Source organism: Kribbella sp. NPDC048915 (genome assembly GCF_040649595.1).
Taxonomy (GTDB): domain Bacteria; phylum Actinomycetota; class Actinomycetes; order Propionibacteriales; family Kribbellaceae; genus Kribbella.
On the sequence record NZ_JBEZFT010000008.1, the window covers coordinates 1 to 111,114 of the forward strand.

General features: G+C 68.7%; 113 protein-coding genes and 2 pseudogenes (1 of these 115 only partly in view). 61 read left to right on the plus strand and 54 right to left on the minus strand.

The window, feature by feature from the left end:
* Positions 1 to 506: 506 nt before the first annotated feature.
* The 4 genes from AB0B82_RS06610 to AB0B82_RS06625 form a co-directional block, all read right to left on the minus strand.
* Positions 507 to 1,358: a carbohydrate ABC transporter permease gene (locus AB0B82_RS06610; protein ID WP_360163385.1), complete on the minus strand. Its 852-nt coding sequence runs from the start codon at positions 1,356 to 1,358 to the stop codon at positions 507 to 509.
* Positions 1,355 to 2,284: a sugar ABC transporter permease gene (locus AB0B82_RS06615; protein ID WP_360163387.1), complete on the minus strand. Its 930-nt coding sequence runs from the start codon at positions 2,282 to 2,284 to the stop codon at positions 1,355 to 1,357. The genes AB0B82_RS06610 and AB0B82_RS06615 overlap by 4 nt, the downstream gene beginning before the upstream one ends.
* A complete protein-coding gene (locus AB0B82_RS06620) occupies positions 2,281 to 3,612 on the minus strand; it encodes an ABC transporter substrate-binding protein (RefSeq protein ID WP_360163389.1) in 1,332 nt (443 codons plus the stop codon). Before AB0B82_RS06620 ends, AB0B82_RS06615 begins: the two co-directional genes overlap by 4 nt.
* Before the next feature lie 143 nt (positions 3,613 to 3,755).
* Entirely contained in the window at positions 3,756 to 6,545 is a 2,790-nt protein-coding gene (locus AB0B82_RS06625) for a family 78 glycoside hydrolase catalytic domain (protein ID WP_360163391.1), read from the minus strand.
* A gap of 209 nt (positions 6,546 to 6,754) precedes the next feature.
* On the opposite strand from AB0B82_RS06625, the gene AB0B82_RS06630 reads away from it, so the two are divergent.
* The gene (locus AB0B82_RS06630) at positions 6,755 to 7,663 is read left to right on the plus strand and encodes an AraC family transcriptional regulator (protein ID WP_360163393.1); all 909 of its coding nucleotides are present in this window, start codon (positions 6,755 to 6,757) and stop codon (positions 7,661 to 7,663) included.
* Here the strand turns inward: AB0B82_RS06630 and AB0B82_RS06635 are convergent.
* Positions 7,622 to 8,320: a TetR/AcrR family transcriptional regulator gene (locus tag AB0B82_RS06635; RefSeq protein WP_360163395.1), complete on the minus strand. Its 699-nt coding sequence runs from the start codon at positions 8,318 to 8,320 to the stop codon at positions 7,622 to 7,624. The two genes, AB0B82_RS06630 and AB0B82_RS06635, sit on opposite strands and share 42 nt — an antisense overlap.
* A gap of 107 nt (positions 8,321 to 8,427) precedes the next feature.
* Between AB0B82_RS06635 and AB0B82_RS06640 the strand changes: the two genes are divergently transcribed.
* Positions 8,428 to 9,609, plus strand: a complete 1,182-nt coding sequence (locus tag AB0B82_RS06640) for an FAD-dependent monooxygenase (RefSeq protein WP_360163397.1) — start codon at positions 8,428 to 8,430, stop codon at positions 9,607 to 9,609.
* Positions 9,610 to 9,749: 140 nt separating this feature from the next.
* Here the strand turns inward: AB0B82_RS06640 and AB0B82_RS06645 are convergent, their stop codons facing one another.
* Positions 9,750 to 10,208, minus strand: coding sequence for a PGPGW domain-containing protein (locus AB0B82_RS06645; RefSeq protein ID WP_360163399.1), 459 nt, complete (start codon positions 10,206 to 10,208; stop codon positions 9,750 to 9,752).
* A 21-nt stretch (positions 10,209 to 10,229) separates the two neighbouring features.
* On the minus strand, positions 10,230 to 12,377 hold the full coding sequence (locus AB0B82_RS06650; protein WP_360163401.1) for a peptidoglycan DD-metalloendopeptidase family protein: 2,148 nt from the start codon (positions 12,375 to 12,377) through the stop codon (positions 10,230 to 10,232).
* 174 nt (positions 12,378 to 12,551) lie between these two features.
* Here AB0B82_RS06650 and lpdA point away from each other — a divergent pair, with 174 nt between their 5' ends.
* A complete protein-coding gene (lpdA, locus tag AB0B82_RS06655; RefSeq protein ID WP_360163403.1) occupies positions 12,552 to 13,949 on the plus strand; it encodes a dihydrolipoyl dehydrogenase in 1,398 nt (465 codons plus the stop codon).
* Positions 13,950 to 14,511: 562 nt separating this feature from the next.
* Here the strand turns inward: lpdA and AB0B82_RS06660 are convergent.
* A complete protein-coding gene (locus tag AB0B82_RS06660; RefSeq protein WP_360163638.1) occupies positions 14,512 to 14,907 on the minus strand; it encodes a RidA family protein in 396 nt (131 codons plus the stop codon).
* Positions 14,908 to 14,966: 59 nt separating this feature from the next.
* Here AB0B82_RS06660 and AB0B82_RS06665 point away from each other — a divergent pair, with 59 nt between their 5' ends.
* Positions 14,967 to 15,926, plus strand: a complete 960-nt coding sequence (locus AB0B82_RS06665; protein WP_360163405.1) for a WYL domain-containing protein — start codon at positions 14,967 to 14,969, stop codon at positions 15,924 to 15,926.
* A 44-nt stretch (positions 15,927 to 15,970) separates the two neighbouring features.
* Here AB0B82_RS06665 and tsaA read toward each other — a convergent pair whose 3' ends face one another.
* Together tsaA and AB0B82_RS06675 are read right to left on the minus strand one after the other, a co-directional pair.
* Positions 15,971 to 16,375: a tRNA (N6-threonylcarbamoyladenosine(37)-N6)-methyltransferase TrmO gene (gene tsaA, locus AB0B82_RS06670; RefSeq protein WP_360163407.1), complete on the minus strand. Its 405-nt coding sequence runs from the start codon at positions 16,373 to 16,375 to the stop codon at positions 15,971 to 15,973.
* Positions 16,372 to 17,115 (minus strand): metallophosphoesterase, encoded by a 744-nt coding sequence (locus AB0B82_RS06675; protein WP_360163409.1) that lies wholly within the window; start codon positions 17,113 to 17,115, stop codon positions 16,372 to 16,374. The genes tsaA and AB0B82_RS06675 overlap by 4 nt, the downstream gene beginning before the upstream one ends.
* Before the next feature lie 130 nt (positions 17,116 to 17,245).
* Here AB0B82_RS06675 and AB0B82_RS06680 point away from each other — a divergent pair, with 130 nt between their 5' ends.
* From AB0B82_RS06680 to AB0B82_RS06730, 11 genes are all read left to right on the plus strand, one after another.
* A complete protein-coding gene (locus AB0B82_RS06680; protein WP_360163411.1) occupies positions 17,246 to 18,604 on the plus strand; it encodes an NAD(P)/FAD-dependent oxidoreductase in 1,359 nt (452 codons plus the stop codon).
* A gap of 100 nt (positions 18,605 to 18,704) precedes the next feature.
* Entirely contained in the window at positions 18,705 to 19,724 is a 1,020-nt protein-coding gene (locus AB0B82_RS06685; RefSeq protein WP_360163413.1) for an energy-coupling factor ABC transporter permease, read from the plus strand.
* Positions 19,721 to 20,479: a cobalt ECF transporter T component CbiQ gene (gene cbiQ / locus AB0B82_RS06690; protein WP_360163415.1), complete on the plus strand. Its 759-nt coding sequence runs from the start codon at positions 19,721 to 19,723 to the stop codon at positions 20,477 to 20,479. Before AB0B82_RS06685 ends, cbiQ begins: the two co-directional genes overlap by 4 nt.
* On the plus strand, positions 20,476 to 21,249 hold the full coding sequence (locus tag AB0B82_RS06695) for an ABC transporter ATP-binding protein (protein ID WP_360163417.1): 774 nt from the start codon (positions 20,476 to 20,478) through the stop codon (positions 21,247 to 21,249). The genes cbiQ and AB0B82_RS06695 overlap by 4 nt, the downstream gene beginning before the upstream one ends.
* Positions 21,246 to 22,280, plus strand: coding sequence for a mandelate racemase/muconate lactonizing enzyme family protein (locus AB0B82_RS06700; protein ID WP_360163419.1), 1,035 nt, complete (start codon positions 21,246 to 21,248; stop codon positions 22,278 to 22,280). Before AB0B82_RS06695 ends, AB0B82_RS06700 begins: the two co-directional genes overlap by 4 nt.
* 144 nt (positions 22,281 to 22,424) lie before the next feature.
* Positions 22,425 to 23,246, plus strand: coding sequence for an SGNH/GDSL hydrolase family protein (locus AB0B82_RS06705; RefSeq protein ID WP_360163421.1), 822 nt, complete (start codon positions 22,425 to 22,427; stop codon positions 23,244 to 23,246).
* Between the two features lie 91 nt (positions 23,247 to 23,337).
* Entirely contained in the window at positions 23,338 to 24,336 is a 999-nt protein-coding gene (locus AB0B82_RS06710; RefSeq protein WP_360163423.1) for a winged helix DNA-binding domain-containing protein, read from the plus strand.
* 495 nt (positions 24,337 to 24,831) lie between these two features.
* A complete protein-coding gene (locus tag AB0B82_RS06715) occupies positions 24,832 to 25,881 on the plus strand; it encodes a LacI family DNA-binding transcriptional regulator (protein WP_360163425.1) in 1,050 nt (349 codons plus the stop codon).
* An 89-nt stretch (positions 25,882 to 25,970) separates the two neighbouring features.
* Positions 25,971 to 27,272 (plus strand): extracellular solute-binding protein, encoded by a 1,302-nt coding sequence (locus AB0B82_RS06720; RefSeq protein WP_360163427.1) that lies wholly within the window; start codon positions 25,971 to 25,973, stop codon positions 27,270 to 27,272.
* Positions 27,273 to 27,286: 14 nt separating this feature from the next.
* Entirely contained in the window at positions 27,287 to 28,243 is a 957-nt protein-coding gene (locus AB0B82_RS06725; RefSeq protein WP_360163429.1) for a sugar ABC transporter permease, read from the plus strand.
* Positions 28,240 to 29,133 (plus strand): carbohydrate ABC transporter permease, encoded by an 894-nt coding sequence (locus AB0B82_RS06730; RefSeq protein WP_360163431.1) that lies wholly within the window; start codon positions 28,240 to 28,242, stop codon positions 29,131 to 29,133. Before AB0B82_RS06725 ends, AB0B82_RS06730 begins: the two co-directional genes overlap by 4 nt.
* Positions 29,134 to 29,338: 205 nt before the next feature.
* On the opposite strand, the gene AB0B82_RS06735 is transcribed toward AB0B82_RS06730, so the two are convergent.
* From AB0B82_RS06735 to AB0B82_RS06770, 8 genes are all read right to left on the minus strand, one after another.
* Complete coding sequence (locus AB0B82_RS06735; RefSeq protein ID WP_360163433.1) at positions 29,339 to 29,476, minus strand: hypothetical protein; 138 nt, start codon at positions 29,474 to 29,476, stop codon at positions 29,339 to 29,341.
* A 275-nt stretch (positions 29,477 to 29,751) separates the two neighbouring features.
* Complete coding sequence (locus AB0B82_RS06740; protein ID WP_360163435.1) at positions 29,752 to 30,102, minus strand: YciI family protein; 351 nt, start codon at positions 30,100 to 30,102, stop codon at positions 29,752 to 29,754.
* Positions 30,103 to 30,323: 221 nt separating this feature from the next.
* Positions 30,324 to 31,103, minus strand: coding sequence for a sugar phosphate isomerase/epimerase family protein (locus tag AB0B82_RS06745; RefSeq protein ID WP_360163437.1), 780 nt, complete (start codon positions 31,101 to 31,103; stop codon positions 30,324 to 30,326).
* Positions 31,104 to 31,105: 2 nt separating this feature from the next.
* Positions 31,106 to 31,972, minus strand: a complete 867-nt coding sequence (locus AB0B82_RS06750) for a carbohydrate ABC transporter permease (RefSeq protein WP_360163439.1) — start codon at positions 31,970 to 31,972, stop codon at positions 31,106 to 31,108.
* Complete coding sequence (locus AB0B82_RS06755; RefSeq protein WP_360163441.1) at positions 31,962 to 32,909, minus strand: sugar ABC transporter permease; 948 nt, start codon at positions 32,907 to 32,909, stop codon at positions 31,962 to 31,964. The genes AB0B82_RS06750 and AB0B82_RS06755 overlap by 11 nt, the downstream gene beginning before the upstream one ends.
* Before the next feature lie 5 nt (positions 32,910 to 32,914).
* On the minus strand, positions 32,915 to 34,219 hold the full coding sequence (locus tag AB0B82_RS06760) for a sugar ABC transporter substrate-binding protein (protein ID WP_360163443.1): 1,305 nt from the start codon (positions 34,217 to 34,219) through the stop codon (positions 32,915 to 32,917).
* Between the two features lie 8 nt (positions 34,220 to 34,227).
* Positions 34,228 to 35,370, minus strand: a complete 1,143-nt coding sequence (locus AB0B82_RS06765; RefSeq protein WP_360163445.1) for an enolase C-terminal domain-like protein — start codon at positions 35,368 to 35,370, stop codon at positions 34,228 to 34,230.
* Positions 35,371 to 35,409: 39 nt separating this feature from the next.
* Positions 35,410 to 36,444, minus strand: a complete 1,035-nt coding sequence (locus AB0B82_RS06770; RefSeq protein ID WP_360163447.1) for a hydroxyacid dehydrogenase — start codon at positions 36,442 to 36,444, stop codon at positions 35,410 to 35,412.
* Between the two features lie 94 nt (positions 36,445 to 36,538).
* Between AB0B82_RS06770 and AB0B82_RS06775 the strand changes: the two genes are divergently transcribed.
* Genes AB0B82_RS06775 through AB0B82_RS06785 form a run of 3 tightly spaced genes read left to right on the plus strand, consistent with a single transcriptional unit; the run spans position 36,539 to position 39,321 of the window.
* Positions 36,539 to 37,438, plus strand: a complete 900-nt coding sequence (locus AB0B82_RS06775) for a LysR substrate-binding domain-containing protein (RefSeq protein ID WP_360163449.1) — start codon at positions 36,539 to 36,541, stop codon at positions 37,436 to 37,438.
* 35 nt (positions 37,439 to 37,473) lie between these two features.
* Complete coding sequence (locus tag AB0B82_RS06780) at positions 37,474 to 38,418, plus strand: SDR family NAD(P)-dependent oxidoreductase (protein WP_360163451.1); 945 nt, start codon at positions 37,474 to 37,476, stop codon at positions 38,416 to 38,418.
* 39 nt (positions 38,419 to 38,457) lie between these two features.
* A complete protein-coding gene (locus AB0B82_RS06785) occupies positions 38,458 to 39,321 on the plus strand; it encodes a putative protein N(5)-glutamine methyltransferase (RefSeq protein ID WP_360163453.1) in 864 nt (287 codons plus the stop codon).
* Here the strand turns inward: AB0B82_RS06785 and AB0B82_RS06790 are convergent.
* Positions 39,278 to 41,272, minus strand: a complete 1,995-nt coding sequence (locus AB0B82_RS06790) for a translation factor GTPase family protein (protein ID WP_360163455.1) — start codon at positions 41,270 to 41,272, stop codon at positions 39,278 to 39,280. The genes AB0B82_RS06785 and AB0B82_RS06790 overlap by 44 nt on opposite strands.
* Before the next feature lie 435 nt (positions 41,273 to 41,707).
* On the opposite strand from AB0B82_RS06790, the gene AB0B82_RS06795 reads away from it, so the two are divergent.
* The 4 genes from AB0B82_RS06795 (at position 41,708) to AB0B82_RS06810 (ending at position 44,714) form a co-directional block, all read left to right on the plus strand.
* On the plus strand, positions 41,708 to 42,493 hold the full coding sequence (locus AB0B82_RS06795) for a DinB family protein (protein WP_360163457.1): 786 nt from the start codon (positions 41,708 to 41,710) through the stop codon (positions 42,491 to 42,493).
* Positions 42,494 to 42,502: 9 nt separating this feature from the next.
* Positions 42,503 to 43,081 carry a VOC family protein gene (locus AB0B82_RS06800; protein ID WP_360163459.1) on the plus strand — a complete coding sequence of 193 codons (579 nt, stop codon included), beginning with the start codon at positions 42,503 to 42,505 and terminating at the stop codon, positions 43,079 to 43,081.
* Between the two features lie 220 nt (positions 43,082 to 43,301).
* Entirely contained in the window at positions 43,302 to 44,318 is a 1,017-nt protein-coding gene (locus AB0B82_RS06805) for a small ribosomal subunit Rsm22 family protein (protein ID WP_360163461.1), read from the plus strand.
* A 72-nt stretch (positions 44,319 to 44,390) separates the two neighbouring features.
* Positions 44,391 to 44,714, plus strand: a complete 324-nt coding sequence (locus AB0B82_RS06810) for a TetR/AcrR family transcriptional regulator C-terminal domain-containing protein (RefSeq protein ID WP_360163640.1) — start codon at positions 44,391 to 44,393, stop codon at positions 44,712 to 44,714.
* On the opposite strand, the gene AB0B82_RS06815 is transcribed toward AB0B82_RS06810, so the two are convergent.
* On the minus strand, positions 44,633 to 45,622 hold the full coding sequence (locus AB0B82_RS06815) for a helix-turn-helix domain-containing protein (protein WP_360163463.1): 990 nt from the start codon (positions 45,620 to 45,622) through the stop codon (positions 44,633 to 44,635). The two genes, AB0B82_RS06810 and AB0B82_RS06815, sit on opposite strands and share 82 nt — an antisense overlap.
* A 71-nt stretch (positions 45,623 to 45,693) precedes the next feature.
* Between AB0B82_RS06815 and AB0B82_RS06820 the strand changes: the two genes are divergently transcribed.
* The 8 genes from AB0B82_RS06820 (at position 45,694) to AB0B82_RS06855 (ending at position 52,956) form a co-directional block, all read left to right on the plus strand.
* Positions 45,694 to 46,695 (plus strand): saccharopine dehydrogenase NADP-binding domain-containing protein, encoded by a 1,002-nt coding sequence (locus tag AB0B82_RS06820; protein ID WP_360163465.1) that lies wholly within the window; start codon positions 45,694 to 45,696, stop codon positions 46,693 to 46,695.
* Positions 46,696 to 46,767: 72 nt separating this feature from the next.
* Complete coding sequence (locus tag AB0B82_RS06825) at positions 46,768 to 48,402, plus strand: hypothetical protein (RefSeq protein WP_360163467.1); 1,635 nt, start codon at positions 46,768 to 46,770, stop codon at positions 48,400 to 48,402.
* A gap of 70 nt (positions 48,403 to 48,472) precedes the next feature.
* Positions 48,473 to 48,922: an AraC family transcriptional regulator gene (locus AB0B82_RS06830; RefSeq protein WP_360163642.1), complete on the plus strand. Its 450-nt coding sequence runs from the start codon at positions 48,473 to 48,475 to the stop codon at positions 48,920 to 48,922.
* A 4-nt stretch (positions 48,923 to 48,926) separates the two neighbouring features.
* On the plus strand, positions 48,927 to 49,337 hold the full coding sequence (locus AB0B82_RS06835) for a VOC family protein (RefSeq protein ID WP_360163469.1): 411 nt from the start codon (positions 48,927 to 48,929) through the stop codon (positions 49,335 to 49,337).
* 26 nt (positions 49,338 to 49,363) lie between these two features.
* Positions 49,364 to 51,721, plus strand: a complete 2,358-nt coding sequence (locus AB0B82_RS06840; protein WP_360163471.1) for an excinuclease ABC subunit UvrA — start codon at positions 49,364 to 49,366, stop codon at positions 51,719 to 51,721.
* A gap of 134 nt (positions 51,722 to 51,855) precedes the next feature.
* Positions 51,856 to 52,200: a VOC family protein gene (locus AB0B82_RS06845; protein WP_360163473.1), complete on the plus strand. Its 345-nt coding sequence runs from the start codon at positions 51,856 to 51,858 to the stop codon at positions 52,198 to 52,200.
* Positions 52,201 to 52,202: 2 nt separating this feature from the next.
* Positions 52,203 to 52,346: a hypothetical protein gene (locus AB0B82_RS06850; RefSeq protein WP_360163475.1), complete on the plus strand. Its 144-nt coding sequence runs from the start codon at positions 52,203 to 52,205 to the stop codon at positions 52,344 to 52,346.
* Positions 52,339 to 52,956, plus strand: coding sequence for an HAD-IA family hydrolase (locus AB0B82_RS06855; protein WP_360163477.1), 618 nt, complete (start codon positions 52,339 to 52,341; stop codon positions 52,954 to 52,956). Before AB0B82_RS06850 ends, AB0B82_RS06855 begins: the two co-directional genes overlap by 8 nt.
* A gap of 145 nt (positions 52,957 to 53,101) precedes the next feature.
* On the opposite strand, the gene AB0B82_RS06860 is transcribed toward AB0B82_RS06855, so the two are convergent.
* On the minus strand, positions 53,102 to 53,512 hold the full coding sequence (locus AB0B82_RS06860; RefSeq protein ID WP_360163479.1) for an Ohr family peroxiredoxin: 411 nt from the start codon (positions 53,510 to 53,512) through the stop codon (positions 53,102 to 53,104).
* A gap of 135 nt (positions 53,513 to 53,647) precedes the next feature.
* On the opposite strand from AB0B82_RS06860, the gene AB0B82_RS06865 reads away from it, so the two are divergent.
* Entirely contained in the window at positions 53,648 to 54,445 is a 798-nt protein-coding gene (locus AB0B82_RS06865) for a helix-turn-helix transcriptional regulator (protein WP_360163481.1), read from the plus strand.
* On the plus strand, positions 54,438 to 55,166 hold the full coding sequence (locus AB0B82_RS06870) for an inositol monophosphatase (protein WP_360163482.1): 729 nt from the start codon (positions 54,438 to 54,440) through the stop codon (positions 55,164 to 55,166). The genes AB0B82_RS06865 and AB0B82_RS06870 overlap by 8 nt, the downstream gene beginning before the upstream one ends.
* On the opposite strand, the gene AB0B82_RS06875 is transcribed toward AB0B82_RS06870, so the two are convergent.
* Genes AB0B82_RS06875 through AB0B82_RS06885 form a run of 3 tightly spaced genes read right to left on the minus strand, consistent with a single transcriptional unit; the run spans position 55,163 to position 57,672 of the window.
* Complete coding sequence (locus tag AB0B82_RS06875) at positions 55,163 to 55,615, minus strand: GNAT family N-acetyltransferase (protein ID WP_360163484.1); 453 nt, start codon at positions 55,613 to 55,615, stop codon at positions 55,163 to 55,165. The two genes, AB0B82_RS06870 and AB0B82_RS06875, sit on opposite strands and share 4 nt — an antisense overlap.
* Before the next feature lie 28 nt (positions 55,616 to 55,643).
* The gene (locus tag AB0B82_RS06880) at positions 55,644 to 57,095 is read right to left on the minus strand and encodes an NAD(P)/FAD-dependent oxidoreductase (RefSeq protein ID WP_360163486.1); all 1,452 of its coding nucleotides are present in this window, start codon (positions 57,093 to 57,095) and stop codon (positions 55,644 to 55,646) included.
* A 1-nt stretch (position 57,096) separates the two neighbouring features.
* Entirely contained in the window at positions 57,097 to 57,672 is a 576-nt protein-coding gene (locus tag AB0B82_RS06885; protein ID WP_360163488.1) for a hypothetical protein, read from the minus strand.
* A gap of 133 nt (positions 57,673 to 57,805) precedes the next feature.
* On the opposite strand from AB0B82_RS06885, the gene AB0B82_RS06890 reads away from it, so the two are divergent.
* Both AB0B82_RS06890 and AB0B82_RS06895 read left to right on the plus strand, forming a co-directional pair.
* Positions 57,806 to 58,378 (plus strand): TetR/AcrR family transcriptional regulator, encoded by a 573-nt coding sequence (locus tag AB0B82_RS06890; protein WP_360163490.1) that lies wholly within the window; start codon positions 57,806 to 57,808, stop codon positions 58,376 to 58,378.
* 51 nt (positions 58,379 to 58,429) lie between these two features.
* The gene (locus tag AB0B82_RS06895; RefSeq protein ID WP_360163492.1) at positions 58,430 to 58,576 is read left to right on the plus strand and encodes a methyltransferase domain-containing protein; all 147 of its coding nucleotides are present in this window, start codon (positions 58,430 to 58,432) and stop codon (positions 58,574 to 58,576) included.
* A gap of 3 nt (positions 58,577 to 58,579) precedes the next feature.
* Here the strand turns inward: AB0B82_RS06895 and AB0B82_RS06900 are convergent, their stop codons facing one another.
* Positions 58,580 to 59,542, minus strand: a complete 963-nt coding sequence (locus tag AB0B82_RS06900; RefSeq protein WP_360163494.1) for a zinc-dependent alcohol dehydrogenase family protein — start codon at positions 59,540 to 59,542, stop codon at positions 58,580 to 58,582.
* Positions 59,543 to 59,629: 87 nt separating this feature from the next.
* On the opposite strand from AB0B82_RS06900, the gene AB0B82_RS06905 reads away from it, so the two are divergent.
* Together AB0B82_RS06905 and AB0B82_RS06910 are read left to right on the plus strand one after the other, a co-directional pair.
* On the plus strand, positions 59,630 to 60,190 hold the full coding sequence (locus AB0B82_RS06905; RefSeq protein ID WP_360163495.1) for a TetR/AcrR family transcriptional regulator: 561 nt from the start codon (positions 59,630 to 59,632) through the stop codon (positions 60,188 to 60,190).
* Between the two features lie 130 nt (positions 60,191 to 60,320).
* Positions 60,321 to 60,809 carry a GNAT family N-acetyltransferase gene (locus tag AB0B82_RS06910; protein ID WP_360163497.1) on the plus strand — a complete coding sequence of 163 codons (489 nt, stop codon included), beginning with the start codon at positions 60,321 to 60,323 and terminating at the stop codon, positions 60,807 to 60,809.
* Positions 60,810 to 61,271: 462 nt separating this feature from the next.
* Here AB0B82_RS06910 and metG read toward each other — a convergent pair whose 3' ends face one another.
* The 4 genes from metG to AB0B82_RS06930 form a co-directional block, all read right to left on the minus strand.
* Complete coding sequence (gene metG, locus AB0B82_RS06915) at positions 61,272 to 62,774, minus strand: methionine--tRNA ligase (RefSeq protein WP_360163499.1); 1,503 nt, start codon at positions 62,772 to 62,774, stop codon at positions 61,272 to 61,274.
* 303 nt (positions 62,775 to 63,077) lie between these two features.
* Positions 63,078 to 63,887, minus strand: coding sequence for an LLM class flavin-dependent oxidoreductase (locus AB0B82_RS06920; protein WP_360163501.1), 810 nt, complete (start codon positions 63,885 to 63,887; stop codon positions 63,078 to 63,080).
* Positions 63,888 to 63,978: 91 nt separating this feature from the next.
* Positions 63,979 to 64,617, minus strand: coding sequence for a GNAT family N-acetyltransferase (locus tag AB0B82_RS06925; protein WP_360163503.1), 639 nt, complete (start codon positions 64,615 to 64,617; stop codon positions 63,979 to 63,981).
* A 104-nt stretch (positions 64,618 to 64,721) separates the two neighbouring features.
* Positions 64,722 to 64,994, minus strand: coding sequence for a hypothetical protein (locus AB0B82_RS06930; protein WP_360163505.1), 273 nt, complete (start codon positions 64,992 to 64,994; stop codon positions 64,722 to 64,724).
* Between the two features lie 30 nt (positions 64,995 to 65,024).
* Between AB0B82_RS06930 and AB0B82_RS06935 the strand changes: the two genes are divergently transcribed.
* A complete protein-coding gene (locus AB0B82_RS06935; protein WP_360163507.1) occupies positions 65,025 to 65,198 on the plus strand; it encodes a hypothetical protein in 174 nt (57 codons plus the stop codon).
* Between the two features lie 41 nt (positions 65,199 to 65,239).
* On the opposite strand, the gene AB0B82_RS06940 is transcribed toward AB0B82_RS06935, so the two are convergent.
* The gene (locus tag AB0B82_RS06940) at positions 65,240 to 66,841 is read right to left on the minus strand and encodes an alkaline phosphatase D family protein (protein ID WP_360163509.1); all 1,602 of its coding nucleotides are present in this window, start codon (positions 66,839 to 66,841) and stop codon (positions 65,240 to 65,242) included.
* A 145-nt stretch (positions 66,842 to 66,986) separates the two neighbouring features.
* Positions 66,987 to 68,486: a hypothetical protein gene (locus AB0B82_RS06945; protein WP_360163511.1), complete on the minus strand. Its 1,500-nt coding sequence runs from the start codon at positions 68,484 to 68,486 to the stop codon at positions 66,987 to 66,989.
* On the opposite strand from AB0B82_RS06945, the gene AB0B82_RS06950 reads away from it, so the two are divergent.
* The 3 genes from AB0B82_RS06950 (at position 68,475) to AB0B82_RS06960 (ending at position 71,317) form a co-directional block, all read left to right on the plus strand.
* Positions 68,475 to 69,482 (plus strand): phospholipase D-like domain-containing protein, encoded by a 1,008-nt coding sequence (locus AB0B82_RS06950; protein ID WP_360163513.1) that lies wholly within the window; start codon positions 68,475 to 68,477, stop codon positions 69,480 to 69,482. The two genes, AB0B82_RS06945 and AB0B82_RS06950, sit on opposite strands and share 12 nt — an antisense overlap.
* 135 nt (positions 69,483 to 69,617) lie before the next feature.
* The gene (locus AB0B82_RS06955; protein ID WP_360163515.1) at positions 69,618 to 70,391 is read left to right on the plus strand and encodes a nucleotidyltransferase domain-containing protein; all 774 of its coding nucleotides are present in this window, start codon (positions 69,618 to 69,620) and stop codon (positions 70,389 to 70,391) included.
* Between the two features lie 227 nt (positions 70,392 to 70,618).
* Positions 70,619 to 71,317 (plus strand): alpha/beta hydrolase, encoded by a 699-nt coding sequence (locus AB0B82_RS06960; RefSeq protein ID WP_360163644.1) that lies wholly within the window; start codon positions 70,619 to 70,621, stop codon positions 71,315 to 71,317.
* Here AB0B82_RS06960 and AB0B82_RS06965 read toward each other — a convergent pair.
* The gene (locus AB0B82_RS06965) at positions 71,295 to 72,368 is read right to left on the minus strand and encodes an endonuclease/exonuclease/phosphatase family protein (RefSeq protein ID WP_360163517.1); all 1,074 of its coding nucleotides are present in this window, start codon (positions 72,366 to 72,368) and stop codon (positions 71,295 to 71,297) included. The genes AB0B82_RS06960 and AB0B82_RS06965 overlap by 23 nt on opposite strands.
* A gap of 212 nt (positions 72,369 to 72,580) precedes the next feature.
* On the opposite strand from AB0B82_RS06965, the gene AB0B82_RS06970 reads away from it, so the two are divergent.
* The 5 genes from AB0B82_RS06970 (at position 72,581) to AB0B82_RS06990 (ending at position 78,891) form a co-directional block, all read left to right on the plus strand.
* Positions 72,581 to 73,201 carry an SAM-dependent methyltransferase gene (locus tag AB0B82_RS06970; RefSeq protein ID WP_360163519.1) on the plus strand — a complete coding sequence of 207 codons (621 nt, stop codon included), beginning with the start codon at positions 72,581 to 72,583 and terminating at the stop codon, positions 73,199 to 73,201.
* Positions 73,202 to 73,479: 278 nt separating this feature from the next.
* Positions 73,480 to 74,124: a VOC family protein gene (locus AB0B82_RS06975; protein ID WP_360163521.1), complete on the plus strand. Its 645-nt coding sequence runs from the start codon at positions 73,480 to 73,482 to the stop codon at positions 74,122 to 74,124.
* A gap of 167 nt (positions 74,125 to 74,291) precedes the next feature.
* Positions 74,292 to 75,317, plus strand: a complete 1,026-nt coding sequence (locus tag AB0B82_RS06980; protein WP_360163523.1) for an FAD-binding oxidoreductase — start codon at positions 74,292 to 74,294, stop codon at positions 75,315 to 75,317.
* 90 nt (positions 75,318 to 75,407) lie between these two features.
* On the plus strand, positions 75,408 to 77,153 hold the full coding sequence (locus AB0B82_RS06985; RefSeq protein ID WP_360163525.1) for an ABC transporter ATP-binding protein: 1,746 nt from the start codon (positions 75,408 to 75,410) through the stop codon (positions 77,151 to 77,153).
* Positions 77,146 to 78,891: an ABC transporter ATP-binding protein gene (locus AB0B82_RS06990; RefSeq protein WP_360163526.1), complete on the plus strand. Its 1,746-nt coding sequence runs from the start codon at positions 77,146 to 77,148 to the stop codon at positions 78,889 to 78,891. Before AB0B82_RS06985 ends, AB0B82_RS06990 begins: the two co-directional genes overlap by 8 nt.
* A gap of 10 nt (positions 78,892 to 78,901) precedes the next feature.
* Here the strand turns inward: AB0B82_RS06990 and AB0B82_RS06995 are convergent, their stop codons facing one another.
* The 4 genes and pseudogenes from AB0B82_RS06995 to AB0B82_RS07010 form a co-directional block, all read right to left on the minus strand.
* Positions 78,902 to 79,069 carry a hypothetical protein gene (locus AB0B82_RS06995; protein ID WP_360163646.1) on the minus strand — a complete coding sequence of 56 codons (168 nt, stop codon included), beginning with the start codon at positions 79,067 to 79,069 and terminating at the stop codon, positions 78,902 to 78,904.
* 43 nt (positions 79,070 to 79,112) lie between these two features.
* Positions 79,113 to 79,169, minus strand: a pseudogene (locus tag AB0B82_RS07000) (hypothetical protein); the annotation flags it as partial.
* A 100-nt stretch (positions 79,170 to 79,269) separates the two neighbouring features.
* Entirely contained in the window at positions 79,270 to 79,755 is a 486-nt protein-coding gene (locus AB0B82_RS07005; protein WP_360163528.1) for an NUDIX domain-containing protein, read from the minus strand.
* Between the two features lies 1 nt (position 79,756).
* Entirely contained in the window at positions 79,757 to 80,152 is a 396-nt protein-coding gene (locus tag AB0B82_RS07010; RefSeq protein ID WP_360163530.1) for a tautomerase family protein, read from the minus strand.
* 103 nt (positions 80,153 to 80,255) lie between these two features.
* On the opposite strand from AB0B82_RS07010, the gene AB0B82_RS07015 reads away from it, so the two are divergent.
* The 4 genes and pseudogenes from AB0B82_RS07015 to AB0B82_RS07030 all read left to right on the plus strand — a co-directional run bounded on the left by AB0B82_RS07015 (position 80,256) and on the right by AB0B82_RS07030 (position 82,153).
* On the plus strand, positions 80,256 to 80,735 hold the full coding sequence (locus AB0B82_RS07015; protein ID WP_360163532.1) for an NUDIX domain-containing protein: 480 nt from the start codon (positions 80,256 to 80,258) through the stop codon (positions 80,733 to 80,735).
* A gap of 31 nt (positions 80,736 to 80,766) precedes the next feature.
* Positions 80,767 to 80,883 (plus strand): annotated as a pseudogene (locus AB0B82_RS07020) (aldo/keto reductase); the annotation flags it as partial.
* 67 nt (positions 80,884 to 80,950) lie between these two features.
* The gene (locus AB0B82_RS07025; RefSeq protein ID WP_360163534.1) at positions 80,951 to 81,208 is read left to right on the plus strand and encodes an aldo/keto reductase; all 258 of its coding nucleotides are present in this window, start codon (positions 80,951 to 80,953) and stop codon (positions 81,206 to 81,208) included.
* Between the two features lie 273 nt (positions 81,209 to 81,481).
* The gene (locus AB0B82_RS07030; protein ID WP_360163536.1) at positions 81,482 to 82,153 is read left to right on the plus strand and encodes an HAD family hydrolase; all 672 of its coding nucleotides are present in this window, start codon (positions 81,482 to 81,484) and stop codon (positions 82,151 to 82,153) included.
* Here AB0B82_RS07030 and AB0B82_RS07035 read toward each other — a convergent pair.
* The 3 genes from AB0B82_RS07035 to AB0B82_RS07045 form a co-directional block, all read right to left on the minus strand.
* Entirely contained in the window at positions 82,143 to 82,691 is a 549-nt protein-coding gene (locus tag AB0B82_RS07035; protein WP_360163538.1) for an isochorismatase family protein, read from the minus strand. The genes AB0B82_RS07030 and AB0B82_RS07035 overlap by 11 nt on opposite strands.
* A gap of 74 nt (positions 82,692 to 82,765) precedes the next feature.
* Positions 82,766 to 83,062, minus strand: a complete 297-nt coding sequence (locus AB0B82_RS07040; protein ID WP_360163540.1) for a DUF1905 domain-containing protein — start codon at positions 83,060 to 83,062, stop codon at positions 82,766 to 82,768.
* A 64-nt stretch (positions 83,063 to 83,126) separates the two neighbouring features.
* Positions 83,127 to 84,068, minus strand: coding sequence for a WYL domain-containing protein (locus AB0B82_RS07045; protein ID WP_360163542.1), 942 nt, complete (start codon positions 84,066 to 84,068; stop codon positions 83,127 to 83,129).
* Positions 84,069 to 84,131: 63 nt separating this feature from the next.
* On the opposite strand from AB0B82_RS07045, the gene AB0B82_RS07050 reads away from it, so the two are divergent.
* Both AB0B82_RS07050 and AB0B82_RS07055 read left to right on the plus strand, forming a co-directional pair.
* Positions 84,132 to 85,121: a WYL domain-containing protein gene (locus AB0B82_RS07050; RefSeq protein ID WP_360163544.1), complete on the plus strand. Its 990-nt coding sequence runs from the start codon at positions 84,132 to 84,134 to the stop codon at positions 85,119 to 85,121.
* Positions 85,122 to 85,177: 56 nt separating this feature from the next.
* The gene (locus AB0B82_RS07055; protein WP_360163546.1) at positions 85,178 to 86,155 is read left to right on the plus strand and encodes a toxin-antitoxin system, toxin component; all 978 of its coding nucleotides are present in this window, start codon (positions 85,178 to 85,180) and stop codon (positions 86,153 to 86,155) included.
* Between the two features lie 48 nt (positions 86,156 to 86,203).
* Here AB0B82_RS07055 and AB0B82_RS07060 read toward each other — a convergent pair whose 3' ends face one another.
* Together AB0B82_RS07060 and AB0B82_RS07065 are read right to left on the minus strand one after the other, a co-directional pair.
* Positions 86,204 to 86,629 (minus strand): nucleoside deaminase, encoded by a 426-nt coding sequence (locus tag AB0B82_RS07060; RefSeq protein WP_360163548.1) that lies wholly within the window; start codon positions 86,627 to 86,629, stop codon positions 86,204 to 86,206.
* A 12-nt stretch (positions 86,630 to 86,641) separates the two neighbouring features.
* Positions 86,642 to 87,475 carry an LLM class flavin-dependent oxidoreductase gene (locus AB0B82_RS07065; RefSeq protein WP_360163550.1) on the minus strand — a complete coding sequence of 278 codons (834 nt, stop codon included), beginning with the start codon at positions 87,473 to 87,475 and terminating at the stop codon, positions 86,642 to 86,644.
* A 94-nt stretch (positions 87,476 to 87,569) separates the two neighbouring features.
* On the opposite strand from AB0B82_RS07065, the gene AB0B82_RS07070 reads away from it, so the two are divergent.
* Complete coding sequence (locus tag AB0B82_RS07070) at positions 87,570 to 88,037, plus strand: Lrp/AsnC family transcriptional regulator (protein WP_360163552.1); 468 nt, start codon at positions 87,570 to 87,572, stop codon at positions 88,035 to 88,037.
* Between the two features lie 43 nt (positions 88,038 to 88,080).
* Positions 88,081 to 88,875 (plus strand): sugar nucleotide-binding protein, encoded by a 795-nt coding sequence (locus AB0B82_RS07075; RefSeq protein WP_360163554.1) that lies wholly within the window; start codon positions 88,081 to 88,083, stop codon positions 88,873 to 88,875.
* On the opposite strand, the gene AB0B82_RS07080 is transcribed toward AB0B82_RS07075, so the two are convergent.
* The 3 genes from AB0B82_RS07080 to AB0B82_RS07090 form a co-directional block, all read right to left on the minus strand.
* Positions 88,847 to 89,293, minus strand: a complete 447-nt coding sequence (locus AB0B82_RS07080) for an OsmC family protein (protein ID WP_360163556.1) — start codon at positions 89,291 to 89,293, stop codon at positions 88,847 to 88,849. The two genes, AB0B82_RS07075 and AB0B82_RS07080, sit on opposite strands and share 29 nt — an antisense overlap.
* Positions 89,294 to 89,334: 41 nt before the next feature.
* Positions 89,335 to 89,985 (minus strand): SDR family oxidoreductase, encoded by a 651-nt coding sequence (locus tag AB0B82_RS07085; RefSeq protein WP_360163558.1) that lies wholly within the window; start codon positions 89,983 to 89,985, stop codon positions 89,335 to 89,337.
* Between the two features lie 68 nt (positions 89,986 to 90,053).
* A complete protein-coding gene (locus AB0B82_RS07090; protein ID WP_360163560.1) occupies positions 90,054 to 91,937 on the minus strand; it encodes a propionyl-CoA synthetase in 1,884 nt (627 codons plus the stop codon).
* A 49-nt stretch (positions 91,938 to 91,986) separates the two neighbouring features.
* On the opposite strand from AB0B82_RS07090, the gene AB0B82_RS07095 reads away from it, so the two are divergent.
* A complete protein-coding gene (locus tag AB0B82_RS07095) occupies positions 91,987 to 92,919 on the plus strand; it encodes a threonine/serine dehydratase (RefSeq protein WP_360163562.1) in 933 nt (310 codons plus the stop codon).
* On the opposite strand, the gene AB0B82_RS07100 is transcribed toward AB0B82_RS07095, so the two are convergent.
* The gene (locus AB0B82_RS07100; protein WP_360163564.1) at positions 92,912 to 93,520 is read right to left on the minus strand and encodes a rhomboid family intramembrane serine protease; all 609 of its coding nucleotides are present in this window, start codon (positions 93,518 to 93,520) and stop codon (positions 92,912 to 92,914) included. The two genes, AB0B82_RS07095 and AB0B82_RS07100, sit on opposite strands and share 8 nt — an antisense overlap.
* Before the next feature lie 112 nt (positions 93,521 to 93,632).
* Here AB0B82_RS07100 and AB0B82_RS07105 point away from each other — a divergent pair, with 112 nt between their 5' ends.
* On the plus strand, positions 93,633 to 94,844 hold the full coding sequence (locus tag AB0B82_RS07105; protein WP_360163566.1) for a Cmx/CmrA family chloramphenicol efflux MFS transporter: 1,212 nt from the start codon (positions 93,633 to 93,635) through the stop codon (positions 94,842 to 94,844).
* Here AB0B82_RS07105 and AB0B82_RS07110 read toward each other — a convergent pair.
* Positions 94,786 to 96,201 (minus strand): APC family permease, encoded by a 1,416-nt coding sequence (locus AB0B82_RS07110; protein WP_360163568.1) that lies wholly within the window; start codon positions 96,199 to 96,201, stop codon positions 94,786 to 94,788. The genes AB0B82_RS07105 and AB0B82_RS07110 overlap by 59 nt on opposite strands.
* 418 nt (positions 96,202 to 96,619) lie before the next feature.
* Between AB0B82_RS07110 and AB0B82_RS07115 the strand changes: the two genes are divergently transcribed.
* Positions 96,620 to 97,567 (plus strand): helix-turn-helix transcriptional regulator, encoded by a 948-nt coding sequence (locus AB0B82_RS07115; protein ID WP_360163570.1) that lies wholly within the window; start codon positions 96,620 to 96,622, stop codon positions 97,565 to 97,567.
* A gap of 5 nt (positions 97,568 to 97,572) precedes the next feature.
* On the opposite strand, the gene AB0B82_RS07120 is transcribed toward AB0B82_RS07115, so the two are convergent.
* The 3 genes from AB0B82_RS07120 to AB0B82_RS07130 all read right to left on the minus strand — a co-directional run bounded on the left by AB0B82_RS07120 (position 97,573) and on the right by AB0B82_RS07130 (position 100,049).
* Positions 97,573 to 98,145 carry an HNH endonuclease family protein gene (locus AB0B82_RS07120; RefSeq protein ID WP_360163572.1) on the minus strand — a complete coding sequence of 191 codons (573 nt, stop codon included), beginning with the start codon at positions 98,143 to 98,145 and terminating at the stop codon, positions 97,573 to 97,575.
* A gap of 201 nt (positions 98,146 to 98,346) precedes the next feature.
* Positions 98,347 to 99,105 (minus strand): peroxide stress protein YaaA, encoded by a 759-nt coding sequence (locus AB0B82_RS07125; RefSeq protein WP_360163574.1) that lies wholly within the window; start codon positions 99,103 to 99,105, stop codon positions 98,347 to 98,349.
* Positions 99,105 to 100,049, minus strand: a complete 945-nt coding sequence (locus AB0B82_RS07130; RefSeq protein ID WP_360163576.1) for an aldo/keto reductase — start codon at positions 100,047 to 100,049, stop codon at positions 99,105 to 99,107. Before AB0B82_RS07130 ends, AB0B82_RS07125 begins: the two co-directional genes overlap by 1 nt.
* Positions 100,050 to 100,163: 114 nt before the next feature.
* Between AB0B82_RS07130 and pepN the strand changes: the two genes are divergently transcribed.
* Positions 100,164 to 102,620 (plus strand): aminopeptidase N, encoded by a 2,457-nt coding sequence (gene pepN / locus AB0B82_RS07135; RefSeq protein WP_360163578.1) that lies wholly within the window; start codon positions 100,164 to 100,166, stop codon positions 102,618 to 102,620.
* 187 nt (positions 102,621 to 102,807) lie between these two features.
* Positions 102,808 to 104,229, plus strand: coding sequence for a septation protein SepH (gene sepH / locus AB0B82_RS07140; RefSeq protein ID WP_360163580.1), 1,422 nt, complete (start codon positions 102,808 to 102,810; stop codon positions 104,227 to 104,229).
* A 9-nt stretch (positions 104,230 to 104,238) separates the two neighbouring features.
* Here sepH and AB0B82_RS07145 read toward each other — a convergent pair whose 3' ends face one another.
* Entirely contained in the window at positions 104,239 to 105,228 is a 990-nt protein-coding gene (locus AB0B82_RS07145) for a BtrH N-terminal domain-containing protein (protein ID WP_360163582.1), read from the minus strand.
* Between the two features lie 35 nt (positions 105,229 to 105,263).
* Positions 105,264 to 105,722, minus strand: coding sequence for a hypothetical protein (locus AB0B82_RS07150; RefSeq protein WP_360163584.1), 459 nt, complete (start codon positions 105,720 to 105,722; stop codon positions 105,264 to 105,266).
* Between the two features lie 484 nt (positions 105,723 to 106,206).
* Here AB0B82_RS07150 and AB0B82_RS07155 point away from each other — a divergent pair, with 484 nt between their 5' ends.
* Positions 106,207 to 106,623, plus strand: a complete 417-nt coding sequence (locus tag AB0B82_RS07155; RefSeq protein WP_360163586.1) for a hypothetical protein — start codon at positions 106,207 to 106,209, stop codon at positions 106,621 to 106,623.
* 28 nt (positions 106,624 to 106,651) lie between these two features.
* Here AB0B82_RS07155 and AB0B82_RS07160 read toward each other — a convergent pair whose 3' ends face one another.
* Both AB0B82_RS07160 and AB0B82_RS07165 read right to left on the minus strand, forming a co-directional pair.
* A complete protein-coding gene (locus AB0B82_RS07160) occupies positions 106,652 to 107,305 on the minus strand; it encodes a PGDYG domain-containing protein (protein ID WP_360163588.1) in 654 nt (217 codons plus the stop codon).
* A gap of 120 nt (positions 107,306 to 107,425) precedes the next feature.
* Positions 107,426 to 107,833 carry a helix-turn-helix domain-containing protein gene (locus AB0B82_RS07165; RefSeq protein ID WP_360163590.1) on the minus strand — a complete coding sequence of 136 codons (408 nt, stop codon included), beginning with the start codon at positions 107,831 to 107,833 and terminating at the stop codon, positions 107,426 to 107,428.
* Between the two features lie 107 nt (positions 107,834 to 107,940).
* Between AB0B82_RS07165 and AB0B82_RS07170 the strand changes: the two genes are divergently transcribed.
* The gene (locus tag AB0B82_RS07170) at positions 107,941 to 108,768 is read left to right on the plus strand and encodes an NAD(P)H-binding protein (RefSeq protein ID WP_360163592.1); all 828 of its coding nucleotides are present in this window, start codon (positions 107,941 to 107,943) and stop codon (positions 108,766 to 108,768) included.
* Positions 108,769 to 108,870: 102 nt separating this feature from the next.
* Here the strand turns inward: AB0B82_RS07170 and AB0B82_RS07175 are convergent, their stop codons facing one another.
* Complete coding sequence (locus AB0B82_RS07175; protein WP_360163594.1) at positions 108,871 to 110,004, minus strand: hypothetical protein; 1,134 nt, start codon at positions 110,002 to 110,004, stop codon at positions 108,871 to 108,873.
* Between the two features lie 125 nt (positions 110,005 to 110,129).
* Between AB0B82_RS07175 and AB0B82_RS07180 the strand changes: the two genes are divergently transcribed.
* Positions 110,130 to 111,114, plus strand: the 5' portion of a protein-coding gene (locus tag AB0B82_RS07180) for a tyrosine-type recombinase/integrase (protein ID WP_360163596.1). Its footprint extends 131 nt past the window's final position; the window shows 985 of its 1,116 coding nt (coding positions 1-985); the start codon lies at positions 110,130 to 110,132; the stop codon falls past the right edge of the window.

The window sequence follows — 111,114 nt, forward strand, 5'->3', positions numbered from 1 at the left end:
GGAGGATTTCTGGCCGATCCTGGGGTGAAATCCTCCCCGGATCGGGCCCGGATCGTGGCCTGACGCCGCCGCAGATCACGATCTCCGGCTGTAGTGCTAGGAGAGTTTTCCGCACGACACTGGAGGCTTTTGACCGCCGTACGCGGGAAAACCCTCCACAGATGCGGCTCCAACAACCCCACACCCTGATCACCAGCGGGCCACGCCATCGCCCCGGCCATCCCTCACCCCGTCTGCCCGCGACCATCTCCCCCTCGGGCAGAAGCCAACCCACACATCCGTCAACGGACCCGGGTATCCGCGTGGGTTGGGGGTTCTCTGCTCGCGTAGCGACGAAGAGCCCCCGATTTCGAGGGGTATCCGCGCGGGTTGGGGGTTCTCCGCTGGTGTACCGACGAAGAACCCCCGACTCGAGGGGTTATCCGCGCGTATGCCGTGCTGTGGATCGGCCGGCGGTGGTCTGGTCGGCGGTGTTCGGTCACCCGAGCCGCCTACCCCTTGATCGCCTACCCCTTGATCGCCCCGGAGGTCATGCCGGCGACGATCTGCCGGTTGAAGAACAGGTACATGATCAGCGGCGGGATCGTGATCAGCAGGATGTCCATGAACAGCAGGTTGTACTGCGTGGAGTACTGACCGGAGAAGTTGTACAGCGTGAGCTGGACGGTGGCGTTCTTGTCACCGGGCAGGAAGTACAGCGGGTTCACGAAGTCGTTGAACACGTTGACCGACTGCACCACGACCACGGTGACGATCACCGACCGCAGCAGCGGGAAGATGACGCCGAAGAACAGCCGCAACGGCCCGGCGCCGTCGATGATCGCCGCCTCGTCCAGCTCCCGCGGGATCGTGGCGACGAACGCCCGGAACAGCAGGATGCAGAACGACAACCCGAATGCGATCTCGATCAGGATCAACCCGGGCATGGTCCGGAACAGGCCGAGTTTCTGCAGCACCCAGATGGTCGGGACCACGGCCGGCGGGATGATCAGGCCGGACAGCACGAGGAAGTTGATGAATCCGTTCCACTTGCTGGCCCGGCGCTGCAGCACGAAGCCGGCCATCGCGGCCAGCACCACCATTCCGGCGACGCTGGCCACGGTGAGGATGGTGCTGTTGATGAACGCGATCACCAGCATGTAGTCGCGGGCCTCGACCACCGCGACGAAGTTCTGCACGAAGTGGAACTGACGCGGCCAGGAGAAGTCGAGGTCCGCGGCCTGCTGCCGGTCTTTGACCGCGGTCAGCACCATGAACACGAACGGGATGATGAACACCACGATCGAGGCGATGATCGCGACCGCACTGAGCGCCCATCTCCGCCCGGGGTGGTAGTTGGCAACTTCGGCGGTACTCACAGGTCCACCTCCTTGCGGTTGAGGAACCAGTTGAGCGGGAGGACGATCGCGGTGACGACGATGAACAGGATCACGTTGCCCGCGGTCGACAGTCCGTAGAAGCCGGCCTGGTACTGCTTGTAGATCACCGACGAGATCACGTCCGAGGTGAAGCCGGGCCCGCCGCGCGTCATTGCCCAGATCAGCTCGAAGGACCGCAGGCCGCCGATCAGCGACAGGATGATCACGGTCACGGTGGCCGGCTTGCACAGCGGCAGCACGACCCGCCGGAACGAATCCCATGCCCCGGCGCCGTCGACCCGCGCGGCCTCCAGATACTCGCGCGGGATCGACACGATGCCCGCGATGTAGATCAGGGTCGCGAGGCCGACGCCCTTCCAGACGTCGACCGCGGCGATCGACAACAGCGCCCACTTCGGGTCGGTCAGCCAGCCCGGACCGTCGATCCCGATGACGCCGAGCGCGCCGTTGATGATGCCGCGCTCGGGATTCATCATCACCTGGAACAGCAGGCCGACGCCGACCGTACTGACCAGCACCGGGAAGAAGACGACCGACCGCAGGTACGCGCGGCCGATCACCTGCGACGTCAGCAGCACGGCCAGCAGCAGGCCGAGTACGACCTTGGATCCCGACGTCACGACGGCGAAGATCAGCGTGTTGGTGAAGCCCTTCACCAGGGCGGGTTCGGCGAAGAACAGCTTGAAGTTGTCCAGCCCGATGAACTTCGACTCGAACAGGCTCCAGCGGGTCAGGCTGTAGTAGAACGAGGCGAACGTCGGGATCAGGAACAGGACGGCGTAGATGACGGCGGTGGGCAGGTAGAACCAGAACGAGTACGGGCGGTAGACCTTGCTACCGGTCGTCGCGGTGACCGTCGTGGTCTTGCTGTGTTCTTGCGAGATCGACACAGCCACCGGCTTCACCAGCCCTCCAGGCCCAACTGCTGGGCCTGCTTCTTGACGTCCTCGTCGTACCGGGCGGCGCCGTCCTTGGCCTTGCGGATCCCGGAACCGACCTCGACGGTGATCTGCTCCAGCGACGGGCCCTTGACCGGCGAGAGGAACTCGAGCGCGAGGCTCGAGGCGCCCGGCTTGTCGAGGTACGGCTGCATGTCCTTGATCGCCCGCGGTACGTCGGCCGGCAGCTCACAGCCCTTGACCGCGTACGGACCGGTCGGCGCGCCCGCCTCGGACTGCGACTTGCACCCGTCCGGGCTGGCGACGAAGGCGAGGAACTTCTTCGCCGCGTCCAGTTTCTCGCCCTCGGTGGTCTTCGGGATGTACAGACCGCCCGGCGTCCACAGCGTCAGGCCGTTCTTGCTCGCGTCGTCACCAGGCAACGCGAACAGACCGACCTTGTCGGCGGCATCCGGATAGGTGGCGATCATGTTCGCGACCACACCGGACAGGATCGGGTAGTGCGCACCCTTGGCGGTGGCCAGCATCTTGAGACCGTCGGGCAGCTTCGCGGAGGCGAAGTCCTTGTTCTCGTAGCCGGCGTCGTGCACGGCCTGGGTGTGCTCGAAGCCCTTGATCGCGGCCGGCGACGTCGCGTACTTCGCCTGGTTCTTGGTGTACTTGTCGGCGAAGTCCGGCTCGGCCGCCGAGACGTTGTGGAAGTCGCCGAGCACGAACAGCTGTGAGGTCCAGGTCTCGCCGTAGGTCTGGATCACCGGTGCGACGCCGTCGCCGGCCGCCTTGATCTTGGCGTTGTTGGCCATGAACTCGGCCCAGGTCTTCGGCACCTGAAGGCCGAGCTTCTCGTAGACGGGGATGCTGTAGAGCACTGCGCCGCCCATGAATCCGCCGACCGGCGCGCCGTACACCTGACCGTCGGCCGTCACGGTCGTCTTGAAGTTGTCGTCCAGGTCCTTGACCCAGGGCTCGTCGTTCATCGACAGCAGGTTCTTCGGCGGCGCGATCGCCTGGAACAACGAGCCGGTGTTGTAGTTGAAGACCTCGGGCATGTCACCGGTCGACAGCCGGGTCTTGACGATGTTGTCGCCCTCGGTACCGCCCGGGCGGCTGTCGACCTTGACGGTGATCTCCGGGTACTTGGCGTGGAAGTCCTTGGCGAGTTGCTCGGCTTCCTTGATGTCCTGGTCCTGGTTCGTGGTCAGGTAGGTGATCTCGACCGCGCCGCCGCCACCGGCGTCCTCACTCGATCCGAGACTGCCCGCGCTGCACGCGGAGAGGGTTAGGGAACAGACGGCCAGCAGGGCGAGCCCGCTGGCTCCTGGGCGGAACCTCATCATGACCTCCAAGGGGGTGTGCTTCGCGGCAGCGGGGCGGTCCGTGGATCGGGTCGGTGCTTGGTCAGGGCTTCCGGGTTCGGTCAGGGGTTGCTGGGTCAGGATTTGCTGGGTCAGGATTTGCCGGGTCAGGATTTGCCGGGTCAGGAGTTGAGCAGGGCGTCGAGTTCGGCCTGCAGGGCTTCGGCGCTCGGCGAGAAGCCGCGCCGGCTGATCGCGGCGACGAGGCCGGCGGCGGGCCGGTCCAGGTACCGCTCGAGGCGGGCCGCCAGTTCGGCGTCGTCGGCAACGACTCCGAGTTCGACGGCCGAGGCCGTGAGTGCGGACCAGGTCGGCTCGTGGTCGAGCAGCTGCCGTACGGATGCGTCGGCGCCGAGCTGCGGCGCTTCGGCGTACGGGTCGGCGACCGTCCATTCGTGTGTGCCGTGGCCGACCTCGACGGCGTCCAGACCGGGTACGTCGACCTTCGCGCGGGCGCCGACCGGGACCGTGACGGTCAGCGTGACCTGACCGTCGGCACGGCTCCACGCGACCGACGCCTCGCCGTATGGCGTGAGGTGCTTGGCCGACGCCTTCGTGAGTTGGTCGGTGAACAGCGGCCGGATGTCGATGGCGCGGTAGCCCGGCTCGGCGGCGGCGAGGCCTGCCACCCGGCGGTGCATCCAGTCGGCGACGGCGCCCAGCGCGTAGTGGTTGAACGACGTCATCTGGCCGGGGTTGATGCTGCCGTCGGGCAGCATGCTGTCCCAGCGCTCCCAGACCGTCGTGGCACCCATCGTCACTGCGTACAGCCAAGAGGGGCAGCCTGTCTGTAGCAGAAGACGGTATGCCAGGTCAGGATGTCCGGTATCGGCCAGTGCGTCGGCCATCAGCGGCGTACCGACGAATCCGGTACTGATCCGGAAGGCCGAGGTCCGCACCAGATCGGCGAGCCGCTCGCCGGCGCGCTGCCGCTGCTGCTCGGTCGGCAGCAGGGCCCACTGCAGCGCGAGCGCGTACGTCGTCGCCGCGTCGCTCAGGACGCGGCCGCCCTCGGTCGTGTACTCGGCGGCGAACGCCTGCCGGACGCGGGCGGCGAGCTCGGTGTACTCCCGCGCCAGGTCGGTCTGCCCGACGATCTCGGCCGCTTTGCCGACCACCTCGGCCGAGCGGGCCAGGTGCGCGGTCGCGATGACGTCCGGGTCGGCCTTGGCGCGGAACGGGTTGTCCGGCGGCGCGGTCGGGTCCAGCCAGTCACCGAACTGGAATCCGCCCGACCACAGCAGGTCGTCGCCGGCCAGACCGGCCATCCGGTCCACCCAGGCACGCATGCTCGGCAGCTGCCGGGCGAGCAGGCCGGCGTCACCGGTGCGCTCGTAGATCACCCACGGGACGATCGTTGCCGCGTCACCCCATGCCGCGGTGGCCGGGCCCTCGTCGCGGAGCACGTCCGGGACCACGAACGGCACCGAGCCGTCCTTCTGCTGTTCGGCCGCCAGGTCGGCGAGCCAGTTGGTGAGGAAGCCTGCGCTGTCGAACAGGAAGCTCGCGGTGGGGGAGAAGACCTGGATGTCGCCGGTCCAGCCGAGCCGCTCGTCGCGCTGCGGGCAGTCGGTCGGTACGTCGACGAAGTTGCCGCGCATGCCCCACACGACGTTCTCGTGGAACTTGTCGAGCAACGGGTTCGACGACTCGAACCAGCCCGTCCGGCGCAGATCGGTGCCGACCACAACGGCCTCGAGGTCCTCCTTGCGCAGCTCGCTGACGCCGGTCACCTCGGCGTACCGGAAGCCGTGGAAGGTGAGCGTCGAATCGAGGACGACCTCGTCGGGGCCGGCCAGGATGTAGGTGTCGGTGGCCTTCGCGGTGCGCAGTGGGCGAACGCCGAGTTCGCCGTTCTCCAGGACCTCCGCGTGCCGGACGACGATCTCGTCGCCGGCCGCCTGGCCGCGGACGGTCAGCCGGATCCGGCCGACCAGGTTCTGGCCGAAGTCGACGAGGGTCTTGCCGGACGGCGACGTGGTGATCTCGAGTGCGGGCAGGACATCGGTGATCCGGACCGGTGGGCCGTCGGGTGCGACGAGCAGACCGAGGTCGGCGTCCAGCACGTCGACCGGCGTGGGCTCACTCGGCTGCTTGCGCAAATCGGTGGTCTGGCCGTCGTAGATGTCGTCGGCGAGCACGTTGCTCTCCCGGGACGTCCAGGTCCCGTCGCTGCTGAACGTGTGGATCTGGCCGTCACCGGTGGTCACCTCAAGCTGGGCGAGCACGGCGAGGCGGTCGCCGTACACCTCCTTCTGGTCGCGGAAGCCGATGCGGCCGCGGTACCAGGCGTTGCCGACAAGGAACTCGAGCGTGTTCTCACCAGGTCGAACAAGCTCGGTCACGTCGTACGTCTGGTAGCGGAGCCGGTACTGGTACGCCGTCCAGCCGGGCGCGAGCTCCTCGTCGCCGACCCGCTGCCCATTCAGCTCGGGGAGGTAGATGCCGTGCGCGGTGGCGTACAGACGCGCCTTGACGATCCCGTCCGGCAGCTCGGCGCGACCGGCGATCAGCGGCGCGGGGGAGCCGTGCGGGCTGTTCCGGGGGCTGACGAAGCGGGCGGTCCAGTCGTCGGGCGACAGCAGCCCGGTCTCGACTGTCGCAGGCTCGCTCCACTCGCTCCAGTCGTCGTTCCCGCGGACCCGGACGCGAACCTGGGCCGCAGTCCGGGAGGCCAGCGGCTCACCTGGCCAGGGCACCAGGATCTGGTCGGGGGACTGGACGGTGAAGACCTGGGTGCTGCTGCCTGAGGTGATCTCGACTTCGTACGCCGTCTGCGCGTAGCCGGCGTCCGCGGCCGGGACCTGCCAGGAGATCCGCGGCGCGGCGGTGCCTACGCCGATGACGGCGCCGGCTTCCGGTGCCGGCCGGTGTTCGAAGCGGAGGGCGGTGGGTGCGGCGAGATGCGACATGTGACTCCAACCGAGGCGCTGATCGTGACGGTGATTCACGCGAGGGTGAAACGATTCATTGGCAGTTCCGGCGAAACGCTGGATGCTCAGTGGGTTGGTCGGCGGGACGTTTCGCCTGTTCCCCGATCCTGCGACCGGTAGCCGCCGGTCACTAGCCCGATGTGCACTCGATCTAGCACGATCTGCACCTCGGCTCGTATCGTGAGGCCGTGGCGGACGAGCCTGTACGGACCCGAGGAACCGTGCTGCACTTCGTCGAAGGGACGGTTGTGCACGCGGGATCACACCTGCACGAGAAGTCCCACCCGCTGCACACGCACAGTTTTTTCGAGCTGGTTCTGGTGACCGCCGGTGAAGGCGTCCACCACAGCCTCGCGGGGCGTCAGCGGCTCCGGGCCGGCGACGCGATCCTGCTGCGTCCGGGGGTTTGGCACGAGTACGTCGACTGCGACGCACTGGACGTCTACAACTGCTGTTTCGCCGCCGACCTGGTCCGTCGCGAACTCGCGTGGGCGCGCGAAGATCCCTTGCTGGGTTACCTTTTGTGGACCGGCCCGTTCTCCGGACAGCGCCGGGGAATGCTGGCGACCCACCTCGATCCGGCCACCATGGACGAGGCGGTCGGGTATCTCGAAGGCCTGCGCCGGCTGCGCGATCAACCACTGAGTAGGCATCGCGGTGAGGTGATCGGCTGGCTGTCGCTGTACCTGAGTTGCGTCGCGCGGACCGTCGCTGCGTCGGACGAACGCGGCGAACACACCCATCCCGCGGTCGTGGATGCGATGCGCATGATGGAGGCGGATCCCGCGCGGCAGTGGACGCTCGCCGACCTGTCCGGGGAGCTGCACCTCGCACCCGGGTACCTGGTCCGGCTGTTCAAGTCGGTGACCGGGATGCCGCCGATGGCCTATCTCTCCCGGCACCGGGTCGAGCTCGCGGCCGACCGGTTGCTGCACACCGACCTACCGATCAACCGGATCGGGGAGTCGGTCGGCTGGCCGGACCAGAACTACTTCGCCCGCCGATTCAAGTCGCACTACGGACTGCCTGCCTCGCTCTATCGGCAACGTTTCAATTCAGTCCGGCACAGCTACCCGGCGCCGAAGGAGCAGGTCTAACCCGTCGAGGATCCGGTCCAGCCCGAACTCCAGCCCCTGGCCTTCGCTGTCGGCCGTTGTCTGCATTGCGCGCATCAGGTGTGGAAAACGCTCGCCCTCGGTGGCCAGGATTCGGCCGAGTGCCTGCTCCATTTCCTCCTCGGACAACCCGGTGGACTGCCCGGGGAACGTCGCGGTCTGCTGGGCGATGTTCCGGACGTGGCTGGTGACGACGAGGATCGCGTCGAGCTGCTCGCCACCGTTCAAGTCCGTGCCGGCGAGCGCAGCGAGGCCGCGTTCGAGCCAGGCCAGCTCGTTGGGGCCGAGCAGGCGGCGTCCGATCGTTGACTGCAGCAGCCACGGGTGCCGCGCGAACCCGTCGTACAGGTCGAGGGCCCAGGTCCGCAGCGCCTCGCGCCACGGCAGCGCGGGTCGCTCCGGCGGTGGACCCATCGCGAGATCGCTCATCACCGCGACCAGTTCGGTCTTGCCGGGGACATGCCGGTAGAGCGCCATCTTGGTGACCGGCAATTCGCCGGCCACCCGCTGCATCGAGACGGCGTCCAGGCCTTCGGCGTCGGCGATCGCGATGCCGGCCTCGGCGATCTCGGTCAGCGTGATGGCGGGTTTCGGCCCGCGGCTGCGGGCCGGCTCCCGGCCCCAGAGCAGTTCGGTCACTAGGCGTCCTTTCCGGCGATGGTCCGACCGGGCTTGAACTGTGTCTACCATACACACTAATGTGTCCAGTGGACACAGTATCCGATGGACACAGATAAGGGGATGTGATGAAGGTACTGGTGTCGGGTGCGAGTGTGGCGGGGCCGTCGGTGGCGCTGTGGCTCGGACGGGCGGGGCATGACGTGACGGTCGTCGAGATCGCGCCCGCGCTGCGGAAGGGCGGGTACGCCGTCGACTTCCGCGGCGAGGTGTTCACGACGGTGCTGGCGCGGATGGGGGTGCTCGAGGATCTGCGCGCGCTGCAGACGGGCGGCAGCGCAATGCAGTTCGTCGACGCCTCGGGGCGGTCGTTGATGCGGTTGCCGGCCGAGTTCTCCGGTGGTGAGCTGGAGGTCTTGCGAGCGGACCTGTCACGCGTGTTGTACGAGTACAGCCGGGCGCAGGCGACGTACCGCTTCGGCGACTCGATCGCCGCGCTGCGCGAGCACGCGGGCGGCGTCGACGTGGTCTTCGAGAGCGGCGTCGCGGACACGTACGACCTGGTGATCGGCGCGGACGGCATGCACTCCGTCGTACGGCGGCTGGCGTGGCCGGCCGACCAGGTCGTCGAGCGTCACCTCGGGTACTACGCGGCCGGCTGGGAGCTGTCGAACACGTTGGGGCTCACGGGCGACGCGCTGATGTACAACGTGCCCGGGAGGTTGGCGAGTGTCGGCGTGGATCACCGCGACCCGGCGCTGGCGGGCACGTTGATGCTGTTCAAGTCGCCGAAACTCGACTACGACCGGCGCGACCTGGAGCAGCAGAAAGCGATCGTCCGCGACCATTTCGACGGATTGGGCTGGCATGTCCCGGAGTTGCTCGAAGGGTTGCCAGCGGCAACGGAGCTGTACTTCGACGCGATCAGCAGGGTGCGCGTGGAGCGCTGGTCGACGCAGCGGATCGTGCTGCTCGGTGATGCGGGCTACGGCGCCACGTTCGGTGCCCTGGGCACCGGTACGGCGGTCGTCGGCAGCTACGTCCTGGCAGGGGAGATCGAGCAGGCGCTGCGTGCAGGCGACGAGCTCGGTACGGCGTTCGCGCGGTACGAGGCCCGGCTGCGCAAGGCGGTGTCGACGACGCAGGACGGCGCCCGTGCAGGCTCGTTCCTGGCGCCGGCCAGCCGCTTCGGCCTCGCCGCGCGGAACCGGATCCTGAGCATCCCGTTCTTCCTGAACCAGCTGCTCAAGATGGCGCAGACGATGAGCGAGCTGATCGAACTGCCGGAGTATCGGGCTGTTCGGGTCTGACTGATGTGTGGGTCGGGTCGCGCCGGAGGTGGCGCGCTCGGTGGCCGCCCGGTGAGGCATGGGGTGTAGTTGCCGGCGCGCCGCCACTGCACGCTCGCGCCACCCACACAGCAGTCGCAAGCGCCGAATCTCCGCTCGCGTCAGTTCAGCAGGGGTAGCTGGTAGAGGAAGGACTCCCACGAGTTCGGTAGCCAGCCCGGTACGCCGAGGACGGCCATGTAGAGCCAGATCGCGACGAGCACGCAGAGGAACAGCGCGACCGTGCCGAGTGCCTTCAACCAGGCCGGCTGTTTACCGGTCCAGGCGGTCAGTGTGGTGACCCAGTCCTTGACCCGGTACAGCAGCCGCTGCGCCCACTCGAACTCGCTCGACAGCACGGCCAGACCCGCGATGAACAACGGGATCCCACCCGGTCCCGGCAACCACCCCGTCAGCGGCGCGGCAATGATCAGGATGCCGCCGACCACCCCGACGCCGATCCGGTAGAACAGCAACTTGCGCGGATTCTGCCGAATCCTTCTCCGCCACTCCCACCGGTCGTCCGCAGCATCAAGCGTGATGTTGTCATCGGTGCGGTCGGGACTCTGCTTCTCGGCCACGAACCTCAGCCTACCTGCCGGTCAGGTGCTCTCCGGGTTGCCGAACTCCCAGTGCCAGGGTTCTTCTCGGTTGCCGCCCTGTTCGGCCCAGGCCGGGTGCAGCCAGCCGTACGCCGGCGCGTGCGCTTTCATCCACCGGTACTGGGCGGTGTTGTACCTGTCCACGCCGCCACACAGGTCGACCGCGACGCCCCAGCCGTGGTTGGACGTGCCGGGCAGGGCGGCCAGCGACGGCTTGCGTTGGTACAGGCTGACCTGGGACGTGTACGAGCGGTACGAGTCGGTGATGCACAGTGTCTTGCCGAACTCGGTGCGGTACGCGGCGGCCAGTCGCTGGTACGCCGCCGCGGCGTCGCAGCGGAGCAGATGGCCGTTCCCGAGGGCGCACAGCTTGCTCGTCGGGATCATGCCGTTGGTGTAGCCGCCCCAGCCGGTGCTCGCGGATCCCGTCGCCAGGAACGGCATCGGGTTCACCGGATCGCCGCCCAGCCGCACCTCGAAGTGCAGATGCGGTCCGGTCGAGTTGCCTTCGCTGCCCACGGCACCTATCTGCTGACCGGCGGTGACCTGCTGCCCGTCGCGCACGTCGACGCGGCTCAGGTGTCCGTAGAACGTTTCGAGCCCGTTCCCGTGGTCGATGCGCACCAGGTTGCCCGCCCAGGCCGGGTGCTCGACGCGGACGACACCCGACGTCACGGCGCGGACCGTCGTACCGATCGCGGCCGGGAAGTCCTGGCCGGTGTGCGTCCCGGTGACCCACATCGCGCCGGACTGGCCGTACGGCGTGCCGATCTCGTACGCACCGTCCGGCAGCGGCCACGTCCAGGCGCCGGTGCCGACGTCGTACGACGTGGTGGTGTTGCCGCACCGGAACGCGTACGCCTCGGAGGTCGCTTCCGGCGCGACCTGCGGCTTGTTCGGCGCACCGAGTGTCGGGCGCAGGGCGGCGTACAGGTTGTCCGGGACGCTGGTGACGACGACCGCACCCTTGGACTCGTCGGCGGCGATCATCTCGCCGTTGTCGAGCGCGACGCCGATGTGCACCAGGCCGAGCGACTTGCTGCCCATCACGAGCAGGTCGCCGGGCTGGATGTGTGCGGGCGGCACCGCTTGGTAGTTCGGGTAGACCTTGCCGACCAGGTTCGGCAGCGTCGTGTACGGCTCCCAGGCCGCGCGGGCCGCGCCGAGGCACCCGTACTTGTCGGGTCCGGTCGCGGCGACGCCGTACGGCTTGCCGAGCAGACTGAACGCCTGGTTGACCGCACGGATCGTCTCGGCGGACAGCACCCGGACACTTCGGGCGCCGACAACGGCCGAAGCGGCCCCGGGCACCGGCGCGCCGCGGCGGGTCAGCGGAGCCAGTCCGGCCGGCAGCTTGGCCGGGTCCTTGAGCAGTGCGGCCGCCGGGGGAGTGACCTTCGCCGCGGCGAGCTCGGCGAGGTACGTCTGCCAGCGGGTGAGTGCCTGTTTGTTGCGCGCCTGCTGGAACTGCTTCGACAGCGCGGATGCGACATCGAGGTTCGCCGCCTGGTCGGCCATCGCCGCGGTGGCGTCCGCGGCCTTCTGCTGAACCTGCTTGCTGAGCTCCTGGGCCTTGGCGGCGGCCTGATCCGCGGCGGCGCGCTTCGTGGTCGCCTCGGCCTTCAGCCGGTCGGACTCGGCCTCGGCCGCCCTGGCGCGTTGATACTGCGAGACCTGAGTGCTGCCCAGCTGCTTGATCGCGGTTTGCCGGTCGGCGATCTCCTGCAGGTTCTCCGCGATCGGGGCGAGCGACCAGAGCATCGACTCCGCGCCCATCACGGTCGGGACGCCGAGCTGGTACGCCTGGGCGGTGATCACGCCGAGCCGCCGGCGCTCCTCGTCCGAGCGGCCCTTCGACACGGTCGCGGTCGACTCGGCCTGCTTCGCGGCGGCCTCCGCGGCCTGGGCGTCCTTCAGGGCCTTCGTGTAGGCGATGGTCGCCTTGGCGAAGTCGGCCTGCAGGGCCGCGGCCTCGGCCTGCAGTTGCTCGAGCGTGCGGTTGACGTCGGTGACGGAGGCGGGCGGCGGCTCGGTCGTCGACGGTGACGGGTCCGCTTGCGCGGAGGCGGCGTACGTCGGCAGCGCAACCGCCGCGAGCAGTGCGCCCACGGCCGCGAGCCGCAGTCCCCGGCGTCCACCGAAATCCATTCGTCCCCCATGAAGTCGCCTCACGCGCGAGCCCAGCGTAAGCGCCGCACGGGCCGGACGGAACCCTGATGCACAGACGGTGACCGAAGGGGCAGGCATGAGCCTGGCCACACTTGGTGCCCAGGGGGCGACGTGGCGTCGGGTGCGCTGGTCGGACCTACTAAAGTTCACTGCATGGCCTCGCACTTTGACGTTGTAGTCCTCGGCGCCGGTCCCGGCGGGTACGTCGCGGCGATCCGCGCCGCCCAGCTCGGGCTGAAGACCGCCATCATCGAGAAGAAGTACTGGGGCGGTGTCTGCCTGAACGTGGGCTGTATCCCCTCCAAGGCACTGCTGCGGAACGCCGAGCTGGCGCACATCTTCCGCGCGGAGGCGAAGACCTTCGGCATCAGCGGCGAGGTGAGCTTCGACTTCCCGACCGCGCTGCAGCGCAGCCGGAAGGTCGCGGACGGCCGGGTCAAGGGCGTCCACTTCCTGATGAAGAAGAACAAGATCACCGAGTTCGACGGCTGGGGCTCGTTCACCGACGCCAACACCCTGGACGTCACGGTGAACGACGGCTCCTCCGAGACCGTCACGTTCGGCTCCTGCATCGTTGCTACCGGTGCGACCACCAAGCTGCTGCCGGGCACCCAGCTGAGCGAGCGCGTGGTGACCTACGAGGAGCAGATCCTCACCGAGGAGCTGCCGGGCTCGATCGTGATCGCCGGCGCCGGAGCGATCGGCGTCGAGTTCGCATACGTGCTGGCCAACTACGGCGTCAAGGTGACGATCGTCGAGTTCCTGGACCGGATGGTGCCGCTGGAGGACCCGGAGGTCTCCAAGGAGCTGGCCCGGGCCTACAAGAAGCTCGGTGTCGACGTGCTCACCTCGACCCGGGTGGACTCGATCGACGACTCCGGCGACAAGGTCAAGGTCACGGTCACCGGCAAGGACGGCAACCAGCAGACCCTCGAGGCCGACAAGGTCATGCAGGCGATCGGCTTCCAGCCGCGCGTCGACGGCTACGGCCTGGACAAGATCGGCGTCAAGCTGACCGAGCGCGGCGCGATCGACATCGACGGCTTCTGCCGGACGAACGTGCCGAACATCTTCGCGATCGGCGACGTGACCGCGAAGCTGATGCTCGCGCACGCGGCCGAGGCGATGGGCGTCATCGCCGCCGAGACGATCGCGGGCCACGAGACCATGGAGCTCGACTACGCGATGATCCCGCGGGCGACGTTCTGCCAGCCGCAGATCGCCAGCTTCGGGTACACCGAGGAGGAGGCGAAGAAGCTCGGCCACGACGTCAAGGTCGCCAAGTTCCCGTTCACCGCGAACGGCAAGGCGCACGGCCTCGGCGACGCGAGCGGCTTCGTGAAGGTGATCAGCGACAGCAAGTACGGCGAACTGCTCGGCGCGCACCTGATCGGCCCCGAGGTCACCGAGCTGTTGCCCGAGCTGACGCTGGCCCAGAAGTGGGACCTGACCACCAAGGAGCTGGCCCGTAACGTGCACGCGCACCCGACCCTGAGCGAGGCCCTGCAGGAGGCCTTCCACGGCCTCGAGGGCCACATGATCAACTTCTGACCCCTCGTAGCCACACCAGCCACAGCCCGCACGGACCGGCCATAGCCCGCAGAGAGCTTGCACGGTCCGCAGGGAGCTTGGACGGTCCGCAGGGAGCTCGGACGGTCCGCAGGGAGCTTGCACGGTCCGCAGGGAGCTTGGACGGTCCGCGGGGAGCTTGGACGGTCCGCGGGGAGCTTGGACGGTCCGCGGGGAGCTTGGACGGTCCGCGGGGAGCTTGGACGGTCCGCAGGGAGCTTGGACGGTCCGCAGGGAGCTTGCACGGTCCGCAGGGAGCTTGCACGGTCCGCAGGGACCTGGCACAAGGTATTGCCTGTGCCAGGTCCCTTTCCGTTGTGGAAGGTGCGGTTCTGTTGTGGAGGGTGTCGCGACGGACCGGCCACGATCCGCAGGGGCCAGCCACGATCCGCAGGGACCTTGCACAGCCCGCTGGGACCTGGCACAAGGTATTGCCTGTGCCAGGTCCCTTTCCGTTGTGGAGGGTGCCGTTCTGTTGTGGAAGGCCCGGCGGGTTGTGGAAGGTGCTGTTCTGTTGTGGCAGGTGCCGCGGGGGTGTGGGTGATCAGTCGACGGCGGTGGCTTCGAGTTCGACGAGTTGGCCGGGGATTGCGAGGCGGGTGACGCCGAGCATGGTGGTGGCGGGCGCGACCCCGGCCGCGGCGAGGCGGCCGGCGAGGACGCCGTACTCGCCGAACAGGCGGTCGACATCGGTGGTGTAGACGTTCAGCCGGACGACATCGGCAAGGGTCATGCCGGCTTCGGCGAGGACGGCCTCGAGGTTGTCGAGGCTCAGCGCGAGCTGTGCTGCGAGGTCGCCGTCGTGCTCGGGTTTGCCGTCGGCGTTCATCGCGGTCTGGCCCGAGCAGTAGAGGGTCCGGGTGTGGCCGGAGACCAGTTCGCCCTGGTTGAAGCCCAGTTCCACGGACCACGGGACCGGGTTGATGGCGGTGCGTTCGATCGTCATGCGCCGAGCTTTCACCGAAATCACGACATCCTTCGTCAGGTATTCTGAGGCGGGTGCGGGCCGATCGATTGGTGTCGCTGGTGTTGCTGCTGCGGCAGCGCGGCCGGCTGACCGCGGACGTACTCGCCCGTGAGCTGGAGGTGTCGACGCGCACCGTCCTGCGCGACATCGAGGCGTTGTCCTCGGCAGGTGTTCCGGTGTACGCCGAACGCGGCCGGCACGGTGGATTCGCGCTGCTGCCGGGGTTCCGCACTGAGCTGACCGGGCTGAATCACGACGAAGCGCTCGCCTTGCTGACGGCGGCCGGCTCGGGTCAGGCGTTCGGGCTGAGTGCGGCGCTGGCGTCCGCGACGCGCAAGGTGGTGGACGCGCTGCCCGAGAGCCATCGGACGACGGCGAGCGAAGCGGCACAACGCATCCTGGTCGACCCCGAGGCCGACCTGCTGTCGCGTCGGCTGATCGCCAAAGAGGTACCCGACGCGACGATGCTCGAGGTACGGCGGGCCGTGCTGGCCGGCCATCGGCTCCGCATCCACTACGCGGCGACCGGTCGCGAACCGGAATGGCGCACGGTCGACCCGATCGGCTTGGTGACAGTCCGGGACCGCGGCTATCTACTGGCGCGCCGAAATGGTGAAGACCGGACGTACCGGATGTCCCGGTTGCTTGCCGCCGAGGCGCTGCCGGAGCCGGCGGAGCGGCCGAGCGAGGTCGATCTCGACCGGATCTGGCGCGAGCGGCGTGCCCAGTTTCTCGCCGAGGGTCATCTCACGGTCGACGTCCGGGTGGCGCCGTCGCGCCGCGAGGACCTGTTGAACTCGGCAGTGGCCGTGCGGGCCGAGGCCCCGGACCGCGACGGATGGCTGCGGCTCGAGGTCACGTTCCAGGACGCGTGGCACGCCGAGTGGGCGCTGTGGCAGCTCGGGACCAGCGCCGAGGCGCTCGCTCCGGCCTCCGTCCGCGCCGCACTGCACCGCCGCGCCACCTCGATGACCGAGCTGTACGGCGGCTGAAGTGAGCCGAGCCGTACGGCGGCTGAGATCTGTTGTGGTGCGGGTCAGCGATCGTCGACGTCGCCGAGGACCGGTTTCACGTCGACCACCGGCGTACCGTCCAGCGCTTCGAGGTGACTGACTTGCACCCGCAGACCGTCGCGGGCGATGACCGAGACGCGGTGCAGACCGACCGGATTCGGCCGGTCGGGGGACCGGGTGCTGAAGACCCCGGTCGGCGGCCGGGTGAGGTCGTTGCGCGGATGCACGGTCTGGACGTCGCGATCGGCGCGATCGAACCACGTGATCAGGATGAGCTCGTCGCCGACCGCCACGTCGCCCAGCGCGTCGCGGACCGACTCGTCGAAGACGACCCACGCGGTGGGCGCCCCTTCGTCACCTTGTCGGGGCGCGTCATCGCGGTTGCGGAGTGGGGACTCGACCCGGCCCACCTGATGAAGCTGCATCATCGCGGATACCTGTAGACGGTCTGCAGGGCCTCGCCGGGAGTATGGATGTGGAACGCGAGTCCCGGATGCGCGGCCGGGTCGACCACCCCGCCGGTGCTCGGCTCGAACGCCAGCGGCACGGTCGAGCGGATGCCGGGTGCGCCCAGCACGGGATGTCCGGCGAACGTGGTCACGATCGCGTTGTGGACGTGGCCGGTGAGGATCGCGGTGACCGGCCGCCCGGTGAGCACCTCGGCGAACGCATCGCGGTCGTTGAGCATCCACTGGTCCATCACCGGGTGATGCAGTTCGAGCGGCGGATGGTGCATCGCGACGAAGAGCGGTCCGTCGTGCGCATCCCGCAGTACGCCGTCCAGCCACGTGAGCGAGTCCGCGGACAGCAGACCGTGGTCCGCCCCGGGGACGGTCGAGTCGACGAGGACCAAGCGCAGCGGCCCCACGTCGTGCACCTGGTGAACGGGATGGCCGGTGCCGGAAGACTTCACGAACGCGGCGAGGCCGGCCCGGAGCGGCTGGCTGACGTCGTGGTTGCCGGGAAGCACCAGCACCGGTACGTCGAGGTCCAGTTCACCGGCGAGCTCGTCGTACTCCGCGGGGAGTCCGTGGTCGGCCAGGTCACCGGTCACCAGGACGACGTCGACCGCGCACGACCGGACGTACGACGTCACGCGCCGCAGCCGCGATCGGGCCTCCTCGGAGCCGTCGAGATGCGGGTCACTCAGATGCGCGATCACAGCCATGGCGGCAGGGTAGCGCCGCTCCCGCGATCCGGTGCCGATTTTGTGCACAGCCGTTGCGGGCTGCTTACGCGCCGGTGACGCACGGTCCGGCGCCTTGGCGGGCCGCCGCCAGTCTGTCAGATTGGGCCGCATGGCTGAACAGGTGGATGTCGTGGTGGTCGGTCTCGGGGTCGGCGGCGAGGAGACGGCCGGGCGGCTGGCGCAGGCCGGCCTCCGGGTGGTGGGGATCGAGTCCCGGTTGGTCGGCGGTGAGTGCCCGTACTACGGGTGCATCCCGAGCAAGATGATGATCCGGGCCGCGAACTTGATCGCCGAGGCCCGGCGCGTCGACGGCATGGCCGGGTCCGCGACCGTGCAGCCGGACTGGTCGCCGGTGGCCAAGCGGATTCGCGAGGAAGCGACCGACACCTGGAACGATCAGGTCGCCGTCGACCGCCTGGTGAACAAGGGCGCCACGGTGATCAAGGACGTCGCGACGATCACCGGACCGCGCACGGTCAGCGCCGGCGGCACCGAGTACGAGGCCACGCGGGGGATCGTGATCGCGACCGGCACCGTGCCGTCCGCGCCGCCGATCGACGGTCTCGCGGGGACGCCGTACTGGACGAACCGTGAGGCAATCGAGGTCGAGACGCTGCCCACGTCGATGGTGATTCTGGGTGGTGGCGCGATCGGGATGGAACTCGCGCAGGTGTTCGCGCGCTTCGGTGTGCAGGTGACGGTCGTCGAAGGCGCGCCGGAGGTCCTGCCGATGGAGGAGCCCGAGTCGGGTGCACTGGCCCGCGAAGCGCTGGAGCGCGACGGTGTGACCTTTAGCCTCGGCGCGCACGCGCAGCAGGTCGGGTACGGCGACGGCGGGTTCACCGTGCGGCTCGCCGACGGGAAGTCCGTCACCGGGGAGAAGTTGCTGGTGGCAACGGGACGCCGGGTGGCGACCGCGGATCTCGGGCTGGACAAGCTCGGCCTGGACCCGTCGGCGCGGCGGATCGAGGTCGACGAGCACGTCCGGGCCGGTGACAAGGTGTGGGCGGTCGGTGACGTGACCGGGGTCGGGGCGTTCACCCACAACGCGATGTACCAGGCCGACATCGCGGTCCGCGACATTCTGCAGGAGCCGGACGCGCCGACCGCGAGTTACCACGCGATGCCCCGGGTGACCTTCACCGATCCCGAGATCGGCGCGGTCGGGATGACCGAGAAGCAGGCCCGCGATGCCGGGCTGACCGTGCAGACCGGTTCGTCGCCGATCCCGGCCTCGACCCGTGGCTGGATCCACAAGGCCGGCAACGACGGGTTCATCAAGCTCGTACTGGACGCCGACCGGGGGGTGCTGGTCGGTGCGACGAGCGCGGGCCCGACGGGTGGCGAGGTGCTCAGCGCGCTGGCGGTCGCGGTGCACGCCGCCGTACCGGTGCGGACGCTGCGGCAGATGATCTACGCGTACCCGACGTTCCACCGGGCGATCAGCGAGGCGCTGAAGACGGTGTAGACCTCGGGCGGTGAATTTCTGCCGTCCGGTGGGCGAAATCCGGCTGTCGCCGGTGAGACCCTTGTTGCGAATCGGTCGCAACAAGATCAAGAATGTGCGGGTGCATGTTCCAGACGGATTCTTCGACGCGCCCACCTCTGTCGCCACCGGTCTGATCGCGGCCGGTGCGGTCGGGTTCAGCCTGCAGCGCGCGAATCGCGAGCTGCGCGAGTCGGGCCCGGCGCTGGCCGGCCTGACCGCGGCCTTCGTGTTCGCGGTGCAGATGGTCAACTTCCCGGTCGGCGCGGGCACCAGCGGCCACCTGCTCGGCGGCGCGCTGGCGGCCGCGCTGGTCGGGCCGTGGTCCGCCGTACTGGTGATGTCGACGGTCCTCCTGGTGCAGGGACTGCTGTTCGCCGACGGTGGCCTGACCGCGCTCGGGACGAACATCACGCTGATGGGGCTGATCACGGTCCTGGTCGGATACGTCCTGACCCGGTCGCTGCTGAAGGTGCTGCCGCGCCGGACCGGCAGCGTCGTCCCGGCCGCGACCGTCGGCGCGCTGGTGTCGGTGCCGGTCGCGGCCCTGGCCTTCACCGGGCTGTACGCGATCGGCGGCGCGGTCGACATCCCGCTCGGCACGCTCGCGACCGCGATGGTCGGCTGGCACATCCTGGTCGGGATCGGTGAGGCCGTGATCACCGCGGCGGTGCTGAGCGCGGTCGTCGCGACCCGTCCGGATCTGGTGTACGCCGCCCGCCACCTGCAGCCCGACCTGGTGCTGGTCGATGCCGACGGCAACACTTCGATCGTGGCGCCGGACCGCCCGATCGAGGCGAAGCCGGGCGGACGTTCGCTCGGCGTCGGCATCGCCGTGACGTTGCTGGTCGCCGGTGGACTGAGCCTGTTCGCGAGCGCCCACCCGGACGGCTTGGAGTTCGTCGGCGCGAAGCTCGGGTTCGACGGCGCTGCGAAGGACTCGGCGGTCGCGGGCAGCCCGCTGGCCGACTACGGCGTACAGGGTGTCGGCAATGCACAGGTCTCCGGAGCGCTGGCCGGCATCATCGGCGTGCTGGTGACGATCGTCGTCGGCCTCGCCGTTGCCAAGCTCGCCTCTCTGCGAACGAACAAGGCCTCATGAGTGGGGACGGCCTGCTGGTAGCAGTCGGCAGTCCGGTGCATCGGCTGCCGGCTCAGGTGAAGCTGGTCGGGTTGTTCGTGTTCGTGCTGGCCGTCGTCGCCACGCCCGCGGCGGTCTTTTGGGCGTTCGGTCTGTACGCCGCGCTGCTCGTTGCGGCTGTCGCGGTTGCCAGAGTGCCGGCGTACGTCGTCCTGCGGCGGCTGGCTGTGGAGACGCCGTTCATCGTGTTCGCGTTGCTGCTGCCGTTCGTCGCCACCGGGCCACGGATGGAGATCTTCGCGCTGGAGCTGTCCCGCTCGGGCCTCCTCGGCGCCTGGAACGTGCTGGCGAAAGGGACGCTCGGAGTCGTCGCGGCGATCCTGCTCTCGGCGACGACCGCGCCGCGGGACCTGCTGGCCGGCCTCGAGCGGCTGCGGCTGCCGGCGACGCTGGTCGCGATCTTGTCGTTCATGGTTCGGTACCTGACGGTCGTGTCGGACGACCTGCACCGGATGCGCATCGCGCGCGAGTCGCGCGGCTACACGGGCGGCCGCGCCGGGCATCTGAAGGCGGTGGCCGGGGGAGTCGGCGCCCTGTTCGTCCGGAGCTTCGAGCGCGGCGAGCGGGTCCACCTGGCGATGCGGTCGCGCGGCTACACGGGACGGATGCCGCTGCTCAGCGCGCACGGTGCGACCAGCACCCAATGGCTCGAAGGGCTGGCGATCTCCCTCGCGGCGGTGGCGATCGCGGTCGCGGCTAGGGTGGTCTCCTTGTGAGCGGTCCCGCGATTCAGGTCGAGCGTCTGGTGTTCGCCTACCCGGACGGTCGGCAGGCGCTGTTCGGGGTCGACTTCACCGTCGAGCGCGGCGAACGGGTCGCCTTGCTCGGGCCGAACGGCGCCGGCAAGACCACGCTCGTTCTGCACCTGAACGGCATCCTCGGGGCTGTCGCCGGCGGCACCGGCAGCGGCCGGATCTCGATCGGCGGCACCGGCGTCCATCGCGAGCACCTCGCGGCGATCCGGCGCAAGGTCGGCCTGGTGTTCCAGGATCCCGACGACCAGCTGTTCATGCCGACCGTCCGCGACGACGTCGCGTTCGGTCCCGCCAACCTCGGCCTGCGCGGCGCCGAACTCGACGAGCGTGTGCACGAGGCCCTGGTCCAGGTCGGCATGCAGGACTTTGCCGACCTCGCCCCACATCACCTGTCGTTCGGCCAGCGCCGCCGTGTCGCCGTCGCGACGGTGCTGGCGATGCGCCCCGAAGTACTGGTCCTGGACGAGCCGTCGAGCAACCTCGATCCGGCCGCCCGTCGCGAGCTGGCCGACATCCTCGCCGGGCTCGACGTCACGTTGCTGATGATCACGCACGACCTCCCGTACGCGCTGCAGCTGTGCGAGCGAAGCCTGCTGATGGACGGCGGCCGGATCGTCGCGGACGGCCCGACCCGGGACCTGCTCGGGGACGCCGAGCTGATGGCGGCACACCGCCTCGAGCTGCCGTACGGTTTCGACCCCCTGTCCGTCCCTGGTCCGGAGCGCCCGTGAAGATCACCGCGGTCACTGTCGAGTTCACGTCCGAGGCGAAGGCCCATCCGGTCCGCGACGCGATCCAGTTGCTCGACCGCGACGGCGTCACGCACGTCCGGATCGACACCGACGAGGGCGTCAGCGGTGCGAGTACGACGTACTTCGGGCGGGTCGAGAGCTCGCCGGCGGTGCTCGCGAAGATCGTCGAGGAGCAGCTGGCGCCGGCGATCATCGGCGCGGACCCGACCGTCATCCGGGGCATCCGCCGGAGGCTGCAGACGCTGACCGATTACCAGGGGACGGCGGGACTGTCGTCGTACGGGATCTCGGCGATCGACCAGGCCTTGTGGGACCTGCTCGGCAAGTCGCTCGGCGTCCCGGTGTGGAAGCTGCTCGGTGCCCAGCAGACCGCGATCCCGGCGTACGCGATGGTGGGCTGGCTCGAACTCGACGTGGCCGGCCTGGAACGGGTCTGCGCGAACGCGATGGAGCAGGGCTTCCACGGCGTGAAGATGAAGGTCGGCGGCGGTCCGCTGACCGAGGACGTCCAGCGGATCAAGGCGGTCCGTGCGGTGATCGGTCCGGACGCGCCGCTGATGGTCGACGCGAACCAGGCCTTCGGGTACGCCGAGGCGCTGCGGCGTGGCCGTGTCTACGAGGAACTGGACTGCCGCTGGTTCGAGGAGCCGCTGCCGGCCGGGGACACCGACGGTCATGTCCGGCTGGCCGAGAAGCTCGACATCCCGATCGCGACGGGCGAGAACCGCTACGGGCAGGCCGCGTTCCGGGAGCTGATCGCGCGCGGCGGCGTGGGCGTCGTGCAGCCGGATCTGCGCCGGGCGGGCGGCTTGACGGACTGCCTGGAGATCGGGCTGATGGCGGCCGGCTTCGGCGTACCGTACGCGTCGCACGGAGGCGGCGCGCACATCCACGTGCTGGCGGCGCTGCCGAACACGATCTACCTGGAAAGCGGGCTGCTGCCGGACGGCGTCGAGCTCGTCGACGGCTGTTACCCGCTGCCGACCGAGCCGGGGTTGTCCAGTCGGTGACGGATAACCCGCATCTTCGGTGAATTTGTTACCAGCCTCTTGTGTGTTACTCGCGGGTCAGCGATCGTGACGTTGAGTGCTCGGGGGAGTACTCGCCGAGAAGTACTGTCGCCACTTCCCGCTCACGCAAAGGCGGTCCGCCCCATGAAGTCAGTCGTCAGTCTCCTGTCCGGTGCGGCGCTCGGCGCCGCGATGCTGCTCAGCCCGGGCGTCGCGCACGCCGCCGCACCGAAGTACGTCGCCCTCGGTGACTCGTACGCCTCCGGTGTCGGCACCCGCTCGTACATCGACGGCAGCGGGTCCTGTCAGCGCTCCACCAAGGCCTACCCGTACATCGACGCCGGCCGGATCGGCGCGAGCCTCACGTTCGTGGCCTGCTCCGGCGCCCGGGTCGCCGACGTCACGGCGAACCAGCTCCCGTCGGTGACGAGCACGACCAACCTCGTCTCGGTCCAGGTCGGCGGGAACGACGCCGGCTTCTCGTCGGTGATCACCGAGTGCGCCAAGCCGTCCTGGCTCGGCAACTGCACCGGCGCCGTCAACAATGCGCAGTCGATCATCAACAACACCCTGCCCGGCCGGCTGAACACGCTGTACTCCTCGATCAGGAGCCGGGCGTCGTCGGCGAAGGTCGTGGTGGTCGGCTACCCGCGGCTGTTCAACGGCACCGACTGCAACGCGGGCACCTGGTTCAGCCCGGACGAGATGACCAAGCTGAACGCGACCGCGGACCTGCTGAACTCGCGGATCGCGTCCGCCGCGAGCGCGGCCGGCTTCACGTTCGTGAACCCGACCTCGGCGTTCATCGGGCACTCGGTGTGCGGCAGCCCGGAATGGATCAACGGCCTGTCGAACCCGGTCACCGAGTCCTACCACCCGAACGTGACCGGCCAGGCGGCGTACGCGAACCTGGTCCAGCCGGCGCTCTCGTCCGCCCTCCGAGCCGCGCTTCGATCCGCGGCCTGATCACTTTCTGTGCGGTGCCGCCCCGGGCCTTCGGGGCGGCACTGTCGAATTTCCGGGTGCGGACACGGCGAGTTCGTGGTGTCATGCTGGGGTGACGCAGCGGTCTGTCGACTGGCTACTGGCGGCCAGGATGCAGGCCAACTGCCTGGCGCGTCCGGTGGACGAGGCCGGCCCCGGAGGGGTGGCCGACGTCGTGCGCCGGACGGGGGGACTCCAGGCGCAGACCTGGCGTGGAGCCGCGTACGCCGTACGCGCCCGGTCGACGGCGACCACCTTCGCCGACGTGAACCGTGTCCTCGAGAGCGAGCGGTCCGTGATCCGCGGCTGGTTCATGCGCGGCACGCTGCAGCTCGTCGCAACAGAGGACGCGGGGCCGCTGCTCGGGCTGCTCGGCCCCAAGCTCATCAAGGACACCGAGCGCCGGTACGCCGAACTCGGCCTGCCGGAGCGTGTCCGCGCGGAGGCCGCCGATGTCCTCGAGGAATGGTTGCTGGCACACGGCCCGAGTCCGCGCGCCGAGCTGGCCGAGGTGCTGGTGCGTGCCGGGCTGATCAGGGAGCCGAAAGGGCAGGCGGTGTACGCGCTCATCCGCCATACCGGCCTGCTCGGGCGTCTGTGCTACGGACCCGGTGACACGTGGGTTGCAGTCCGGGACTGGCTCGGCCGGCCGCTGGCGCTGGAAGGCGATGCCGCGACCCTTGCCCGCCGCTACCTGACCGCTTACGGACCCGCCTCGGCGCGTGACTTCGCCACATGGTCGGGGCTGCCGGTACCGGTCGCGCGCCGTGCGATCGACGTGGTCGCGACCGTGTCGTTCGACGTCGAATCCACCGAACTCCACGCGGTCGAGGACCTTCCGGGGTGCCACGACGTACGGATGCTCGGCGAGTTCGACGCATACCTGCTCGGGTATCAGAACCGCCACGCCGAACTGCCGAAATCCATCTTCCCCGGCGGCGGGATGCTCCGGCCGGCGATCGTCCGGGCGGGCCGGCCGATCGGTTCGTGGGAGCACGCCACGCTCCGGACCGAACTCTTCGCACCCGCCGACCTCGCCGCCGAGTTGGCCGACATCCAACGATTCTCCTGAGCGACGACGACCACGCGAGCGCCGTCCTCGGCCGGTGCTCCCGAAAACTCTCCTAGATGATTGATGCACGGCCCGAAGGTGTGCACGCTCGACAGTTCGTGTGGTGTGGGGCGGGTGTGTTCGGTGGCTCATTCACGCTCAGCTGTGGCACCTGGCACGGGAGACGTCCTGTCCACCTGACACGCGCCGCGCGCCCGAGCGTCCTCGGTTCCATCACTACGACCACCGAATCCAGACCAGGCCGTGTCAATCAGCTAGGAGAGTTTCTCGGACGACGATGGAGGATTTGCCCCGCCAGACGGCAGAAAACCCTCCTAAGATCGACGGCTGCAAGAGCAGGGGCCACACGGTCCTGGCGATGCTCGCTCTCGGCGGCTACCGCGCACCGTTCCCGGGCACAACCTCGCCCGCATCGGTCGGCAGACCTCGTTGAACGGGTGCCCTGCGTCACGCTCCGCTGCATGACAACGTGGGTCAAATGTGAGAATGGGCACCATGCGTCCCACCGTCAAAGATGTCGCCAAGCTCGCCGGGGTGTCGCCGAAGACGGTGTCGAACGTGATCAACGGCGTCGTCTTCGTGCGCCCCGAGACCCGCGCCCGGGTGGAGAGTGCGCTCGCCGAGCTCGACTACGTGCCGAACATGAGCGCCCGCGGTCTGCGCAACGGCCGGTCCGGGATGATCGCGCTCGCGCTGCCGGACCTGCTCCGGCCGTACTCGGCGGAGATCGTCCACCTGGTCGTTGAGCTCGCGCACGAGCGCGGCTGGGGTGTGCAGATCGAGCAGACCGCTGCCGAGCCGAAGCGTGAGTTCGAGCTGTTGTCGAAGGCCCGCGCGTACCTGGTGGACGGCCTGATCCTGAACCCGGTCAACCTCGACGACAGCGCGGTCATGTCGGCCGGTCCGCTGCCCCCGGTGGTGCTGATCGGTGACGTCGATCAGGACGTGGTCAGCCAGGTCGCGATCGACAACGTCGCGGCCGCCCGGGACATGACGAAGTACTTGCTGGGCAAGGGCTGCCGGCGGATCGCGGCCGTCGGTACGCCGGAGATCCCGCGCGGATCGAGCGGCGCGGGCGTCCTCGCGGGATCGGCCGACGCTCCCGGTACGGCGGCGTCGCGGCTGCGGACCGTCGGGTACCGCGAGGCGCTTGAGGAGGCCGGCGTACCGGTCGAACCGTCGCTCCAGATAAGTCTGGATCGCTGGCGTCCCGAGGGCGCCGCGACGGTGGTGGGGAAGTACCTGGCCGAGCACGAGTTGCCGGACGCGTTCTTCTGCTTCACCGACACGATCGCATCCGGCACGTTGTCGGCGCTGTGGAGTGCTGGTGTCGACGTTCCCGGGCAGACGCTGGTCGCCGGGTTCGACAACATCCTCGAGAGCCAGTTCATGATCCCGCCGCTGACGACCGTGGACTTCGACCGGCGGCAGTTCGTCGCCTCGGCTCTCGATCTGCTGGCCGAGCGGATGGCCGACAAGGCGGCTCCGGCGCGCAGAGTGATGATTCCGCACCGGATCGTCCAGCGCGCCAGCACCGAACGCTAACGGAAACAATTCCACAAAATCACACATCTGAACCTTGTGCCGGCCATTCTAACGATGTAATCATCGGTCCCGCCCCCGAAGGAGACCGAATGAGTGAAGATTTCTCCCGGCGCAGCCTGCTGAAGGCGATGACCTCGATGGCGGCGCTGGCCGGTGGCGGGTTACTCGCCGGCTGTGCGCCCGGCGCCTCCCGCTCGACGAGCGAGCTGGACTACTGGCACCTCTTGACCGGTGGTGACGGGACGGTGATGGCGAACCTGGTGGACGCCGTCAACGCCGCGAACCTCGGATTCCGCACCACCCAGACGGTGCTCGCCTGGGGACCGCCGTACTACACGAAACTCGCGATGGCCTCGGCCGGCGGCCGCGCCCCGGACGTGGCGATCATGCACGCGTCCCGGATCGCGGGCTACGCGCCCGGCGGCCTGCTCGAGCCGTGGGACCTCGACCTGCTCGCCGAGGCCGGACTGCACGAGAAGGACTTCCCGGCGCGCGTCTGGGAGAAGTGTCAGTACGACGGGAAGCTGTACGCGATCGCGCTGGACACCCACCCGTTCGTGCTCTACTACAACACCGAGCACGCCGAGAAGGCCGGCGTCACCGAGGCGCTGCACACGCTGAAGAGCCCGGAGGAGTTCACCGAGGTCGCGACCAGGCTGCAGAAGGTCACCGGCAAGCACGGCCTGTCCTACGGCTATCTCGGCGACGGCGCACAGATGTGGCGCCTGTGGTACACGCTCTACAAGCAGACCGGCGCCGAGATGACACTCGAGCCGGGCCGGCCCGCGCAGGTCGACAAGGACGCCGCGGTCAAGACGCTGACCTTCGTCCAGTCCTTGCTCAACGACACGATCGCGTCCCGCAGCGGTGACGGCGGTACGGCGACCAGCGAGTTCCTGCACGGCGACAGCGGCATGTTCCTCGGCGGTGTCTGGGAGCTCCCGGTGCTGAAGGACGCGAAGCTACCGGTCGACGCGGTGCCGATCCCGACCATGTTCGGGACGCCGGCGGCCTACGCCGACTCGCACACGTTCGTGCTGCCGCGGCAGTCCAAGGAGTCGCCGGAGCGCCGCAAGCACGTCTACACGATGGTGGCCGAGCTGCTGAAGCGGTCGGTGAAGTGGGCCGACGGCGGTCACATCCCGGCGTACCAACCGGTCGCGGCGAGCCCTGAGTACCAGGCATTGAAGCCACAGTCGAACTACGCGGGCATCCCGGAGTACGTGAACTACGACCCGGACGTGTGGTTCAGCGGCGCGGGCAGCGACTTCCAGAACTACTTCGCCGAGAACGTGCAGAACGTGTACCTCGGCAGTGGCGACCCGGCGGCCGGGTTCGACGGTTTCGTGGCGCGGCTGAACAAGCTGCTCGACCGGCCGCAGCCGGTGTGAGAGGAGAGATCGAGATGTCGTCAGACCTGTCGACGGCCGTCGACACACCGGCCGCGCCCGCGCAGCAGACCGACTCCCAAGGCGCTCAGGGCAAGGCCCGGGCCAGACGTGGTGAGACGCTCACCGGATGGGCGTTCGCGGCGCCGTTCGCGCTGTTGTTCGGGCTCTTCCTCGTGGTGCCGGCGCTGTACGGCCTGTACCTGAGTTTCACCGGCGAGACGCTGACCGGTGCGGGCAGCGAGCTCATCGGCTTGACGAACTACGCCGAGGCGCTGCGCGACCCGGACATGTGGCGCTCGCTCGGGAACACGTTGTGGTTCACGGTGCTGAGCACGGTTCCGCTGGTGGTCTTGTCGCTGGCGTTCGCGTTGTTGGTGAACCTCGGCCTCCCCGGGCGCTGGCTGTGGCGGTTGTCGTTCTTCCTGCCGTATCTGCTCGCGTCGACCGTCGTGGTGATGTTCTGGAGCTGGATGTACAACCCGACGCTCGGATTGATCAACGGCGTCCTCGAGACGTTCGGCGCCGGTCCGGTGGCGTGGCTGCAGGATCCGAAGGTGGCGATGATCTCGGTCGTGGTCACCACGCTGTGGTGGACGATCGGGTTCAACTTCCTGCTCTACCTGGCCGCGCTGCAGAACATCCCCGAGCAGCAGTTCGAGGCCGCCGCGATCGACGGTGCCGGCAAGTGGCGGCAGCTGTTCTCGATCGTGATCCCGCAGCTACACCCGACCACCGCGCTGATCCTGGTGCTCCAGATCCTCGCGTCGCTGAAGGTGTTCGACCAGATCTATATGCTCACCAACGGCGGTCCGGCCGGGACGACACGGTCGATCGTGCAGTACATCTACGAGTCCGGCTTCACCGGCTACCGGTTCGGCTACTCGTCGGCCATCTCGTACCTGTTCTTCGCGCTGATCGTCCTGGTGTCGCTGGCGCAGTACAAGCTGATCAACCGCAGGAGCGCCGCATGAGCACGTATTCGCTGGCCCGCAACGTCCGTCCGGGCCGGAAGCAGACGCACAAGCCCGGTGAGAACCCGTGGAGCGTGTCCAGGATGGCGGCGTTGCTGGTGCTGGCGGTGCTGGCCGCCACCTGGCTGGTGCCGTTCGCCTGGGCGGTGATCACGTCGATGAAGAGCGAGGCCGACGCCGGCGCGCCAGGCATCACGCTGAGCCCGCCGGACGGGTTCAGCTTCGAGGCGTACCGCAAGGTGCTGTCGGCGGGCGACATCCCGATGTGGGCGTGGAACAGCCTGTTCACGTCGGTGGCGATCACGCTGATCACGGTCGCGACGTCGGCGCTGGCCGGGTACGCGTTCTCGCGGGTGAACTTCCAGGGCAAGCGCTGGCTGTACGCCGCGATCATCGCCGCAATCATCATCCCGCCGCAGCTGCTGATCGTGCCGCTGTTCCGGCAGATGCTGGCGTTCAATCTGGTCGACACCTACTGGGGCATCATCCTGCCGCAGGCGTTCGCGCCGGCGATGGTGCTGATCCTCAAGCGGTTCTTCGACCAGATCCCGGTCGAACTGGAGGACGCCGCGCGCGTCGACGGCGCCGGGCGGCTGCGGGTGTTCTGGTCCGTCGTACTGCCGTTGTCGCGGCCGATCCTGGCGGCGGTGGCGATCTTCGTGTTCATCGGTGCGTGGAACAACTTCCTGTGGCCGTTCATCGTGACCACGGACGCGGACCTGATGACGCTGCCGGTCGGCCTGCAGACGGTGAAGAGCGCCTACGGGCTGCAGTACGCCCAGAACATGGCCTCCGCCATCCTCGCCGCGCTGCCGCTGGTCGTCGTCTTCCTCTTCTTCCAGCGCCAAATCATCAAGGGCATCGCCACCACCGGCTTCGGCGGGCAGTAGTCCGGTAAGGAAGTTGATGAGGCCGCAGGACCACGCCGGGAGGAGTCGCGGCCATCGAACAAGTCACGATCCCTTGAAAACGTCGTCACTCTCAGCGAGGGTTGCCTGGTCGAACCGCCATCACTCGGGGGCAGTTACCGATGAGAGAAGGGGGAAGTGTGTCAGCGATGAGTAGGCTCGCCGAGCAGTGCCGTGGTGTGAGGAGTCACGGCAACGAGGGGCTCGGACGGGCTTCGGTCCAGACCGCGGTGTGCACCGGCATCCACGAGGTGAACTCGTCGATCCCGTCGGGGCAGCCGCGACGCGTGGCGTTGCTGCGGTTGAGCAACGGAATGACGACCACGCTCCGACTCAGGCCCGGTGTCCCGGCACCGGCGCCCGGCACGACCGTTCAGGTCCGAGGTGGCCGGGGCCTGGGTGACCAGCCCGCGTCAGGTGGGGTCATCCTCGCGTCGGCCTGACAACCACAACGATCAGTGACTCGCCGGTCTCAGGTGTCCAACGCCCAGCTGAGCCCGGCAAGTCCCTGGACGCCCGTCGGAGGGGCTGGACCAACTGTTCAGCGCTGTCATCAGCCCGAGATCAGCTCAGGTATCAGCTCAGGCATCAGCCCGGCGGTCAGGGCTGCATCGGATCGGTGAACTCGCGGATCTCGATCGGCGAGTACCGCGCCTCGGGCAGCCGCGCCGCGATCTCGGCGGCGCGTTCGGCAGTGCAGTCGACGACGTAGTACCCGGCCAGAACCTCTTTCGCCTCGGTGAACGGCCCGTCGGTCACGGCCGGCACCCCGTCCACGACCCGCACCACGCGGGCGTTCGCGGTGGTCAGCCCGATCCCGTCGACCAGTTCACCCTTCGCCGTCAGCTCGTCGGCGAGTGCCCGGTGCTGGTCCATCACGTGCTCGATCCCTTCGCCGTGCAGGGTGTTCCAGGTGTCGTCGTTCCCGTAGATCAGCAACATGTACTTCATGTGCATACCTCCCGTCACGGGGTACGTCGGAACACCGACGGTCCCCTCGACATCCACGCCGAGGGGCCCACGGTAGCGCCTACCAGGCGGCCCCGGCGGGCGCCCGCCGCTCGACGCGGCATGGGTTCACCCATGGTGTTGTGGGTTCCCAACCCCTGTGAACGGTCAGGAACCCACAACACGGTGGGTAAACCCACCGTGCGGCGAGAGTGCGGGTTGCTTCAGCGGTTCGGGTACTGGGCGGCGGACGTGACGGCGAAGTGGAGATCCCGCCGGAGGCGGTCCTCGACCGGTACGGCGGGGTCGGAGTACTGGCCGGTGAGGCAGATCGGGCCGGTGTAGCCGAGGGTGTGAAGGGTCGCGAAGACGGCCGGCCAGTCGGACAGGCCGTCGTCGGCTTCGACGAAGTTCGTCCTCCAGCCGGTGTCGCTGCGGACATAGTGCACGTTCTTCAGGTTGACGATGCCGAGGCGGCCGGCGCCGAGTTCGAGGGTGATCGCGGGATGGTCGCCGGCGAGGGCGTCGTGCGCGGCGTCCCAGACGAGCTTGAACCGATCGGGGAGACCGTCGAGCAACTGCAGTACGCCGAGCGTCGACGACACGTAGCGCCCGTGATGTGGCTGGACGCCGACCTGGACGTCGTACCGTTCCGTCAGGGCGACCGCGTTCTCCAGCAGTTCCCGGTTGCGCCGGACGGACGCGGCGTACCCGTCGGTGCCGAGTTCGGCCATGATCCGGATCATCGGTACGCCGGCGTCGGCACACGCGGCGAACACCGGCTCGGACAGGTCGCTCGCCACGCTGATGGGTTCGACGCCCGAGGCTCGGAGCTGCGCGGCGAACTTCGGCAATTCGGCCTCGGCGGACGCCGGTGTGACATAGGCGGTGTCGCGGACCGGGACCTCGGTGCCGCCGAACCCGAGCCCTGCGACCAGCTGCCCGAGCTCGTCACCGGGCAGACCGATCCACGGCTTGGTGAAGACGGACCACAGATAGGACATGTTCAGCGGCCTCCCAGCCCACTCATGGTGATACCTCGGACGAACCAGCGTTGGGTGAGGAAGAACAGCACGATCAACGGGATCGTGGTGACGGTCGCGGCCATCAGCAGCAGGTTCCACTGCGTGCCGTTGGTGTCCTGGAACACCTGCAGCCCGACCGCGGCGGTGCGGGTGGCGTCACTGTTGGAGATCACCAGCGGCCAGAGCAGGTTGTTCCACTGGCCGATGAACTTGAAGACCGCGAGGGTCGCGATCGCCGGCACCGCGAGCGGCACGATGATCCGCAGGAACGCCTGCCACCGGTTCGCGCCGTCCAGCCGGGCGGCTTCCTCGTAGTCGCGCGGGATGCCGAGGAAGAACTGCCGCAGCAGGAACACGCCGATCGCGGTGAACGCGTGCGGCAGAATCATGCCCGGCCAGGTGTCGATGCCGTGCAGCTTCGCCACCAGGACGAACTGCGGGATCAGCGTCACCTGCGACGGGATCATCAGCGTCGCGAGGTAGATCCCGAACAGCCAGCTGCGGCCGGGGAAGTTCAGCCGGGCGAAGGCGTACGCCGCGAGCGCCGCGGTCACCGTTTCCAGGATCGTGGTCCCGGCGGCGAAGTAGATCGTGTTCAGCAGGTACTTGCCGAGCGGAACGAGCTCGAACGCCCGGGTGAGGTTCTCGGGATGCCAGCTGCTCGGCCAGAACGACGGTTTGGCGGCCATCGACTCGCTGTCGGACTGGAAGGCGACCAGCACCATCATGACGACCGGGATCAGCGTGACCGCGGTGACCAGGAAGCAGGTGAAGACGATCAGCTTCCGTCGAAGGTCCCCGGCCGGTGAGCGCGTGGACAGGGGAGCGGACAAGGTCTCAGTTGTCATAGTGCACCAGCCTCCGCTGGAACAGGAACTGCATCGCGGTGATCACCACGATGAACGCGAACAGGACCAGCGACTGCGCAGCGGCGTACCCCTGGTCGTAGTTCTCGAAGCCGGTCCGGTAGATGTACATGACCAGCGTCGTGGTGCGGGTGCCGGGACCACCGTTGGTCATGATCAGCGCCTGGTCGAAGACCTGGAACGACCCGATCACCGACGTCACCACGACGAAGAACAGGGCCGGGGAGAGCATCGGCAAGGTGATGTGCCGGAAGCTCGTCCATGGCGTCGTACCGTCGACGCGACCGGCCTCGTACAGCTGCTGCGGGATCGCCTGGAGCCCGGCGAGGAACACGACCATGCCGAAGCCGAAGCTCTTCCACACGCTCATCAGGATCAGCGCCGGCATCGCCCAGGTGTCGGAGATCAGCCAGGCGGGGCCGTTGATCCCGAACCATCCGAGCACGGCGTTCACCAGGCCGTCGTGCGGAATGTACAGCCAGATCCAGACGAACGCGACCGCCACCGTGATCGTGGCGTAGGGCAACAACAGCAGCGACCGGAAAACCGCGATCCGCCGGACGGCTTGATTGAGCAGCACGGCGAGCGCCAGGCTGACAAGGATCGTGAGCGGGACGCTGACCAGGGTGAAGTACGCCGTGTTGCCGAGCGCGGACCAGAACGTCGGATCAGGACCGAGCCGGGCGAAGTTGCGAAGTCCGGCCCAGGTGGGTGCGCTGAACAGGTTCCAGTCCAGCAGCGAGATCACACCGGCCGCGACGACAGGTCCGGCGGTGAAGATGAGGAAGCCGATCAGGCTGGGCAGCAGGAACAGCCAGGCGGTCAGTGCCTCGCGGCTGCGCCAGCGCGGGGTTCGGTGCCTGGCGGGCACCCGGTCTGCAGCCGTGGTGGGAACCGGCGCGGTGTCGAGGGCGGTCACGAGGTTCACCCCTTCCTGGCGGTAGCTTGGCGGGTGGTGTCGAGGTGCTGCCGCATCAGGACGTCGAGCCGCGGTGTGAGGTCGGCGACGGCGCCGGCGACCGGCACCTGGCCGAGGAACGTGCGGGGCAGATCCTGACCGAGCAGTTGCTTGACCTGGTTCCAGTTCGTGGTGACGTCAAAGGCGTGACCGCCGGCGACCTTGCCGGCCAGGATGTCCTGGACGATTCCGAGGTTGTCGGGCGGCGGCCGGAACGCGCTGCCCGCGCTGAGCCGCGCGGGGTTGTTGCGGCCGGCCTTGGCGTAGATGTCCAGCGCGCCGGTGCTGGTGAGTGTCTTCAGCAGTTTCCAGGCCAGGTCGAGCTCGGCGCCCTCGCGCACCCCGGACGGGATTGCGAAGCTGGAGCCGGAGACGCGTGGCGTGCTCCCGTTGGCGCCCGCCGGGAACGGGATGATGTCCCAGTCGAACTTCGCCTTCCGGACGTTCACCACCTGCCACGGACCGTTCTGCATGAACGCGACGTTGCCCTGCAGGAAATTCGACAACGAGGACTCGGTGACCAGGTTCTTGATCGGTGGTGTCACCTTGTCCTTGGTGAACAGGTCGATGACGAACTGCAGGGCCGCCATCGCCTCGGGCTCGCCGAGGATGCTGCGGCTGCCGTCGTCGCTCATCACATTGCCGCCGGCGCAGTAGATCCACGACACCAGGTCGTCGATCGACGGCGAGCAGGTGAACCCGTACTGCTCGCCTGGCCGGGTGAGCTGTTTCGCCAGGTCGCGGAACGTCGCCCACGACATCGGCTCGGTCCGCGACGGCAGCGCGATGCCCTGCTTGGTCAGCAGGTCCTTGTTATAGTACATGACCGTCGGCGCGACGTCGAAGCCGATCGCGTACGTCTTGCCGTTGAAGCTCGAGATCTGCCGGCTGGTGCGGTAGAAGTCGTCGGCGTCGAAGTCCGGGTCGTCGGCGATCAGGTCGTCGAGCGGCCGGTGCGCGCCGCGGGCGGCGTACGTCGGGATCAGCGTGCCGTTGAGCGCGGTGACGAGGCTCGCCGTACCGCTGACGAGTTGCAGGTCGAGCTTGGTCGGGTAACCGCCCGACGGGGTCAGGGTGGCGACCGACCGTACGCCGAGCTGCTGCTCGACATAGGTTCCGAAGTCTTCCCACACCTTCTTCTCGGCGGCGCTGCTGGACCACATGGACCAGGTCGCGGTGCCGGACGGCGGGCCGGACGAGCAGCCGGCCGCCAGTCCGAGACCCGCGGCACCGCTCAGTTGCAGGAAGCTGCGGCGGGACAGCGTGTTCATGGTTCTCCTCACCGGTAGAGCAGGTCGATCGACTCGGCGCGGATCCGCTCCTCGTCGACCTCGACGCCCAGTCCAGGGGCGGTGGGGACCGTCGCGACGGCCTTGGTGATGCGCAGCCCGTCCACGTACAGATTCGTCAGCAGCTCCGGCCCGTTGAGCTCGGCGGGCAGGGCGAGCTCGAGCTGGCTGAACACGTGCAGTGCGGCGGCGAACGCGATGCCGCAGTCGGTCAGGCCGCTGGCCAGCAGCTCGACGCCACCGGCGAGCGCGGTCTGCGCGGTCTTGAGTGCGTTGCGCAGACCGCCGGACTTGCAGACCTTGACCACGACCAGGTCGGCGGCGTCGAGCCGGATCGCGCGGGCGAGATCCTGGGCGGAGAAGCTGCCTTCGTCGATCGCGACCGGAAGGCCGATCAGCTCGCGGACGCGCTGCATGGCGAGCGTGTCGGTGCTGGGGACCGGCTGCTCCACGCAGTGGATCGTGCGTACGTGCGCGGTCCGGTCGAGCAGTTGCCGTAGCGCGGCCGGCCGATACGACTGGTTGGCGTCCAGCCACAGCGGTTTGCCGTCGGCAACGTCCGCGACCGTCTCGATCGCGGCGCTGTCGGCGTCCAGGTCGCCGCCGATCTTGATCTTGTACGCCGCATAATCCGACGACTCGAGCGCGTGCTCGCGGACCGCGTCCTGGTCGCCGACCCCGATCGCCGAGCAGAGCGGGATCTCGTCGTGCACCTTGCCACCGAGCAGCGCGTGCACGGGGACACCGGCGAGCTTCCCGGCCGCGTCGTGCATCGCCACGTCCACGGCCGCGCGGGCGAACGGGAAGCCGTTCGAGACGGCGGGGCTGAGCCGTTTGGCGGCGGTCTGGTGGAACAGCTCGACGTCGAACGGCGTGAGCTCGAGCAGGATCGGTGCGAGGTGCCGGCGGATGACGACCGCCATCGTCTCGGCGGTCTCGTAGCTCCAGGACGGGAGCGCGCGCTGCTCGCCCCAGCCGACGACGCCGTCCTCGGTGGTGAGCTTCACGAAGATCACCGCGCCGGACTGGTCGGGGGCCGCGCCGGGGGAGCCGACCGCGCCGCTGCCGAGGACGAACCGGCGGGCGAACGGCACCGCGACCGGAAACACCTCGACCTGGGTGATGCGGGACATGACGGTCCTTTCAGCAGTCGTTGGTCGCCGTGCCGCCGGCTAGGCGGCGATCGACCAGACGGCGGGGTCGACGAAGCTGGGACCGCGAGTGCCGTCCTCGAGCCAGCGCAGCGCGTCGGTGATCACGTAGCCGGCCAGCGCGAGATGGCCTTCAGCGGTGTCCCCGGCGATGTGCGGCGTGAGCAGCAGGTTCGGCGACTGGAGGATCGTGGGCCCGAACGTCGGTGGCTCGGGATCGTAGACGTCCAGCGCCGCGTGGATACGGCCGTCCAGGGCATGGTCGAGCAGCGCCTGCTGGTCGACGGCCGGTCCGCGCGACGAGTTCACGACGATCGCGCCGTCGGGCAGGTGCGCGATCAGCTCGCGGGAGATCATGCCCTTGGTCTCGGGCACGTTCGGCACGTGGATCGACAGGAACGTGCTCGCGGCGGTTTCCACAAGGTCTGCCCGCCGTACGCCGAGTTCGGCCGCGCGCTCCGGGCTCAGGTACGGGTCGTACACGACGATGTCGCAGCCGAACGGTTTGAGCAGCGTGATCAGTGCGCGCGCCGTACTGCTCGCGCCGATGATGCCGACCTGCGCGCCGGCCAGTTCGTGGCCGCGGAACGCGGTCTGCTTCCAGCCGCCGGCGCGGATCGCATCGTCGAAGCGCGGCAGCCGCCGGGCCAGTGTGAGCATCGACGCGAGGCAGTACTCGCCGACCGACCAGGCGATCCGCGGGCCGGCCGAGAAGACGCCGACACCCTGGTCGAGGATCGCGGGATCGATCAGGTTCTTCACGGTGCCGGCCGCGTGCGCGACGACCTTCGGACCGGCCCCGTCCGACCACAGCTGCTTGTCGAGCCGCGGCGTACCCCAACTGGTCAGCAGGACGTCGGCGCCGGCGGCGAGCTCGGGCACGGCGTCCGGGCGGATCGCGGGGGGCCGAGCGACGTCGCCCGGACCGGTGGCGTGGTCGGCGGTCGCCCAGACCACCTCGAAGCGGTCATCGAGCAGCGCGCGGGTGTCCGGGTCGATCACGTCGGCGGCGCGTTCGGGTGAGATCAGGGCGGCGAGTTTGAGGGTGGGGGGCACCGGGACAGCTCCTTCGTTCGGCGTAAGGCGAAGGTATGTGCTCGCTGTTATGCAGGTCCAAGCCCATTTACGTATGGACCGATACCGTGCTTGCATGGCCGCCATGGACCTGTCACTTCAGCAACTCCGCGGCTTCGTGGCGGTCGCCGAGGAACTGCACTACGGCCGCGCCGCGCAACGGCTGAATCTGACCCAGCCGCCGCTGACCCGTCAGATCCAAGGCCTCGAACGGACCCTCGACGTCCGGCTGTTCGACCGCACCGGCCGAGGCGTCCGGCTGACCGCGGCCGGCGGCGTGTTCCTCGAGCATGCCCGCCGGGTGCTCGCCCTCCTCGAGGTCGCGCCCGAGGCGACCCGGCGCGCGGCGGACGGCACGACCGGAACGTTGCGGCTCGCGTTCACGGCGATCGGCGCGTACGCGGTCCTCGCCGACTTCCTGACCATGGTCGGCAAGCGCACGCCCGGGGTGACCGCGGAGCTGACCGAGCTGGTGAGCCCGGCTCAGTTCGAGGCGCTGGCGCACCTGGAGATCGACCTGGGCCTGGTTCGGCCGCCGATACCGGCGCAGTTCGAGTCGCTGCTGGTCCACTCGGAGGATCTGGTCCTCGCCGTTCCGGCCGCGCATCCGCTGGCGGACGGGGACGGGCCGGTGTCGCTGGTCGACGTCACCGACGACTACATCGGGTACAGCCCGGAGGGATCGCAGTACCTGCACGACATCTGTGCCGCGATGATCGGCATGGATCGGTACGCCGTGTCCCAGCTCGCGTCGCAGGTCCCGACCATGCTGGCGCTGGTGCGCGCCGGCCTCGGTTGCGCCTTGATCCCGCGTTCGATCATGGCGATGGGCGTCGAGGGCGTCCGGTATCGGGAACTTGACGCGGTCGACGCGCATTCGGTCACGCTGCACGCCTGCTGGAGCCCCGACAACCCGAACCCGGCGCTGCAGCGCCTGGCCGAATCACTGCGGAGCAACCCACAGCTCATGACTTGACCTAGAGTTTGCTCTAGCTCATAGCCTCGGTCGCCATGAGCGCACAGCACAAGATCGGCACGGGTTTCGGGCCTGACAGCACCGCGGACGACGTTCTGAGCGGGATCGACCTGACCGGCAAGCTCGCGATCGTCACCGGCGGATATTCCGGCATCGGCGTGGAGACCACGAAGGCACTCGCGCGCGCCGGTGCGCAGGTCGTCGTACCGGCCCGGCGGCCGGACGCGGCGCGCGAGATCCTCGGCGACCTGGCCGAGGTCGACGAACTGGACCTCGGGTCGCTGGACAGTGTCGCGGCGTTCGCCGACCGGTTCCTGGCGTCGGGACGGTCGATCGACATCGTCATCGACAACGCCGCCGTCATGGCCTCGCCCGAGACGCGGGTGGGACCGGGGTGGGAGGCACAGTTCGCGACCAACCACCTCGGACACTTCGCGCTGGTGAATCGGCTCTGGCCGGCGATCGCTGCCGAGGGCGGCGCGCGGGTCGTCTCGGTGTCGTCGAGCGGCCATCGGGGGTCCGACATCCGGTGGGACGACCTGGAGTTCCGGCTCGGGTACGACAAGTGGCAGGCCTACGGGCAGGCGAAGACCGCGAACGTCCTGTTCGCCGTCCAGCTCGATGCCTTCGGCAAAGATCTCGGCGTACGGGCGTTCGCGCTGCACCCGGGTGGCATCCAGACGCCGCTGCAACGGCACCTGACGCGCGACGAAATGATCGGGTACGGCTGGCTCGACGAGCACGGGAACCCGGTCGGCGGCGTGTTCAAGACCCCGGAGCAGGGCGCGGCGACGCAGGTCTGGGCAGCGACTTCGCCGCAGCTCGACGGGCTCGGCGGTGTGTTCCTCGAGGACTGCGAGGTCGCCGAGGTGTCGACCGACGACAGCCCGGGGGTACGGCCGTACGCGATCGATCCGCAGTCGGCCGAGCGGTTGTGGCGGGTCTCGGCGGCGCTCACCGGGGTGGACGCGTTCGCGTAGGCTGAGGACGTCGTTGTCGGCTTTTCTGCTAGGGGCTCGGTGGGCGTCATCCCTGACCGTGAGCTGGACCATGAGCTGGACCATTTGCAGGACGGGGAGCTGGCCGTGGTCGTCGGACGGTTGCGGGCCGCGGGGTGTGTCTTCGCCGAGGACGAGGCCGCGCTGATCGCCGAGAGCGCGCGGTCGGCGGCCGAGCTCGCCGCGATGGTCGATCGGCGGGTCGCGGGGGAGCCGTTGGAATACGTCGTCGGTTGGGCGTCGTTCCGCGGCTTGCGGATCGCCGTTGATCCGGGCGTGTTCGTTCCGCGTCGGCGTACCGAGTTCTTGGTGTCCGAGGCGATGCGGGTGACCGTCGCCGGGGCCGTTGTGCTCGATCTCTGTTGTGGCGCCGGGGCGTTGGGCGCTGCGGTGGCGGCAGAACGTGACGTGACGCTGTACGCCGCCGACATCGAGCCGGCCGCGATACGGTGCGCTCGGCGGAACCTGGCGCCGTACGGCGGGAGCGTCTTCGAGGGCGATCTGTTCGCGCCGTTGCCGGCGGACTTGCGCGGGCGCGTCGACGTACTGCTGGCGAATGTGCCGTACGTTCCCACCGACGAGATCCGATTGCTGCCGGCGGAGGCGCGGCTGCACGAGCCGCACGTCACGTTGGACGGCGGCGCGGACGGGCTCGCTGTCCTTCGCCGGGTAGCTGCCGGCGCGAGTAAGTGGCTGACGCCCGGCGGCCACCTGTTCGTCGAGGCCAGTGATCGGCAGGTGCCGTCGGCTCTTCGGGTGATGGAGTCGGCGGGGCTGAGCGCCGAGGTCGTCTCGGACGACGACCTCGGCGCCAACGTTGTGCACGGCGTGAGGTCCGGCGCTAGACCCGGCGCTGGACGTGGAGCAGGTACTCGCGGCGATTGAGCGGGTCGTGGTCGGTGCGCGGACGGCGCGGGACCGGTCCGCTCACCGGCTGGTACCGCTCGAACGCCGACTCCAGCACGCCCTCGCCGCGGGTGAGCGCGGGCAACTGCTGCTCCAGTTCGTGCACTGCGGCGGCGGGGACTTCTCCTTCCAGGGTTGAGGTTTCGGCGGCGAGCGCCGGTACCTGCGGGATCGCGCGGAGCCGGGCAAGGGTCGCGAGTACGGCGCGGGTGGTGTCGGTCGGGATCTCCAGCCGGAACCGGTGCATCGGCTCGTGCACCGCCGTACCGGCCTCCTGGAGTGCGGCCATCAGCACCAGCGGGGTGAGGAAGCGGAAGTCGCCGGCCGTGCTCGACATGCTTTTGTCGAACACCGCGTGCGCGTGACTCTGCCGGGCCGAGTAGCCCGAATGCGTCATCACCACGTGCGCGTCGGGGATCTCCCAGCCGTACAGGCCCTGCTGCAGGGTCTCGCGGACGCTCTCCTCGACGGCCTTCATGAACGCGTACGGCATCGAGCCGAGTTCGACGTCGAGCTCGTACGACACGCCCGCACCGACCGGAGCCGGCTCGACCCGCAGGCCGACGGTCGCGAGGAACGGGTTACCGTCCTTCTTGTTGAACTCGACCGCGTGCCCGGTGCCGACGATCCGCTCGATGTGGATCGTGGTCGTCTCGCGGAAGTCGACCGCGATCCCGTAGTCGGTGGCCAGCGTCGACTCGATCACCTCCTTCTGCACCTCGCCGTACAGGGACACGGAGGTTTCCTGCCGCAGGTCGTCGTGGCGGAGGTTGATCAGCGGATCCTGCTCGGCGAGCTGCGTGAGCGCGACCTGGAGATTGCCCTTGTCGGACGGGCGCCTCGGCTTGATGACCGTTTCCAGGGTCGGTGGCGAGAAGGCGTGCACCGGTCGGCGATGCGGGGTGTCGTTGCCGGGGCCGGTGCCGGGGTCGGTGATGGCGTCGCCGATGCGGATGTCGGAGAGTCCCCAGAGGCGGCCGATCTGGCCGGCGCGGATTGCCTTCGAGGTGATCGCTTCGTTGCCGATGCCGCTGTCGTTGCCGATGACCTCGAGCGCGGTGATCTTGCCGTGCGTGTCGCCGTACCGGACGCGGTCGCGGACGTGGGCGGTGCCCGCGAACATCCGCACATAGGCGATCTTCTCGCCGGCGGGTCCGCGTTCGACCTTGAACACAGTGCCGTCGAGGGGTGCCTCGTCGGTGCGAGGTGCGCGTGGGAGCAGTTCGCGGATGCCGTCGACGAGGGCCGTGGTGCCCGCTCCGGTGATCGCCGATCCGAAGTACACCGGGTGCACGATCGCCCGCTGCGTCTGAGCGGCCAGCGCCGCGGGCAGGTCGATCTGGACGCCGTCGACGTACCGCCGCAGGAGGTCGTCGTCGTGCTCGGTGAGGATGTCGAGCAGTACGTCGTCCTGGAGGATCGGTTTGAACGCGGCCTCGGGTGTACCCAGGTCGGTCGCCTCGCCCATCGCGACGAGGTGCGGCGTCAGCTTCGCGGCGAGCTGTTCGAGTACGCCGTCGTACTGCGCGCCGCGCCGATCGAGCTTGTTGACGAAGATCAGGGTCGGGATGCGCAGCCGTTGCAGGGTGCGCATCAGGACGCGGGTCTGCGCCTGGACACCCTCCACCGCGGACACCACGAGGACCGCGCCGTCGAGCACGCTGAGGGCGCGTTCGACCTCGGCGATGAAGTCCGGATGGCCGGGGGTGTCGATCAGGTTCACGGTCAGGTCGCCGAGCCGGAACGAGGCGACGGCCGTCTTGATCGTGATCGCGCGCTGCCGTTCGAGCGCGAGCGAGTCGGTCTGGGTGTTCCCGTCGTCGACGCTGCCGACCTCGTCGATGACACCGGCGGCGTAGAGCAGCCGCTCGGTCAGGCTGGTCTTACCGGCGTCGACATGCGCCAGGATCCCGAGGTTGAGCAATTCCACGAAGCTTCATGTCCTTCGAGCAGGTGAGTGAGATTTCCGCGACAGACATGAAGCGAGCTCGCATGACGCACTCTCCTCCTACTCGTTGAACCGACACCTCGAGTACACCAACCCCGCGGCCACTCCCACAAACCATTTAGGCTCGCCCTAAACCCACCCGTCGCTTGCTCACGCACCTGAGCCGCGATCGCCGATTCGTGAGTTACGGCTGCCGCACACCGCCACTTTCCACGACTCGGCGAACCCACCGACAGCCGTTCGCCACGACTCGACGGTTACCGTCAGCTGATGTGGGTGCCGGCGGCGATTGCCTGACCGGACAACTTGAGGACCACCCTGCGGTACATGCCGCTCCGTTCTGCCAGAGGTTCGGGCTGCCTGCAGGTGTATCACGAGCTGTTCCGGCGGGCGGTGTCCTTTGCGACGCTGAGGGACGTGGAGGAGTTCAGGGAACGGGATTTGGCCGGGGCGCGGTTCGAGGAATCGACGCTTCGGGGTGCGGTGTTCCACGACGTCGACCTGCGCGGCGCCAGGTTGGAGAACGTCGATCTGACCGGTACGACGATCCGCGGCGCGCGGCTCGTCGATGTGTCGCTCGATGGCGAGATCCGCAACCTCAGGGTGTGGGGCATCGACGTCGTACCGCTGATCGACGCCGAGCTGAACCGGCTGTACCCCGGGCGTGAGCGGATGCGGCCGACCGACCCTGACGGCTATCGCGAGGCGTGGGATCTGCTCGAGCAGCTCTGGGCCGAAACCGTGGCCAAGGCCCGCCGCCTCCCGCCCGGCACGTTGCACGAGTCGGTGGATGGCGAGTGGTCGTTCATCGAGACGTTGCGGCACCTCGTCTTCGTCACCGACGCGTGGATCCGTCGGACCGTCCTCGGCGTGGCAGAACCGTGGGATCCGCTCGGCCTGCCGCACGACGAGTTCCGCGACACTCCGCCGGTACCGCGGGATCGGGCGGCACGGCCTGCGCTCGACGACGTACTCGCGCTGCGCGAGGATCGGGCGGTCGCCGTACGGCAGTTGATGGCTGAGCTCACCGCCGACCGGTTACGGGCGCCGACGCCTCACGTTCCCGGTCCGGGCTATCCGCCGCCCAGCGAGTACTCCGTCGGTGAGTGTTTGAGCGTGCTACTCGACGAGGAGTTCGAGCAACGGCGGTTCGCCGAGCGCGACCTCGCGACGTTGCAGGAACATGTCGGCGGCGAGTCGTAGCCTCGGAGGATGGAGTTACCGGATTGGCGGCGGCTGGCGCAGGCGTGGCACGCGCGCTTCCTGATCGAGAAGTACGCGGACGGCGCGCGGTTCGTCGCGGCGGTCGGGGAGGCGTGCCAGGACGCCGTACCCGAGCTGCGACTGGGTTCGTCGTTCGTGGATGTGGCGACGCGCGACGAGGCGATCGCGGCGACGATCAGTACGATCGCCGCCGACCGCGGGCTGACACCTGATCCGTCCGCCGTGTCGCAACTGGAGCTCGCGCTCGACACCGCTGACCTGGTCGAGCTCGGTCCGTTCTGGGCCGCGGTGCTGACCGGTACGACGGAGTCCTTTACCGGTCATGACGTCCTCGACCCGACCGGCCGGGTCGCGAATCTGTGGTTCCAGGGCACCAAGCCGCATGAGCCGCCCCGGCAACGCTTCCATCTCGACCTCTGGCTCCCGCCGGAGGTGGTGCCCGCGCGGATCGAGGCGGCAGTCGCGGCCGGCGGGAAGGTCGTCTACGAGGACGAGGCGCCGGCGTTCGTCGTACTGGCCGATCCGCAGGGAAACAAGGTCTGTTTGTGTACGTCGGAGGGCCGGTAATTCGGGTGTCGATTCTGGTACCGTCGTTGAACTGATTCGAGGAGGTGTGTGATGGCCAGGAAGGTTCTCCGGTTCCGCGCCGATCCCTCCTCTGCTGCTGCCTGCTGACAGGCGGACACTTCCTTCTCCGGACCGATTGGTGCGTCGCGGCGTCTGGCCGCGGATCACGCGCGCCCTGCATCAGGTGCGCGCTCCGTGCCGATCGAACCGGAGATTCCGCATGTCCTCCGCGGACAACCACCTTCATGCTGCCCACCTTCATGCTGCCCTCGCGCGTGCCGCCGCCGGGATTCCACACCAAGACCTTCGCCGGCGCGTCACCGCACTCTCACACCGCTACCGCACCGAACAGGTCGCCGACGCGACACCGGGTCTGACCGACAGGCTTGACGCACTCGCGTACGCCGTCGTCCGCATGCCGGCCACCTTCCGGGCGCTGTACGCCGCACTCGCACAAGCCCAACCTCACCTCGACCCGCCCGTCACGCACCTGGACCTCGGCGGCGGCACGGGCGCCGCCGCCTGGGCCGTTGCCGCGCTGTGGCCGAGCACCTGCACCGAGATCATCGAACGCCAACCAGCCGCAATCGCCCTCGGCCGCCAACTCGCGAGTTCCGATCCCGCGCTCGGCTCCGGCGTCTCCGCGGGCTGGCGTTGGACGCGGGCGGATCTGCGAAATTGGCAGGCGCCCGACGGGGAAGTGGGGCTGGTGACGATTGGGTATGTGCTGAACGAATTGGCGCCGGGGGATCGTGACGAGTTGGTGCAGAAGGCGGCGGCGGTCGCGACCACGATTGCTGTCGTCGAACCGGGATCGCCTGGCGGTCACCGGCGGATCCTCGCTGCGCGCGAAACCCTGCTCGGTCAGGGATTCGCGATCGCTGCGCCCTGTCCGCACCACGGTCCGTGCCCGGTCGACTGGTGTCACTTCGGCGCCCGGCTGCCGCGGACCGAGCTGCACCGGACGTTGAAGGACGGGACGCGCAACTTCGAGGACGAGAAGTTCTCGTACGTCGTGGCGACCCGGTCCGCGGTGCACACCGCCGGCCAGCGCGTCCTCACCCGACCCACGCACCGTAAAGGTCAGGTAGTCCTCGACCTGTGCACCGAGTCCGGAGCCGCCGAGCGCATCGTCGTACCCAGGTCCTCACCGTCCTACCGACCAGCAAAAGCCGCCATCTGGGGCGACGAGTTCACGCTCTGGCGACCCGAGCGATCCGATCGCCAGAGACACTGAAGCTGAAGTCGAGCTCGACGGTACGCAGTCGCCGACTGCTACTGCGACGAGAAGGCCTGGGCGTTGCGCCGGTTGCTGCAGTCGGAGCTCCACACCATGCCGGAGTTGCAGGACATCGTTCGTGACCGCGCGACCGACAAGGTGAACGACGCCCTCGCGAACCGCTTCGCCCGCCTGGCCCTGGCCGGGAAGCTCCGCCTCGAGGATCCTGCCGTGGCCGCCGAGCAGTTCGGCGCGTTGCTGACCGCGCCGTTGGAAACCCGCTCCCAACTGGGGACCCGGACACTGTCGGCGGCGGAGCTCGACGAGGTCACTCAGAACGCCGTAGCGACCTTCCTGCGCGCGTTCGGCCCGTCAACCGACTCGGAAGGAACGCCGCGGAAGGATCGCCGATAGGTGTTCGGAGGTACGCCGACCACGCGCTGGAAATGGCGGCGCAGGGTGGTCGCCGTCCCGAGGCCGGTGGCCGCGGCGACCTGCTCGATGCCGACGTCGGTCGACTCGAGCAACTGCTGTGCTCGCCGCACGCGCTGGGTGAGCAACCATTGGAGCGGCGTCTGACCGGTCACCGTACGGAACTGGCGGCCGAGGTGACGTGGGCTGGTGTTCGCCCGCCTCGCCAGGTCGCTGACCGTCAACGGCTGGTCGAGTCGCTCCTGCGCCCAGGCGAGCAACTGCGCGAGCGAGTGGTCACCGTTGACCTGCACCGGCGTGGCAACGAACTGGGCTTGTCCGCCGACGCGGTGCGGCGGGACGACGAGCCGCCGGGCAAGCGCGTTCGCGATTGTGGCGCCACGATCGCGCTGCACCAGGTGCAAGCACAGATCGACGGCCGCGGCCTTCCCGGCAGCGGTCAGTACGTCGCCGTTGTCGGTGTAGAGCACGTCCGGGTCGACCATCGCCGACGGGAACCGCGCGCTCAGCGCCGCCGTGTGGGCCCAGTGGGTCGTCGCTTCCTTGCCGTCGAGCAGACCGGCAGCGCCGAGCACGAATGCGCCGGTGCAGAACGATGCGATCCGCGCGCCGGCCTGATGCGCAGCCCGGACGGCGTCCACGAGATCGGCCGGCGGCGCCTCATCGACGTCGGCGATGGCCGGTACGAGCACGGTGTCGGCTGCAACCAGCTGATCCAGTGCGTACGCCGGTTCGACCACGAACGGTCCGACCTGAAGCGGGCTCGGTCCGCACAGACGGACGTCGTACCACTCGTCGATGCCGTCGGGCGGGTTGCCGAAGATCTCGTAGGCGATCCCGAGCTCGAAGTGCAGCAGGTGTCCGGCCGTGGCCAGCGCGACAGTGTGCATGTCCGAAAGTGTACGAAGGGTGTCGTTCCAGACTCTCACGCCGGCGGGTCCGATCCGGTGAGACTTGAGCCATGAACGCAATCGTCGTGTACGGCGCCTCCGGTCACACCGGCCGCTTCGTGGTCGAAGAACTCCTCCGCCAGAACCTCCCCGTCGCCGTTTCCGGCCGCAACGCCTCGGCGCTCGCGGCCGAATGGGGCGATCTCGATCAGCGTCCCGCGGCCGTCGACGATCACCGCGCCCTGGACCGAGCTCTGCAGAATGCGGCCGCCGTGATCAACTGCGCCGGCCCGTTCGCCGTGACGGCGGAACCGGTCATCGCCGCGGCGACCCGCGCGCGGGTGCCGTACGTCGACGTCGCGGCCGAACTCGAGGCGAACCTGGCGAGCTTCGCGATGCGCAGCGAGACCCCCGTCGTGCCGGCGATGGCCTTCTTCGGCGGCCTCGGCGACCTGCTCGCAACCGCGGCCCTCGGCGACCTGCCGGAGGCGGACGCGTCGGCGGCCGACGAGGTGGTGGTCGCCTACGGTCTGAGCAGTTGGCATCCGACACCCGGTACGCGGGCTGCCGGGAAGGTGTCGCACGACCGGCGCGACGGCCGCCGGGTGCGCTTCACCGGCGGCAAGTTGCAGTACCACCAGGACAAGCCGGCCCAGCAGGAGTGGACGTTCCCGGAGCCACTCGGCCGGCGTCGGGTGATCGCCGAGTTCACGATGGCCGACGTGGTCACGATCCCGACGCACATCGCCGTACCCGAGGTGCGGACGGCCATGACAGTCGAGGCGGCGGGCGATCTGGCCGACGCGAACACCCCGGCACCGGCCGCGGTCGACGAGCACGGCCGGTCGGATCAGACGTTCGTGGTGGACGTCCGCGTACGGCGTGGGGAAGCGGAGCGCCGGGCGACAGCGACCGGCCAGGACATCTATGCGATCTCGGCGCCGCTCGCGGTCGGTGCGGTACGGCGGATCCTCGCCGGTGAGACACAGGCGGCCGGGGTCGCGTCGGCCGGCGCGATGTTCGATGCGGTCGCTTTCCTCAAGGATCTACCGGTCGCGTTCGACCTGCCGTAAATCGATTCCCTGCAGGACAATGGGATGTCCCCTGCGCGTTCACCGCCCAGAACAAGCCGGAGGCCGCCCGCCATGCCGAACCGCCCTGCCCTGCCCAACAGACCCGCCCTACCCGATCGACCCGCGCTGCCCGCCATCCGCCCGTCCCGCCGGACCGTCCTTCGCCTGACTGCCGCTGGGGCAGTCGCCGGCGGCATCGGAACTGCCGGTGCCACCCAGGCCCACGCAGACGGGATCGACTACACCGCCCGGAAGACCTTCGACGACTGGGACCGCCTGTTCCAGCAGGGCGGTCCCGGTCAGCCGGACCAGCCGAACGACAACTCCAACCGCGACGGCCGCTCCGGCATGCTCGCCTGGAGTCAGTCGTACGTGCTGCTCGGGCTGGTTCGGATGTACGAGAAGTATCGCGACACCCTTTACCTGGACCGGCTCGTCGACAACATCGACCAGGTTCTGACCGTCCGCGACAGCACGCGCGGCGTCACGGACTACCGCGGTCTGTCGCTCCCGGCGTGGCGCGCCGACCACCCGTACACGACCGGGTACGCGACCCTTGCCGACAGCAACGAGCAGCCGCTGCTGGACCTTCGCCAGGCGCTGCCGTACGCCGAGGACACGACGGTGACCGTCACCGCGGGAACCCAGGCCGACACGTTCACCGTCCGCCTGGTCAACACCTTCGTGAACCGCACGGTGACGTTGACCGACCTGTCGCTGGATCCGGCGAGCGCCAACTATGCGGTCAGACGCATCTACGACGCCGCGCCCGGTCCGCTACAGCTCACCGCCGCGGAGCGGAGGCCGAGTCCGCGCGCGGGCGACGTACCGCGGCTCGGGAGCTTCGCGATGCACTGCCGCCCGGTGATCTTCGCGGTTCACACGGGCATGATCACGTACCCGATCGCGAGCTTCGTACGGATCGTGGCCGCCTCGCCGGTACTGCGCAGGCGCTATCAGCGGAAGGCAGCCGAGTACCTGCTCGCGTGCCGCGAGGCGGTCGCGGTGCACGACTGGGAGTACCGCGACGACGGGCACCTGATCTGGCCGAAGGGTCAGCCGCTCGCGTACGACGGCTGCGAACAGCCGATCAACCAGTCCGTGGGTCTCGGTCAGACGCTCGTCGAGCTGGCGATCGCGACGGGTGACACTGGTTACCGACGGAAGGTGGCCGCGCTCGGTCAGATGCTGGCTGGACAGCTGGCCGTGGATGCCGGTGACGCCTGGACGTGGCACTACTGGCCGACGGGTGGGCGTATCTACGAGGGGTTCACCAAGACCGGCGATCCTTCGACGGACGTCTCGGTGTTCACGCCGTCCGGCGGTCCGGCGCGGCAGTTCGAGGACATCAGTCACGGTGCGCTTGACGTCGAGTTCGCCGTACGGGCGTTTCGCGCACGGCTGGCGTTCAACGGCCGGGACATGGCGCGGCTCGCGCGCACCTTCACCCAGAACGTCGCGACCACCGACGCCGACGGTCTCCCCGCTGTCCACACCACGGTCGCGGGCGGGACGATCGGCGCGGCCTCGGTCGCCCACCAGGCGCCTCGCTGGATGCAGGTCGCCCCGTGGGACCCGCAGGTCCACGCCCACAACCTGGCTCTGTACAACCGCTACCAACCGACCCCCGAACGCGACGGGCAACAGGCGATCGGCTTCGGCTGGCTCCTCGCCAACGTCGCCTACCTCAACTGGGCCAACCGATGAGGTGACGCGGTACGCCGGGGATCACCGGCCGGTGCATGACTTCGGACCGGTGGCGTGGCAGGATTTCGGCGTGGGGAGCGGGACGACCGAGCAGCAGCGCCTGGACGATCTGGCGCGGTTACGGCGTGTGAAGGACCGGATCGACCGGGAGTACGCGCAGCCGCTGGATGTCGAGGCGCTGGCACGTGGTGCGCACATGTCGTCGGGGCACCTGAGCCGCGAATTCAAGCGCGCCTACGGAGAGTCACCGTACGGGTATCTGATGACGCGCCGGATCGAGCGGGCGATGATGCTGCTGCGGCGCGGCGGGATGAGCGTGACCGACGTCTGCTTCGCGGTCGGCTGCCAGTCGCTGGGGACGTTCAGCACCCGGTTCACCGAGCTGGTCGGGATGCCGCCGAGCGTGTACAAGGAGCAGGCGGCCGACGCCACGCTGGGGATTCCGTCGTGTGTCGCCAAACAGGTGACGCGACCGATCAGGAATCGAGAAGCACCCGCGCCGCCGGGCACCGTAGCGTGACCCCATGGACATCAAGATTCATGCCAGCTTCCTGCCGCACACGGACCCCGAAGAGTCGCTGAAGTTCTACCGGGACGTCCTCGGCTTCGAGGTCCGCACCGACGTCGGGTACGAGGGGATGCGCTGGATCACGGTCGGCCCGCCCGGTCAGCCGGACACCGGCATCGTGCTGTACCCGCCGGCCGCCGACCCCGGCGTCACCGAGGACGAACGCCGCACGATCAGCGAGATGATGGCCAAGGGCACCTACGCCACGATCGTGCTGCAGACCGACGACATCGACGGGCTGTTCGAGCGGCTGCAGGCCACCGACGCCGAGGTCATCCAGGAGCCGGTCGACCAGCCGTACGGCGTCCGCGACTGCGCGTTCCGCGACCCGGCCGGCAACCACATCCGGATCAACCAGGCATCCTGACAGCGACTTCTGGGGAGGACGAAGAGATGGCCCGCGAGCACGTTGCCGACAGCCACGACTTGATCCGGGTGACCGGCGCCCGGGTGAACAACCTGAAGAACATCAGTGTCGAGATCCCGAAACGCCGACTGACCGTCTTCACCGGGGTGTCCGGCTCGGGCAAGAGCTCGCTGGTGTTCGGCACGATCGCGTCGGAGTCCCAGCGGCTGATCAACGAGACGTACAGCGCGTTCGTGCAGGGCTTCATGCCGAACCTGGCCCGCCCGGACGTCGACGTACTCGAGGGACTGACCACCGCGATCATCGTCGACCAGGAGCGGATGGGCGCGAACCCGCGGTCCACGGTCGGTACGGCGACCGACGCGAACGCGATGCTGCGGATCCTGTTCAGCCGGATCGCGAAGCCGCACGCCGGCCCGCCGACGGCGTACTCGTTCAACGTCCCGAAGCGGACCGCGACCGGTTCGATGACCGCGGACAAAGGCGCGGGGGAGAAGAAGGTCGTCCGCGAGCAGGTGTACGCCGGCGGCATGTGCCCGCGTTGCGAGGGCATGGGCTCGGTCACGGACTTCGACCTGACCGCGCTGTACGACGAGAACAAGTCGCTGAACGAGGGTGCGCTGACGATCCCCGGCTACAGCATGGACGGCTGGTTCGGGCGGATCTTCCGCGGCTCGGGCTTCTTCAACCCGGACAAGCCGATCAAGAAGTACACCAAGAAGGAACTGCACGACCTGCTCTACAAGGAGCCGACCAAGATCAAGGTCGAGGGCATCAACCTCACCTACTCCGGCATCATCCCGTCGATCCAGCGGTCGTTCCTGTCCAAGGACGTCGAGGCGATGCAGCCGCACATCCGGGCGTTCGTCGAGCGGGCGGTGACGTTCACGACCTGCCCGGACTGCGAGGGCACCCGGCTCGGCCCGGAAGCGCGGGCGTCGAAGATCAAGGGCAAGAACATCGCGGATCTGTGCGCAATGCAGATCACCGACCTGGCCGAATGGATCCGCGCGCTCAAGGAGCCGTCGGTCGCGCCGCTGCTGAAGGCGCTCGGCGACACGCTCGACTCGTTCGTCGACATCGGCCTGGGGTATCTGTCGCTGGATCGCCCGGCCGGCACGCTGTCCGGTGGTGAGGCGCAGCGGACGAAGATGATCCGCCACCTCGGGTCGTCGCTGACCGATGTGACCTACGTGTTCGACGAGCCGACGATCGGCCTGCACCCGCACGACATCCAGCGGATGAACGACCTACTGCTGCAGTTGCGCGACAAGGGCAACACAGTGCTTGTCGTCGAGCACAAACCGGAGACGATCGCGATCGCCGACCACGTGATCGACCTCGGTCCGGGCGCGGGTTCGGCCGGTGGTGAGGTGGTGTTCGAGGGTACGGTCGAGAAGCTGCGCACGAGCGACACGCTGACCGGGCGGCACCTGGACGACCGGGCGTCGATCAAGGAGTCGGTGCGGCCGGCCACCGGTGCGCTGGAGATCCGCGGCGCGTCGACGAACAACTTGCGGAATGTGGATGTCGACGTACCGCTCGGCGTTCTGGTCGTGGTGACCGGTGTCGCCGGTTCCGGAAAGAGTTCGCTGATCCACGGTTCGCTGGCCGGCCGCGAGGGTGTCATCGCCATCGATCAGGCCCCGATCCGCGGTTCGCGGCGCAGCAACCCGGCGACGTACACCGGTCTGCTGGACCCGATCCGCAAGGCCTTCGCGAAAGCGAACGGCGTGAAGCCGGCGCTGTTCAGCGCGAACTCCGAAGGCGCCTGCCCGGCCTGTAAGGGCGCCGGTGTCATTTACACCGAGCTCGGCGTGATGGCGACGGTCGAGACGCCATGTGAGGAGTGCGAGGGCCGGCGCTTCCAGTCCGCCGTCCTGGACTACACACTCGGCGGGAAGAACATCGCCGACGTCCTCGGTCTGCCGGTGTCGGAGGCGCTGCCGTACTTCTCCGAGGGTGACGCGAAGACACCGGCCGCGGCGAAGATCCTCGAGCGGCTGGCCGACGTCGGGCTCGGGTACCTGTCCCTCGGGCAGCCGCTCACGACGCTGTCCGGCGGTGAGCGGCAGCGGCTGAAACTCGCCACGCACATGGGGGACAAGGGCGGCGTCTACATCCTCGACGAGCCGACCACCGGTCTGCACCTGGCCGACGTCGAGCAGCTCCTCGCGTTGCTGGACCGGTTGGTCGATTCCGGCAAGTCGGTGATCGTGATCGAGCACCACCAGGCCGTCATGGCCCACGCCGACTGGATCATCGACCTCGGCCCGGGCGCCGGCCACGACGGCGGCAAGGTGGTCTTCGAAGGCACGCCCGCGGACCTGATCAAGAAGCCGAAGACCCTGACCGGGAAGCACCTGGCGGAGTACGTCGCCTGAGCACCTCTTGGCCGCCGGACTCGTGCCGGTGGTCAAGTGATCAGGAATCAAGAAGCAGGGCATAGTGGTCCGGAAATAGCGTGGTGGTCGTCGAGAAAACGAGGCCACGGCCTCACGGAGTTCTGGAGATTGTCATGACCACCACGCTGGGCGCCAAAACCATCCTGCATCCCGTCACCGACGTCGAGAAGGCCAAGCCCGTGTACGCGGCGCTGCTCGGTGTTGAGCCGTTGGCGGACTCGCCGTACTACGTCGGGTTCGAGTCGGAAGGGCAGCACATCGGACTGGTCCCGAACAGCGACATGAGCTCGCCGATCACGTACTGGCACGTGACCGACATCGAGGCCAAGATCAGGGAGGTCACCGCCGCGGGCGGCACGCTCAAGGACGCCCCGAAGGACGTCGGCCAGGGCCGGCTGGTCGCGACGCTGACCGACCCTGACGGCAACGTGCTCGGTGTGCTGCAGGACCCGGCCTGAGCATGTGCGCGATCCCGCGGGAGATCCGGGCGGCATTGTTCGGAGCACCGCTCGGCGTCCCCGAACAGGTTGAGGACCCGGCCGAGGTGGAGGAAATCACGGTGTGCCTCGACGATGCTGTCGGGCATGATCTGGTGCATGGCTGACACGATCCGGCATGTGCTGTTCGACGCGGACGGCGTACTGCAGGATCTCCCCGGCGGGTGGTACTCGGCGATGGCGCCGTACCTGGGTGACCGGGCGCGCGACTTCCTGCACGAGACCTGGCGCGACGAGCGGCCGATGCTCGCCGGGCAAGGTGACTACCTGCCGGTGCTGGCGGCGACGCTGGAGAAGTACGGCGTGCGTACACCGGTGACCGAGGTGTACGACGCGGTGTGGAAGAACATCGTGCTGATCGAGTCGTCGCTCGAGGCGGTGCGGGCCCTGAAGCGCAGCGGGTACGGCGTGCACCTCGGCACGAATCAGGAGAGCTACCGCGGCGCCCATATGCGGACGGCCCTCGGGTACGACGAACTGTTCGACGTGAGCTGTTACTCGTACGACCTCGGCGTCGCGAAACCCGACCCCGAGTTCTTCACCCGAGCCGCCGCCCGCATCGGCGCCGCACCCGAGTCGATCCTCTTCATCGACGACACGCTCCGCAACGTGGAGGCCGCCCGCCAAGCCGGCCTGCACGCCGAACACTGGACCTTCACCCAACCCCAGCCCACGCTCCAAACCCTCCTCACGACCCACGGCCTGACCCTCACCTGAGCGACCCAACCCTCACCTTGCGCGGGCAGCAGTGTGCACGGTCGACAGGTAGTGCACTCGTGGGACGGTGTACGCGTGCGCTCAGGTGCACTACTTCCAGCCGGACACCTCCTGTCGAGATGACACACCGATGGGCTCGTCGGCGCTACTCGAGGACGATCTGGACGGGGACGTTGCCGGCCGTGGCGGTGGAGTAGGGGCAGATGGTGTGGGCTGCTTCGACCAGGCGGTGGCCGGCGGGGTTGTCGAGGTGGTGGGGGAGTTCGACGTGGAGTACGGCGGCCAGGGTGAAGCGGGATGCCTGGGGCATGAGGCTCACCTCGGCGGTGACGGCGATGTCCTTGGCGTCGAGATTGCGGGCCTGGCCGAGGCGGTCGAGGACGGTGGAGAAGCAGGCGGCCCATCCGGCTGCCAGCAGTTGCTCGGGGTTGAGGCCGTCGCCGGTCCCGCCCAGTTCCTTCGGCAACGCGAGCTGAACGTCCAGTTGACCGTCAGCTGTGACCGCCCGGGCATCACGACCGGACGAGGTTGCGACAGCGGTGTACGTGGCGTCCATGAGGTAACCCTTCAGTTGAGGCTGCGATCACCCGCAACGATCCGGCCCGCACCGCACGCGGCTCAATTACCTCTTTGGTGCAGTTACCTCGCGGGTAATGGATGCGCCGCACGCGCCCGCCGTAGGCTGAACCGCGTGACCACGCTGGAGGAGCCGCAGACCGTCGGCGAACTGCTGCGCTTCTGGCGGACGCATCGCCGGCTGAGTCAGCTCGACCTGGCGATCGACGCGGAGGTGTCGACCAAGCACTTGAGCTTCGTGGAGACCGGGCGCGCGCAACCGAGCCGTCAACTACTGCTGCATCTCGCGAACCACCTCGACCTCCCGCTCGCCGAGCAGAACCGGCTGCTGCTCGCCGGCGGCTTCGCCCCGCGGTACCTGGACCGGCCGTACCACTCCGAGGCGATGCACCAGCTCCGCGAACTGCTCCATCAGTTGCTCGAGGCCCATATGCCGAACCCGGCGCTGATCGTCGACGGCCTGTGGAACCTCGTCGACGCCAACCACGCCGCCGAGCTGCTGTGGGACGGCGTCGACCCCGCCCTCCTCGAACCGCCGATGAACATGCTCCGGCTGTCCGTCCACCCCCAGGGCCTGCCGAGCATCTCGTCGATGACGGCGGCGTGCAGCCTCGGCCTCATCCACCAACTGCGCCGCAAGAGCCGCGACACCGCCGACGACGCACTCGCCACCCTGGTCGAGGAGGTCGAGTCCTATCTCCCCGACAACCTGCCCACCGCCCCCGCCCAGCAACCCATGGTCACCCTCGACCTCAGCACCCGCCTCGGCTCCGTCCGCCTCTTCACCCTGATCGCCACCATCGGCGCCCCGCTCGAAGTCACCGCAGCCAACCTGGCGATCGAAACCTTCCTCCCCGCCGACCCCACCAGCGCGACCCGCCTCCAGCAACTCGCGGAGTCGCACGGTGGATGACTTCGACTTGGCGTTCGCTGCGGTCGGCCGGGCGGCTGAAGTTGCCATGCGGTACTTCGAGAAAGGGGTCGAGGCTTCGCTGAAGGCGGACGGTACGCCGGTGACCGAGGCGGATCGGGCGGTGGAGGAGCTGCTGCGGGCAGAGCTGACGGCGGTTCGGCCGGGGGACGGGTTGTGGGGTGAGGAATTCGGGCGCGTGGGGGAGTCGGAGCGGACCTGGATCCTCGACCCGATCGACGGCACCCGGTTCTTCGCCGCGCACGACCCGAACTGGCGGATCCAGCTCGCGCTCCACAGCAACGGCGTCGCCGAGCTCGCGGTCGTCGTCGCGCCGGCCTTGAACACCTGCTGGTGGGCGACGCGCGGCGGCGGTGCGTTCGAGTCGTCCTGGCCGCGGGACGAGCCGAGACCGCTTCGGGTCAGCACGACGGCGTCGTACGATCACGCCGTACTCGAGGCCCTCGGCAACTATCCGCGCTTCGGTCCGCCGTCGAGTCCGTTGCCGCTCGTCGGGCTGGTGCGTGGGGAGGTCGACGCGTTCCTGGTGGAGCGGTACTACGCGTGGGATCACGCGCCGTGGATCCTGATCGTCGAGGAGGCCGGCGGCCGGTTCACGGATCGCAAGGGCGGACGAGCCGCGGACCAGGGCGGTGGCTTGTACTCGAACGCCGCCCTGCACGACCAGCTTCGCGCCGACCTGCGGTACCCGGGCCGTTTCTAGTCCGGGTACCGCTGCAGAAGCTGCCGCGACGACGCGAATCCGAGCCGCTCGTACACCGGCACCGCCCGCGTCCCTGAGTGCACTGTCACGCGCAGCGCCCCGAGCCGTACGGCGTGGTCCGTCGCTGCCTCGACCAGCTCCGATCCGATCCGCTGCCCGCGATGCTCAGGCATCACGTAGACGCTTTGAATGTCGGCCGACATCCGATCCATCGTCCCCGGCCGCGGGACCCGCGGCACGAGAGCGACCCAGGCCATCCCGACGAGTTCGGGGCCGTCCAGGCGGGCGACGTACGCGACATGCGTGTTGGTGTTCGCCTCCCACCACTGCGTGAGCTCCACCGTGAACTTCTCCAGCAACGGCGGGTCCGGCTCCTCGGCGCGGTCGTTGAGCCACAACAACCGCGCCAGCCCGGGGAGCTCGGCCGCACCGGCTTGACTGATCCGCATGCGCCGAGTCTTCCACGCGGGCGTGTCGTTACCGGTCGCGTCCGTCGGTCTCGAGCAGCCGCAGCCAGACCTCGTTCATCGTCGGGTACGCCGGTACGGCGTGCCACAGCCGATCCAGCGGAACCTCGCCGACGATCGCGATCGTGGCGGCCTGCAGGAGTTCGGCGACGTCGGGACCGACCGCGGTGAAGCCGATGACCACGTTGCGGTCGTCGTCGACGATCATCCGCGCCTGACCGCGGTACCCGTCGGCGTGCAGCGCGGCGCCGGAGACCGCGCCGAGGTCGTAGTCGACCACGCGGGTCTTCTTACCGGCGGCCGCGGCGGCCTCGGCGGTGAGGCCAACGGCGGCGACCTCGGGATCGGTGAAGATCACCTGCGTGACGGCCTGCTTGTCGGCCGTGGCGGCGTGCCGTCCCCAATCGCCGAGCCCCAGCACGTCACCGCGGGCTCGTGCGGCGAGCGCGTCGCCCAGTGCGCGTGCCTGGTACTTGCCGTGGTGGGTCAGCAGGACGCGCTTGTTCACATCGCCCGCCGCATACAGCCAGCTGTCATCCAGCGGTCGGCCGGCTTCGTCCACAACCGCGAGCGAGTCGTCGACACGCAGCCAATCGCCCGGCGTCAGGCCGATGGTGTCGAGTCCGATGTCCTTTGTGTTGGGCGTGCGGCCGGTCGCGACCAGGACCTCGTCGGCTTCGATGGACGTGCCGTCTGCCAGCGTCAGGTGCACTGCGCCGGCAGCGTCCCGCCGTACGTCGGTGGTCTCGACCTCGAGGTGCAGCGTGACTCCGGACGAGCGGAGCGCGTCAGCGACCTGCTCGCCGGCGAACGCCTCGACGCTGGGCAGCAGGCGGCTCTGCGAGACGAGCGTCACCTGCGAACCGAGCGCGGTGAACGCGGTCGCCATCTCGGCAGCGACGACACCACCGCCGATGATCGCGAGACGGTTCGGGACGTTCTGCACGCCGGCCGCATCGCGGCTCGTCCACGGCGCGGCATCCGCCAGTCCGGGAATCGGCGGCACGAACGCGCTGCTTCCGGTGGCGATCACGACCGCGTGGGTCGCCTGCAGCTCGGACGTCGTGCCGTCCGAGTGGGTGACCTCGACCGTGCGCGGGCCGGCGATGCGGCCGTGACCGCGGACCAGCTGGATGCCGGCGGAATCGAGCCACGCGACCTGGCCGGAGTCGTCCCAGTTGGCCGCGAACTGGTCGCGGCGCGCGAGGACCAGCGCGGGATCGAGGGCGCCGCTGACAGCGTGGCCGGCGGCCGGGAGCGCGCGGGCGGCGCGCAGTGCCGCGGCGTCGCGGAGCAGAGCCTTGGTCGGCATGCAGGCCCAGTACGAGCACTCGCCGCCGACGAGTTCGTGTTCGACGATCGCGGCGGTGAGGCCGCCCCGGACGGCGCGGTCGGCGATGTTTTCACCGACCGGGCCGCCGCCGATGATCACCACGTCCACTGCAGCGTTGTCGTTGGTCATGTCAGGCTGCCTTCGAGGTGATGCGGGAAAGCCGGATGGCGGAGATCAGGAAGAAGATGCCGCCGAGGATCGCGTAGCCGGCGACGTTGGTCAGCGAGGACTTGTCGCCGCCCGCCATCGCGATGAAGCTGCCGCCGGCGAGTACGGAGATGCCGCCACTGAGGATCATCGCCCACTGACCGCCGAGCCGGTAACGCAGAATCGCGACGATCAGCTGCACGAGGCCGGCGGTGATCGCCCAGGCGCCCCACACCCGCAGGACGGCGGGGATCCCGGAGGCGGCCGCGATCGCGAGACCGACGGTGGCGGCGAGGCTCAGCACCATGTTCACGTACAGCGGCGACTTCGGGCGGCTCGCACCCGAGGTCCGGAAGTCGATGATTGCCGCGGCGACGTCGAACAGCGGGTAGATCAGCAGCAGGACGACGGTCCCGGGGTTGATCGACGTGCCGATCAGCATCGTGAGGATCGCCCAGACGATGGCGAAGCCGAAGCGGACGAAGTACAGCGTGCGGAGCGCCTTGGTACCACTGACGGCGTCGGGGGCGGTGCCGACGACCTTGGACGAAGTGGACACGGGATCCTCTCAGAATCGCTAGATAGAACGATCGGTCTTCCTCAGCTTCTCTCGGCAATCGCCGGTTGTCAAGACCGATCGTTCTGTCTGCTATTCTCGAGTCAGATACCCGCACAGATCGGAGGCGAAGCGAATGTCAGAGGCGCGGTCGCGGCTGCTCGACACGGCCACCGGACTCTTCTATTCGGAGGGCATTCGGGCCGTCGGTATCGATCGGGTGGTCGCCGAGGGAAAGGTCACCCGAGCGACGCTGTACCGGCATTTCCCGAGCAAGGACGACCTGATCGTCGCGTACCTGGGTCAGGTCGACGCGGCCATCCGCGTCCAGGTCGACGCCGCCCGGGCGAAGAACTCGACACCCGAGGACGTGATCCGCGGCGTCGCGCAGTTCATCGCCGATGACATCCAGCGGGCCGGGTTCCGGGGGTGTGCGTTCCTCAACGCCGCCGCGGAGTACCCGGACCCCGACGACGCGGTCCACCGGGCCGTGCTGGCCCACCGGCAGTGGTTCCTGGACACGATGATCGAGCTGTTCACCGATCTGGGGAAGATCGACGCCGAGCCGGCCGCGCGGCACTTCGTCATGCTCCGCGACGGCGCGATGGCCGCCGGCTGCCTCACCGACCCGGAGCCCGTCCGGGAGACGTTCCTCCGCGGAGTCGAAGGCCTCCTCACGTACCGGAGCCGGGAGTCCGTCACCACCTGACCCTGACGGTCCGGTTGAATCGGAAGTCCGTGCCTGGACCTCGCGCGGGACGTGGCCGGCCGTCGCGTACTGGACGTCGGTTGCGGCTCCGGGCCGCTGCTGGCGGCGCTCCGCGACCATGGCGCGATCGTCAGCGGATTCGAGCTCAGCGCCGAGATGATCGACCTGGCCCGGCGGCGCGTCCTTGAGGCTTGCTGACCATCAGTTTGTCGGTATCAGCACGATCCGGCCGAACACGCTGCCGTCGTCCATCTGCCGGTGCGCGTCCGCAGCGCGCTCCAGCGGAAGTACGTCGTGAACCACCGGGGTGAGCTCGCCACGCGTCGTTGCCTCGAGCAACGCTTCGCGCACCTGGTTTCGGCGCTCGACCGGGATCGTGTCCAGGCTGAAGGTCGCCACCGACCGCGATTGCTGGAACGACCGGATCAGCACCTCCCCGAAGTTCGCGGCCGGGAATCCGCTGACCGCTCCGACCATCACCAGCCGCCCGTTCGGCGCCAGCTTGTCGATGAACACCGGTAGCTCCGGCCCGGCGACGATGTCCACAATCACGTCGTACTTCGTTCCGTGCGGGTCGGCGCCCGTGCGGTCGAGGACGTGCGTAGCGCCCAGTTGTTTGAGGCGCTGGGCGCGGGACTCGGACGAGGTGGTCACGGCGACGGAGCTGGCGCCGTTGCGGACGGCCAGCTCGATGGTTGCCAGGCCGATGCTCCCTGCGGCCCCGCGGATCAGGACGCTTTCGCCGGCGGTGAAGTGGGCGTGTTCGAGCGCGAAGTGCGCGACCGTTGCCGAGCTGCCGACGGCCACGGCGTCGACGAACGACAACGTGCTCGGGAGCTCGGTGATGTCGTCGAGGCGCGCGGTCACTTGGTCGGCGTACGCGCCGTCCCGGCCTGTGAAGGCCCACACCCGCCTCCCGACCCACACCGGATCGACCCCGTCGCCGGCCGCGATCACTACGCCGGCCGCTTCGCTGCCGAGCACTGTCCCCGGCGGGAAAATCTTCAGCAGTTCGCCTCGCCGTGCGACCACATCCACACCGCTGACACCGATCGCCTCCGTCCGGATCAGCACCTCACCGGCGGCCGGGGACGGCGCCGGCACGTCGACCACCTCCAAACCGGTCGGATCGCCGAACTCTCGGACCTGTACTGCTCGCACCATCGTTCTCCTTCGTCTTGCGGGTACGCTGACGGACGGTAGTGGACGGGGGCGTCCGGATACGGGAAGTGAGACAGAAGGGAAGCGCCGATGACTCAACTCCGCGCCGACGCGGAGGAGAACCGCGACCGCATCGTCACGGCGGCGCGGACACTGTTCGCCGAGACCGGGCTGTCGGTAGGCATGCGTGAGGTCGCCCGCCGCGCAGACGTCGGGCCGGCCACGCTGTATCGGCGGTTCCCGACGAAGCAGCACCTGATCGACGGGGCGTTCGCCCAGGAACTCGAACAATGCCGGCAGATCGTCGTCGACGCGTGCGCCGACCCGGATCCGTGGCGCGGGTTCTCGTCGGTCATCCGTGCGCTGACGATTCTGAACTCGCGGAACCGTGGATTCGTCGCCGCCTTCACGGCGCAGGACGCCGATGGGACGGTCCGGAGCACGATCGTCGCGCACCGGCAGAAGCTGCTTCCGGAGCTCGCGGACCTTGTCCGGCGAGCCCAAGCCGCCGGCGTGTTGCGTGCCGACTTCTCGATGGACGATCTGATGCTGCTTCTGCAGGCGGGGCGCGGGCTGTTCTCGGTGCGTCCCACCGAGCAGGCAGCGAATCGATTCGCGGAGATCGTCCTGGACGGGTTGCGCGCGCGGTGAGCTCGGCGGTGCAGAGGCGAGCGCGTGGTGAGTTGGGCGGTGCATATCGGTCGGGATGTGTCAGTGTGCGGGATGCGCACGCGGTGAATTCGGTGGTGCGGGTCGGTCGGGGTGTGTCAGTGTGCGGGGCATGGCCGAGGTCGTCGTACCGCTGACTGTCCGCGACGTCGTGGAGGACGACCTCCCGTCGCTGACGTGGTACGGCAACGCGACCGCCCTGGCCGCCGTGACCGAAGCAATCCGCCGAGCCCACCGCGGTGAGGTCGACTACCTCGCCGTCTGCACACCGTCCGGCCTGCCGGTCGCCGTCGGGGGAGCGGACTACACCAAACCACCCGGCGCGGCGACGATCTGGCAACTGGCCGTCCAAGCCGAACTCCGCTCCTGCGGCATCGGCACCGTCCTCATCAACGCCCTCGAAGACCGGATCCGCACCCGCGGCCTGACCTGGGCCGAACTAGGCATCGACAACAACCGCCCCCGCCCGCGCGCCCTGTACGAACGCCTCGGCTACACGGTCACCGGTACCGAACCCGGCGCCTGGAACGAGGAAGCCCCGGACGGAACCGTCACCCGCTACGAAACCACCATCACACTGCTGCGGAAGCAACTTACCTAGACGATTGGGACTGCACGGCCAGGTCTGGATTGGGTGGTCGTGGGCGGTGATGGACCCGAGGACGCTCGGGTGTGTGGCGTGTGTCAGGTCGACAGGAAGTCTCCCGTGCCAGGGGTCACAGCTGAGCGTGAATCAGACACCGAACACACCCGTCCCGCACCACACTAACTGTCGAGCGTGCCCACCTTCGGGCCGTGCATCAATCACCTGGGCGACCGGGTACGACGGTCGGCGCCGTCCACTCGGCCTGTCAACCTGGACCCCACACGCGGTGCGCGGCCTCGTCCTCGCCAGGCAGCTCACCGCCTCCACCACCGCAGCCGCGGTAGATCACGCGGTCCAACCCGAGGGGCTACGCGCCCGAACCCATCCCGATCTCCTGCGCGCCAGTTCCACGAGAGCCCTGGGCGTCAGTCGTCGGCGTGGTGTCCCAGGCGAGCTGGGGCCGTTCATCCACAGGACTCAGGCGAGGCGGGCGAACGGTGGCGCCGGGGCGGCTAGGTGGCTGCCGTTGCCGAGTTGGGCTGAGAGGCGCGTGGCGCCCCGCGGGCAGAGCGGGGTGAGCTCTGTGGTGATGGTGCGGCAAGTTCCGGCGACCCGGCTGAGGAGGCGGTGGATCAGGTGAGGGTCGGCGTCGGGCGTCTTGACGGTCTTCCAGGGTTCGGCGGCGTTGAGAAGTTGGTTGGCCAGGTTGACGGTGGCAACCAAGTGCGCGGTCGCGGCACGGAAGTCCGCCGTACTCAGGGCGGCGTCGACATTCGCCGGTAGGGCGGCGCAGGCGGCGTCGAGGGCGGTGCTGTCCCAGTTCGACCCCTTGACCACGTCGTTGTCGACGCAGAGCTTGCCCTCGTAGTACTTGTGCAGCAGCGTCGCGGTCCGATTGGCGAGGTTCCCCAGCCCGTTGGCGAGGTCGGTGTTGTACGCCTGCACGAGTCGCTCGACGGTGAACTCGGTGTCGCCCAGCAGCGGTACCTCCCGCGTGATCCACCAGCGCAACGCGTCCACGCCGTACGTCTCGACGAGGTTCACCGGATCCACGACGTTCCCGGTGCTTTTGGAGAGCTTCAGCCCGCCCACGTTGACGTAGTCGTGGACGTGGATCGTCGTCGGCAGCGGCTCACCGGCCGAGAGCAGCAGGCCGATCCAATACACGGCGTGAAAGCGCGTGATGCCCTTGCCGATGACGTGTACGCGGTCGCCGTGGCCGGCCCACCAGCGCCGGTAATCCTCGCCGCGGCGATCGACGCGAAGCGCGGTGAGGTAGTTCGCGAGCGCGTCCCACCACACGTAGATCACCTGACTCGGATCGCCCGGGACGGGGATTCCCCATCCGTCCGCGCGCTCGGCCGGGCGGGAGACGCTGAAGTCCTGCAGACCGCGGTCGAGCAGCGCGAGTACTTCGTTGCGCTTCTGGACCGGGTTGATCGTGATTGCGCCGGACGAGATCGCGTCCCGGATGCGCTCGCCGTACCGGGAGAGCCGGAAGAACCAATTGGTCTCGCTCACCTGTTCCGGCTCGGTGCCGTGTTCGGGACAGCGTCCGCCGACCAGTGCGTCCGGTTCGTAGAACTGCTCGCAGCCCACGCAGTACAGGCCGGTGTACGTCTGCCGATAAAAGTCGCCGGCTTCGGCGCAGCGACGCCATAGGTATTCGACGCCAGGGCGATGCCGTACGTCGGACGAGGTGCGGAGGTAGTCGTCGCAACTCAACTGCAGTACGTCCTGAAGCGCTTCAAAGCGATCCGCCGCGCGGCTCACGAAGTCAGCGACCGGCTCGCCGGCAGCTCGTGCTGCGAGAACGTTCTTCAAGGCGTGGTCGTCGGTGCCGGACAAGTACCGCACCGGTTGACCACGGAGCCGGCGATGACGCGCGAGTACGTCGGCCTGAATCAACTCGAGGGCGTGACCGAGATGCGGTGTCGCGTTGACGTACGGGATCGCGGTGGTGATGTAGTACGGGGTCATGAGTGGTTCTCCCTGGTACGTGACAGCAGGGGGTCCACATCGGTTCGGGCCCACCTGCTGTGGGCTCGAACTGTGCTGAAATCAGCGCACGCCGAAGTGGCCCACGAAGGGGCCCATCATTCGCTGCGCAGTCCACATGCCCGCGACGGTACGACCATGGCGAGGTCCGCGGCAAAGCATTTTCGCCCGACGCGGAGCTCGTCGGGCCGGCACCTTCCACAGCCGGGCGGCACCGTGGCCGTACTCGGGGGCTCGCTGGGAAACTTTTCGGCACCAGGTGAACATTTGTTTCCCAGCGAGCGATCAGCGGCCGGCCAGTTTGGCGACGGCGGGGGCGAGGGTTTCGGCGAAGTCGGCGCCGATGACGAAATAGGAGAAGCCGATTTCCTCGCGGCGGCGTTCGATCTCGTCGGCGGCCGCGGCGGCGTCGCTGGGGAGTACGACCAGCGAGTCGGCGGCGTGCAGGGCCGCGGTGTCGAGGGTGGATGGCGCCATGAACGGCGCGACCCGGTCGCCGACGACTGCCACGTGCTGAGAGAGTTCGACATCGCGGCGGGAGCTGATGGCACGCGCCCGCTGCGTGGTCGCCGTGCGGTCGGCGTCCGGCGGAAGCACGAACGTGACCCCGTCAGCAATCTCGAGCGCCAACGCGTCGGTCTTCGGCCCGGCGACTGCCATGATCACCGGCGTGTGCACCTCGGGGCCGTCGAACTCCCGCAACCGCTCAACGGTCTCCCGCATCCGCGCCCGGCGGTCGGCGTGGGAGACGGCGGGCAGCCCCAGCTCGGTCTCGATCCCGGGCCGTCCGGCGCCGAGTCCCATCTCGAAGCGCCCCTCGGTCAGCACGGACATCGAGTGTGCTTCCCACGCGGCGCTCCACGGTTCGCGGAGCGCCGCGGCGTACACCCACGAGCCGACCCGCAGGTCGGTCAGTGCGGCGGCAGTCGCGAGGGTCGGCGCGAGTGAAGGCTGCGACGTCGGTACGTCGGGCATCAGGAGCGTCGAGTATCCGCTGTCGGCGATCCGCCGCACGCGATCCCGCCACGCCGCGACGTCAGCGGTGATCGGGGCGACGACGCCGAATCGGAACGGCCTGGTGACTTGCTCGGACATCGCGGTTCTCCTCGGATCTGAGTGACGTTCACCCTGTCCACGAACGGCCTGGCCCCGATCCGACAACTCCGATCGAGGAAATTTCACGATTTCACAGAGCGGGAGCATCTTTCGGCTCGGCGCCGTCGAAGCTCAGGCGCATCACGGTCCGTGCACCGGCGTCACGGATTCTGACGAAGTCGCGGGCCTCGTACCACGCGAGGCGGCCCATCCAACTGTCGTTCTCCTCGGCCCGGCGGCTCGCCGTGGCATGCGGCGACAGCCTCGGCTTCGGGAATGCGTCGAGCGCTGTCGCACCCGACGCGCGCGCATGATCGATCGCCGCGTCCAGCAAGACGCCGGCGATCCCGGTCCCGCGGAGCTTCGGTTCGACGTAGAAGCAGGTCACGGCGAAGACGTTGCGATCACCGGGTAATGGGCCGTACTTCCGGGACCGCTCGAGCCGGCTGTGATCTTCACGCGGCGCCACGGCCACCCACCCAACGGGCCGACCGTCGAGGTATGCGAGGAGCCCCGGACGTTCGCCGCACTCGACGATGTCCTTCATGGCCGCCCGGCGCGGGCCTCGAGGACCTTGCTCGTCCCGCCATGCCATACACCAGCAATGCCCTGGAATCGGGATTCCGCCTCGCGGTCCCTTCCGCTCGAACAGCTGCACGAGATCGTCCCAGCGCTCGGGCGTGACGACCCGAATCTCCACAGCTGGGGAGGCCTCACTGTCGACGGGCATCGGGATCTCCAGGCGTACACCGGACGGTCGGCAGCATCGCCCAACCCAACCACCTCTTTGCCGACGGCATCAAGCCCCGGCGCACCGCGACGTACCGCCGCAGGTTACGGCAGCGGTTGCCCGGCGACGACGTCCGCGGCGCGCAGACTGTCGCGGCCGAGCGGTTGAAAGTTGATCTGGGTGCAGAGCAGTCCCGTCGAGACGCGCTCGACCACGCCCCATTCCCAGGTGGCCAGGGGATCGAGGCCTGTCCTGGCAGCCAGCCGGCGGGCCCGGGAGCGGTCGACGATCCACGGGTGAAAATCACGGTCGTCGCCGGGTCCGGTAAATTCGAGTTCGGCCCGCGATGCGGGCGGCAGCCGTACGTCGTCACCCAACCATCGACGTCGACCTACGGTTCCGAATCGGTGTGGATCTGGGCGGTTCGCGACTGTCCGGCCGGCGAGGTCACCGTGTTGATGAACAAGGACCTCACCGGGTCCGGCTACCCGCCGTATGTCGCAGGCGTCGAGGTCCGCGCCCGCGACGAGGTGTCCGCCCGGCAGTTCCTCGACTCGGTCGACTACCGCCGCGGCAGCTGACCGAGTCGAGGCCTGTCAGGCGGTGCTGTCAGGTGGTGCTGTCAGGCGGTGCGGTGGATGCCCGGGACGCCGTTGTACACCTCGAAACTGGCCGCGGTGAAGACCGGGTCGTCGTGGCGGGAGACCTTGTCGACGGCGCGGATATCGGCGTGCAGGCGGTTCGCGTTGAGGTCGCAGAGCACGTAGCCGCAGTGCAGGTCGGCCCACTTCAGTGCCGGGTTGACCCGCCGCCGGACCTGGCGGGCCTCGTTGGCCACCGGGTTGAAGTCCTGCGCGCTGGTGATCGACGTACTCGTCATCTCGGCGCCGATGACCCGTGACGTTGGGTCGTTCGTGTCGGCGGAGATGTCGGAGACGTAGCTGCAGTGCACGTCGCCGGACAGTACGACGAAGTTCGACGACGTACCGCGTGCCTGGGACGACGCGACGGTGTCGAACAGCCGCTGCTGGCCGGCCTGATAGCCGTCCCACGTGCCAGGAGCGAACGTTACCGGTGCTTCCGGGTCAGCAGCGGTGTTCAGTCGCGCCATCAGGATCTGCTGTGCGACCAGGTTCCAGCGGACGGGTTCGGCGCCGAAGCCGGCGGTGAACCACTGCTCCTGCTCGGCGCCGAGGATCTCGCGGGCCGGGTCGCGGCGTGGACCGTCGTCGGCAGCGGCTCCTCCGGCGACCTGCGGATCGCGGTACTGCCGCGTGTCGAGGACGTCGATCTGGGCCAGGCTGCCGTGCCGGAATCGCCGGTACAGGCGGGCGTCGGCGCCGCGCGGCGGCTGGGGCCAGCGCATCGGCATGAACTCCCAGTAGGCCCGGTACGCCGCCGCGCGCCGGTCGAGATCCGGCGTACCCCACGACTCGTAGTCGTTGGCGACCTCGTGGTCGTCCCAGGACAGGATCCAGGGCATGCTGCTGTGTGCAGCGAGCAGATCGGGATCCGTGCGGTACAACGCGTAGCGCAGGCGGTACTGGTTGAGGGTCATCGTGGTCGGGACGACCTCGGCGGGCAGGTTCGGATCGATGAGGCGTCCGACGGCGAGCTGCTGAACCGGGTACTCGTACAGGTAGTCGCCGACGAAGAGCATCAGTTCGGCATCGCGATCGACGACGTCGGCCATGGTCTGGAAGTACCCGGCGCGCCAGTTCTGGCAGGAGGCCACCGCGAACCGCAGCGGACGCATCGACTCCCGGGGTGGCATCGTGCGCGTCCGGCCGACCTCGCTGAGGTGGCTGCCGGCGCGGAAGCGGTACCAGTACTCCCGTCCGGGGCGCAGACCGCTGACGTCGACATGCACCGTGTGAGAGGTGTCGGGGTTGGTCGTGACCGTGCCGGACCGTACCACGCGGTGGAAGCGCGCGTCCTCGGCGACCTGCCAGTCGACCCGGACGTTGGCACCCTCGTCCAGCCCGCCGTTCGGCAGCAGCGGCGTCGGCGCGATCCGCGTCCAGATCACGACCGCGTCCTGCACCGGGTCGCCGGAGGCCACGCCCTGGGTGAACGGGTACGGCAGTGCGCCGTCGCTGGTCGCGGCGGCCGGCCGCGGCAGACCGAGGCTGAACGCGAGCGCCGCGGCGCTGCCGCCGGCGAGGCTGAGGAACCGACGGCGATCCGTCGCGGGCAGCGTCCGAAACGAGGTCCTGGGAGTCATGGCGCTGGACCCTAGCAGCGGGCCTGTCTATGCCGGAACCTCTCAGAACCCACGAACGAAATCGATTTCTGAGCATCGGGTGTGCAAGGCTGACGGATCCTGTGCGAGCACCTCGACGGCGCTCGCGGCTACTGCTGCTGCCGTGTCATGGATCCGAGCGCAGCGTTGCGGGACGTTTCGGTCGGCTTTGCGCTCTGAGTTCGGCGGCGCGGTCCGGTGCGATGGCGCCCAGCTGTACGCCGAGTTCGATCGACCGGGCCCGTTGCTCCCGCGCCTCGTCGAATCGGCCGAGGTCGTGCAGGACGTCGGCGAGGTCCCACGCGCGAGCAGCTTCCCGCAGGCTCATGCCGACGCGGGCGCTCACGTCGGCGGCGTCGGCGAAGTACGACGCGGCCTCCTCGACGTGCCCGAACCGCTGGCAGAGCTCGCCCAGCTTGCCGAGCGCGCGCCCGATGCCGGTCGTACTGCGGTGTGTCAGGTACAACCGCAGCGTCTGATCCAACCGCCGGCGCGCCTCACGATAGTCGCCGCCATCGGCAAGCAGCTCCGCCATCGCGGCGAGTGCGTTGGCCTCGGCACGGTACTCGTTGACCTGCCGGGCGAGCTCACGAGCCCTCTGCAGATGACTGAACCCCGCCTCCCGGTCCGAGCCGTCGGCCAGCAACACCAGCGCGTCGGCCTCCAGGTACTGCTCGCCGCGTGCGCGGAACGCCTCGACGGCCTGCCGCAGCACCACCCTGGCCTTGTCCTGCAGCCCCAGATGCCGGTACACCAGCCCGAGATCCCGCCGTACATGCGCGAGGTCCGCCTCCTCACCGGTCTCGACGGCGAGCTCGCAGATCTCCCGGCGCTCCTGCCAGCAGCCCTGGCTTCCGACGGGTACGTGTGCCGCGAGCGCGTACGCCGTGATCGTGGCCGGCGACTGCGCTGCGGCCAACTGGGCGACGCGGACGAGGTTGCCGCTCTCGGCGCGGATCCACTCGATGAACTGCCGGCGGTCGGCGCCGGGCAGACCGCGCGTCCGCAGCCGGTCGGGCGGAAGTCCGGTGGTCCAGCGCCAGGTCGAGTGCGGCGCGTACAGCCTCGACGCGTCGCGCAGGGTCGCGAGATAGAAGTGCACGAACCGTTCGGCCGCCTCGTGACGTTCCGCGGCCGGCAGCTGGGCGGAGCGTTCGCGGGCGTCGAGGCGGACCAGGTCGTGTACGGCGTACCGATCACCGGCGCCGGGCTCGAGCAACCTCGCCTCGACCAGCCGATCGAGATCGCGATGGACCGCGGCGGGTGCGCGACCGTCGAGAGCGTTGGCGGCCGCGAGGCCGAGGTCGTCCACGGCGAGTGAGCCGATCAGCCGCAACAGCCGGTCGGCGGTGCCGCCGAGTCCTTGCCAGCCGACGGCGAGGCTCGCGCGGACGGCGAGGTCGCCGTACCGCAGCTCGTCCAACCGCCCGCGCTCATCACTCAGCCGATCGGCGAACGCGGCCAGCGTCCAGTCGGGGCGGCCGATCAACCGGGCACCGGCGATCTTCACCGCAAGGGGCAGTCCGCCGCACTGCCGCACCAGGCCGGCCGCGGCATCCGGCTCGGCTGCCACCCGCTCGCGGCCGATCATCCGGGCCAGCAGTTCGATGGAACGGTGTTCGTCCATGCCGCCGATCGCGTGATGGTCGGCATCTTCGAGGTCCGCGAGTACGGCACGGCTCGTGACGATCGTCGTCGCGTCGGGCCCGGCCGGGAGACCTGCGGTCAGAGGGATCAGTCGGGGACGAACAAGGGGACCTCGTGCATGGGACAGCACATCATGCACAACAAGTTCTTCCTGTTCAAGGAAGTGGACGGCGCCCAGAACGTCGTCGTACAGACCAGCGCGAACCTGAACGCGACGTCCGGCACCAACATGTGGAACACGGCGTACGTCGTACCGGACGCGTGGCTGTACTCGAAGTACGACGCCTACTTCACCGATCTCGCCGACGGCTCCGCGGCAGGCCCCACCGACAACGACTACTACAACACGTTCCGTTCCGAGCACAACCCGGCCAACACGAAGTACGCGATGAACGTTTCGCCGCGGGCCGCGGGCAACACCTACCTTGACGTGCTGAACGCTGTACGGTGCACCGGAAACACGTCCGGCGGCACCGACCGCGATCACCGCACCATCGTGCGGGTCGCGACGATGCAGATCGCCGGGCAGAACGGGATCGACATCGCCAAACGGCTGTGGGATCTGGACAACCAGGGCTGTTACGTCGACATCGTGGCGGACGAGATCTCGTTGATGGAATCGCGCGACGACACCAAGCATGCGCTGGAGTACCTGCTGCGTCGGCCCATCGGTTACCACGGTCCAGAGGTCCGCGAGTTCAGCGGCAGCCAATGCGGTGTACATCAGAAGAACCTTCTGATCGATGGTTTCTTCGACGGCAAACCCAATCAAAAGATCGTTGTCACCGGCAGCCACAACATGAACAACAAGTCGCCGCGGTACAACGACGAGGTCATTCTGCGGATCAATTCGGCGGCCGTGCACGAGAAGTTCAAGGAGGCGTTCTTCACGCTGCGCGCCGGTGCCGCGATCACCTGGCAAACCAGCAAGAACGACGTCGAGCCCAAGCGTGACCCGGAGTACAACTGCAAGTAGCGGGGGTCTGTTGTACCCGGGTTCATCCACGAGCGCGATCCGCAGCCCACACCGGGGCGGCGGATCGCGCTTGCTGGGCGGTGGGGGCGACTAATCGGCTCGCTCCGACGTCTTGGGTGTGGAAGATTGCGTCTCGTGAACGACGAATTGGTTCAACGGCTCGCGGCCGTTCCGGGGGTCGTAGCGGTCGTTCTGGGCGGGAGTCGAGCCCGTGGCGAGCATCGGCCCGACAGCGACACCGACCTTGGAATCTATTACCGCGGTCGCCTGGACATCGATGCGCTGCGGGCGCTGGCGGCTGAGGTCGCCTCGAAGTACGAGGTGTTCGGCGTGGGGGACTGGGGCCCCTGGGTGAACGGCGGCGCGTGGCTCACGGTCGACGGGCAGGCGGTCGATTGGATCTACCGGGATCTGGACCGCGTGCAGCGCGTCTGGGAGGACTGCCGCGCCGGTCGCTTCACGATCGAACGTCAGGTCGGCCACCCGCTGGGCTTCTACAGCCATACGTACGCCGGCGAGGTCGCGATGTGCCAGGTACTGGCCGACTCGACCGGTGAACTCACCAAGCTGCGGGAAGCGATCCGGCAGTACCCCGAGGCGCTCGGAGACGCGCTGGTCGATGCCTTGTGGGAGGCGGAGTTCTCGATCGTCGGCGCGCGGAAGGTGCCGAACGACAGGGTCTATGTGGCGGGCTGCTTGTTCCGCGCCATCGGCGTGATGGCTCAGGCACTCCACGGCCACGCGCGTCGATGGACGATCAACGAGAAGGGCCTCGTCGCCTCCGCCGCACGGTTGCCGCAGGCACCGGATGACTTCAAGGCACTGGCAGAACGAGCCGTGACCGATCTCGACCTCGCCGCCGACCTCCTCGAAGTCGTCCGCGCACGCCTCTGCGGGAGCGCTTCGTGACAGTCAAGTTCTCTGAGGTGGTCTCGGGCTGCCCTGCGCGCGGCTCGGAACTGCGTTGCTGCGGAACGCACAGTCACCACTCGGGCGCCTTCCACGAGGGTTTCCCGACAACTTAGGAGACTTTTCCCCTCAAACACGGGTAAGTCTCCTAAGTCGGTACTGCGCACTCACCCAGCGCGCTGCCTGGCACGTCGGACTTGCTAGCGTCCGTGATCATGGAGTCGCGGATGGTTCCGGTGGACGGCGTTGGGCTGCACGTCGGCGTAACTGGTGAGGGACGCGATCTGCTTGTCCTGACCGGTGGGCCGGGGTGTGTGCAGTACCTCGAACATGACGAGCTCTCACCTCCTGGTCACCGCGCTTGGTATCCGGAACCGCGCGGAGTCGGTCGCTCCGAAGGCGGCCCACACACGATGGAGCGAGCGATCGCTGACCTCGAAGGCATCCGAGCGGCCGTCGGCGTGGACCGCTGGGTGGTGTTGGGGCACTCCTGGGGGTGTGACCTGGGTGTGCGCTACGCGGTCGAGCATCCGGAGGCCGTGATCGGCGTGATCGGTATCGCGGGACGCGGGCCCCAGCGTGATCGCAGCTGGTCCGAGGCATACGAGGCAGGTAAGGCCTCAGAGCCGGTCGTCGCGATCGACTGGGTGCCGGAAGTGCACGCGGCGCTCGGAAGTTCGTTCAAGGACTGGATTCGTCAACCCGATCTGTGGCGAGGTCTGGCCGACTGTGAGGTGCCGATGCATTTCATCGCCGCCGGCGACGACATCCGGCCGTCGTGGCCGTTGGCCCAGCTTGCGGCGCTGGTGCCCCGCGGAAGGTTCTCGACGGTGCCCGGCGTACCCCATGACTTCTGGTCCACCCACCCCGAGGTGTGGACCCAGACCGTCATCAAAGCCTGCGCTAGTTGGACACCGTCACTCTGATCTGAACCTTGTTGTGGTCCGAAGGGAACTGCGCGGGCACCAGGTCTGCGTCGGGCGGCTTGTTCGTCCAGCCTTCGACGGCGACCACGTTGGTGGTTTCACCCTGCGCTCGGGAGACGAAGATCTGATCGATGTGGTTGCCGTTGCAACCGACGGGCGGAACCGAGGTGCAGCTCTGGCGCTGGAAGTCGTTGAAGGTGTCGTACGCCGCCCCGGACTTCTCAACGGCCACAGTGAAGGCATTGGTACGCAGCCGCGCGTTCCACAGGTAGTCGTTGAGCGGCCGCATGGTGCCGTCGCTGCTTCGGTAGGCGGCCGGGATCGTGACACCGACGGCCGCGTCTGCCAGCGACGGGTAGCGCGTGCCATTGGTGTTGAAGTCACCAGTGAGGAAGTCAGGGGAGTCGTGGCCGGCCCATGCGCTGTAGCGGGCGTCGGCGAACAGGTCGTCCAACTCTCGGAAGCGCTGGATCTGGCCCCTCACGGGGTCGCTGGCTTCACCCGGCCTGGTACCGCCGCCCTGAATTGGCACATCCTTCGTGCTCGAGCACACGCCGGCACTGTTCACCGTGGCATCAAGGTCGTACGTGGTGAGACCGCACTTCGACGAGGTGAGATGGACGTTCGCGACGACGATCTCGCGCCCACTCGCGATGTGCTTGAGGGCGACCCAGCTCGCGGTCTTGCCGGCCGATGCGCCCCCGACGACAACCGTTCCGGACGCGATCCTTCCACTGCTGTCGGTGAGGATCTGGAAGGACGCGCTCTTCCAGTAGATCGGTCGGGAGTTCGTCGCGTAGTCGGCCGCTGTTGTGTAGCCGTGGGACTGCATGCCATTCCGGAAATCGGTGCGCCTCGTGCTGTTGCTGCCGGCTTCCTGGATACCGATGACATCGGGAGCGAAGGAGCCGATCTCACGGAGCAGGTTTGTCCTCTGAGACGGCCAGGTTGCGCTGTCCGTCGTATTGGCATGAATGTTGTAGGTTCCGACGCGGAGCGTGGCGGACGGCGCAGCCGCTGCCGCGGCACTCGCCGGCGCCGAAGTCGCCACCAGAACAGTCGACATCAGTCCCGCTGCGACGAGGGCCTTCAGGCACGACGATGCAAGCGGGCGTGTCATTGACCTGCGCACTCGAGAGACGTTCACCGTTCGGCCCCCAGCGGTCGTCGGATGGTGCGCCCACCTATAGATGATCGATGCCCGGGGAATCGATATCCGGCGCGGCGTCGTGCCTTCGACCTGCTCGACCGTAGAGTCGGTTGATGGACTGGCAGGCGTGGCACCGGCAGTACGACGACCCTGAATCCGCGCTGTCGCGGCGGCTGGAGGCGGTGCAGGCGCAGATCCGGGACGCACTCGACCGTGCCCCCGCCGGATCTGTGCCGGTGATCAAGCTGTGTGCGGGGGAGGGCCGGGACATCCTCGGTGTCCTGGAAGATCACCCACGTCGTGCCGATGTAGGTGCCCGCCTCGTCGAACTGGATCCTGTGCTGGCAGCCACCGCCCGGGCGCGGGCTCCGGAGCAGGTCGAGGTGATCACGGGCGACGCGTCCCTGACTGACCACTACGACGGGATGGTGCTGGCCGAACTCGTACTGCTGTGCGGGATCTTCGGCAACATCACCAACCAGGACATCGAGCGGACGATCGCGGCCTGCCCGCAGCTCTGCCGGACCGGTGCGACTGTCATCTGGACCCGTCAGCGCGACGATCCGGACCTGGTGCCAACGATCTGCGACTGGTTCGAGCAGCGTGGCTTCGAGCGTGTGTGGCTGTCGGCCCCTGACGCCGGATTCGGCGTCGGTGCCCACCGCTTCACCGGCGCCCCGGAGCCTCTGGTCACACGTCAGAGCCTGTTCAGTTTCGTTCCGGGCGGAAGGTGAGCGAGCCGAGCGCTAGCTGTTCAGGCTCCCTCAGGACGGTCTCCCCGCCCAATGACCAAACGCCGATAATGGACATTATGTCAACTAGTGGCGTGCGGTGTGCGTCTGATGAGCCGTTTCGAAGCGGTACGGCCGCTACCCTGCTGGAGCTGCTCGCCGGTCGCGATTGTTGACAGTGAGTGATCTTGGGCGTCAGGATGCGGGGGTTGCTGAATGAGGGCGCGCCGGCACTCGCCGAAGGGGCCATGCCCACCTCGAAAACTGTTCGACGTGCGTCCATGACCAATTTCGAGAACCTGCGGAAGCAAGCGCGGCAGCTGGTGCGATGGCATCAGCAGCGTAATTATGCCGTCGCGTCGCGAATTCGTGCAGCGTTGCCGCGGTACGACCGCTTGAGTGATGAGCAAATCCTTGCACAGCGCTTTGTGCTTGCCGACGCTCAACTGTTGCTCGCTCGCGAAGCTGGTTTCGAATCATGGGCCACATTCAAGGCAGGAGTAGCCCAGATGCCCCAGGCAACCTCAGCATCCATTTCCGGCGCCCCGACGAGGCCGGTTCTCACCCAGGCCGAACCACAGCTGTTCGTGTCCGACATCGACGCGGCCTGCGCGTTCTTCGAGCAGAAGCTCGGCTTCAGCGTGGGATTCAAGCACGGGGATCCGCCGTACTACGGTCAGGTACGTCGAGATCACGTCAGTCTCAATCTCCGTTGCGTCAGTGACCCAGTCTTCAAAGACACCATCAGGGAAGACGACGAGCTGCTCGCGGCGGCGATCACTGTCGAGAATGTCAAAGCGCTGTACGCCGAGTACGTCGCGGCTGATGTCGACTTCCACCAGACGCTGAAGCGTCAACCCTGGGGCGCGAATCAGTTCGTCGTTCGAGATTGCGACGGCAACCTGATCCTTTTCGGCGGACAGTGAGCAGCACTCCCTGACTAATCTGCTTCTTCACCGGCTGCGAGTCGTCGGAGGTGGCCACGGCCCCGATATCAACCGCAATTCTGAGCCCTACTCCCCCGCGGGGTTCGCAGCAAGTCTTCGATTAATTGAATAGCCACGGGCGCAGGAGGCCTGTTAGAAACCTCGGTATGGCGGATCGCGGGATCGTTGTGGTGGGAGCGGGAATCGTCGGCGCGTCGGTGGCGTACCACCTGGCTGGGCGTGGGCGTGCGGTGACGTTGATCGATGCGGGATTGCCGGCGTCGGGTGCGACGCGGGCGTCGTTCGCGTGGATCGGACGGCCGGTGAGCAGTGATCTGCCGTCGGCGCCGCTGCGGTACCTGGCGGTGGACGAGTACCACAGGCTCGAGGCCGAGCTTCCCGAGCTGGCGATCCGCTGGACCGGTGCGCTGAGCTGGGACGGCTTCGACGACAACCCCGGCCCGGCGACCGACGACGTACGGAGCCTCGAGCCGAAGTTGGCTACTCCCCCGCCACAGGCCTTCCACCATCCCGATGACGGCGCGCTGGACCCGATCGCGGCGACCGAGACGCTCGCACGCGCCGCCGGCCAGCGTGGCGCGCGGATACTACTGGGCACGCCGGTCACCGCACTGATTCACGAGAACGAATCAGTCACGGGCGTCCAAACAACGGCAGGGACCATTCCGGCTGAGACCGTTGTGTTGGCCGCCGGCACGGGCTCGGTCGCATTGTGCACGAGTATCGGCGTAAATCTCCCCGTCGAACCTGCGCCCGCCATTCTCGTCAAACTGCGAGCAACGCCAGGATTGGTACAGGCAATTGTCGCGACACCGTCACTCGAAGCGCGGCAACTCGACGACGGTACGATCCTCGCGCCCACGGCGTACAGCGGCGAATCAGATCATCAAGCGCTGCAAGCGACAGCTCAGCAGGTCCGCGACCGGATCGCGAAGGCGTTCGAAGGTGCCGAGGACGCTGAAGTGGTGTCCGTCGAGGTCGGTTGGCGACCGATGCCCGCCGACGACGAGCCGATCATCGGCCGCCCGGAGGGCACCGACGGCCTGTACGTCACCGTCATGCACTCAGCCATCACCCTGGCCGCCGCCGTCGGCCGTCTCGCCGCCGATGAGATCGTCACCGGACAAGAAGCGCCCGAGCTGGCCGGCTGCCGGCCCAGTCGCTTCGCTTGAACCCGTCTCGAGCAACCCAGCCCGGAGGACTTTGTGAATCTGATCGCAAATAGGTATCGCCCGATGCCATAGTCCTGCAAGGATCATCGCATGGCCGTACTGGCGTGGTTGGACAGGACGACCGACACCTGGAAGCCGCCCGCGCCCAAGGACCTTGCCACCCCGTACCGCTTCCTGTTCTGGCTGACGCGCCAACAGGCACGACGCACCGCAGCAGGCGCCGTCCTGGGCACGCTCTGGACGGTAGGTCTGGCCGTCCCGCCGTGGGTCCTCTCGCGTGTGGTCGACGACGGCCTGATCCCCCGCAACCCCGCTGCGCTCGTCACCTGGACCCTCATTCTGCTCGCCGTCGGCGTACTCAACGCGCTGCTCGGTATCGCGCGCCACCGCACTATGACGAAGGTGCGCATGGACGCCTCGTTCCGCACCGTCCGCGCGACGGTGTGGCACACGTCCCGCCTCGGCGCATCGCTGACGCGGCACGTGAGCGCCGGCGAGGTCGTGACGGTCGGGATCTCCGACGTGTACGTCGTCGCGCAGGCGCTGACCGTCACCGGTCCTGGGGTCGGAGCGGTCATCGGGTACGCCGTTGTAGCCGTCGTGCTGTTCACGATCTCGCCGCTGCTCGCGGTCGTCGTTCTCGCCGGCGTCCCGCTGCTGGCCGTCGCCCTCGGCCCGCTCCTGCACCGGATCGAACGCACCGGCGGCGAGTACCGCAGCCACCAGGGCCGCCTGACCACGCGCCTCGTCGACGCACTCGCCGGGCTCCGCGTCCTCAACGGCCTCGGCGGAAAGGCGTTCGTCGCCGAGCGGTACGACGAGCAGTCGCAGCGACTGGTACAGCGTGGATACCGGGTTGCGGGCCCGTCGAGTTGGGTCGGCGCTGTGTCGACGGGGCTGCCCGCGCTGTTCCTGGCGGCCGTGGTGTGGCTGTCGGCCCGCCTCGCCGCGATGAACGAAATCACGATCGGTGATGTCGTCGCGGTCTACGGATATGTCGCCGTCCTCGTCGTACCGGTCGCGTTCTTCATCGAGGGCGGCGGTGACATCGCGCGCGCCCGCGTGGCCGGCCGGCGCATCATCGACCTGCTCAACCTCCCCGTTGCCCACGACAACGACCGCGCGCGGTCCGGCGTCCCATCGAGGAACGGCCCCTTGGACGACCCCGCGTCAGGCGTCACCATCCGCCCGGGCCTGCTCACAGCGCTGATCGCGCCGAGCCCGGCGGAGACGCGCGGGGTGGTCGAACGACTAGGACAGGTGGTTGCGGACACAGCCACGACCTGGGCCGACGCGCGCATCGCCGATCTCGCGCGCGCCGAGCTCAGGCGCCGGATGGTCGTCGCCGACAACGACGCCGAACTCTTCGCCGGGACGGTCCGCGACATCGTGTCCGGACGCCTGGACGCTGACGACGAAGCGATCCACGCGGCGATCCGAGCGGCCGTCGCTGAGGACATCGTCGAGGCACTCCCCCACGGCCTCGACTCGGAGCTCGCCGCCGGCGGCAGCGACCTGTCCGGCGGTCAGCGGCAGCGCATCCGCCTCGCCCGCGCGCTGTACGCCGAACCCGACGTACTGCTCGCCGTGGAACCCACCTCAGCCGTCGACGCCACCACCGAAGCGGCGATGATCGACCGGATCCGTGCCGCACGACGGAGCCGTACGACGGTACTCACCACGACCTCACCACTCGTCCTCGACCGCGCCGACGAAGTCGTCGTCCTGACGGACGGGAAGGTCTCCGCGATCGGTCGGCACGCGGACCTTCTGCGCACCGACTCCTGCTACCGCGACCTCGTGTCCCGCGCCCAGACCACGGCCGACGATGAGTAGACAACTGCCGATCGCCACCCCACGTGAGGTACGCACGGCCCTGATGCGCGACCTCCGTGCGGACCGCAAGGCCGTCGCCGCGATCGTCCTCGTCAACGCCTTCGCCTCGGCCGCGGGACTCGTGGGTCCTTGGCTGCTCGGCCGGATCATCGACACGATCCAGTCCGGCGCGGGCGACGTACTCGGCACGGTGGACCGCCTGGCGCTCGGCGCGCTGCTGTTCACCGTCGTACAAACGCTGCTCGGCCGCTGGGCGCTGCAGCTCGGCTTCCGGTACGGCGAGCGCACGGCGGCGCGCGTTCGTGAGCGGTTCCTGCAGCGGACCCTTGCGCTGCCGCCGCGGGAGGCGGACCACCTGCCGGCCGGCGACCTGATCGCCCGTGGCAGCACCGACGCGTCCCTGGTCGCGACGACGTTGCGGTCGGCGGTGCCGGAGGTGCTGGTAGCGCTCATGCATGCACTGTTCCTCGTCGTCGCGGTGCTCGTGCTGGACTTTCGCCTCGGGCTCTGCGGGTTGTTGTGCTTGCTCGGCGTAGGAGTTGCGGTGCGCTGGTACCTGCGCCGCGCGCGTCCGGCGTACCTGGCGGTCGCGGCCACCGGTGCGGAACTCGCCGATGTCATCGCCAGTACGGCGAAAGGCGCGCGGACCGTCGAGCTCCTCGGCCTCGAGGAGCGTCGGCGACAGGCCACGGAAGCCGTCATCGGCGAGGCACGGACCGCGCGGCTCAACGCACTGTGGCTGCGGACCGTACTGTTTCCGTCGGCCGAGGTTTCGCTCGCGCTCCCGGTCGTCGGCGTCCTGCTGGTCGGCGGCGCCCTCTACCTGAACGATCTTGTCAGCCTCGGCATCGTCGTGACGGCGACGGTGTACTTGCGTCAGCTCGTCGGTCCGCTCGACACGCTGATGCTGTGGATCGAGCAGCTTCAGGGCGCCGCCGCGTCGTACGCCCGCGTCGAGGGGCTGGCCGGCGTACCCGCTGCGGACCGGCTCCCGTCGGCTGCGGTCGGCGACCGGATCCGGGTGAGCGACGCGTATTTCAGCTACACCGGCGCTCGCGACGTCCTTCGCGGGGTCGAATTGGCGGTTGAGCCTGGCGAACGGCTGGCGATCGTCGGCACGTCGGGTGCCGGGAAGTCGACGCTCGCGCGCCTGCTCGCCGGTCTCGATCGGCCGCGCGCCGGTGCGGTGACGATCGGCGGCGTACCGGTCGCCGATCTGCCGCCTGACCAGCTGCGCGAGCACGTCGTCCTGCTCACTCAGGATCATCACGTCTTCCACGACACGGTGCGCGACAACCTGCGGATCGCGCGGCCGGACGCTTCGGACGACGAGCTGTACGGCGCGTTGGATGCAGTCGGCGCTGCATGGGGGCGGGAGCTGCCGCGCGGGCTGGACACCGAGATCGGACCGCACTTCACGCTCGACGATGCGGGCGCGCAGCAGCTGTCGCTCGCCCGGGTCGTGCTGGCCGACCCGCACACCGTGATCCTGGACGAGGCCACGTCGCTCCTCGATCCGCGGACGGCACGGCGGACGGAGCGGTCGTTGGCGGCGGTACTGCGGGGTCGTACGGTGATCGCGATCGCGCACCGGCTGCAGACCGCCCATGACGCGGACCGCATCGCGGTGATGGAAGCCGGCGAACTCGTCGAGCTCGGCAGTCACGACGAGCTGGTGCGCGCGGACGGCGTCTACGGCCGGCTCTGGCGAACCTGGCACACCGACGGCCTCGGCTGAACGCACGCCCTCAGCCGAGTTGGCGGCCGTAGCGTGCCAGGCAGTGCCAGACGTACTTGATTGCTTGGGGTTTGTGGCTGCCGGAGCGGGCCGCGATGCCGAGTCGCTCCGGGGTGAGCCAGGTCGTCGACAACCGCGCCATCAGCCAGCCTGCAGAGTCGCGCGAGACAGTGCGCATCACCGAAATCCCTCGGATCGCGGGCAGAGTCCGGATAGCAGAATGTCGCGCGTTCGATCATCTCCGGTTTCAGCCTCAGATACGACGACCCGAAACGCATCGCCCCGCCGTAGACAAACGATAAATGCCGTCCGCAACCATCGATTCGATGACTGTGCGTTCGCCGTGCGGCCAATTGGGATGGAATTGCACAGTAAGCATCACATCGGCCCGGTTTCGCGTCCGTCGGCGTCGACCACGATGATGCGCAACGCCTCGTCGTACCGACCGCTGGAAATCCAATGTGCGACGGCAATTCGACCGGTCGGCGGCATCTCGAGCGCGGCGAAGTTCGCGGTCAGGTCGAACCATTGCAGATCGCCCTCGGTGCAGTGCGTCGGCACTGGCGCGGTTGGGCGAAGGTTGGCGGTGAAGTAATACGTCGTACGCACCTCGGCGCCGGTGTCGCGGACGGCGACGTATCGCAGCGCAAGATCCGTGATGTCGTCAGCGGTCACGCCGACCTCCTCGTCCAGCTCGCGGAGAGCGGCCGCGGTCGGGTCCGTGAGCTCGTCCGGCTCGATGTGGCCGCCGATGCCGACCCAGGAATCCGGGATCGCGCGCGACCCGCGCCGGTAGAGAAGGAGCACTCTCCCCTCCCGGACGAGGAGGACCGACGTCAGGTGCCGCGCGGTACGCAGCGTCATGTCAGACGTTGATGTCGAAGCCGAGATCGAGATCTGTGGCCGCTTGGCCGCCGCGGATACCCCAGTTCGACGTCGGGTGGTCGCGGACGAGGATCGTGACGTGGTCGGCGGGGATGCCGAACGGCTTCAGGTTGCCGACGATCTCCGTGTACAGCGTGCGCTTGGCGTCGAGCGACCGGCCGGCGAAGCAGTCGACGGTGACGAGCGTGAAGTACTCGGGTTCGGTCAGCCGCGGTGAACACGCGAACCGGTGCGGCGCGTGGACGACCAGGCGCACATCCTTGTCCTGCGGCGGGATCCGGAACGAGGTGACCAGCGCGCGATGCACCGCATCGATCAGTTCGGCCTCCTCGGCTTCGGTGTACTCACGACGGACCTCGATCTGAGCGCTCGGCATCCTCGACGCATCCCTTCTGTCAGGTTCGCTGCCCCGACCTCACCATGATCCGCCGTGGACGGGCGACCGATTTTGTCGGCGGCGCCCGGCACAATCGGCCGGCATGACGAGAGTGCCCCGCGCAGCTGCGGTCGTGATCGAGGCGGGCCGAGTGCTGATCATCAGGCGCTACTTGCAGGAGACCTCGTCCGCTGAGTGCGTCATGTGCGAGTACGGCGGCGCGCCCGGGCCTCGGTGTGACGGCCATCGGTACGCCGTCCTGCCCGGCGGGCATGTCGAATCGGGCGAGTCAGCCGCGGCGGCCGCACTGCGCGAACTCGAGGAAGAGACGACTCTCCTCGGCGGGATCGATGAGCTGCTGTGGACCGGCACGCACAACGGGCGTCCCTCGTACTACTTCCGCGTCACCGACGTGCGCGGCGTACCGCGGTTGTCGGGCGACGAAGCGATCGTGCATTGCGCTACCAATCACTTCGAGCTCGTGTGGGCAGACGCGGATGAACTGGAGCGCGCCGGAATCTATCCGCCCGATCTCCGGTCGCGGCTTCCGCGGCTACTTGAGGTGGGCGACCATCCTGGTTAGGCCGAGAAGCTCTCCTCGGTCGGCCCGCAGCATGATCCGGCATCTCGGGATCTCGAATGTCCGGGTCGCGCACTTGCACGAGGCGCTGGCGATCGCGCCGGTGGTCGCGGTGCAGAACAGGTACAGCGTCGGATTCGGACGAGTGAACGACGAGATGATCGACGTGTGCGGTGAGCTCGGCATCGTGTTCGTGCCGTTCTTCGCGGTGGAACGAGTTGAAGACGCCGCCGATCGTGGTGGCCGCAGAGTCGCGGGAGGCCGGTGGGGTCGCGGCGCCCGACGCGGCACAGGAGATCGCCGACCGGCACGGCGCGACGGTCGCCCAGGTCCTGGCCTGGACCTTGAGCCGAGGACCCCACGTACTCGCCATTCCAGGCACGTCCAGCCCTGACCACCTCGAGGAAAACCTCCGCGCCGGTACCCTCGCCCTCTCCCCGGACTATCTGACCACCCTCACCTCCATCACCGACTGATCACCTTCCACTTTGTGCACGACGTACGTACGAAACGCGCCGCGCGGTGCGGATCTGGTGCACAAAGTGGACCGACCGCGCCCGGCCGGTGCGGATCTGGTGCACAAAGTGGTCGGGCGTCGGCGTGCGGGTCCCACTTTGTGCACGACGTCCGTACCAAGGGCGCCTCGCGATACGGATCTCATGCACAAGGTGACCGAGCGCGCCTGCCGGTACGGATCTGGTGCACAAAGTGGTCGTCAGCCGCGAGGGCCGTGCTGGAGGATGGGGCGGGTGCTGAGGACTGTGTTGTTCGATCTGGACGGGACGTTGGTCGATCAGGAGGGAGCGGCCGCCGCGGCTGTCGTGCAGTGGGCAGCCGAATACGGGATCACGGATGCAGCGGTCGCGGCGCGGTGGGCAGCGATTTCGGAGAAGCACTACCGCAGGTTTCAGAGCAGGGAGCTGACGTTCGACGAGCAGCGGCGGCGTCGGGTGCGTGAGTTCCTCAACTCCGACGCAACTGACGCTGAGGCGGACGCGATGTTCGAGGGCTATGTCTGGCGGTACGAAGCGGGCTGGACCGTCTACCCCGACGCCGTACCGGGGATGCGCGCGGTCCGCGACGCCGGCCTCGGTGTGGTGGTGCTGACGAACGGCAACGACAATCACCAGCGGTTCAAGCTCGACAAGCTGGGGCTGACCGACGAGATCGACGTACTGATCACCGGGGACGGGATGCCCGCGGGCAAGCCGGATCCGCGCGCGTTCGAGCACGCGTTGGCGCGCCTCGACGCGGAGCCGGACGACGTCGTGATGGTCGGCGACTCACTCGAGCGCGACATTCGCGGCGCGCAGGCCGTCGGCATCGACGCGATCCTCATCGACCGCGAAGACAATCACCCGACGGTCGACGTACCGCGGGTGCGGGAGCTGACTCAGGTGCTGGAGGTGGTCAGAAGGTGACCTCGCCGGTCTTCTTGACGGCGGCGGTACGGCCCGGGGCGCGGTGGTTCTCCCAGTAGAGGTTGGTGTGCTCGATGACCTTGTCGGGCGTCGGCGCGCCGTACTCGCTGAGGTCCTCGGTGGTGTGGGCATCGCCGACGAGTGTCACGTCGTACCCGCGGGTCAGTGCGCCGTGAATGGTGGAGCGGATGCACTCGTCGGTCTGCGCACCGCTGACGACCAGGTGACCGATGCCGGCGCGGGCCAGGACGTCCTCGAGGTCGGTGGCCTCGAAGCTGTCGGCGTACCTCTTGTGGACCAGCGCCTCGGAGCCGTCGCGGGACAACTCGGGGACGAGTTGCCAGTCGTCGCTGTCCTTGGGGAGGTTCTCGGCGTTGTGCTGGACCCAGACGACCGGGACTCCCCCGGCGCGCGCCTTGCCGACGAGGGTGGTGATGTTCGCGACGACGCGGTCGCGCTCGTAGGCCTCGCCGACGACGCCGTTCTGCACGTCGACGACGAGCAAGCCTGTGTGCGGCCTTTCGGTCAGCGTGGTCATGCTCGCTCCTCTCACTCGATTCCCTGGTGGACGAACGCTAGCCCCACCCGCCGACAGTTTCCGCGCGCCCCCGATCACTTCCAGCCGCGCAGGCGCAAGCGCACGGTCGGTACGTCGCCGTCGTCGAGCTCCTCGGCCCGCCGTACGGACGCCTTCACCGGCAGGATGTATCGCCCGTCCTTCGGGAACATCGAGGTGTCCCACACGCTCGCCCCGATCTCGGCGGTCACCGGGATCATGCCCCACCCGTAGGTGACGAAGTTCGACTCGGCTTCGAAATACGCGCTCTCCTCGTCAGGCACCGTGATGAAGTACCACGGCGCCGGCCCCCGCCAGTACCAGATCTCCCCGGCGAACTCGATGTCGTTCATCCCGCTCCCAACCACCCGTCCAACACTCCCATCCTTCCTTCGATCGGCCAGTCCCTGGTCGGCGTCAAGTGCTCGCGGTGTGGAGGCGGGTGGCCAGAGCTTGGCAGGCGGTGCGGAGTTCGGGACCGCCGATGATCTGGAACGGGGCGTGGATGGCGACGAGTTGGGCGGCGTACCAGTCGGGTTCGTCGGTGCTGGCGAGGAGGCGGGTGCGGTGGTCGTCGATCGGTTCGAGGCGGCCCATGCTGCGGCGGATCCAGCGCTCGGCGTCGGCAAGTGGGGCGTCGATCTCGACCTCGATCGGGTAGCGCCAGCCCATCGCCAGGTGCTCCTCGACGGCGGCCAGCGGGTCCAGGTCGGCCGGGGCCTCGAAAGACTCGGGCTGCGCCTCGACCTTGGTGACCTTGTCGACGCGCAGCACTCGCTGGGCGTTTTTCGTGTGCGACCAGCACAGCAGGTACCAGCGACCGCGCCGTACGACGACTGCCCACGGGTCGACGTCCATCGTCCACTCGTCCTCGTGACGGCGGTACCGGACCGTCACCCGCCGCTGGTCCGTACTGTGCGAAACCAGCGCGGCGGTGATCTCGGGATCAGGGGTCCGCGCGCCGGGATCGGGGCCGCGGGCACTGACCCGCCGGATTGCGTCGGTGGACCGCGCCACGGCGTCCGGTAGTACCCGGACGATTTTCCCGAGCGCGTCCTCGACCGGATCCGCCGCACCGCGCGGGCCTTCGAGGACGGCCATCACCAGCCCGAGCGCCTCGGTCGGCGTGAACATCAGCGGCGGTAGCCGCAGCCCGCGCCCGACGCGGTACCCGCCGTACGGTCCGCGGACCGACTCGATCGGCATGTCGGCCTCGCGCAGGATCGCGACGTACCGGCGGGCCGCGCGTTCGGACACACCGAGCTTGTCGCCGAGCTGCTCGGCGGTGATGCCGGGACTGTTCTGGATCAGCTCGAGAACCATCAGGGTCCGCGCCGTCGGGCTCACGTCGTACGCCATCGGTCCCCATTCCGGAAGAAGGTCGTCCGGATCTGAGGGTAGTCCGTTTTAACTGCTCAGTGGATGAGCAGTTTGTCTGCGACGATCGGTGCCATGCGTGCGGATCGGCTGGTCGCGGTACTGCTGCTGATGCAGGCGCGCGGTCGGGTCACCGCGGCCGAGGTCGCCGAGGAGCTGGAGATCTCGGTCGCCACCGCGCGACGCGACCTCGAGGCGCTGTCGACGGCCGGCATCCCGGTTTATCCACAGCCCGGTCGGAACGGCGGCTGGCAGCTCGTCGGTGGTGCGCGCACCGATCTGAGCGGCCTGACGGCGACCGAGGCGCAGGCGTTGTTCCTGCTCGTCGGCCCGGCGGCGTCGATCGCGCCGGATGCCAAGGCGGCTTTGCGCAAGCTCGTCCGCGCGCTCCCTGCGACCTTCCGCGAGCACGCGGAGGCCGCGGCCGAGGCTGTGGTCATCGATCCCGCGCGCTGGGGCGAGCACGCGAAGCAGCCCCCTGAGTTGGTACGCCGGTTGCAGGACACCGTCGTACGGCGGGAACGCGTGCGGCTGCGCTACACCGGACGCGGACGTACGCCGACGGAACGGGTGGTCGATCCGCTCGGGCTCGTGGACAAGGACGACATCTGGTACCTGATCGCGTGGACCGCGAAGGGGCAGCGAACGTTCCGCATCGATCGCGTCCTGGAGGCCGAACCGACCGGTGAATCCTTCGTGCGACCCGAGGGCTTCGACCTGTCGACGGCGTGGGCGGAGATCGTCGAGCGGATGGAGGAACGCCGATCGGGGCTGACGGCAACGGTTCTGATGGACGAGCGGCACGTGTGGGTGATGCAGGACCGGCTCGGCCGCAACTGCGCCGTCGTGGGCACGGAGGGTGATCGGGTCCGGATCGAGGTCACCGCACCGACGCCGTTGATGATCGCGCAGGAACTGGCCGGCTGGGGCGGATCGATCGAGGTGCTGGACCCGCCGTCGGTTCAGGCGGAACTGGCGCGACTTGGCCGGGAATTGACACAGCGCTACGCCGGAGTGGACCAAGAGCGTGAGTAAAGTGCCAGGGTTCGATTCTTGTTCAGTGTCCCGATCAAGCCCTCAGGAACCAACCCGTGACCACATCCCCTCCCCAGCCGCCGCAGAACCCCTACGCAGGTCAGCCGGCCGGCTACGGTCCGCCACCGCAGCAGCAGTTCCCGCAGTACACCCAGCCCGACGCGCAGCCCCAGCAGCCGGGTCAGCCCCACCCCGGCCAGCCGATGCAGCCTGGCCAGCCGATGCAGCCCGGTCCGTACGGCCAGCCGACGCAGTCCGGTCAGCCCGGCCAGGAGCAGTACGGCGCCCCGCAGTACCAGCAGTCGTACGCCGGTGAGCAGCAGACCGGCCAGCCGTACCCGCAGCAGGGTCAGCCCTACCCGCAGCAAGGCCCGTACCCGGGCGCCGAGCAGGGCCAGCCGTTCCCGCAGCAGGGCTTCGGTCCGCAGGGGCAGCTGGTCTGCCGGTTCTGCGGCGGCGGTCCGGCCGTCGACGCGACCGTCCGCGGTCACCAGGGCCTCATCATCCTGATGCGGTTCCTGAAGCTGCAGGGTCCGTTCTGCCGTACCTGCGGCATCGCGACCGTGCGCGATATGACGTCCAAGAGCCTGTGGCAGGGCTGGTGGGGCATCGGTTCGTCGATCGTCAACCCGATCACGATGCTGATGAACATCGGGCCGATGCAGAAGTTCAAGAGCCTGCCCGAGCCGATGCCGGGTCCGGGCCGGCCGATGGACCCGGGCAAGCCGCTGTTCCAGCGGCCGGCGATCCTCGGCCTGCTGCTGCCGGTCGCGCTGATCGGCCTGATCGTGTTCGCGAACCTGAACTCGACCGAGGCGAAGGCCCAGATCGGTGCGTGCGTGGTGAACGAAGGCACGTCGATCAACCCGGACGTGAAGGTCGTCGACTGCAGCTCGTCGGAAGCCGAGTACAAGATCGTCGACAAGCTCGACGACACCACCGACGACAGCCAGTGCAGCCAGGAAGCGGAAGCCTCGTACCGCTACCAGAAGGGCTCCGACAAGTACGTCCTCTGCCTCGCCCCCGTCAAGTGACCTACGGCGCGGGGTCCCGCTCCGGGACCCCGCGCCGGACGGGACGCGTCAGGAGTAGTACCCCTCCACAGGGACCCGGGCCTCGTCGTACAGCGCCGGGCCTTCCTGCGGCACCTCGGGGAAGCCGCCGGTGGACTTCAGCCCGTTGAGCTGATCGCCGGACAAGGCGTAGACCACCTTGCCGAGGCCCGAGCGGGCCAGCGCACCCGAGCACATCGGGCACGGCTGGCAGCTCGTGTACATGGTCGTACCGCTCGCGACCTCGGGGCTGAGGTTCTGCGCCGCCCACACCGCGAGCTTCAGCTCCGGGTGGAAGCTGATGTTGTTCTCGGTGATCGTGGTGTTGTGCGCCTCCGCGACCACCGCTCCGTCAGGCCCGACCAGGAGCGAGCCGAACGGCGGGTCGCCGCCCTCGCGGGCCTTGGCGGCGAGCGCGATCGCGCGGCGCAGGAAGTCCTCGTCGTCAGGTGTCACAGCGTCTCCACTTCATCGATGCGCGGCAATTGTCGCCAACGCCTGCCAGGCCTCTTCGGGCCGTTCCGTCTCGGCCGGGTCGCCGACGAACGGATCGAGTACGACGCTCTGCGCGTCGAGCTCCCGCAGTACGGCGAGATCCTGCACGACCTGCTCCACCGAACCCTCACCGGCCACGCGGCCCTCGTCCGGCAGCGGCTTGTCGGTGAGCCGCAGGAGAATCCGCGGTGCGAATGCGGGCCGCGGCCGGTCCATCGCCGCCGCGAACTCGCCCAGCCGGTCGAGGCCGGCGCGCAGGTCGTCGATCGTGTCCCGCAGCGGGTGCCACGCGTCGCCGTACCGCACCGTCCGCCGCAGCCCCGCCGTGCTCGACCCGCCGACCCAGATCGGGATCGCCCCAGTGCCGTAATCCTCGGTGTTCGTCCACGCCCGCCGCAGCTCCGCGAGCACCTCGTCCGTACGGCGACCGCGTTCCGCGTGCGACGCGCCGAGCGCCTCGAACTCCTGCCGCGCCCAGCCGATGCCGACGCCGAGCACGAGCCGGCCGCCACTCAGCGCGTTCAGGTTCGCCGCCATCCTTGCCACCAGCAACGGATGCCGGTACGGCGCGATCAGCACCGTCGTCCCGAGCCGGACCCGGGACGTGATGCCGGCCAGCCAGCTGAGGGTGGTGAACGGCTCGTAGAACGGCGCCGGGTACTGCTCCGCGACATCCGGCGTGATCACCACATGATCCGACACCATCAGCAGGTCGTACCCGAGTCCTTCGACGACCTGCGACCAGTCCCGCAACCGGGCCGGATCCGTGCCGGGGCCGAAGTTCGGGACGTTCACGCCAAGTTCCATGCCTGCAAGCCTAGGGCGGCGAAGGGCTCGTTCTGAAGGGAATCCTCCCGGTGTACCGGCCGCAGCGCCGGGAAATCGACGGTACATTGCCGCTATGACCGAAAGTCTCGATCCAACCGACTGGGCCATCCTGAACGAGCTGCAGAACGATGCCCGGTTGTCGCTGACCGAGCTCGGACGCCGGGTCAACCTCAGCGCCTCGGCCACCACCGAGCGGGTCCGGCGGCTGGAATCCCTCGGCGTGATCACCGGGTACCGCGCGGAGATCGACCTGACGAAGGTCGGCTACCCGGTGCTGGCGGTCGTCCGGCTCAAGTACCCGGGCAACAAGCACGAGCCGCTGCGCAGACTGCTCGCCGAGCGGCACGAGTTCCTCGAGTGCCTGCGCACGACCGGCGACGACTGCTACACGCTGAAGGTCGCGGCCGCGTCCATGCCGCACCTGGAGGAGCTTGTCAACGAACTGACCGCGTTCGGCAGCACGACGACCAACCTGGTCTACTCCCAGACGCAGCGTTACCGCAGCCCGCAGAAGCCGGTGCCGGAACGCGTCGACGGCTGAGAAGGCGGCCCGGCTGGCGGCGCGAGCGGCATACAGTTGTCGCGTGAGGCTGCTCGTCACCGGAGCCACCGGACTTCTGGGGCGTGAGCTCCTGCGCATCGCCGGCCACGAGGTCGTACCGGCGTACCACTCGCAGGGGCTGCCGGGCGGTGTACGGCTCGACGTGTGCGATCGCGACCACGTCCACGAGGTGATCAGCGCCGTACGCCCGGACGCCATCGTCCACACCGCCTACCGGCAGGACGACTGGGCAACCACGGCCGACGGCGCGGTCAACGTCGCGCTCGCCGCCGGCGATGCGCGTCTGGTGTTCGTGTCCACCGATGTCGTGTTCGCATCCCGGGACACGCCGTACGCGGAGCACGAGCAGCCGTCCCCGACGACGCCGTACGGCGCGTCCAAGGCGGCCGCCGAGACAGCGATCCGGGCGCTCCTGCCGTCAGCGGTCATCGCGCGGACGTCACTCATCATCGGATCGGACGGCCGCTCTGCCGAGGAGCAGCGGGTACGTCGGCTCGCCGCCGGTGAGCCGGGCGCGTTCTACACCGAGAACGTACGCTGCCCCGTGCATGTCACCGACCTGGCGGCCGCGCTGCTCGAACTGCTGACCTCGGACGTCACCGGTGTCACGCACGTGGCCGGCCCGGAGGCGCTCAGTCGCCTGGAGCTCGGTCGGCTCATCGCGCAGCGCGACGGACTCGACCCGGAGACACTGCCCGCGGTCCCGGGTGAGCCGTCGTACGTCCGGCTGGACTGCCGCCGGACGCAGGAGCAGCTGAAGACCCGCCTCCGGCCGGCGAGCGAGTTCCTCAGAGGTTCGGCCCGGATCCCTCGTTGACGGTCGTGGTGACCGGCGTGCCGATTTCGACCGTGCGGCTGACGGTGCAGAGCCGGTCGTGGGACATCTTGACCGTGCGCGGCAGCGCTTCGCGGGCCTTGTCGCCGTCCGCGCCCTCGGGGAAGTGCACGGTGAACTCGACCACGAGGTTCTCCATCCGGTTTCCCTCCTCGGCGTCGCGGATCTTGTCACCTCGCACCGTGGCCCGGAACTCCGTCGGCTCGGCGCGGCGGCTGACGACCATGTCGACGTCGATCGCCGAGCAGGTGCCGATCGCCGCCAGCAGCAGCTCCACCGGGGTGAAGTCAGTCGCCTCGCCGCCGGAGCCGACCCGGATGGTTCCGCCGCGGGCGTTGCGCACCTCGTAGCTGCTGTTCGCCAGGCGCTCGAAGCTGACCTGCCGCAGAGTGTCTGCCATATCGTCGCTGTCCTGTCAGTATTCGGTTGCTTGTGGCAACATCAAAGGTTCTCGAGCGCTTCGCGGACCGGGGTGTCCCCGCCCACCAGCTCGAGCGTCCGGCCGATCGCGGCCGGAGTGTCACAGAGGCCGGCCAGCACCAGCGCGACGTCGTCGCGGCTGATCTTGCCGTTGCCGGTCTTGTCGGCCAGCTTGACCTTGCCGGTGCCGGGGTCGTCGGTCAGGCCGCCCGGGCGCAGCACGGTCCAGTCCAGGTCACGCCGACGGAGGTCCTCCTCGGCGGCCCACTTGGCCTTCAGGTAGATCGTGAAGGTCGAGTCGTCGGTCAGCGATTCGGCCCGGTCGGCGCCCATCGAGCCGACCTGGATGTGCCGCCGGACGCCTGCTCGCTCGGCAGCGTCGGCGAACAGCGCGGCCGCGCCGCGATCGACGGTGTCCTTGCGCGCGTTACCGCTGCCGGGACCGGCACCGGCGGCGAAGATCGCCACGTCCGCGCCGGCCAGCACCTCGGCGACCTCGTCGACACCGACCTGCTCCAGGTCGAGGACGGCGGCCTGCCCACCGGCGGCCGCGATGTCCGGCTCGTGGTCCGGGTTTCGCACGATGCCGACGACCTCGTGTCCGTCGGCACTCAGCAGCCGAGTCAAGCGCAACGCGATCTGTCCGTGGCCACCCGCAATCACGACTCGCATGCCTGCAGCCTAGCTCGCGTGCAGAAACCGGCCGGCGAAGCGGCGGGTTGCCGACGGCAACGGCGACGTCAGCCTTCCGATCCGCGCAGCACCGGCCGCAGCGCGTCGAGGACCGCCGCGTCCTCGATCGTCGACGGCACCGGCTCGTCCCGCCCGTCCGCGATCCCGCGCATCGTCCGCCGCAGGATCTTCCCGGACCGGGTCTTCGGCAGCGCATCGACCACCGACACGTCCCGAAACGCGGCGACCGGCCCGATCTCCCGCCGTACCGCGGCCACCAACTCGTCTCGCAGGACGTCCTCGGAAACGGACGCACCTGCCTTCAGTACGACGAACGCCCGCGGCAGCTGCCCCTTCAACGAATCGTGGACGCCGATCACCGCGCACTCGGCCACCGCAGGGTTCGACGCGACGACCGCCTCGATCGCACCGGTCGACAGCCGGTGACCGGCCACGTTGATGACGTCGTCGGTGCGGCCCATGACGAAGATGTAGCCGTCGTCGTCGATGTACCCGCCGTCACCGGTCAGGTAGTAGCCGTCGTACTCCTTGAGGTAGCTGTCGATGTAGCGCTGGTCGTCGCCCCACAGCGTCGGCAGCGCGCCGGGCGGCAGCGGGAGCTTGATCGCGATCGCGCCTTCCTCGTGCGGCAGCAGTTCCTTGCCGTACGGGTCGAGGATCTGCACGTTCCAGCCCGGCATCGGCACGGTCGCCGAGCCAGGTTTGGTCGGCAGCGGCTCCAGACCGCGTGGGTTGGCCGCGATCGGCCAGCCGGTTTCGGTCTGCCACCAGTGGTCCACGACCGGGACGCCGAGGTGCTGATGCGCCCAGTGGTACGTCTCCGGGTCGAGCCGTTCACCCGCCAGGAACAGCGTCCGGAAGGTGTCCAGCGGGTACTTCGTGAGCTCGGTGGCGTCCGGGTCGACCTTCTTGATCGCGCGGATGGCTGTCGGCGCGGTGAACAGCGCCTTGGCGCCGTGCTCGGAGATGACCCGCCAGAACGCGCCCGCGTCCGGCGTACCCACCGGCTTGCCCTCGTACAGGACCGTCGTCGCGCCGACCAGCAGCGGCGCGTAGACGATGTACGAGTGCCCGACCACCCAGCCGACGTCGGAGGCGGTCCACCAGACGTCGCCCGGGCCGATGTCGTAGATGTTGCGCATCGTCCACGCGAGCGCCACCGCGTGGCCGCCGTTGTCGCGGACGACGCCTTTCGGGCGTCCCGTCGTACCGGACGTGTAGAGAATGTAGAGCGGGTCGGTGGCCGCGACTTCGACCGGTCCGGCGGGCTGCGCCTTCGCGATCAGCTGCATCCAGTCGACGTCGCGCTCACCCAGCTCGGCCGCGGCCTGTTCGCGCTGGAACACCACCGTGTGCTCCGGCCGATGCGACGCGATCTTCAGGGCCTCGTCGACGATCGGCTTGTACTCGACAATCCGGGACGGCTCGATGCCGCAAGACGCGGCGACGATCACCTTCGGTCCAGCGTCCTCGATCCGGGCGGCGAGCTCGCGCGGGGCGAACCCGCCGAACACCACCGAATGGATCGCGCCGAGCCGCGCGCAGGCGAGCATCGCGACGACCGCCTCCGGGATCATCGGCATGTAGACGATCACCCGGTCGCCCTTGCCGACGCCGAGCGCGGCCAGCGCACCCGCGAACGTCGCCACCTCGTCGCGCAGCTCGGCGTAGCTGTACGAGCGGCCCGTCCCGGTGACCGGCGAGTCGTAGATCAGCGCGGTGCGTCCGCCGTCGCCGGCTTCGACATGCCGATCGAGGGCGTTGTACGACGTGTTCAGCGCGCCGTCGGGGAACCAGCGGTAGATCGGTGCGTGCGTGGCGTCGATCGCCCGGGTCGGCGGCCGCGTCCAGGTGATCGCCTCGGCCGCGGCGAGCCAGAACCCGTGCGGATCCTCCAGGCTCTGCCGGTAGCTGTCCTCGTACGCGCCCATGACCTGGCCTCCCAACCGTCGGCTCAGTCCATCGTGGCAGGGTTGAGGCATGACGGTAAGCCTCGACGTGAGCCCCGACGACGTCCAGCAGGCCGCGGCCCGGATCGCCGGGCGGGTACGGCGTACCCCGGTGATCGACATCGCGCCCAGGTGCACGTTCAAGCTCGAACTGCTCCAGCACACCGGCTCGTTCAAACCACGCGGCGCCTTCAATCGGCTGCTGTCCGCGAAGGAGAACGGTGAACTACAGGGTCAGGGCATCGTCGCCGCGTCCGGCGGCAACCACGGCCTCGCGGCGGCGTACGCGGCCCGCGAACTCGGCGTACCGGCGCGGATCTTCGTGCCGGAGACGACGCCCGCCGCGAAGCTCGGCAAGCTGCGCACGCTCGGCGCGAACATCGTGCAGATCGGATCGGAGTACGCCGAGGCGTACCAGGCGGCCGTCGCGGAACAGGACAAGACCGGCGCGCTGCTGGTGCATGCCTACGACCAGCCGGAGATCATCGCCGGTCAGGGCACGGTCGGCCTGGAGCTGCTCGAGCAGGTCGACGGGTTCGACACGGTCCTGGTCGCGGTGGGTGGCGGCGGGCTGATCGCCGGGATCGCGACGGCTCTCGGCGAGCACGCTCAGGTCGTCGGCGTCGAACCGGCCGCCGCGTCCGCGATGCACCGTGCCCTCGAGGCCGGCACGCCGACCGATGGTCCGGTGAGTGGCGTCGCCGCCGACTCACTCGGGGCCCGGCGACTGGGTGACCTCGCCTTCGCGGCGGTGCGGGCGCAGGGGGTGCAGTCGGTGCTCGTCGACGACGAGGCGATCGTTGCCGCGCGCAAGGAGCTGTGGAGCGGTTTCCATCTCGCGACCGAGCACGGCGGCGCCACGGCGTACGCGGCGCTGACGTCCGGCGCCTACAAGCCGGCTGCGCACGAGCGCGTTGTCGTGGTGGTCTGCGGCGCGAACACCGACCCCAGCACGCTTATTTGACGCGCTGCTGCCGGTCGTCGGCCAGCACCCAGGCGGCGAGCGCACCGGCGATGGCACCGAACAGGTGCCCCTGCCAGGAGATCCCGTCCTGCGGAAGCAGCCCGCCGAGCAGCGCGCTGCCCCACACCATCACCACGACGACGCCCAGGAGGACCTGACCAAGACGCCGGTTGAACAGGCCGCGGAGGATCAGGTACGCCGCATACCCGAACACCAGGCCGCTCGCGCCGATCGTGATCGTGTTGGCCGGGGAGATCAGCCATGTCCCGAACCCGCCGATCACCGTCACGATCGCGGTCACCGCGAACAACCGCGCCGCACCGCTGACCGCGATCAGAGCGCCAAGCGTGACCAGCGGCAGCGTGTTCGAGATCAGGTGCCCGAACCCGAGGTGCAGGAACGGCGCGGTGAGGATGCCGATCAGGCCGCGGCCCTCCCGCGAGATGATCCCGTACTGGTCGAGGGCGCCGTCGATCGCCGTGTCGACGATCTCGGCCAGCCACATGAGCCCGACCAGGGCGACCAGCAGTTTCAGCCCACCACCGATCTTGGCGGTGTCCACGCTCCGCCCAGTCCGCTTGGCCGGCGTCTGGAAACTCATGTATCTACGATGCCGCACTCCCCCAAGTCTCACTCCGTGAGGGGGCGCGCCGGAAACGGAACGTGATCTCTGCGATACTGCCGGTGGCATCCGTCGGGGTGAGGGAGAACAGATGCCGATCGCCGTCTACGTCCTCGGCCTGAGCATCTTCGCGCAGGGCACGTCCGAACTCATGCTCGCCGGCCTGCTCCCCGAGCTCGCCGCCGATCTGCACGTCTCGATCCCGCGCGCCGGCCTGCTGATCTCCGCGTTCGCGGTCGGCATGCTCGTCGGCGCCCCGGTGCTCGCGGTCGTCACGCTGACCTGGTCACGCCGTACTGCGCTGCTGTTGTTCCTGGCGCTCTTCGCCGCAACCCACGTCGTCGGCGCGCTGACGTCGAGCTACGCCGTACTGCTCGCCACCCGGATCGTCGGCGCGTTCGTGTACGCCGGGTTCTGGTCGGTGGCCGCGGTCACCGTCGTGGCCCTGGTACCGGCGACCAGCCGCGGCCGGGCGATGAGCATCGTCACCGGCGGGCTCACGATCGCCACCATCGTCGGGCTGCCGCTCGGGACCGTTCTGGGGCAGCGCCTCGGCTGGCAGTCGGCGTTCTGGACCGTGGCCGGACTGTGTGTGCTCGCGATGGTCGGTGTGCTCGCGACGCTGCCGGGTCGGCGCCCGGCCCCCGGGAGTACGCCACGGCTTGCCGACGAGATCAGAGTGCTGCGCAACGCGCGGCTCTGGCTCGCGTTCGGCACGACGGCGTTGGTCACGGCGACGATCCTGGTCGTCTTCAGCTACCTCGCGCCGCTGCTGACCGACGCCGCCGGGCTGCCTGCCGCCGCGGTACCGGCCGTGCTCGCGCTCTACGGCGTCGGGTCCTTCATCGGGATCACAATTGGCGGCCGGTTCGCCGACGCGACGCCGTTCCGCACACTGTTCATCAGCATCGTCGGGCTGATCGCGCTGTCCGCCGCCCTCGCGGTCACCACCACCTTGCCTGTGGTCGTCGTCGTGGTGACCGGCCTGCTCGGCGGCTTCGGATTCGCGGCCAACCCGGCGCTCAACGCACGCGTGTTCAGTCTGGCCGGCTCCGCGCCGACACTGGCCACCGCGACGAACTTCTCCGCGTTCAACGTCGGCATCACGGCCGGACCCTGGCTCGGCGGCCTGGCGATCGACGCCGGCGCGGGATACCCCGCGCTCGGCTGGATCGCGGCAGCCACCGGAGCCGCGGCGCTGGCAACCGTCGTGTTCGCGGCCCACGTCCCGGAACGGCCCGCCGTCAGTTCACCGGACCCTGCGGATCGAGGTGCGTCGGGTCGAAGTCCGGGTGCCGGTTGAACACGTACTTGTTCAGCAGCCACGTGATCGCCCACAGCCCGACACCGATCAGCATCAGCCAGCCGGCGATCTTGTAGTCCGCCGACGCCCGCCCGGACAGCGGGCTCGCCAGGTACACGCACAGCACCGCACCCAGCACCGGCAGCACGGTCGGCGCGTGGAAGTGCTTGTGCTCGACCCGGTCCTTGCGCAGCACCAGCACCGCGACGTTCACAATCGCGAACACGCACAGCAGCAGGAACGCCGTCGTACCACCGAGCGCCGCGAGGTCGGCGTACCCGATCAGCAGGAACGCGAGCAGCGTCGTGAACAGGATCGCGATGTACGGCGTCCGGCGCCTGCGCAGCACGCGACCGAGCGGACCGGGCAGCACCTGCTCGTGCGACATGCCGTACAGCAGGCGGCTGGCCATCAGCATGTTGATCAGCGCCGAGTTCGCGACCGCGAACATCGTGATCCATGCGAACAGCTCGAGCGGGAACCCGGGCGCACCGGCCTGGACGACCTTGAGCAGCGGAGTGGCGCCCTGGTTCAGGTCCTCCGGCGAGACCAGCGTGACCGCCGAGATCGCGACCAGCACATAGATGACGCCGGTGATGCTCAGGCCGATCAGCATCATCTTCGGGAAGATCCGCACCGGGTCCTTGGTCTCCTCGGCCATGTTCACCGAGTCCTCGAAGCCGACCATCGCGAAGAACGCCAGCGCCGTCGCCGCGGTCACCGCACCGAACGCCGACTCGCCCTCGGCGGTGTGGAACTCGGTCAGCCGCGAGGTGTCGCCGTCGCCGCCGATCAGCGCCCACGCGCCGATCGCGATGACGATCAGCAGACCGCTCAGCTCGACGCAGGTCAGCACCACGTTCGCCTTCACGCTCTCGCCGACACCGCGCAGGTTCACCAGCGCGATCAACGTCATGAACCCGAGCGCGGTGATCATCAGCGCCGCGCCGCGGTCGGTGTCGATGTGGGCGGCCGAGAAGAAGTTCGCCGCGAACGCCTTCGAGGCGCTGGACGCCGACGTCAGACCCGAGCACATCACCGCGAACGTCAGCAGGAAGGTCAGGAAGTGGATCCCGAAGGCCTTGTGCGTGTAGACCGCGGCGCCGCCGGCCCGCGGGTACTTCGTGACGAGTTCGAGGTAGCTGGTCGCGGTCAGCAGGGCGACCACGAACGCGCACAGGAATGGCAGCCAGACCGCGCCGCCGACCTCACCCGCGACCTTGCCGGTCAGTGCGTAGACGCCGGTGCCGAGGATGTCGCCGACCACGAACAGCAGCAGGAGCCCGGGCCCCATCACCCGTTTCAGCTCGGGGCGCTCGCCGGCCTTCTTCGCGGCGGCAGCCGTACTGTCACTCATTGTGCCTCCCTGGATCCGGTGCGTCAGTGGACCATATCCGGGGGTGCATCGGCGAGGCCATCACAGACACCTGTTCGTGGCCCGTGTTGCACCTTCGTCTCATCGTCGCACCGGGAGCCGCCGAGCGCGCCTGGACACGCATGCCCGAACTCGCGCCGATCGGCGCTACCTCGCCAGGCTGCTGGGCCGGGCCGGGCACGGTGGCAGGGCGGGGCGGGGTGGCAGGGCGCGGGCGCGCGCGTTGAGGCTTGACCGAGCGTCCCCTGTTCGGTCCGCGCGCGCCCGGCACCGTCAGACATACCCCACCGGAAAGCGCTTCGCACCTGTGTTTCCTGACCGGGCACTGACGTATGTCAGACATGGCGCGAAGTCGCCAATTGGTTCGAGTCGCGTCCGAGGCACGAGATAGCCTGATCGAATGCTGGAGCTGGTTGGGGTGGAGCAGCCTGATGAGGAGGCCTACCGAGCACTGTTGTCGACGCCGGGATGCAGCATCCGCGACCTCGCCGGCGCCCTCGGACGCGATGCGCACGACGTCGCCGCGACGGTCGGCCGGCTGGAGAAACTCGGTCTGCTGACCAGCACCTCCGACGACCCGGTCCGGCTGCTGCCGACCCGTCCGGACGTCGCGGTCGACGCGCTGGTCGCCGTCCGGCGGGCCGAGCTCGACCGCGCCCGCGCCGAGGCCCGGGTGCTGCTGTCCGAGCTCAGCACGCAGGAGCAGCACCGTCCGGAGAACCTGGTCGAGGTGATCGTCGGTCAGGAGGCGATCGCGGCGCGGTTCGCGCAGCTGCTCACCGGTACCCGCCACGAGCTTCAGGTGATCGACCGCCCGCCGTACGCCTCGAAGACCGGCGAATCCGAACCGCGTGTTCGCGGGCTGCTCAGCGAAGGCGTGGTGGTGCACGGTCTCTACTCCCCCGACTCCCTGGACATCCCAGGCGCCGTGGACGACGCGTACAGCGCGGTCGACGCGGGTGAGACGTCGCGGATCCATCCGCAGGTGCCGATGAAGCTCGCCGTGTTCGACCGGAAGATCGCGCTGCTGCCGCTGTCGGTCGACCAGCTCGTCGACAGCGCACTCGTCGTCCACCCGTGCGCGCTGCTCGACGCGCTGATGGAGATGTTCTGGCTGCTGTGGGATCAGGCTGTGCCGGTCGTCCCGTCGGCGAAGGCGGATCCGACGGACGCGCGACTGATGACGCTGCTCGCGGCCGGGTTCAAGGACGACGCCATCGCGCGGCAGCTCGGCCTGAGCAGCCGAACCGTCGGCCGGCGCGTGGCCGAGCTGATGGAGACGCTGGGCGCCCGGACCCGTTTCCAGGCCGGTATCCACGCCCAGCGCCGCCGTCTCCTCGACGACTAAATACTTCAGCAGGTGCCGAGCATCTGGGTGAGCGCGGTCTTCTCCGCCGACTGCAGCGAGAGCTTGTAGGTGTACTTCACCCAGATCCATTCACGGGCATAGATGCAGTGCACCGAGCTGTTGGTCGGCTTCCACTCCGCCGGGTCCTTGTCACCCTTCGACCGGTTGCTCGACGCCGACACCGCGATCAGCTGCGCGATCGTCAGGTTGTTCGCGAACTCCTGCCGTTTGGCCTGCGTCCAGCCGCTCGCACCCGACCGCCATGCCTCGGCGAGCGGGACGATGTGGTCGATGTCGACCGACGAGTCGTCCTCGACCCAGGTCGCGTCGTACACGCTGTACCAACGCCCGGCAGTCGGCTCGCAGTCACTGTCGACGGTGACGCCGGAGCCGTCACGCTTCAGCACCTGGTCCCGGGTGTCACACGTCCCGGATTGGGTGATCCAGTGCGGGAACTTGTCCCGGCTGTACCCGCTGCTCGAACCTTCGGCCTTGACGGTCAGGCTCGCCAGTTGGGTTGCAGCGGTGCTCGCCGACGGCGGGGTCGGCGGATAGGCGGCCGCAGGCCCGGCACTCAACGTCCAGGCGGTGACAACAGCTGCTGCGGTGGCAGAGGCAGTAATGGCACGTCGACCACGGGGTCGGCTACGGGGTTGACTGCTGGGTCGCATCGGTCAGGCCTCCGAGGTAGGGCGGAATCCCCCCTGAACGTTGCTGCCCTCAGCCTTCCCCGATCACGGACCGTAGGAAACCACTCACGAGTTACAGTCGAATGAACGTCAGTCGTGTTCCACGACGGTCAGTGTCCAGCCGGAGTTCGTGCGGTCGAGTTCGGCCTGCCACCGATCACCGATCAGTTTGTGGAGGGACTTCGGGGTGCCGGGGTCCTTGCCGGACTCGAGCAGGTAGCGGGCGACCAGGCCGCGGGTGTGTTTGGCGTTGTGGGACACCACCGAGCGGACGCCGTTGCGTTCGCGGACCACGTTCACCGACACCCACTTGTCCGCTTGCGCACCGGTCGGACGCCACGCGGCGACGTACGTCGAGGAGCGGCAGTCCACGATCACGCCGGCCGCCTCGGACAGTACGGCGTTGAGCGGTTCGCGCCAGACCGACGCGAGCGGGCCGTGGCCGGGCAGCGTCGTCCCCATCGAGAGCCGGTACGGCGGGACGCGGTCGGACGGCCGCAACGCGCCCCAGGCTGCCGAGATGACGAGCAGACGGTTCGCGGCACGGCGCTTGCTGCCTGCGGACAGCGACGCGTGGTCGAGGGCGTCGTACAGCACGCCGGAGTACAGCTCGGAGACCGGCACCGACGGCTCGGTGCGCCAGCGCGTGTTGCGCTCGACCTCGTCACGCAGTGATGCGCCGACCTCGAGCACCTCGTGCGCATCGGCCGAGGCGGAGACCTTCGCCAGCGTCTCCAGGACCTGCTCGCGCACCGGATTCAGCTCCGGGAACGACAACGTCGAGAAGTCCACCGCACGCCCACGCGCCCGCCCGGTCTTCCCCTCGGACGGCGGAAGCAGAATCAGCATCAGGTGAGCTCGTCCAGGGCGGCCAGGTCGGCGGCGGTCGGCTCCCACAGGCCGGCGCGGACGTTCTGCTCGATCTGCTCCGGGCTGGTCGCGCCGGCGATCACCGACGCGACCGCAGGCTGCGCCGCGAGGCCGCCGATCGCCACGTCGATCATCGACAGGTCGCGCTCGGCCGCGAACGTCTCCAGCGCCTCGATCTTGTCGAAGTCGGCCCGCGCCAGCCGCTCGGGCTGACCCGCGAGCCGCGTGCCCTCCGGCGGCTCGGCGCCGCGCTTGTACTTCCCGGTGAGCAGACCGGACGCGAGCGGGAAGAACGGCAGGATGCCGATCCCGAGATGCTCGCAGGCCGGCACCAGCTCGTCCTCGACATCACGCTCGAGCAGCGAGTACTGGTTCTGGGCGCTGATGAAGTGCTCCAGCCCGTTCGACCGGGAGGTCCAGTCCGCGTCGACGACCTGCCAGGCTGCGAACTGCGAGCTGCCGATGTACCTGACCTTGCCCTCGGCAACCAGTTCGGAGAGCGCCGCGAGGGTCTCCTCGATCGGCGTCACCGGGTCCGGGAAGTGCAGCTGGTAGAGGTCGATCCAGTCGGTACCGAGCCGCTGCAGGCTCGACTCGACCGCCTTGCGGATGTACCGGCGGGAGCCGCGCACGCCCCAGTCCGGGCCGTTCACGCCGCCCATGTCACCGCCGAACTTGGTCGCGATCACGACCTCGTCGCGGCGTGATCCGAGCGCCTTGCCGAGCAGTTCCTCGCTGAATCCGTGCTCGCCGCGGTAGATGTCCGCGGTATCGAACAGCGTGATTCCGGCGTCCAGCGCGGCGCTCACCACCGCCTCCGTACGGCCCGCATCCAGCCGCCGTCCCAAGTTGTTGCAGCCCAGCCCGACCACGCTGACCGTCAAGCCCGAATCCCCGAGCTGCCGGTACTCCATTGACCTCATCCACGTCCTCGCTTCGCTCCGGGCGCGGATGAGGCGCAAACCGCGCTGTGCTTGATGATGCCCTCGCTCCGCTCGTGCATGTACTCAGCCTAGTCACCGCATACAGTGGCCCTCATGCCGAGTCTCACCGTCGACGGCGCCCGTACTCGGGCCGCCGCCCTCTCCGTCCAGTCGTACGACGTCGATCTCGACCTCACCCAGGGCGATCGGACGTTCGGGTCCACCACCACGATCAGGTTCACCGCCTCGGAATCGTCGACCTGGGTGGACGTGAAACCCGACCAGCTGCGGTCGGTCACGCTGAACGGTACGGCGGTCGACGTCGCCGGACTGAACGACGGACGGCTCGAGCTGACCGGTCTGCAGCCGGAGAACGAACTCGTCGTGGTCGCCACGATGCTGTACTCCCACGACGGCGAGGGACTGCACCGCGCGGTCGACGCCGCCGACGGGCTGCCGTACACCTATGCGATGTCGTTCCTGGACGCCGGCCCGCGGATCTTCGCGTGCTTCGACCAGCCCGACCTCAAGGCGCCGTACCGGATGAAGGTGACCGCGCCGCAGGACTGGCTGGTGCTCGGCAACGGAGCCGCGACTCAGGTCTCGCCCGGCCGCTGGGAACTCGCCGAGACCAAGCCGCTGTCGACGTACTTCGTCACCGTGGTCGCCGGGCCGTACCACCAGATCAAGGACGCGCACGACGGCATCGCCCTCAGCGTGGTGTCGCGGCAGTCGCTGAAGGACGCGCTGGACCGCGAGGCCGCCGACATCTTCGAGGTGACCAAGCAGTCCTTCGACGCCTACCACCGGATGTTCGGCTACCGGTACCCGTTCGGCGAGTACCACCAGGCGTTCGTGCCGGAGTTCAACGCCGGCGCGATGGAGAACCCGGGCTGCGTGACGTTCCGCGACCCGATGGTGTTCCGCTCGGCGGTCACCGACGGCGAGCGCAGCAGCCGGGCGCGCACGATCGTCCACGAGATGGCGCACCAGTGGTTCGGCGACACCGTGACGATGAAGTGGTGGAACGACCTCTGGCTGAACGAGTCGTTCGCCGAGTACATGGCGCACCGGGTGTCGACCGAGGCGACCCGGTATACCGACAACTGGATCGACTTCGCCTACATCCGCAAGTGGTGGGGCCTGCAGGCCGACCAGCGGTCGTCGACGCACCCGGTCGCGGCCGACGCGGTCAAGGACGCGCTCGCCTCGCTCGACGACTTCGACGGCATCTCGTACGCGAAGGGTGCCGCGGTTCTGAAGCAGCTCGCGGCGTACCTCGGCGACGACGTGTTCCTGGCCGGCGTCAAGGCCCACATCAAGGCCAACGAGTTCGGCAACGCCACCTTCGCCGACCTGGTCGCGAAGTGGACCGAAGCAGGCGCGGTCGGCCTCGAGGACTGGGCGCAGGCCTGGCTGCGGACACCCGGCCTCGACACGATCAGCGTGTCCCGGACGGACACCGGCATCCAGCTGCACCGCAAGGCACCTGAGGCGTACCCGGCGCAGCGGCCGCACAAGTTCGCCGTTGCCGGGTACGACGCCGAGGGCCGCCGTACGACGGTCGACGTCCTCCTCGACGCCGACTCACTGGACGTCGACCTGGACCCGTCGCTCGCGGTCGTGATCCCCGACGCGCGCGACGACAGCTGGGCGAAGATCCGGCTCGACGCCGACAGCCTGGCCAACCTCGTGCACCTGCTGCCGAAGATCGAGGACGGCGTGACGCGCGCCGTCGTACTGAACGGTGTCCGCGACGCGGTCGCCGACGCGGAGGTCGACCCGCAGGTCGGGTTCGACGTCGTCCTCGCGATGCTGCCGACCGAGACCAGCGACATCGCGGTCGGGACGTTGCTGAACTGGTCGAACACCCATCTGCTCGGCGTCTACCTTCCGTACGAGCCCTACCGCGGGCAGCTGGCCGCCGTACTGCGGGATCGGCTGGAGACCGTGGAGGCCGGGAGCAGCGTGCAGTTGTCGGTCGCGCGCGGGTTCGCGCGATTCACCGACGACGCCGACCGGTTGAAGGGCTGGCTGGCCGGCGACGGCGTACCGGAAGGCCTGACGATGGACGCCGACCTGCGGTGGATCGTCACGCTGCAGCTGGCCCGGCTCGGTGCGATCGGCGAGTCCGAGATCGACGCCGAGCTCGAGCGTGACTCCTCGTCCGAGGGCGTCGTCCACGCGACCCGGTGCCGCGCCGCGTTGCCGACGGTCGAGGCCAAGGAGCGGGCGTGGACGCAGATCATGACCAACGCCGATCTGCCGAACTACGAGCTCTACGCCGCGTGTGAGGGCTTCTGGCATCCGACCCAGGCCGAGCTCACCGCGCCGTACGTCGAGCGCTACTTCGCCGAGATCGCCGGCACCGAGAAGCTGCGTTCGGGCTGGGTCGTCGCGACCAGCGCGAAGCTTGCATTCCCCCGGTTCGCCATCGACCAACTCGTCGCCGACCGGGCCGCGGACCTGCTCGCCGACGAGTCCGTCGCGGCCGGTATCCGTCGGTCCGTGGGCGACAGTGTGGACGATCTGAAGCGTGCGCTCGCGGTCCGTTCGGCGACCGACGACTGACGAATAGTTCGCAGTCACACCGTGTTGTGACTAATGTGACTGGTGTGATCAGGAGGACCCTGGTGACCAGGCAAGATGTGATTTCGTGACGTAACCTCCACAATGACCGCGCGGCACGGCGCGCCGGTCTTGGTCAGGCCCAGCGTCCGGGAGAGACTGTCTAGAACCGCACAGGAGAACAAGGTCAATGCGCGAGGCGAGGCTCGTCGGTCTGAGCCAGGACGGAACCAAACTCGTCCTGGCGATGACGGAGACGGGTGAAGAGTTCGCCGTTCCGGTCGACGACCGGTTGCGTGCGGCCCTCCGCGGAGACCGTGCCCGACTCGGCCAGCTGGAGATTCAAATGGAGAGCGCGCTGCGCCCACGAGACATCCAGGCTCGTATCCGCGCCGGCGAAAGTCCCGAGGCGGTGGCGGCCGTCGCACAGATGCCGATGGAACGCGTGATGGCGTTCGCCGGCCCGGTCCTCGCCGAGCGGGACCACATCGCGAGCTTGGCCCAGCGCGCCTCGGTACGGCGTCGCGGCGGCGGCGACGCCCCCACCCGCAACCTCGGCGCCTGGGTCACCGAGCGGCTGCGGCTGCGCCAGGTCGACCCCGCGTCGGCCGAGTGGGACGCGTGGCGCCGCGAGGACGGCCGCTGGGCAGTGCGGGTCTCCTACTTCGTCGAGTCCGACGACACCGACGACTCCGGCGAGGAGCAGAAGGACGAGAAGATCGCCATGTTCGCCTACGACGCGCCCGGGCGGTACGCCGTACCGGACGACGACGAGGCGCGCTGGCTGGTCGGTGAGCAGGCGCAGGTCGCGCCGCCACCCGTCCAGCCGCAGCCTGGTGAGCGGCGGCTGGCGGCGGTCGCGGACATCGATCCGTTGATCGCTCCTGATCATTTGGCGGACAGCTACGAGGCCGGGTTCGAGGACACGATCGGGCTGCCGCGCCGGAACCATCCGGTCTCCCGGGAGTACGGTCGCGAGGCCGGGCGTGACGGTGGTCGTGACGGTGGCCCGGACGGGCCGCGGAGCTTCCCCCGCGAGGCGGCGCGGGACTTCCCCCGCGAGGTGTCGCGCGAGTCGGCCCGGGAGACCGAGCGTGGCCCGCGCCGCGTGCACTCGGTCCCGAACCCGGACGAGGAACCGACCCTGATCGACGTACCGGTCGACCAGCCCCCGGCGCCGCGCCCCGCCGTACGTGCCGTCGAGCGCCCTGCCGAACCGCCTGTGTTCCCGTCGTCGCCCGCCGAGCCGCGTCCTGGCCCTTCGCAGGCCGAGGCGCCGGCCGCACGGGTTGAGCGGTCCGGTCCGCGGGTCGAGCCGTCCGCCGAGCGCGCCGAGCGGGCCGCCGCGCGGGCCGAGTCGCCGTCGGTGGAGGCGTCGGCCGAGGTCGGCTCCCCTGCGGCCCGGGTCGATCAGCCGCGCCGCCCGGACGCTCCGCAGGCTGACCCGCTCCCGGTCGAGACTGGCTCCGCGGAGAAGCCCGCGGCCCCTGAGCCTGCCGCACAAGCCGACTCCGAGACCCCCGCCGAACCCAAGAAGAAGTCGACCCGCCGCAACAAGCGCGCCAGCGTGCCGAGCTGGGACGAGATCATGTTCGGCAAGAAGGCCGACTGACTCTCGGGTTCAGCCGGCCAGACGGCTCAGCTTCGTCATGGCGTCGTGTTCCAGCTGGGCGATGTCATGCAGTTGGTCGGCGGCCTTCGCCAGGCACTGCGGATCTTCGGACTCGCCGGCCCTGGTGATCAGTGCGGCGACTTCGGTCCACAGTGCGGCCGCTTCGCCGTACAGCGCATGAGCGGTGCGTAGGTCGGCGTTGTCGACGAGTCGGGTGCACTCGCCGAGGAAGTCCCGGTAAAGGTTGCGGAAGAGCGCGCCGCCGGTGCCGGCCTTCTCCATCAGCAGAGCCGCTTGTGGAAGGTCGCGCTGTGGGTCGGTGCTGCGCTCGATCCAGGTCGGCACGAGCTTGCTCGCCTTCTCGATGCCGCGGTACCCGAGGTTCGCGATCGGCGGATGCAGGAACGCCTGCGCGCACGCGATGATCGCCGGAACGACGCGTTCCTCCACCGGAGGCAGACCGTGCGGCGCGGTGATCGTGAACGATCGATGTCTCGCGGTCATCGGCCCGCGTGCCGCCCGGGCCGCGGCGAGGCCGGCGAGGCTGGTCGTCACCGCACCACCCTGTGCCCGCGTGTCCGCGAGTCGTGCGACGTTGGCGTCGTACCCGATCATCGCGACGATGTGCCCGCCGAAGTGCACCTTCGAGGTGAAGTAATCCAGGTAGTAGCTGTCGAGCTGCAGCCCGACCGGCGTCCCCGCGTCGACCGACGCCGCAACGTTGGCCCACGCCTTCGCCGGCGAACTGGTCTCCCGCACGTCCAGCTCGAGCCCGAGCCGGGCGGCGAGATTCCGCGCGAGCTCGAACGGCTTGACCCGCCCACCCAGGAACGGGAAGTCGAAGCTCTTGCTGTCCCAGTACACGAACGACAGCCCGGACCCGAGTCCGAAGATCATCGCCTCCGACAGCTCGATCCCTTGATGCCGCAACAACACCCCGAGCGCCGTCGTCTCACAGTGCTCGCCAGCCTCCACCAGCATCACCTCCTGTACCCGCATCCTGCCTCCTCCCCTTACCGGAGAGTCGAATCCGCTCACCGGGCGCGTGGCAGGGCGTAGCTGTGGACGCGGTTGTTGACCGGCACCAGGTGGTGCGCTGCGATCAGTTGATCAGCGTGGAGGCCATGGAACCCGACCAACACCGCCCCCAGGTCGACCCATCCGGCGACGTACTCTCCACTGCGATAGGCCCAGAGCAGCCGCTCTTCTCCGTCGACCGGCAGCTCGTCCGCTTGCCAGTCCGGCGCACCGACTTCGGCTGCCAGCCTGCTCACGTCGTCCAGCCTCAGCGGCGGTAACTCAGCGCGAGCCGCGGTGGGCGCCAGCCCGAGCAACGCGTTCGTCGCAACGTCGACCTGAGGGTCACGCCGACGAGACGCGGCCTGCAGCTTCCCGTCGGTGATGACGGTGACCGTCCGGCCGATGTCGTCCTCGTGCGCCAGAGCGACGTACCAGAACGGCCCGGCGACACCGTCCCCGAGCCGATTCCACACGTCAACCGTTCGACGCCCGGAAAAGGCCGGGCCCAACCCGTACAAGGGGAAGGGCACCTCCGGGACCGGCGAAAGCACCGCGGCCACGACTCCCCTCCCCTCTCCTCACTCGCCCGAACGCCCGAGGCAGAGTCTGGCCGGTTCAGCACGACTTTGTGCACCAGATCCGTACTTTTCGCCGCTGGGAATACGGATCTCGTGCACAAAGTCGGCCTTGTCGACACCGTAGCGGGATCAAGCTCGGGTAGCTCGGAAGGTAGGCCCCGTGGGGGTGGCTCGTGGGGGTGGCTGGTGGGTTCTTGACGGATCACGGACAGTCCCGGATTGCGGACGGCGTTTGCGGGCAGGGCGGCGTACTGTCATGATCGTCGGCATGCAGATGCTGTGTTGTTGCTGTTGTCGCTGACGCGCGCCGACTCTCGGCGCACGAGGCCCTGTCCTTTCCGTGGCCCGCCCGCCGACACAGCACCCACAGGAACATCGCATGAATCTCCCGGCTCTCGCCGATCTGTTCGCGTCTCATGGTCTCCGGCTGCTGCCCGGTTCGTACGCCGTACCGGTACAGCTGCTCGTTCAGTTGCCCGATGCCACGATCATCGAGTTCACCGCCCGCGGTACGACGGTCCGCCTGCGCCGCTTCGCCCCTGACGCGCTGACCACGATCACCATCCCGGCCGAGTGCGGCTGCGGCGACCACCACCCGCAGACCGGGCCCACCCGCGTGACGTTGAGCCGGTACGCCGTACCGCTCGACGAACGCATCCTCGACGGCGAACTCGAGTACGGCTGGCGCCACCACGAAGCCGGCCTGCTGACCCTCGCCGACGCCACCGAACACTTCTTCACCCTCCTCGAATCGCTCACCCCAGCCCCCACCCGAGAACTGGTCGGCGTTGCCTGACCCAGCCGGCCGGAGTGGTCGGGGCGGTTCAGCGCGTCGGAGGCTTGCGCTCCGGTTTGGTTCTCGATTGAGTGCGGCGCTGGGCCTCGCCGCGACCGGCGACCGTGTTCGCGGGTTCGTGTGGGCGCAGTTGTCCGGTGGTGATGAACTTCAACGGCGCCGGATCCGTGACGGCGGGCCCTCCTTCGGCGGGCACTGCGGTGTAGGTCTGGTTCAGTTCGGCGCGCGCGATGATGTACGGCTTGGCGAGGTCCAGCGAGCCGTCAGGTCGGATCAGGCAGGCGAACCCGCAGTCGGCGGCGCCGTACTGCGGTTCGCCCCACGGCGCGTTGATCCAAACCGGGCCGCCGGTGGTGTTCGCGAGGGCGCGGATCCGGCCCTTCGCCTGGTACACGCCCGGCTCGCTCGTGGGGCCGTAGCGTGCCTCGAACTCCGCCGGCTCGACCGCGTACTGCTCGCCGCCAGGATTCTCCACCAGCCATTGCCCGGCCGGCGCGACGCGCTCGGTCTCCCGCGTCCCGTCGGCCAGCACGGTGGCCACTGGTGTGTCCTCGGTGAGGATCCGCGCCTTCACCGTGGCCGTCTTCCGGTACTCCCTCGCCTCGCTCGACGCGAACCGAGCGGCGTACTCGGGCGAAGTCAGATCGATGTAGGTGTGACCGCGGTGGTCAGGCTCAGTCATCTCGCTCCCGCGTTTCGTCGAAGCCCTGCTGTACGTCACACTCGTGAACAAGTACTGGCCCCGAAGCGCTGTCCGTTGACAGAAGAAAGCCTTCCAGGCAGCGAGGTCACCGGCCCCCGGTCAGGGGCGCCGGTGGGCCGGCTCGGTGGTGTCGAAGTGGTGGCGGGCTTGTTCGACCTTGGTCAGGTTGGATGACCAGTCGGCGAGGGCGTGGAAAAGGGGCGCGAGGCTCCGGCCGAGAGGGCTGATGTCATACTCGACGCGGGGCGGGACCTCGGCGTGGTACGTGCGCGTGATGAGGCCGTCGCGTTCCAGTTGGCGGAGGCGTTGAGTGAGGACCTTCGGGGTGATCACACCGATGCGCCGCTGCAGTTCGACGAAGCGCTGGCGACCGTACTCGTTCAACGTCCACAGGATCGGTGTGGTCCAGCGGCTGAAAACCAGGTCGACCACGGGCGCGATCGGACACGCCTGCACGGGGTCGCCCGCCAGGCCGTCACCCACCCCGTCAGGCATCCCGTCAGGCATGCCCTTCGACGTGTCGGGTACGGCGGATACGGCGGCTGTGGTCTCGGTCACAAACCCAATACTATCCTCTAGGTACCTAGTATCGATCGACTACTAGCGTCGTCGTCATGATCGTGATTACCGGAGCGACCGGCAACGTCGGCCGCCCTCTCGTACAGACCCTGTCCGCCGCCGGCGAGGACGTCGTCGCCGTCTCCCGCCACGCCGCCCCGAGCGGCAACACCGACCCGAACGTCAGTCACTTCGCCGCCGATCTGAACTCCCCCGAGAGCCTGGCGCCGGTGCTCGACGGCGCGAAGGCGATCTTCCTGCTCACCCCGCCCGACTTCCTTGCCGGCGGCAACCTCCACGAGGTTCTCGAGGTGGTTCGCGGTGCCGGCGTACCGCGGGTTGTGTTCCTGTCGTCCCAGGGCGTCGGTACGCAGCGCCACCCTTCCGTGTTCGAGGACGCCGTCACCGGATCGGGGCTCGAATGGACGATCCTGCGACCGGGCAACTTTGCCAGCAACGCGTACGCATGGGCGGATTCGATCCGTACCCAGCGCGCGATGGCCGCACCGTTCGCGGATGTTGCGCTCCCGGTCGTCGACCCGCAGGACATCGCGGAGGTTGCGGCCGCCGCGCTCCTCGAGTCCGGCCATGCGAACGCTGTTTACACGTTGACCGGACCGGCCGCGATCACCCCTCGCCGTCAGGCGGAGATCATCCAGGAGGTCATCGGTACGCCGATCGCCTTCACCGAACTCACCCGCGACCAGGCTCGCGCAGGCATACTCACCCACATGCCCGAGCCCGTCGTCGAGACAACTCTCAGTATCCTCGGCTCCCCCACTCCGGCCGAACAGGCCGTCAGCCCCGACGCGGAGAAGGTCCTCCGTCGCCCGCCGCACACCTTCGACGACTGGGTCACCCGAAACCTCCAGGCCTTCCGCTGACCACGCCACCCCTGGGCGGGACGAGATACGGCTGGACTGGGGAGTCCTGCTGGTCGTTTCAGGTGCGCAGCACTCCCCAGTCGCGCCCGAGAGGGCTGTTGCCTATGGCTTGGTTGCCGGCTCGGGGGGTTGGGGCGGGGTGGGGTTTTGGGTGCGGAGTTCTAGTTGGCGGCGGAGGGTTTCGGCGGCTTGGTGGGCTGCTTGATGGGCGGTGGTCAGGGCGGCTACCCGATCTTCGGCTGCCTTCTTGATGTCGGTGAGCTGGGCTTGGTGGTCGGCTCTGAGTTGGTCGCGGTCGGCGCGGTGTTCGGCGCGCAGCGATTCGAGTTCGGCGCGGTGGCGGTCGCGTTCCTGGGCGAGCTCGGTGCGGAGTTGGTCGGCGGCCTGCTGGGCGCCTTGCCGGTCGGCCTCCGCGGCCGCTTGGGCTACGCGGGCGGACTCGGCTTCGGCTCGCGCCTCACGTACCTCCGACTCAGCGGCCGCGCGCACGGCGCGGAGCTCCTCCTCCGCCTCCGCGCGTATGCGCTCCACCTCGACAACGGCCGCATTGGCAGCCGCTGCGATCTCCTGGCGCGCCTTCTCCAGCTCGGCGTCAGTCGTTTCGCGGATGGATTCGGCGTCCTGACGAGCTTGGGCGGCTGACACCTCAGCGGCAGCGGCGACGGCACGCGCCTGCTCGAGCTCCGCCACGGCTTCGCGAGCGGCCTCGTCGGCTTCCTCGCGAGCCTCTTCCGCCTCTGCCGCTTGCTGCTCGGCCTTGCGGCGGCGCTGTTCTTCCTGGCCGAGCTGACGTTCGAGGTCGGCGAGCTGGGCGCGGCTCGCGGCCTGGACCTGCTCGACCTCCGCCGCGACCGCCTCCGCGTCGCCGTACGTACGAACCGCCTCGGCGATCTGCGCGAGGTGACCTTCCAGTTCCTCCACCAAGCGGGGCAGGCGCCCCTTCATGAGTTGCTCGATCGTCGTCCGGGCTGCGGTAACCGGCCCCGGACCGGATTCGTGACTCTCGGGGGCGTCGTCGCGGCGCACGGGCTGCCTGGCGAGACGGTTCTTGGCGGCCCAGGCGTTCGCCTTGTTGTGCAGCACCGGCTTTCCGTCAGGGCCGGCTCCTTCGCGTCCGCAGTACTTCGGCGGGCGTCCCGGCGTCCCCGGGTCGACCTGTTTCGGGTTCTGGCAGCTCACGCCGGGGAACTCACACAGTCCTTGCCGCCGCTGCGCGAGCGAGTCCGTTTCCGTCATGCCGCCACCCTATCGCATTAAGTCGATTTCGTAGGCATTTCCGTTTGGTTTATGTCCGCGTCTTTAGACGTTACAAAACCAAACAGAAGTAGCGCATAATCCCCGTTATGCGCTAGGATCTCCGTGTGGACGATCGCCCGGCAGCACTCGTGTTTCGGCCAGCAGCGGACACCGCAGTAGAACTACCGGCACCAGATCCGGCCACCGAGACCGCCGTACGGCGCTCACTCGGACGCCGGCGTCCGTTGCACGATCCGAAGGCTGACCTGGTCGATCGCCTGGACCTCCTGGCGGAAACGCTGACGCCTGAGCTGACCGCGCTCGTGGTGCTGTGGCTGGGCGGGACACGGCGAGCGAGCCGGGATACCCGGATCGGGTATGCGGACGACATCCTGCTGTGGGCCGATTGGGCGCGCCGTGAGCTCGGCCGGGATCGGTTCGCACTGGACCTGCATCGTGGCGAGGTGACCATGTGGCTCACCTACCAGCAGGATGCGGGCGCGGCCGCGTCGTCCATCTCGCGCCGGCTGTCGTCGTTGTCCAGCTTGTACCGGTACGCCGCGGGGTGGGGGCTGCCGGTGGTCTCGCCGATCTCGGACGACGACCATCGGCCGAAGTTCCACCGCGGCCGGCGTGCGACCTCGGCGCGTGTGCTCGAGGCCGATCAAGTTGCGGCGCTGCTCGCTGCGGCGCGTGATGTCCGCGATGCGCTGGTCGTCGGTCTGCTGTACACCGGGGCGCTGCGGGTGTCCGAGCTGTGCGGCGCGAACGACTCCGACCGGCAGGACGAGGGCCGGCGGACATGGCTTGTCGTCACCCGGAAGGGTGGGCAGGCAGTGCGGGTGCCGCTCGAGGCACGCGTGGTGGAGTTGCTCGAGCTGTACCGCGCAATGCGGCCGCCGTGGACCGGTTCCGGACCTGCGCCGCTGATCGCCGACGCCAATGGCGGGCGGCTGGATCGGCACGATGTCACGCGGATCCTGCGCCGACTGGCGCGAACCGCGGGTCTCCCCCGGCCCGAGACGATCACCCCGCACGCGCTGCGGGCCACGGCGATCACCGATCAGAAGCGGCGTGGACATGGTGCCGAGGAGTTGCAGGAACTCTCGG

Excerpts from the sequence above, each read along its gene's own strand:
- AB0B82_RS06620 (WP_360163389.1), bottom strand. The coding sequence starts at position 3,612 with ATGAGGTTCCGCCCAGGAGCCAGCGGGCTCGCCCTGCTGGCCGTCTGT.
- AB0B82_RS06625 (WP_360163391.1), bottom strand. The coding sequence starts at position 6,545 with ATGTCGCATCTCGCCGCACCCACCGCCCTCCGCTTCGAACACCGGCCG.
- AB0B82_RS06640 (WP_360163397.1), top strand. The coding sequence starts at position 8,428 with ATGAAGGTACTGGTGTCGGGTGCGAGTGTGGCGGGGCCGTCGGTGGCG.
- AB0B82_RS06650 (WP_360163401.1), bottom strand. The coding sequence starts at position 12,377 with ATGGATTTCGGTGGACGCCGGGGACTGCGGCTCGCGGCCGTGGGCGCA.
- lpdA (WP_360163403.1), top strand. The coding sequence starts at position 12,552 with ATGGCCTCGCACTTTGACGTTGTAGTCCTCGGCGCCGGTCCCGGCGGG.
- tsaA (WP_360163407.1), bottom strand. The coding sequence starts at position 16,375 with ATGATGCAGCTTCATCAGGTGGGCCGGGTCGAGTCCCCACTCCGCAAC.
- AB0B82_RS06675 (WP_360163409.1), bottom strand. The coding sequence starts at position 17,115 with ATGGCTGTGATCGCGCATCTGAGTGACCCGCATCTCGACGGCTCCGAG.
- AB0B82_RS06680 (WP_360163411.1), top strand. The coding sequence starts at position 17,246 with ATGGCTGAACAGGTGGATGTCGTGGTGGTCGGTCTCGGGGTCGGCGGC.
- cbiQ (WP_360163415.1), top strand. The coding sequence starts at position 19,721 with ATGAGTGGGGACGGCCTGCTGGTAGCAGTCGGCAGTCCGGTGCATCGG.
- AB0B82_RS06705 (WP_360163421.1), top strand. The coding sequence starts at position 22,425 with ATGAAGTCAGTCGTCAGTCTCCTGTCCGGTGCGGCGCTCGGCGCCGCG.
- AB0B82_RS06715 (WP_360163425.1), top strand. The coding sequence starts at position 24,832 with ATGCGTCCCACCGTCAAAGATGTCGCCAAGCTCGCCGGGGTGTCGCCG.
- AB0B82_RS06720 (WP_360163427.1), top strand. The coding sequence starts at position 25,971 with ATGAGTGAAGATTTCTCCCGGCGCAGCCTGCTGAAGGCGATGACCTCG.
- AB0B82_RS06725 (WP_360163429.1), top strand. The coding sequence starts at position 27,287 with ATGTCGTCAGACCTGTCGACGGCCGTCGACACACCGGCCGCGCCCGCG.
- AB0B82_RS06730 (WP_360163431.1), top strand. The coding sequence starts at position 28,240 with ATGAGCACGTATTCGCTGGCCCGCAACGTCCGTCCGGGCCGGAAGCAG.
- AB0B82_RS06740 (WP_360163435.1), bottom strand. The coding sequence starts at position 30,102 with ATGAAGTACATGTTGCTGATCTACGGGAACGACGACACCTGGAACACC.
- AB0B82_RS06745 (WP_360163437.1), bottom strand. The coding sequence starts at position 31,103 with ATGTCCTATCTGTGGTCCGTCTTCACCAAGCCGTGGATCGGTCTGCCC.
- AB0B82_RS06750 (WP_360163439.1), bottom strand. The coding sequence starts at position 31,972 with ATGACAACTGAGACCTTGTCCGCTCCCCTGTCCACGCGCTCACCGGCC.
- AB0B82_RS06760 (WP_360163443.1), bottom strand. The coding sequence starts at position 34,219 with ATGAACACGCTGTCCCGCCGCAGCTTCCTGCAACTGAGCGGTGCCGCG.
- AB0B82_RS06765 (WP_360163445.1), bottom strand. The coding sequence starts at position 35,370 with ATGTCCCGCATCACCCAGGTCGAGGTGTTTCCGGTCGCGGTGCCGTTC.
- AB0B82_RS06775 (WP_360163449.1), top strand. The coding sequence starts at position 36,539 with ATGGCCGCCATGGACCTGTCACTTCAGCAACTCCGCGGCTTCGTGGCG.
- AB0B82_RS06780 (WP_360163451.1), top strand. The coding sequence starts at position 37,474 with ATGAGCGCACAGCACAAGATCGGCACGGGTTTCGGGCCTGACAGCACC.
- AB0B82_RS06800 (WP_360163459.1), top strand. The coding sequence starts at position 42,503 with ATGGAGTTACCGGATTGGCGGCGGCTGGCGCAGGCGTGGCACGCGCGC.
- AB0B82_RS06805 (WP_360163461.1), top strand. The coding sequence starts at position 43,302 with ATGTCCTCCGCGGACAACCACCTTCATGCTGCCCACCTTCATGCTGCC.
- AB0B82_RS06815 (WP_360163463.1), bottom strand. The coding sequence starts at position 45,622 with ATGCACACTGTCGCGCTGGCCACGGCCGGACACCTGCTGCACTTCGAG.
- AB0B82_RS06820 (WP_360163465.1), top strand. The coding sequence starts at position 45,694 with ATGAACGCAATCGTCGTGTACGGCGCCTCCGGTCACACCGGCCGCTTC.
- AB0B82_RS06825 (WP_360163467.1), top strand. The coding sequence starts at position 46,768 with ATGCCGAACCGCCCTGCCCTGCCCAACAGACCCGCCCTACCCGATCGA.
- AB0B82_RS06835 (WP_360163469.1), top strand. The coding sequence starts at position 48,927 with ATGGACATCAAGATTCATGCCAGCTTCCTGCCGCACACGGACCCCGAA.
- AB0B82_RS06840 (WP_360163471.1), top strand. The coding sequence starts at position 49,364 with ATGGCCCGCGAGCACGTTGCCGACAGCCACGACTTGATCCGGGTGACC.
- AB0B82_RS06845 (WP_360163473.1), top strand. The coding sequence starts at position 51,856 with ATGACCACCACGCTGGGCGCCAAAACCATCCTGCATCCCGTCACCGAC.
- AB0B82_RS06850 (WP_360163475.1), top strand. The coding sequence starts at position 52,203 with ATGTGCGCGATCCCGCGGGAGATCCGGGCGGCATTGTTCGGAGCACCG.
- AB0B82_RS06855 (WP_360163477.1), top strand. The coding sequence starts at position 52,339 with ATGGCTGACACGATCCGGCATGTGCTGTTCGACGCGGACGGCGTACTG.
- AB0B82_RS06860 (WP_360163479.1), bottom strand. The coding sequence starts at position 53,512 with ATGGACGCCACGTACACCGCTGTCGCAACCTCGTCCGGTCGTGATGCC.
- AB0B82_RS06875 (WP_360163484.1), bottom strand. The coding sequence starts at position 55,615 with ATGCGGATCAGTCAAGCCGGTGCGGCCGAGCTCCCCGGGCTGGCGCGG.
- AB0B82_RS06880 (WP_360163486.1), bottom strand. The coding sequence starts at position 57,095 with ATGACCAACGACAACGCTGCAGTGGACGTGGTGATCATCGGCGGCGGC.
- AB0B82_RS06890 (WP_360163490.1), top strand. The coding sequence starts at position 57,806 with ATGTCAGAGGCGCGGTCGCGGCTGCTCGACACGGCCACCGGACTCTTC.
- AB0B82_RS06900 (WP_360163494.1), bottom strand. The coding sequence starts at position 59,542 with ATGGTGCGAGCAGTACAGGTCCGAGAGTTCGGCGATCCGACCGGTTTG.
- AB0B82_RS06905 (WP_360163495.1), top strand. The coding sequence starts at position 59,630 with ATGACTCAACTCCGCGCCGACGCGGAGGAGAACCGCGACCGCATCGTC.
- AB0B82_RS06910 (WP_360163497.1), top strand. The coding sequence starts at position 60,321 with ATGGCCGAGGTCGTCGTACCGCTGACTGTCCGCGACGTCGTGGAGGAC.
- metG (WP_360163499.1), bottom strand. The coding sequence starts at position 62,774 with ATGACCCCGTACTACATCACCACCGCGATCCCGTACGTCAACGCGACA.
- AB0B82_RS06920 (WP_360163501.1), bottom strand. The coding sequence starts at position 63,887 with ATGTCCGAGCAAGTCACCAGGCCGTTCCGATTCGGCGTCGTCGCCCCG.
- AB0B82_RS06925 (WP_360163503.1), bottom strand. The coding sequence starts at position 64,617 with ATGCCCGTCGACAGTGAGGCCTCCCCAGCTGTGGAGATTCGGGTCGTC.
- AB0B82_RS06940 (WP_360163509.1), bottom strand. The coding sequence starts at position 66,841 with ATGACTCCCAGGACCTCGTTTCGGACGCTGCCCGCGACGGATCGCCGT.
- AB0B82_RS06945 (WP_360163511.1), bottom strand. The coding sequence starts at position 68,486 with ATGGACGAACACCGTTCCATCGAACTGCTGGCCCGGATGATCGGCCGC.
- AB0B82_RS06960 (WP_360163644.1), top strand. The coding sequence starts at position 70,619 with ATGGTTCCGGTGGACGGCGTTGGGCTGCACGTCGGCGTAACTGGTGAG.
- AB0B82_RS06970 (WP_360163519.1), top strand. The coding sequence starts at position 72,581 with ATGGACTGGCAGGCGTGGCACCGGCAGTACGACGACCCTGAATCCGCG.
- AB0B82_RS06975 (WP_360163521.1), top strand. The coding sequence starts at position 73,480 with ATGACCAATTTCGAGAACCTGCGGAAGCAAGCGCGGCAGCTGGTGCGA.
- AB0B82_RS06980 (WP_360163523.1), top strand. The coding sequence starts at position 74,292 with ATGGCGGATCGCGGGATCGTTGTGGTGGGAGCGGGAATCGTCGGCGCG.
- AB0B82_RS06985 (WP_360163525.1), top strand. The coding sequence starts at position 75,408 with ATGGCCGTACTGGCGTGGTTGGACAGGACGACCGACACCTGGAAGCCG.
- AB0B82_RS06990 (WP_360163526.1), top strand. The coding sequence starts at position 77,146 with ATGAGTAGACAACTGCCGATCGCCACCCCACGTGAGGTACGCACGGCC.
- AB0B82_RS06995 (WP_360163646.1), bottom strand. The coding sequence starts at position 79,069 with ATGCGCACTGTCTCGCGCGACTCTGCAGGCTGGCTGATGGCGCGGTTG.
- AB0B82_RS07005 (WP_360163528.1), bottom strand. The coding sequence starts at position 79,755 with ATGACGCTGCGTACCGCGCGGCACCTGACGTCGGTCCTCCTCGTCCGG.
- AB0B82_RS07010 (WP_360163530.1), bottom strand. The coding sequence starts at position 80,152 with ATGCCGAGCGCTCAGATCGAGGTCCGTCGTGAGTACACCGAAGCCGAG.
- AB0B82_RS07015 (WP_360163532.1), top strand. The coding sequence starts at position 80,256 with ATGACGAGAGTGCCCCGCGCAGCTGCGGTCGTGATCGAGGCGGGCCGA.
- AB0B82_RS07035 (WP_360163538.1), bottom strand. The coding sequence starts at position 82,691 with ATGACCACGCTGACCGAAAGGCCGCACACAGGCTTGCTCGTCGTCGAC.
- AB0B82_RS07040 (WP_360163540.1), bottom strand. The coding sequence starts at position 83,062 with ATGAACGACATCGAGTTCGCCGGGGAGATCTGGTACTGGCGGGGGCCG.
- AB0B82_RS07045 (WP_360163542.1), bottom strand. The coding sequence starts at position 84,068 with ATGGCGTACGACGTGAGCCCGACGGCGCGGACCCTGATGGTTCTCGAG.
- AB0B82_RS07050 (WP_360163544.1), top strand. The coding sequence starts at position 84,132 with ATGAGCAGTTTGTCTGCGACGATCGGTGCCATGCGTGCGGATCGGCTG.
- AB0B82_RS07065 (WP_360163550.1), bottom strand. The coding sequence starts at position 87,475 with ATGGAACTTGGCGTGAACGTCCCGAACTTCGGCCCCGGCACGGATCCG.
- AB0B82_RS07070 (WP_360163552.1), top strand. The coding sequence starts at position 87,570 with ATGACCGAAAGTCTCGATCCAACCGACTGGGCCATCCTGAACGAGCTG.
- AB0B82_RS07080 (WP_360163556.1), bottom strand. The coding sequence starts at position 89,293 with ATGGCAGACACTCTGCGGCAGGTCAGCTTCGAGCGCCTGGCGAACAGC.
- AB0B82_RS07085 (WP_360163558.1), bottom strand. The coding sequence starts at position 89,985 with ATGCGAGTCGTGATTGCGGGTGGCCACGGACAGATCGCGTTGCGCTTG.
- AB0B82_RS07090 (WP_360163560.1), bottom strand. The coding sequence starts at position 91,937 with ATGGGCGCGTACGAGGACAGCTACCGGCAGAGCCTGGAGGATCCGCAC.
- AB0B82_RS07095 (WP_360163562.1), top strand. The coding sequence starts at position 91,987 with ATGACGGTAAGCCTCGACGTGAGCCCCGACGACGTCCAGCAGGCCGCG.
- AB0B82_RS07100 (WP_360163564.1), bottom strand. The coding sequence starts at position 93,520 with ATGAGTTTCCAGACGCCGGCCAAGCGGACTGGGCGGAGCGTGGACACC.
- AB0B82_RS07105 (WP_360163566.1), top strand. The coding sequence starts at position 93,633 with ATGCCGATCGCCGTCTACGTCCTCGGCCTGAGCATCTTCGCGCAGGGC.
- AB0B82_RS07110 (WP_360163568.1), bottom strand. The coding sequence starts at position 96,201 with ATGAGTGACAGTACGGCTGCCGCCGCGAAGAAGGCCGGCGAGCGCCCC.
- AB0B82_RS07115 (WP_360163570.1), top strand. The coding sequence starts at position 96,620 with ATGCTGGAGCTGGTTGGGGTGGAGCAGCCTGATGAGGAGGCCTACCGA.
- AB0B82_RS07125 (WP_360163574.1), bottom strand. The coding sequence starts at position 99,105 with ATGCTGATTCTGCTTCCGCCGTCCGAGGGGAAGACCGGGCGGGCGCGT.
- AB0B82_RS07130 (WP_360163576.1), bottom strand. The coding sequence starts at position 100,049 with ATGAGGTCAATGGAGTACCGGCAGCTCGGGGATTCGGGCTTGACGGTC.
- pepN (WP_360163578.1), top strand. The coding sequence starts at position 100,164 with ATGCCGAGTCTCACCGTCGACGGCGCCCGTACTCGGGCCGCCGCCCTC.
- sepH (WP_360163580.1), top strand. The coding sequence starts at position 102,808 with ATGCGCGAGGCGAGGCTCGTCGGTCTGAGCCAGGACGGAACCAAACTC.
- AB0B82_RS07145 (WP_360163582.1), bottom strand. The coding sequence starts at position 105,228 with ATGCGGGTACAGGAGGTGATGCTGGTGGAGGCTGGCGAGCACTGTGAG.
- AB0B82_RS07155 (WP_360163586.1), top strand. The coding sequence starts at position 106,207 with ATGAATCTCCCGGCTCTCGCCGATCTGTTCGCGTCTCATGGTCTCCGG.
- AB0B82_RS07160 (WP_360163588.1), bottom strand. The coding sequence starts at position 107,305 with ATGACTGAGCCTGACCACCGCGGTCACACCTACATCGATCTGACTTCG.
- AB0B82_RS07165 (WP_360163590.1), bottom strand. The coding sequence starts at position 107,833 with ATGCCTGACGGGATGCCTGACGGGGTGGGTGACGGCCTGGCGGGCGAC.
- AB0B82_RS07170 (WP_360163592.1), top strand. The coding sequence starts at position 107,941 with ATGATCGTGATTACCGGAGCGACCGGCAACGTCGGCCGCCCTCTCGTA.
- AB0B82_RS07175 (WP_360163594.1), bottom strand. The coding sequence starts at position 110,004 with ATGACGGAAACGGACTCGCTCGCGCAGCGGCGGCAAGGACTGTGTGAG.